Source organism: Ruegeria sp. SATB045 (assembly GCF_059613525.1).
Map to the genome: position 1 here is coordinate 54,325 of NZ_JBXWSR010000018.1, position 92,526 is coordinate 146,850.

Here is a 92,526-nt window from a genome sequence, read left to right on the forward strand (position 1 = left end):
TGGGCAGGCTGTCGTCGCGGCATTCCCAACCGACCTGTTCCAGCTCGGGCGTGTCCGATTGCGTTTCTGGCAGGCCAACACAGAAATAACCGATCAGGCGCCAATCCTCGGGTACGTCCAAATCACGCGCCATCTGGTCTGGGTCCAGAATGGATACCCAACCCAACCCCAGACCTTCGGCCTGCAAGGCCAGCCAGAACAGGGTGATGGCCGAAACCACCGAATAGCGCCGCATCTCGGGCATCGTGTCTGCGCCCAGACCTTGCCCCTTGTCCGTGGCATCGTCGCAGAACACGGCCAGTTGCACCGGGGCCTCTTGCATCCCCGACAGTTTCAGGCGGCTGTAGAGTTGCGCCTTTTCGCCGGAATACCCTTCCAATGCCTGCGCATTGGCGGTTTGAAAATTTCGCAGCGCCGCGTCGCGCGCGGGCTGGTTTTCGACGCGGATCACGCGCCAGGGTTCGCTCAGCCCCACCGAAGGGGCCAGCCGAAACGCGTCGAGGCAGCGCGTCAGCACTGCCTCGTCAATCGCGTCGGTGCGGAACCGACGCACATCGCGCCGGAGCCGCAGCAACAGGTCAAACTGCGCGCGAAAATCGTCAGTGAAAGTCTGATCCCGCACGCGCCTGCCTGCTTATTCTTCTGCAGCCGCTTCTTCAGCCGGTGCAGCGGCAGCTTCTGCCGCCTCAGCAGCCTTGGCCGCTTTCTCTTCGGCGCGTTCCTGAGCTTTCTTGCCCGGGGTACCCTTGTTGGGGTTGTTGCGCTCGGCTTTGTCGCGTGCGCCAGCTGCTTCCAGCATACGTGCGATCCGGTCGGTGGGCTGGGCGCCCTGGTCCAGCCAGTACTGGATGCGCTCCAGGTTCATTTTCACGCGCTCTTCGCTGTCTTTAGGCAGCAGCGGGTTGTAGGTGCCCAGTTTCTCGATGAAACGGCCATCGCGAGGCATACGGCTGTCAGCCGCAACGATGCGATAGAAGGGACGTTTTTTCGAGCCGCCGCGGGCGAGACGAATTTTCATTGCCATGGTGGTATCTCCTTAAGATGGCGTGACCGGTCACGGACCGGGTATTCTATGGGTGGAAACGACGGGTCATTCCTGGTGTTTCCGGTGGTGTCGGATGACTTCCTGAATGATGAAATTCAGGAAAGCCTTGGCGAAGTCGGGGTCCAGATCGGCCTCTTTCGCCAGATCTTCAAGCCGAGCGATCTGCGCGGCTTCGCGCGTAGGATCGGACGGGGGAAGGTCGTGTTCGGCCTTGAGCTTGCCAACGGCCTGGGTGTGCTTGAAACGCTCGCCCAGCGTATAGACAAGGATCGCGTCCAGCCGGTCGATGCTTTCGCGATGCTCTTTCAGCAGCGCGGCAGCTTGTGCTACGGGGTCGGTCATGCGTAAGCCTCCATGCCGCCATTCACCAGATCGGCGGGGGCGGGGTGCCGCCAGATTTCGGATGCGCCGAATTTCGGATGTTCATAGTGATAGTCGAAGGTGGCCCCCAGACGGTTGGCCACGGCCTTGCTGGCGTGATTGTCCGGGGCGATGAGCGAAATCGCCGTGTCCCAGCCCAGCACGTCATAAGCGTGAGTGCGCGCGGCCGTTGCGGCCTCGGTCGCGTAGCCCTTGCCGGTGGCGTGGTTCATCAGGGTCCAGCCGATTTCCGGCTCGGGCCAGCCCTCGGGGAACCACAGGCCGACGCGGCCCACATAGATGCCGGTTTCTTTTTCCTCAACGCTCCAGAACCCATAACCTCGGATTGCCCAATGGCCGAGGATGCTGGCGACAAGCCGCCATGTCTCATCCCGCCGCAACGGGCCGCCAACGAACTGCGACGCCTCGCTGGCGAAGAACGCGGTATCCGCGTCCAGATCAGCCTCGGAGGGCGCGCGCAGGATCAGGCGCTCGGTCTCAAGCCGGGGGATATGAGGGGTGAGGGTGTTCACTTTTTCTTCCCGAACCCGCTAAGGCCCGGAGGCAGGGCCATGCCGCCGCCCATTCCGGGCATGCCACCGGGCATCTTGCCACCCATCGCCTTGGCTGCAGCCTCAAGCGCCTTGGGGTCCATGCCTGCGGCCATGTCCTCGGGCGACGGGCCGCCTTTGCCGAACATGCCTTTCATGGCCTGTTTCAGCATCTTACCTTTGCCCATCTTACCCATCTTTTTCATCATGTCCGACATCTGCCGGTGCATCTTTAGCAGCTTGTTGAGGTCGCTGACCTCCATCCCCGAACCCGCCGCAATCCGTTTCTTGCGGCTGGCCTGCAACAGTTGAGGGTTGGCGCGTTCGCGTTTGGTCATCGACTGGATCATGGCGATCTGCTGGCGCAGAATCTTGTCGTCCAGACCGGCCTGATCCATCTGCTTGGCCATTTTGCCCATGCCGGGCATCATGCCCATCATGCCCTGCATGCCGCCCATCTGGATCATCTGTTCCAGCTGCATTTTCAGGTCGTTCATGTTGAACTGACCTTTGACCATGCGCTTCATCATGCGCTCGGTCTGTTCGATCTCCATCGTTTCCTGGGCTTTTTCGACCAGGGCAACAATGTCGCCCATGCCCAGAATACGACCGGCGATCCGGTCCGGCTCGAAGGTCTCAAGCGCGTCCATCTTCTCGCCCAGCCCGACAAAGCGGATGGGCTTGCCGGTGACTGCGCGCATCGACAGCGCCGCACCACCGCGACCGTCACCATCCATCCGTGTCAGGACCACGCCGGAAATGCCGACCTTGGCGTCGAACTCTTCGGCCACTTCAACAGCGACCTGACCAGTCAGGCCGTCGACCACCAGCAGGGTTTCGCGTGGGTCGACGACATTGCGGACCTGCTCGACCTCGTCCATCAGAACTTCGTCGATATGCAGACGGCCTGCGGTGTCGAGCATATAGACGTCATAGCCGCCCAAAGTGGCCTGCTGCTTGGCGCGCTTGGCGATATCCACCGGCTTTTGACCAGGTACGATCGGCAGCGTATCAACGCCGACCTGCGTCCCCAGAGCGGCCAGCTGATCCATCGCCGCCGGGCGATAGACGTCGAGCGAGGCCATCAGAACCTTCTTGCCCTCTTTCTCTTTGAGGCGTTTCGCCAGCTTACCGGTCGTGGTCGTCTTGCCCGAGCCCTGCAGACCGACCATCAGGATCGGGGCAGGCGGGTTGTCGATCTTCAGCTTGCCGGGGTCTTCTTCGCCACGCAGGGTATCGACCAGCGCGTCATGGACGATCTTGACGACCTGCTGGCCGGGGGTGATCGACTTGGTGACGGCCTGACCGGTCGCCTGTTCCTGCACTTTCTTGACGAAGGCACGGGCCACCGGCAGCGAGACGTCGGCCTCAAGCAGGGCAACGCGAACTTCGCGCAGGGCGGTTTTGACGTCTTCCTCAGACAGAGCGCCCTGTTTGGTCAGCCGGTCAAAGACGCCAGAAAGGCGTTCGGATAGATTTTCAAACATGCCTTCGGCCTCCTTAGCCGGTTATCTGGTGGCGCCTCCTAGATAGGATGCGTCGGTTAAATGCACAAACGCCCCCACGGGCGAAACTCGCTGGTGGGGGGCGATCCCTGATCGACTCAAGGGACCGGAAGATCAGACGCTTCCGGATGTTTGAAGGGGGCTTTAGGCCGATTGGCTGTCAGAGTCAACCGCTCGCGCCGGAAGCCAGTCATTGACCGCATCCACCAGCCGCTGCGCCCCGTGCCCGCTTACATAGGCTTCGACAATCGGGTGTCGGCCTGCACTCATGCCCTTTTCCAGGATCAGAACGGGTCGGTGCATCTTGGACGTGGTTCTGTCGCGGGTCGATGTGGTGGTTTCCACCTCGGCATGGGACAGGTTCGACAGCTCATGTTCTACGGTGTCATAGCCAAAGACGGATTGGCGGCGGATCAAAACGCTGTTGCTGGGTCGATCCAAAATCACCTGTACGCGCCGCACAAAGACGCAGAAAGCGCCGATGCCCATCCCGCCGCCAAACACAGCAAAGAACAGACCGAACAGAATGCCCTCGCCGCCTTCGGTTGCCATGAACAGACCAGCGCCGACAAAGGCAAGGATGAAGAGGATCAGTGAGATGCCAATGAACCAGGGCGTATTAGAAAGGATCAATTGGTTCGGAGTATTGCGCGTGACTTTCATGGCGGCACGCTAGCACTGAATTCCGACGCTGTCTGGCTTGAATTTGTCCGCACGTTGCGCGATGAGCACGCCAAACAGGAGATACCCATGGACGCATCATCTGCTTTTCAGGACACATTACCGCTGAGTTCCGACGCGCTGCTGGCGCAACTGGACGATTGGGGCCTGACTTATACGCTGCACACCCATGTGCCGCTGCGCACGGTTGAGGATTCAAAGGCGGTCGAGGATCAGTTCATGGTGCCCGGCGAAAACGCGTTGCGGGTCAAGAACCTGTATCTGCGCGACAAGAAAAAGCGGAACTATCTTGTAACGCTGGAGCAGAACGCCGAGATCGAGCTTAAGGCGCTGGGGGCTGAACTGGGTGTCGGTAACCTGTCCTTTGGGTCGGCGGATCGTTTGCTGCAGAACCTTGGTATCCGTCCCGGCGCGGTGAGCCCTTTGGCGATGATCAACGGGGTGCAGAACGAGGTACGGTTCTTCATGGACGGCGCAGCCAAGCAGGCGGATGTCATCTATATGCACCCGCTGGTCAATGACCGCACCGTTGCAATGCCACGGGACGATCTGCTGGCGTTTTGTGATCGTATCGGGGTCGAGATTAACTGGTTGCCTTGATCAGTCCCCTAGCGCTTGGGCCAAGGCGGCCGAGACATGTGCGGCGGAAGGGTTGATGAAAAGATGCCCATCTGCCTCAAACACCGGATCGTCCAGATGGTTGGGGAAGGCTAACGGCAGTTCGGTGCAGGCCAGCAGGATCGCGGTGCCAGTGCGCGCATGTTTGTTGCAGAACGCAAGCAAACGGGCATGCGCTTCGTCGGACGCCCCACCGTAAAAGTCGCTGTCGATCATCGCTTGCATCTCGGCGATCTCGGCGTCGGGCAGCCGCTTGTTGGCGACAACGCCATGTTCGGCCAGCTTTTCGGCATAGTTGGTCGCTTCCATCGTGACGGTTGTTCCCAGAACCAGCGCTTCTGAGGCTTTGGTGCGCGCCGTCACCTCTGCAGTGGCGTCGAAAATACTGAAAATCGGCATCGCCACGCCTTGTCGTATCGAATGAAGTCGAGCGTGGGGGGTGTTGGACGCGATGATGCCGAAATCACATCCGGCCCGCTCCAACGTCAGCAGTGCCTCGCGAAAGACTGCGTCGAAGGCCGACCAACTCTCCTCGTCCCCGGCGATACCGCGCAAAGCGCGCGTTTTGGCCTGCGTGACGGATTCGATGGTCATCGGAGGGATGGGCAGCGGAGATGTATGACCCCGTTCAGCGAAATGGCGGCTCGCGCCCTCGGCAATGGCGCGGTAGTAGTCCACGGTCGAGGCCCAGCCCACACCGCCCAGAATTCCAATTTTTTTCATGCCCGGTGTCCAGTCTGCAATTGTCTGTTCAGGTGCAGACTGGACGTTTTAGGGCGTAACGGTCAATCAGGCCGCCAATTCCGAAACAGCCTTTTGCGCGTTACTAAGGGTCGTTTCAGCGTCCAATGCCATTTTATCGGCTGCGATGACGTCGACATTATGAATGCCGATGAAGCCCAGAACATGCTTGGCATAGTCGGTGGCAAAGTCGATCTCGGACCCGACTGCGGTGCCGCCAGAAGCGATGGCCAGAACTGCCCGTTTGCCATCCAACAGTCCCTTTGGGCCGTTTTCACTGTAGGAAAAGGTCAGTCCGGCGCGGGCGACAAGGTCGATCCACGCCTTGAACGCCGCAGGCACCGAGAAATTATAGATGGGCAGGCCGATCACGACCGTATCGGCCTCTTGCAGTTCCGACACCAGAGCGTCGGAAAGGGATAGAAGGTCACGCTGGACCGCTTCGCGCTGATCAGCGGGAGTGAAATTGGCATTGATCCACGCTTCGGTCAGTAGCGGTAGCGGAGTCGCCAGGTCGCGGCGGATGATACGGCTGGCACCGAGGTGCTTGACGATACGGTCAGAAAGGTCACGGGTCGTTGACCCTGTTCGGCGGGCCGAGGCGTCAATGTGCAGAACTGTCTTGGTCATGATGGTCTCCTTCAGGCGGTGAATTCTGTGTCTGGTCCCAATATGAATGTTGCGTTGGTGAACAAAACTCTGATATCCCAACAGTAAGTGTTAAAATTTGCACAATGGACAAGATGCAATGGACAATTGGGATGAAGTGAGAACCGCGTATCAGGTGGCGCGCATGGGGACGGTCAGCGGTGCCGCCGAAGTGTTGGGCGTTCACCACGCCACCGTTATCCGCCATATCGACGCGATCGAGGCGCGGCTGGGGGTCAAATTGTTCCAGCGCCACGCCCGTGGATACACGCCGACCGAGGCGGGCGACGACCTTCTGCGCGTAGCGCAAGCGACCGAAGATCAATTCAACCAGTTGGTTGGGCGCATGAAAGGCCGCGGAGATGACGTATCCGGAGAGCTGGTGGTGACTTCTCTGTCCTCGTTGGCGCCGTTGGTTGTGCCGGTGCTGAGCACATTCCAGCGCCTGCATCCTGATCTGATCGTCCGCTATCTGACTGGTGACCGTCTATTCCGGCTGGAATATGGTGAGGCACATGTGGCGATCCGCGCCGGGTCGGCGCCGGATCAGCCCGACAATGTTGTGCAGCCATTCATGAAACAAGAGGTCGGCTTATATGCGAGCACGGCATACATCGAACTTCACGGCAAACCAGCCGGGGTCGAGGATTTTGCCAGCCATTTCTTTGTCAGTACCGATGACGAAACCAGCCGCGCGCCGTTTTCGCGTTGGTTGCGCGAAACGGTCCCTGCTGATCGCATCACTTTTCGCTGCACCAACAATTTCTGCATCCGCGAGGCCGTTCTTTCTGGAGCAGGCATTGGTTTCATGGCGCGGTGGGAGGCTGCCCGTGACCCCAATCTGATCGAGGTGATCCCGCCGCTGTCCGAGTGGTTCGGCAACCTTTGGCTGGTGACGCATGTGGATTTGCACCGCACGACCAAGGTGCAGTCGTTCCTTTCCTATTTGAAAGAGCAATCCAAAGGCTGGCAGCCATGACCCCTCCGGCGCGTGGCCATTTGGCCATGCTGGTCTTTTCTGCCTTGGTCGCGGGCAGTTTCTCACTAGGCTCAATGATTGCCAACCAGATCTCGCCCGAGGCGGTCACTGCCGTGAGGTTTGCAATTGCGGCCATCGTGATCGGGGCAACAGCGTTGATGACCACAGGCTTGCCGCGCAGCGCTGCGCAAGCTCCTTGGCGTTACCTGGTGCTGGGCGGGCTTTTTGCGACCTATTTTGTTCTTATGTTTCACGGGTTGAAAACCGCCCCTCCGGTCAGCGCGGCTGCGGTTTTTACCCTGACTCCGGTTTTGTCAGCGATCGCCGGATGGTTTCTGTTGCGTCAGGTCACCACGCCAAGGATGGCACTGGCGCTAAGCATTGGTGCCGTTGGGGCGCTTTGGGTGATCTTCCGGGCGGATTGGCAAGCGTTCATGGCTTTTCAAATCAACAAGGGTGAGGTCATTTATTTCTGGGGGTGTATAGCTCATGCTGTTTATACGCCGATGGTGCGTAAACTGAACCGCGGCGAACCCGCCGTGGTGTTCAGTTTCGGAACCATGGTAGCAGGTTGCCTGCTTTTGACTATCTATGCGTGGTCCGACATTCGCGACACCGACTGGGCCAACCTGCCCATGATCGTGTGGGTCGGGTTGCTGTATCTGTCGATCTTCGCGACCGCCGCCAGTTTTGTTCTGGTTCAGTTTTCGGCCCTGCGTCTGCCGTCGGCCAAGGTTATGGCCTATACTTATCTTGTCCCCAGTTGGGTCATTCTATGGGAGATTGCGCTGGGCAACGGCGCCCCCGTGGCACTGGTTTTGGTCGGCGTCGCTCTGACATGCGTTGCTTTGTTGATGCTCCTCAGGCCCGAAGGACCCACAGGGGCGGAACGTGTTTTTAAGGCCGATCGAAACTGAACTGAAGGGTGCTCAACAGGCCGAGGCCGCAAAACGTCTCGACCTGTGCGGCATGAACCGTTTGCGTCATCCGCAGAAGAGATAGATTTGGTTTTGGCAGCATACCACGAAAAATGCGCCTGCCATTGTCAATCGGTCAGGTGTCGTCTGCCAAAGGCAATTGGCTTTCCAGAAACCGTTCGAACGCATCCAGATTGACCGGCTCGAATTGTCCGAACCCCTGCATCCAGACCGAGGCCGACCGCAGCGCGTCGGGTTCCAGCTTGCACCATTTCACCCGGCCGCGTTTTTCCTGGCTGATCAGCCCGGCCTTGGTCAGGATCATCAGATGTTTTGAGATCGCGGCCAGTGACATCTCGAACGGTTCGGCAACATCGGTGACGGCCATGTCATCCTCCAACAGCATTGCAAGGATGGCGCGGCGTGTGGGGTCGGCAAGGGCCGCGAAAACGGTATCGAGATCACTGGACATGCTTCCGCTCAATCACAGCGGTCTGCTTTGGTCAACCATTTGGTTGAATATGGAAGATCCGTTCCATTCATGCCCGCGCGGGGCCAACGGGTGCGCCTACGGTGAGATGGTGGAATATTTTAATACATAAAATCAAAGGTTTAAATATAATTCGGGTGCGACCTATACACCGTTGACTCTATGCCCGCATCGCCTTAGCACCCTACCCAAGACTGTGCGAGGGAAACGCCCGTGACCGATGATGACCAAAAGCAGCGTATGGCGCAGCTGGAGGCCAAGATCGACGCGGCGAAAAAGGCCAAACAGCCCCCCAAACGCGCAGACAGTGACATATCCGGTGGCGAGCTTGCCTGGAGGATGGTCATCGAAATGGTATCCGGTCTGGGGATCGGGTTTGGCATCGGATACGGGCTGGACAGCCTGCTCGGGACGATCCCGATCTTTCTGGTGCTGTTTACATTGCTGGGCCTTGTCGCGGGCGTGAAGGTTATGCTCCGCAGCGCGAAAGAGGTCCAAGAGAAACAAACGGCGGCGACGGCTGCCGAGAAGGACGAGAGGGACTGAACGTGGCAACCGAGACCACCGCAGCAGAAGGCAGCAGCCTGGTATTCCACCCGATGGACCAGTTCATCGTCAAACCGTTGTTCGGCGACGGTGCGGTGGGCATGTTCACCATCACCAACGTGACGCTGTGGTTGTTCTTTGCGATCGTTGCGATTGTTCTGCTGTTGATCGTTCCGACCTCGAAGCGTGCGATTGTTCCGACCCGGATGCAGTCGGTGGCCGAACTGGCCTACGGCTTCATCTACAAGATGCTGGAAGACATCTGCGGCAAGGAAGGCGTCAAGTTCTTCCCCTATGTCATGACCCTGTTCATGTTCATCGTGACCGCGAACTTCCTGGGCCTGATCCCGACCTCGTTCACCACCACATCGCATTTCGCCGTGACCATCCCGCTGGCGCTGGCTGTCTTCCTGACCGTCACCATTCTGGGCTTTGTCAAGAACGGCGCGGGCTTCCTGAGCCTGTTCTGGGTCTCCAGCGCGCCGATGGCGCTGCGCCCGATCCTGGCGATCATCGAGCTGATCTCGTACTTTGTGCGCCCGGTCAGCCACTCCATTCGTCTGGCCGGTAACGTCATGGCGGGCCACGCGGTGATCAAGGTGTTCGCAGGCTTTGCCGCGATTGCCGTGATCTCGCCCGTGTCGGTTCTGGCAATCACCGCAATGTACGGTCTTGAGGTCCTGGTGGCCTTTATCCAGGCCTACGTATTCACCATTCTGACCTGTGTTTACCTCAAGGACGCTCTGCATCCGCATCACTGATTGGGTCTTGCACCCAGCACAGGAACGATAACCCAACATCGAAACTTCCAATTCGTAAGGAGAAACATCATGGAAGGCGATCTCGCACACATCGGCGCAGGCCTGGCAGCAATCGGTTCCGGCGCAGCCGCAATCGGGGTGGGCAACGTTGCAGGCAACTTCCTGGCCGGCGCCCTGCGCAACCCTTCGGCGGCTGCTTCGCAGACCGCAACCCTGTTCATCGGTATCGCATTCGCAGAAGCCCTGGGGATCTTCGCATTCCTGGTCTCGCTGCTGCTGATGTTCGCCGTCTAATCTGCGGAACCTGATCCTTACGCGCAGGTGGGTCCAAGCCATAGCGACCCACCTGTTGTAAAGACAACGTTCCGACGGAGGACATCATGGCGACTGAACCCCTAGCCAAAGAAGTAGCAGGCACCTGTGTTGACTCGTATGGGTCGGCCATCGGGATGCCGCAGCTCTGCTTTGATTGGTTCCCCAACCAGATTTTCTGGCTGGTCATCACGCTGGTCGTCATCTTTCTGGTCCTGTCCCGCGTGGCTCTGCCCCGCATCGCGGCAATCCTGGCTGAGCGTCAGGGGACCATTACAAATGACCTGGCTGCGGCCGAAGATCTGAAGGCCAAGGCGGTCGAGGCCGAAGAGGCCTATAACAAGGCGCTGGCCGATGCCCGTGCCGAAGCGCAGCGTATCGCTGCTGAGGCGCGCGCCGAGATTCAGTCTGGTCTGGATGACGCGATTGCCAAGGCGGATGCTGAAATCGCTGCAAAAGCGGCTGAATCGGAAAAGGCAATTGCCGAAATCCGTGCCGGTGCGCTGGAAAGCATTCAAGTGGTTGCCAAGGATACGGCAGCTGAACTGGTCACCGCACTGGGCGGCGAGGCGGATGCCAAAGCCATCGACGGTGCTGTTGACGCGCAGATGAAAGGATAAGTGACATGCGGAATACTCTTGCCCTTATCCTGACTTTCGGCGCTGCCAGCCCTGCGCTGGCCGCAAGTGGCCCGTTCTTCTCGCTTGGCAACACCGACTTTGTGGTCCTGCTGGGCTTCATCGTGTTCATCGCGGTTCTGTTCTACTTCAAGGTGCCCGGCATGATCGGTGGCGCGCTGGACAAGCGGGCCGAAGGCATCAAGTCCGAACTGGACGAAGCCCGCGCGCTGCACGAAGAAGCGCGCAGCTTGCTGGCCTCGTATGAGCGCAAGCAGCGCGAAGTGCAGTCTCAGGCGGATGCCATCGTGGCAGCAGCCAAGGACGATGCTGTACTGGCAGCTGAACAAGCCAAGGTCGATCTGGAGAAGTCCATTGCTCGTCGTTTGGTGGCAGCACAAGACCAGATCGCATCGGCGGAGGCTTCTGCCGTGAAAGAGGTGCGCGATCAGGCCATCACCGTTGCTGTTTCCGCAGCCAACGCGGTTCTGGCAAAGCAGATGACGGCTACGCAGGCCAACAAGCTGATCGACGCGGCCATCGCGGATGTAGGCGAAAAGCTGCACTGACCGTTTAACATAATTCGAAACCTTGACCCGAAAGCCCGCTTTCGGGTCAAGGCGCTTTTAAAGACCCCTCGCCTGAATTGCTGGAATTTTGATGAACATTCTCGGCATTGTTCGAAATGGTGGAGATTCCCTGACCGCAACGCTCTTGCGCATCGAACAGCTGCGGGCGCACCTTGAGAGCAGTCGCGTGATCATCGCGACCAACGATAATAAAGACAATACCGACGACATCCTACAAGATTACGCGGCTCAGAACGCGGGAGTAGATGTGCTCATTCTGGACAGTATGTCGAACCTGTTCGATGAACGCGTCGAGCGTATTGCCGTCGCCAGAAATGCAGTTCTTGAACATCTTCTTGCCACCAATCCGGTCCATCCTTTGACACTGGTTCTTGATATGGACGGACCCAATACGCAAATGGAACCAAATCAGGTGTTGAACGCGGCAGCGCGTCGGGTGCCACAATGGGACGCCGTGTTTGCCAACTCATTGCCTGCATATTATGACCTTTACGCGTTGCGATGTGCGGGCTGGAGCGACCAAGACCCGTGGCGAGAGCTTACGGCGCTAACGCGACCACGGATGTTTCCCAGTGTCTGGTGGCGACGGATGCAGCGGAAAATCATCTATAATCGTCAATACTCAATACCAACCGACGCGCCTCTGATTGAGGTGGAGAGTGCTTTCGGTGGGTTGGGCTTGTATAAGACCGAAGCTTTGCGCGGTGCGACGTACCAGCCACGGGATGAGACCGGTCAAATCACCTGCGAGCATACGACTCTGCATCAATCGATGCGTAGCGCGGGAAAACGTCTTTTTATTGACCCCGGTCTTTTAACTTTGGCACAAACCGAGCATATGGGCCCCGGCAGCGGAAAGCGCATTCCAAAGAAGCTGTTGAAATGATCGGCTTGTCAGAAATGATGCAGTCGCACAGAAACCCTTTTGCTGCACCAATGCAGCTTGGTCTTGGGTGGTAGGATTACGCATGACGAATATGCCCAAGATAAGTCTGGTCGTTCCAAACCTGAACTGCGCCGAATTTCTCGAGCAGACCATTACGTCAATTGTCAGCCAGTCTTACCCCAATCTTGAGCTGATCTTGTCGGATGGGGGAAGCACAGACGGGTCGCTTGATATTGTCGAAAGATATCGCGGCGCATTCACACATATCATATCCGAGCCAGATACCGGGCAAGCCAACGCGGTCAACAAGGGGTTTGCTCTCGCCACTGGCGAGGTCATGGGGTGGATCAATTCCGATGATGTCCTAATGCAGGGAGGTCTCGGACTTGTTGGGTCTCTTTTTGCGCTAAAGTCAAAGTTGGACTGGGTGACGGGCAAGCTCACGACGATAGACGAGGCAGGGCGTATCTTGGCCTCTCGACGCCCAAGACCAATTTCGTATCAACGGTTTCTTGCGGGCGACTATCAGTGGGTGCAGCAGGAGTCGACATTTTGGCGACGCAGCCTTTGGGACAAAGCCGGAGGACAACTTGACGAGCGCCTGTCCTTGGCTGTGGATGGCGAACTTTGGCTGCGGTTCTCACGCTACGCTGAACTGATCCCCGTTCACGACAAGATCGGTGCGTTTCGGTTCCGCACAGGCCAACGTTCAGAAGCAATAGACGCCTATCATGCAGAAATGCTGGCTGTAATAGCCAACGAAAAGCAGAGTGCAGATAGCCCTGACGCCGTTACGAAATCCGTTCTGGCCGCGCCTACCAAGCTGCGGAGTTGGTCCGAAGCTGATAGCAGTTTCCCGGGACTGATCAATTGCGATCCAAAACCGATAAAGAGCTTGAGTCTTTGGAAGCACAGGTTTGCACGAGTTATTCGCAAGCTGTGACCATTGCTGAAACTCAGGCGGTGCCGCGTACCAGGTCAGCGTGTTTCGTGATCCAGCCGTTGCCTTGCGATTTCTTCGTTTCGTAGGGCTTTTTGGTGATCCTGTGTGCATTGCTGAACGAAATTCAAGTGTCTCTGGACGGCTTTGCGGGCACCTTCTGGGTCACGCGCCTGTAGCGCGGTATTGATCGCTCGATGCTGGTCCAAGATGGCTTCTCGGGTTGTGCGCTGATTGAACATCATTTGGCGGTTGTAAAAGACGCCCTGTCGCAACAGATCGAACATCGACCGCATCATATGCAGCATCACGACGTTGTGGCTGGCCTCGATGATGGCCATGTGGAATTGGGCGTCCAGATTAGCTTCATCTTCCGGCGCATTGCGGGCATGGGCGGCCTCCATCTTTTCAAAGATCGTCTGGACGACTTTCAAGTCGCTTTCAGAACCCATTCTCGCTGCGCGCTCAGCTGCCAAGCCCTCCATATCCCGTCGGAATGAGAGATAATCGAAAACAGCCTCTTCATGGCTGCCGAACAGTCGGATCAGAGCAGGGGAAAACGCCGAGCCCAAGACCTCGGCGACGTATATGCCCGAGCCTGCTTTGGCCGTCAGCAACCCTTGTTCTTGCAGTTCCGAAATCGCATCCCGCAGCGACGGCCGCGACACGCCCAGTCGCTCGGCCATTTCACGCTCGGCAGGAAGTCGTTCACCCGGACGCAGGATGCCCCGAAGGATTAGCAGTTCGATCTGTCGAACCACCGCGATCGATAGCTTTTCGGTCTGAATTTTTTGAAAGGGCATCGGGACACTTTTCCAGATTGGTCAAATCATATGACCACGGATTCAGGCCCGGTTCAAGAATGCCTAGAAAGGACATAACATTACTAGGTCAGCAATATTGACATTAATTCATTATCTATTACGCTGCCTCTAAACGGAGGAGCCTTATGTCAACGCCAGATTTGTTTGCGACCAGGGCCTCACGGATGAAAGCCTCAGAGATTCGTGAATTGCTGAAGCTGCTGGATCAGCCGGGGATTATCTCGTTTGCCGGGGGTATTCCCGACCCGGCTTTGTTTCCTGCAGATGCCTTTGCCAATGCGTTCCAATCGTGCCTTGGAGATGGGCCTCATGCGCTCCAATATTCGGTCAGCGAAGGATATCTTCCCCTTCGTGAATGGCTTGTCGGACATATGCAGCAGATCGGAATCGAATGTTCCGCGGAAAACATCCTGATCACCTCGGGTTCGCAGCAAGCGCTGGATTATTTAGGAAAACTTTACCTGTCCCCCGGAGATACAGCTTTGGTTGGCTGGCCGACCTATCTGGGCGCAATCAACGCATTCGACGCATATGAGCCCTGTTTTGATCGGTTGGACTTGAAGGCGAACCGCCGGGCGGCTGAATATGCAGCTGCGTCCGGTGATGGAAAGATCAAATTCGCTTATTTGTCCCCGGATTTCGCAAACCCGACGGGTGAAACTGTTGACCGCGCTACACGTGAGTCACTGCTTGATCTTGCTGAGGACCTGAATATCGCAGTGATCGAGGATGGCGCGTATCAGGCCTTGCGCTATGACGGCGAAGACATTCCGCCGATTCTTGCCTTGGAGCTTGCCCGAAAGGGAACGATCGAGGCGTGCCGGACAGTCTATTGCGGCAGTTTTTCGAAGACACTGTCGCCCGGTTTGCGCGTGGGTTGGGTTGTTGCTTCGCGAGAGGTCATTTCGCAGTTGGTTTTGGTCAAACAGGCGGCTGATCTGCATTCGCCAACGATCAATCAGATGTCGATCAACGAAGTAGCACGTGCTTGTTTCGACACGCACATCTTGCGTGTGCGGGCAACGTATCGCCGGCGGCGCGATGCGATGCTGGACACTTTGCGGCAGGAAATGCCCGAAGGGGTGCAATGGACCAAGCCCGAAGGCGGAATGTTCGTCTGGTTGACCTTGCCTCAAGCACATGACGGAGCCGATCTTTTGTCACGGTCGTTGGAAACGGTACAGCTGGCTTTTGTACCTGGGCGCGCATTTTTTCCTGATGGCTCGGGTCGGAATACAATCCGGTTGAGTTTTTCCAATTCGGACGAGGCCACGATACGAGAGGGTATTAAACGTCTGGGTCAGGTTCTGCGCCACTAGTGGAAAGGGTTTGTTAACCATTCCACCTCACCATAGAGAACATGATCCGATACTTCGCCCTGCTGGTCCTGGCTGCATGTTCGGCGGGCACGCCTCATTTCCGCGATGTGCCCGCGACGCGTGTGGCGGTGAATGGTAGTGTCTTTGATGTGCGCGTGCGCGATGATCTGGCCGAAGCAGTGCGGGTGAACATGCAATACGCCCCGCGGCTCGGGCCGATCCGTGGTCGCGCTGCTCAGGCGATGGCACAGGTTTCGGGGTGCCCAATTCTGGATGTGCTAGGCGATGCCGCTGTGACGGTTGGGGTGTTGGGTTGCGACCGAGAGGTGGGTGAGCGCTTGCTGCAGACTGCGGTGGCCATCCCGAACTACGAATGCGTGGACACAGGTATTTTCGATCACATCGGCGATGGCTACGGTTATCAGGTGTTCGAGTGTACTGCATACTGACATACGCGAATTCCTGCGTATTTTGCCAAGATATTGTGGATAACTTGGGTTGATATCCCATATCCTGCGCAAGTTCGTTGACTCGACCCCAATCCGTTGCGCAGACTTCCAGCGTATAGGAATCACGGGACTCATTGCCTTTGCGTTTTAGCAAACTCAAACTCACCGGCTTCAAAAGCTTTGTCGATCCGACCGATCTGATTATCGCGGACGGGCTGACCGGTGTGGTGGGGCCAAATGGTTGCGGCAAGTCCAACTTGTTAGAGGCGCTGCGTTGGGTGATGGGCGAAAACCGCCCCAAATCCATGCGCGGCGGCGCGATGGAAGATGTGATTTTCGCCGGGGCGGCCACGCGACCCGCGCGCAACTTTGCCGAAGTGGTCCTGACCATGGACAATTCGGAACGGCTGGCGCCTTCGGGGTTCAATGACACCGATCAGTTGGAGATCATCCGCCGGATCACCCGCGATGTGGGCAGCGCCTACAAGACCAACGGCAAGGATGTGCGGGCGCGCGATGTTCAGATGCTGTTCGCGGATGCCTCAACGGGGGCGCATTCGCCCGCGCTGGTAGGGCAGAACCGGATCGCCGAGCTGATCAACGCCAAACCCCGAGCGCGGCGGCGTATTCTGGAAGAGGCCGCCGGGATCTCGGGTCTCTATCAACGTCGGCATGAAGCCGAGCTGAAGCTGAAGGGCACGGAATCCAACCTGACTCGCGTTGATGACGTGTTGGAACAGTTGGGCACGCAGCTGGCGCAATTGGCGCGTCAGGCCCGTCAGGCTGCGCGCTATCGCGAGATTGGTGAACAGCTGCGGCAAGCCGAAGGGATGCTGCTGTACCGACGCTGGAAAGAGGCCGACATGGCCCGTCAACAGGCCGAGGAAAAGCTGCGCGACCGGATTACTGAGGCCTCGCGCGCCGAGGCCGAGGCGCGCGCCGCCGCTGCCAAACGCACCGAGATCGAAGAAACCCTGCCGCCCCTGCGCGAGGAAGAGGCCATCGCTGCGGCCGTGTTGCAACGTCAGCAGGTGCAGCGCGACCAGCTTTCAGATCAGGAAACCCGCGCGCGTCAGACGATTGAAACCCTGACCAACCGTATTCAACAACTTGGCAATGATATCGAGCGTGAAAGCGGTTTGAACCGTGACGCGGGCCAGATGATCGAACGTCTGGAATGGGAAGCCCGCGAGCTGGCCAAGGCGGCTGAAGGTCACGATGACAAGGTGGCCGAGGCGGCGGAAATCGCGCGCGAGGCGGCCTCGGTGCTGCAGGACCGCGAGGATCACCTCTCGCAACAGACCGAGGATATGGCCCGTCTTGTCGCCCGTCACCAATCGGCGCAACGTTTGGTCGAGGACAGCCGCAAAACGCTGGCCCGGTCCGAGGGCGAAGAAGAAAAGGCGCGCGGTGCCGTGAATGACGCGCGTGAGGCGTTGACTCGCGCGGCCGAGGCGTTCGAGGCCGCGCAAGAGGATGAAGAAGAAGCCCGCGAGGCCGCCGAGGCCGCCGAAGAAGCGCTGGCCGCAGCCGATGAGCTGCGTAGCGAGACGCAAGCGCGTGAGGCTGAAGCCCGCGCGCAACGGTCCGAGGCAGAGGGTGAGTTGGGGGCCATTCGGGCTGAGACCACCGCTTTGGCCAAGCTGGTTGAACGTGACACCGCTGAGGGGGGGCAGGTGATGGACCTGCTGCGCGTTGCTCCGGGCTATGAAAAGGCGCTGGGTGCCGCGCTGGCGGATGATCTGCGCGCGCCTTTGGTCGACGGTGACGGGCCGTCGGGCTGGGTGGAGGTCGCGGAGTACGACGCGGATCAGCCCTTGCCTGAAGGAGCTGAACCTTTGGCGCTGCATGTGTCGGGCCCAGATCGCCTCAGCCGTCGGATCGCGCAGATCGGATTGGTTGACGGGGACCAAGGCGCACGGCTGCAGGCGGCGTTGAAACCCGGTCAGCGGCTGGTGTCGCGCTCGGGCGATCTGTGGCGCTGGGACGGGTTCCGCGCCTGGGCCGAGGACGCGCCGAGTGCAGCCGCGCTGCGGTTGGAACAGCTGAACAAGCTGGAAGCGCTGAAACAGGAACTGGCCCGGACCGAGGCGCAGGCCGATGGCGCGCGGGCGGCGCATGAGGCGCTGTCACAGCAACTGGCCGACGTGACTGAAGCTGACCGCCGCGCGCGTGAGGCACGCCGTGCCGCCGACCAGCGCATGGCGGAAACCGCACGGCAACTCAGCCGGGCTGAGGCGGATCGCAATCTGGCGCAGGGCAAGCTGGAAACCCTGACGCTGGCCGTGGATCGCCACAAGGAAGACGCCATGTCCGCACGCGCCCAACTGCGCGAGGCCGAGGGCGCGCTGGCCGGATTGGGCGATCTGGACAGCGCCCGTGCGCAGGTCGAAGACATCAAACAAACGGTCGAGGCCGCGCGGATCACCATGCTGACCCACCGCTCGACCCATGACGAATTGCGCCGCGAGGGCGAAGCACGGACCCGTCGCAGCCAGGAGGTCAAGAAAGACCTCAGCGGTTGGAAGCACCGGTTGGAGACGGCGGAAAAACGCATCTCGGAACTGGCTGAGCGCAAGGAAAGCTCTGAGGAGGAGCTGACCGACGCGATGGCCGCCCCCGGCGAAATCGCTGAGGCGCGCGAGGAACTGAACGAATTGATCGAAGCTGCCGAAGCGCGCCGGGCAGAGGCTGCTGACAAGCTGGCTCAAGCCGAGGCTCAGCAGCGCGAATGGGTGATGGCCGAACGTGATGCGGAACGTCTGGCCTCGGAAGCGCGCGAAAGCCGGGCCGCCGCCGAGGCGCGCTGTGACGCCGCCAAGGAAAGCGTGACCGCCGCTGCGGAACGCATCGCCGAGGATCAGCAGCTGACGCCAAACCAGTTGTTGAATCAGCTGGACGTGAACCCCGACCAGATGCCCGCCGCCGACGCGCTGGAGGCCGAGGTTAACCGCCACAAACGCCAGCGCGACGCGATGGGGGCAGTGAACCTGCGGGCCGAAGAGGACAGCAAAGAAGTCCAGGAAGAATTCGACACGCTGAACAGCGAAAAGGCCGATCTGGAAGAGGCGATCAAAGCCCTGCGCAGCGGCATCGCCAGTCTCAACCGTGAAGGTCGCGAGCGTCTACTGACCGCGTTTGAACAGGTGAACTCGAACTTTGCCATGCTGTTCAAACACCTGTTCGGCGGCGGTGAGGCCAATCTGGTCATGGTTGAAAGCGACGATCCGCTGGATGCGGGGCTTGAGATTATGTGCCAGCCACCGGGCAAGAAACTCTCGACGCTCAGCCTGCTCTCGGGCGGTGAACAGACTCTTACTGCAACCGCGCTGATCTTTGGTGTGTTCCTTGCCAACCCCGCACCGATCTGTGTGCTGGACGAGGTCGATGCGCCTCTGGACGATGCTAACGTGACGCGTTTCTGCGACCTGCTGGATGAGATGTGCCGCCAGACCGACACGCGGTTCCTGATCATCACCCACCACGCGGTGACGATGGCACGGATGGACCGGCTTTTCGGTGTGACCATGCAGGAACAGGGCGTTAGCCAGCTGGTTTCGGTCGACCTGAAAAAGGCCGAACAGATGGTCGCCTGATCTGTCACTGCAACGTTATGCCTGTTGCAGGGCAGTTCGGTCTAGACTGACTTTATGACGCGCTTTTTGATCCTCGCCTTGCTGAGTGCTGGCCCCGCCCTTGCCGCCGAATGGCCCACCAAACCCGGAGACGTCCCCCTGTCGCCCGAAGAACTGGATGCCTTGGCTGGACGCACGCTGACCTTCTTTGATGACGGGCAGGCCAAATTTTCGGCTGGAGGCGCATATTCCTACACCTACGCCAGCGGAGACGCCGCCTTTGGCACCTATTCCATCGCCGAGGACGGCAGCGTCTGCATCGTTTACCGCAACGGGTTCGGTCGCTGCGATCTGTACGTGCGCAGCGGCGACCGGCTGATCCTGATTGACGAAAAAGGGGATCGATATCCGGTCCGGCCGGAATGAACCGGATCGGGTGTATCCCTGTTCACATGCCTTTCGGCCACGAAAAAAACGAACAAGACGCCCTTGGCGGATACTCGGTCTGAAGGAAATCCCATCATAGGTGTCGGTTGACCCGAAGCGCAGGGACTTTTTTCCAAGTCGTTAGTGCTTGTTGAACGAACCGCTGTCTGAGGCTCAGGTTTCCGTGCATTGCAGCTCCAAACCACGCTTTCAGCTGAGCGTTATGCTTTTCAGCATATTTGGGTGGGTTTCAGGTGTGGATATGATGCGCGCTGTGTGTTGAATTGGCATTTCCCGCGTTGTTCTACTCAACAGGCTTTGCGAGAACTAACCGTTTTTCTTAACTGGTTATATCTTCGCGGTAGTAAATGTCGCGTCCGATATCAATACAAACAAAGTCATCCGGAACCGGAATCATCGCGCGTAGAAACGAATGTGGGTAAGCGAAGAAATTGAAGTGTGGATTGAAAGTATACAGGTATTCTCGTTCGCGCGGAACGATGATAATCAGTCTCTTACGAGTGATGCGACGTAGTTCGGCAATCGCTGCGCGGTAATCCAGAATATGTTCGATGACATGAGTGCAAACCACGTTGTCGAATTCACCGTCCTCAAAAGGCAGTTCCTCGATGCGAGCTGAAATGCCTTCGATACCTTCCAATGCGGCGGCATCATCTACTACGAAATCTACTCCAACCTTACGGGTCAGGCCGGGGTGACGCTCAGCCAGTCTGGTCAGTAGCGCGCCGGTGCCACATCCGACATCGCAGATTGATCCTTCGACCAGTTCTTGCGCAATCTTGTTGATACACTTGTCAGAGCAGTCAGTCTCGTCATGAACCCTTGGATGTTCGCGGTAGAGTGCTTCGTACTCATCATTGGTCAGAAAAGGGGCGCGACTACGGAAATCGGCAAGCCGCGATATGTGCTTTCCCCAGGCTAATTCGGCCAGAATGCGGAACAAAGCGGAGTCTCGAACAAACGCGGGAAGGATGTCCTCGAGAACGAAGCGCAGTTTGTTGGTTGTTTCTCGTCGCATTGGGTTTCGGCTTGGGTTTGGTCAATTACCACATCCGTTATACGTCCGATCCGAAGTGGGTCCAGAGGCTGGCGATCTTCATTGACAGAAGAGGAGGCGATCGAATGCATTTGCTGCGATTAGGCAACATTCTTCCGCGACGGGAGCCTGCTAGCGGCAAACGTCTTGCTGAACAGTATTGCCAGGCCCAACCTGCAACCGCATTTGGACACGGGACTTGTTGTTTTGAAAACTGTAGAACCCGAAAGGACTCTGCCTGCCAGCTTGCGAGTGGCGGTGATATTGCCAAGTTACAATGAAAGTGTGGCGATCGGTCCGACAGTGACAGCATTTCAGGATGCTTTGCCAGATGCTACCATTTATGTCTTTGACAATAATTCTACTGACAACACAGCGCAGGTGGCCAGAGAAGCAGGCGCTGTTGTAGGGTTTGAGGCCAGCCCGGGGAAAGGTAGCGTTGTCCGCCGGATGTTGGCCGACATTGACGCGGACGTTTATGTCATGGCTGATGGCGATGCCACCTATGACGCGGCCAGCGCACCGGCCCTGATAGAGCGGCTCGTGTCCGGGAATTTTGACATGATCACCGGAAATCGGAGCAGTACAGAGCAAGCGGCCTACCGTCCAGGACATCGGTTCGGAAATCGAGTTTTAACAGGTTTGGTTGAATGGTTATTCAAATGTAAGGTCGGAGATTTGCTTTCAGGATACCGCGTGTTCAGTCGCCGCTTTGCAAAGACTTTTCCTGCTCATTCCCGTGGTTTCGACATCGAAACCGAATTAACGGTTTTTGCGTTGCAACTCAGGCTTCCGATTGATGAGATGGACACTCCCTATCGGGCTCGCATGGAGGGTTCGAACTCCAAACTATCCTCTGTTGCCGACGGTTTTAGGATCCTGCGAATGATAGGGCTGATGCTGAAGGAAGAAAAGCCTATGCAGTTCTTTTCAGTGATCGCAGCGTGTGCATTTCTGCCGTCTCTGGTGGTTTTTGCCTCGGTCTTCCGGGAGTTTCTGGAGACTGGCCTTGTCGAACGAATCCCGTCACTGTTTACGGCGCTTTCAGGTTTCGTGATCGCAGTTTTATCCTTTGTTTGCGCTGTGCTTCTTGACACTGTTGCGCGGGGGAGGAGGGAAGCGCGACGCATTGCTTACCTTAGCTATCCGCCACCTTGGAATTCTTCTGCCTCGACGTGGTCGGACGTTACCGAAACAAGATCAAACGCGGGGCAATGAAATTGAACGCCAATGCTGAAATGGCGGCAGGTGTCAGGGGGAATTCTGGAGATAATAGTTTAGTATCAATTTGTTGAGCCGTCATCCTGTAAGCGGAAAAACTGATGGCAAGACCAAATGACATTGACCTAGGTGATAGCGCGTCAAATACCGCCTATCCTTGTTCGATGATCCGAACAGGTGAGGATATGCACGAAAAACAAAAAGCAACTGACGCCTCAGGTGTAATCGCATTTGTAGTGTTTTTTTCACTCGTTGCGGTGCGGCAGATATTGCGTGCGCCCGAAGCTACAGAGTTGTTGCTGGATCTAGACAACGATGCCGCCATGCGTCTTGTCATAGTGCGCGATTTTTTGGCAGGGCAGGGATGGTTTGATTTGGTGCAATACCGTCTTGGGGTTGATGGCGGTACGCTTATGCATTGGTCGCGCTTGGTCGACTTGCCAATTGCCGGATTGATTTTACTTTTCGAAGTTTTTTTTGATCGCGCCTATGCTGAGTACCTCTCTTTGCTCATCTGGCCACTTGTCACACTTGCGGCGGCTATGTTGGTATCCGCAAAGATCATGTTTGCTTTGGCTGGTGGTTCCGCGCTTTTTTATACTGCCGTTTTGTTCAGTATCATCATCGGCTTCGATGGCAGGTTCCAGCCGGGAAGTATCGACCACCACAACGTCCAGATGGTTCTATTGCTGACTGCCCTTCTGGCGATGGTTTCGCCATTTGGAAGTATCAGGCGTTTGATTGCTGGCGGCATTGCGATTTCGGTCAGCCTAGCCATTGGTATCGAAAACCTTCCTCTGCTAGCCGTGATATGTTTTTGCATTGCCGGTGCTTGGGTCTACCACGGTAAATCCCGACAAAGGCAGGTCATGTACATATGTGCGGGAATTGGCTTGGGCATGTGCGTGATTTTCCTGCTGTCAGCTCCTGCCGCGGCTTATGCGGGCGGGTTTTGTGATGCGTTGTCGCGCGACCTTGCAGCCCCTGTCATTCTAAGCAGCGGTACTCTCTTCATTCTTGCCTTAAAAACACCCGAACGTGCATGGCAAAGGGTGTTGCGTCTTGCTGTTACCTTCGCAGCTGTTGGTTTAGTGTCAATCGCGTTTTTTCCGGCGTGCACACAAAACCCGTTGGATGGGCTTGACCCAGACCTAAAAATATTTTGGCTGGACCATGTCTCAGAAACAGGCGGCCTGCTCGATATTATCAACGGTGTCGCTGGGTATAACGATGTCTATATCGTGTATTACGTCGCAGGGTTCTTTGGTCTGCTCGCCAGTTTATTCCAAATCAGGGCGGATCGGGCTAGGCGCACAGAGTGGATATCATTTTCTATCCTGCTTGGCGTAGCCTTGGCGATTACTGTGTATCAGATTCGTGGTTCTCTTGGCCTGTTGGTACTTTCGGTGTTCCCGTTGGTGAAATGTGTTACCCAAGCGCGTTGTGTCTTACGACGCCGTTTTGGCGAGTTTTCTCTTGTATTGATATGGATTCCTTTGCTTGCGATCTTGCCGGGGGTTTGGGGGTACGGTTTTTCGGTTTATGTCCGACTTTTTCCGACCACTGACTATGCATCAGTACCTGAATACGGTGGGAACGTTGCTTTGGGCGAATGCTGGACGCAGGAATCGGTCGCTGCGCTAGCCGGATTGCCGAAAGGTACGGTCGCGGTCAGTTGGGACTTTGGAACCAACGTTCTGGTCAACACCCCCCATAGAGTTTTGGCGGCGCCATATCATCGAAACGGTTCGGGAATACTGGCACAAACCCGACTTTCGATTGCCAAGGATGCCGAAACGGCGAAAGAAATAATTGAAGAACATGGCGTGACCTACGTTGTGACATGTGGCCATGACTCGGTATTGTTAGGGTTGTCTCGAATTGGGTATTCGGGATTCAGCCTGGATTTAAAATCGGGAAGTGTCCCAGACTTTCTGGAACTGATCCGAACGCCGGAAACTTCTACGATGACTGTCTATGGCGTGCGCTAGCACTGCCCGGTGGCCATTTTCAAACTCCTAGAACCGCTTCGACCTTGTCCAAAGTTGCTGTGCTGACAGCTACGCCATTTGCCTGCGCCGTGGCGCGGTTGGCGGCTCGGCTGTCTCCTGGAAGGTGAGCGCCGTCCTGGGATCGGATCGCGTCAACCAATTCGCCAAGACCAGAGGCAAATGCGCCTTGCGACGTAGCCGCTGGATCAATGGCAATGAAAAACTGCCCGGTTTTGGGTGGTCCGCCAACAGTACCTGAAAACGGAGATGCGTTAAGGCCAAGAGTGGCACCCGTAAGCGCGGCAGCCAAAACCTCGGTCAATAGGGCGACGCCGACACCCTTATAACCTCCGGACGGTGCCATCGACCCTTTCAATCCAACTGCCGGGTCTGTTGTTGGATTGCCGTCTGCGTCCAGCGCCCAGCCTACCGGGATCGGTTTGTCTTCTCGGGCGTGTTTCATGACTTCGCTTTTCGCAATGGTGCTGGCGCTTTGGTCGATCACCAGCGAAGGTTGCCCGTTCGCGCCCGGAGCCGCGATCGAGAACGGATTAGTCCCGACCACAGGTTTTGATCCCCCGGACGGAGCGATCGAGGCCGGCGCGTTGGTGAAGCCCAACCCGACCAGACCAGCCTGTGCAATCCGGAAGGTGTGATATCCCAGAACACCGCAATTGTAGCTGTTGCGAAGGGCGAGCGCCGCTATTCCCTGTTCGCGGGCGGCAGGCAGCAGCGCCTCGAACCCCAAATCAATTGCGGGATGCGCAAATCCCGTGGCGGCGTCCACGTTCACAACACCCGAACGTGGGCGTGACAGCACCGGTTGGGCGGCACCGTCGACTTTCCCGCATTGAACATGCTCGCAGTAGATCGGGATGTAGGCAAGCCCGTGGCTAGAGACGCCGTCTGCTTCGGTTGCAGCAGTTGCAACCGCCAAGGGGCGCGCATTTGCTTCGGTCGTACCAGCGGCAACGAGGGCGCGAAAAGCCAGATCTTCGATCTGGGTCAATGTCAGGGTGCGGGTCTCGGTCATTTTGGGTCTCATCAATCGTTGTCAGACAGACCCGCTCCGGCCCCGCGCAGGCGGGAGTCCTCGGTTGCGGGGGCATAGGTGAAGTGGGCAAGGCGATTCAGCTCGGACCAGTCTGCAGGGTCGGGCGTGGCACGTGTGCACTGAGGATGGGTTTGGATCATTATCCCGCCCCGCTTTATTGTGATCTGGCTTGCCTGTTCGGGGACCGAAAAGGCCGTGGTGAGGGCAAACCCATCGGTCACAAACTGTGTCTTATCCATTGTCACGGAAACGGGGGTATCCAAAAACCGCGCCACGTTGGCTGCGAAAGGCAAAAGTAAAACCGGGAAGACAATGTCCTGCAACGTGATGTCTTCTTTGCGCAACTCAGCAGCTTGGTCCGAAAGGTGTGCTCCTGCGGCAATTGGGCACTCAGCTACGGGCAAACTTGGTTGCGCGCTTTGTAGTTTCGCCAGTTTTGCTAACGCCCCGATCCCGTCCATGCCCTGAGCACAAAGCCAGCGAGTAGCCTTGGCGGCCTCTTCCGCGGGACCCCAGCTATGTCCGACACCGCGCATTGCCCGTTTGGCAGTGGCTTCGACCTCGTTCAGTGACAGGTTCATTGTAGCGCCTCGGGGTAAACCCAAAGATCTGCGTTTTCTGTGTTCAGTTCGTCCGGGTAGGGCGCGCCCGAATACATGCAGATGCGAACCCACCGGTCCGAGCGCGGGTCGAACTGTGTTGCTCCAAAGAATGATAGTTTTGCCCTTAGCATGTCGATGGGCAACACGTTTGCACTGATTGTGTTGTCGCGGATTTCTCCATACGGGGCGACGCGACCGATCTGCGCGCGTCTTATGGTGTGGCGATGTTCCGGATGGTGCAGGAGAAACGCGGCAATCTTGTCTGTGTCCGCCCAATCCTCAAGGGCGCGATAGGCAGCGGCCGCGTCCCGTGCAGGGGCCAGAGGTTGTTCGTACTCCGCGATTGGTTCTTCGAAACGTTCGCCAAGGCGGGGTTCCAGCTTTTCTTCGGACACGTACCATGCGCGGGCGCAGTTGGCTTGTTCCTGCCAGTCAAGATCAAGCGCCCAGTCAAAACTCTGCCGGATCAGCGCGCGCACTTGTGCGACGCTCATACTGCCGTCGATCATCTGCGCGCCTGCGTTGCTGTCGGCCATGCAATCGACCAGACCGTCGACCAAATCGCCATAAGGTTCCAGAATTAGCGAGGCCAGCAATTCTTGCCCCTCTTCGCTCAGATGATCCTCGGACCAGCAGATAAGAGCGTCCCATGGGTGGTGTTCGGTCAGGTCGCGCTGGGTCAGCTCGGCGGTGAGCATGTCCAGATCAGTTCTGAGCGCGGCCAGTTTGTCGATTTGAACCGGATGATCCGAGCGCCACCACGACACCGATAGTCTGCTGCGTTCGAAAATCGCGCGGAACTGCGCCATGCGGTCCGGTGTGGCGTGTGGCACGGACCGCACCCGCGCGATGGCTTCTTCGCGAACCATGATCCAGTTGTTGAACAGAACGGGGTGATTAATGATGAACGGCGCCATTCCCAGACCGGTCGAATTGCCGATGCCCAGCCACTGCGCAATCGCCGGATCCAGACTGGCTGTTTCATCGCCCCCTTTGGCCTGCGCCATGTGCTGCACCAGATCGCGCACGAAGGTGCGAGTCAGATAGACCGAAAGCATCTCGGTCTGGAAAGGCGCGCTTAGTTCCGGGCGGTCGGCGGTTGTCTCACGATCAGCCGCCCCGAACTTGCCCGAGCCATATACGGCCGTGGTGCGCATCAGGTAGCCCACCTTATAGATCTGCTCGGGGTCCGGCTGTTTGCCTGCTGCCAGAGCGTCGACCACATGCGCCCAAAGCCGGACCGAACGGTTGGCGCGAGACAGAGACAACTCGTTTTCGCTGACCCGACCGGCCTCTTGCAGGGGGACGTTTTGGGAAAGACGTTCGATGTCTTCGGTCGTAGGGATGCCATCGAACAGGGTAAAAGTGGCGTCCCAAGCCTCGGCTATCACGCGGTCGGAGCGTTGCTCGGGCGGCAGGTCATGAGCGAAAGCAACCAGTGAATAAGCGCGCTCGGGGCCATGCGCGGTATAGACCGCATGACCCACCCCGTTCGTGTCGATGTCAAAAACGGGCCGGGTAAAACGCCAGTTCTCGCGGGCCATCCGCCGGGTCAATTGCCGCATGAAACTGAGGCGACATTGGTGCAGCGACCCCAATCGCGACAGCCGCATGACCTGCGCGGGGTCGCGTCTGGCGATTTGGGGGTGCGTATCAGTCATGCGCGTGGCCCGAAGTTTTCAGCAAAGAAACGATACCAGTTGCCGCCCATGATACCTGAAACCTCATCTTTGTTCATACCCACGGAACGTAGTCCGGATTCGATATTCCCAAAATCGCGGTTGTCCTGAAACCAGCTGGGCATGGGTGGAAATCCGGGGGCCGAGGCCGAGCCTTCGCCATAGTCGATTTCTTTCGTCCAGCGCCCGACGCGCATCCACTCGACCACGCTGTCGGGTTGGTCCTGACACAGGTCAGTGCCGATCCCCAGATGTTGGACGCCGTATTTGTCGGCGGTGCGGGCGATCATCTCGCAGAAGCTATCCAGCGTGCAGGCTGATTTGTCTTTCAGATGATGCGGATAGACCGAAAAGCCGAGCATCCCGCCATGGTCCGTCACCGCGCGGATCACCGCATCGCGCTTGTTGCGCAGCGCAGGCGACCAGTCGTGCGGATTGGCGTGAGTGATGGCGATGGGACGCTCGGACAGTTCAGCGGCCTCGATTGTGGATCGGTCAGCCGAGTGACTCATATCCACGACAAGGCCCACGCGGTTCATCTCTTTGATCACCTGCTTGCCCATGCGGGTGATGCCGGTATCTTCGGCCTCATAGCAGCCGGTGGCCAGCAGGGATTGGTTGTTATAGGTCAACTGCATGAACCGGGCACCCAGATCGTGCAGGATTTCGACCAGACCGATATCGTCTTCGATGGGCGAGGGGTTCTGAAAGCCGAAGAAAACAGCCGTCCGTCCGGTTTCGCGCGCTGTGTCGATGTCGCTGGCCCAACGGCTTTTCATGATCAGGTCGGGGAATTGCTCGAACCAGCGGTTCCACTTTTCAAAGTTCAGGACGGTTTCGCGGAAATTCTCATGATAAGAGATGGTGACGTGGATCGCATCCACGCCACCTTCGCGCAGTTGTCGGAAAATCTTTTCCGACCAGTTGGCATATTGCAGCCCGTCGATGCGCATCAGACCGGCGTCCCGGCGCTGATATAGGCGGTTTTGACGGTGGTGTAGAACTCAGCTGCCGCTTTTCCCTGTTCGCGGGGGCCGTAAGAGCTGTCGCCGCGTCCGCCGAAGGGGACGTGATAGTCGGTTCCGGCGGTCGGCAAGTTCACGGTGACCACGCCCGTGCGAGCGTTTCGGCGGAAATGCGTGGCGCGGGCGAGGCTTTGGGTCACGATTCCCGAAGTCAGGCCGAAATTGGTGTCGTTGACGATGCTCAGCGCCTCATCATAGCTGCCAACCTTGATTACGCTGGTCAGCGGCGCGAACATTTCTTCGCGGTTGATGCGCATGTCGTTGGTGGTGTTCAGGAACACCCCAGGCGACATGTAGAATCCGTCATGAGGCATCTCCAGCCGCGCGCCGCCACAGGCCAGTTCGGCGCCCTCAGACTTGCCCAGATCGACATAGGCGAGGTTTTCCTGCAACTGCTGCTCGCTGACGACCGGCCCCATCTGGGTGCCATCCTCCAGCGCGTGACCGACTTTCATCGCTTGCGCACCGGCGACCAGTTTCTCGACGAACGCATCATGGACGCCCGCATGAACAACCAGCCGCGACGAGGCAGTGCATTTCTGCCCGGTGCCTCCAAACGCGCCACCCAGCGCCAGCGTCACCGCCAGATCAAGATCGGCGTCGTCCATGACGGCCAGCGCGTTCTTGGACCCCATCTCCATCTGCACCTTGGTCAGGTTATGGATGGCCGCTGCCGCAATCCCTTTTCCCACCGGCACCGACCCGGTGAATGAAATCGCGTTCACCTTGGGGCTTTCCACCAGACGCTGACCGATGCTGCGCCCCGATCCCATCACCAAACTGAACAGGCCCTTGGGGATATCCTGCCGTTCAATGATCTCGGTTAAAGCTACAGCCGATGCAGGGGTGATGTTAGCAGGCTTCCATACCACCGCGTTGCCGTAGCACAGCGCTGGTGCGATTTTCCATGAGGCGGTCGCAGTGGGAAAGTTCCATGGGCTGATGATGGCGACGACACCCACGGGTCCGCGCCGCACGTCAATCTCAACGCCGGGGCGGACAGAGTCGGCATTCTCACCGATCTGACGCAGACACTCGGCTGCGTAGTAGGTAAAGAACTGTCCCGCGCGATAAACCTCGCCTTTACCTTCGGCCAGCGGTTTGCCTTCCTCGCGCGACAGCAGCGTGCCCAACTCCTCGGCGCGGGCCATCAGCTCGTTGCCGATGGCGTTCAGAACAGTTTGCTTGCGTTCAGGCAGATACGTCGCCCACTCAGCCTGCGCAATGCGCGCCTGCTCTAGCGTTGCGTCCAACTGGTCCACGCTGGCTTGGGCGAACATGCCGACAAGATCGCTCAGATCCGACGGGTTGCGGTTTTCGATTTCAGAGTCACCAGCCAGCCAGTTGCCGGCAATCAGGTTCAGTTTGGTCACACCACGCCTCAGAGAAAACAAGAGTTACACAGAGCATGGCTTTTTCGTTTGTCATCAGTCAAATTCAAACAGGTGAAGAAAACTTCAGGAAAATTGAAGTATGGCGATTAAGATCGAAACCTTGCGATGTTTTTGTACCGTGGTTCAATCCGGAAACTTGACCGAGGCTGCGGACCGATTGGGGCGAACTCAGTCAGCCGTTTCCATGACACTTAAGCAACTTGAAGGCCATTTGGGTCGCAAACTGTTCGAAGGCGAACGCAAGAATCGTCTTTCCCCTTTGGGAGAGCAAGTTTTTGAGCTTGCGTTGAGGCAGGTGCGTCAGTTCGATCAAGCCGTAGGTGACATTGAAGCCGTAGCTTCGGCCGAGCAGGGGTTACTGCGAATCGCATCGGTGCCATCAGTCGCCGCGCTGGTGTTTCCGCGTGTTCTGAGGCACCTGATACAACGCTTTCCTGGGGCGAAGGTTGATCTGCGGGACACTGACACGCAGCAGGTCCTGGATGCATTGGTCGAAGGGAAGGCGGATATCGGAATTGCCTCGGGGCATCACGCGCTGAACGGTTTTCATACCAAGCCCTTGTTACAAGACCGGTTCGGGCTGGTCTGTGCTGCCGATCACCCGCTGATCCGGCAGGTTGAACCCCCGTGTATTGCCGATCTGGGGACCGTGCCGTTCATTCGAAACAGCCTGTGCGACCTGATCACGTCGCCGCAGTTTCACCAAGCGATTGATCAGGCTGACATCACGATCCGCAACACACATTCTTTGATTACGATGGTCAGGACGGGCAATTGGGCGACGGTCTTGCCTCAAACGGTGGCAGAGTTCATTCCCGAAGCCACCGCCTTTCGCGAGATAAAAGACCTGCCGGATCAAAGGCAGGTCTTTTTGTACGTCAAAGAACGGTCACGTTTTCCCGAACTGACCGAGGCCGCAGAGCACCTCATTCTCGCATATGATGCTTAGGGCTTCTATTTTTTGACGTCGCCCGCAAACCGCGCGGCGTTTTCTTTGGCAAAGGCCGACGCATCGGCGCTTGAGTCCCAGAATTGGGGGTTTGCCTTGGGAATGGTCAACGCTTTCTGAACGGCGGGCCGGGCGTCGATGCGTTCGAACCAGGCGTTCAGATGAGGTAGATCGTCCACCTTGACCCGTGCCCAGACATAGGCCCGCGCCCACGGGTAAAGCATCATATCGGCAATGGTGTATTCATCTGCGGCGATCCAGTCGCGCCCTTCAAGCCGTGTGTCCATAACCTCTAGCAGGCGGCGGCTTTCATCAACATAACGGCGGATGGAGAACGGTTCGTCGTGCCCATTGGGGGCGGCGATATGTTGGAAATACATCGCCTGTCCCATCATGGGCCCGATATGACCGACCTGAAAGAAAACCCATTGCATGACTTCGGATCGTTTGATCGGGTCTTCCGGCAGGAACTTTCCGTATTTTTCGGCCAGGTGCCACAGGATCGCGCCGCTTTCGAATATGGCGCGCCCCTCGGACCGGTCATAAATCGTCGGTATTTTACCGTTGGGATTCAGCGCCAGATAATCTGGCGCTTTTTGTTCTTGTTTGGAAAAGTTGATATGGGTGAGGTCGTAAGGAATTCCGGCCTCTTCCAGAAAAATGACCGGTTTATAACCGTTCATCGTTCCTGCGGTGTACAGGTGAATATCAGGCTGCGACATCGTCTGCCTCGGCGAATGTAGAAATCAGATGCGTCTGGAATCGGGCAAAATCTGCCTCGATCGTCGGGTTCTTCATAACATCAAACGCGGCAAAAGTTGGCAGAGGCTTCATCGCCATGAATTTCGCCGTTAGGTGCAGCGGTTTCAGCAGGTCATCTACGGTATCGCCGGCAAAGAAGGGCTCGGTCGGGTTGTCGAACGCTTCGACCGGGGCGTTGAACGTGACTGACAGCATATAGCTTTTGTCGTGCAAAACGCCGCCCATACCGTAGTTGGACTTAGGGGCGTCACTGGTGCGCCCATCGCCATGCGCAAACCGTCCATCCATGGCCGAGGTATAGACCTCGTCCATGTATTTCTTGAAGACCCACGGCACGCCCATCCAGTTCACCGGGAATTGCATGATGACAGTGTCCGCCCACAAGTGGTTCGCGACTTCTGTATCGACATCATAGCCTTCGGCGACCGTAGTCACCCGGACATCATGGCCCAGCGTGCGCAACTGGGTGCTGGCTTGTTCGGTCAGGCTGGCGTTCAGAGCACCGGGGGCCGCTTCATAAGGCTGTGTGCCGTTGAGGATCAGGATATTGCTCATGTCTATGCCCTTTTTCCAATCTTGGGAATGTCGTGTCGAAGCAGTTGGGGGTGGCGGAGATAAAAAGCAACCAGTATACTTTTAGTAACCTTCTTTTTCATAAGGGATATGCCATGCGTGCAAAGGTCAGTCAGGATAATCGGGGGCGAAAACAAGTGGCAGAAGCCTGCCTCGAGCCTTGCTCGGTCGAGCGCGGGATGCGGATCATCGGCGGTAAGTGGACGGGTTCGATCCTATGGCACCTGAAAGACGGGCCCGTGCGATTCAATGACTTGTCCCGCATGATTGCAGGTGCCAGCAAAAAGATGATCACCGAGCGTTTGCGTCAGCTTGAGGCACAAGGTTTAGTGAAGCGACACGTGCTACAGACATCTCCCGTTTCAGTCGAATACTCTGTCACCGAGCTTGGCCGCAGCGCGCTGGGCATTCTGGACGATTTGAGCAAGTGGAGCGAGACTTTGCCTGCGGCCGTCGTTTCAGACATCGGTTAATAGTTCGGAAATTTTCGAAACTAATATACGATGATATCAAATACATGTATTTGTCCTCCGTAGGGCTTGATGGGTGTTGTGTCACCATGCTTCACTTTTCTGGCCAATCCGGCGCGTCGAGCCGCTGGCCAAAAAATCCGGGGAGTTAGAGCTTCCCGAGACTGTTTGTAAGGTGCGGGACCGGCATTTGCCGAAAGAACAGCATCGCGAACGCCCAACATGGAGATATCAGATGAAGAAACTCACCACACTTATGGGAAGTGCAGCAGCTCTTGCCGCAGGTCCCGCGCTTGCCGCAGATATCGTGATCGGTGTGCCAAACTGGGCATCGGTGAACGCCACGGCGCATATCCTTGAAGTTGTGATCGAAGAAAACCTGGGCTTGGACGTAGAGCTTCAGAACGGCACCAACCCGATCGTGTTCGAGGCGATGGATTCTGGCGCGATGCATGTCCACCCCGAGGTTTGGATGCCGAACCAGCAGAACCTGCACGACACCTATGTCAAAGATAACGGCACCGTGGTTATGAACGAAAACCCGGTTCAGGCCGAGCAGGGCATGTGTGTGCCCACGGCGACAGCTGAAAAATATGACATCAAGTCCATCGACGATCTGAGTGATCCGGACAAGATGGCAATCTTTGACACTGACGGCAACGGAACGCCCGAGGTTTGGATCGGTGCGCCGGGCTGGGCTTCGACCGTGGTCGAAAAAATCCGGGCCAAGTCCTATGGCTATGATCAGATTTTCGATCTGACCGAGTACGAAGAAACCATCGCCTATGCGAATCTGGCCAACGCCGCCAAGGCCGGCGATCCGTGGATCGGCTTCTGCTACAGCCCGCACTACATCTTTGTGACACAGGACCTGACCGTTCTGGAAGAGCCCGCCCATGATCCGGCGACCTGGACCATCGTGCAGCCCACAGATGATCCCGACTGGCTGGATAAATCCGAGGCATCCTCGGCCTGGAACGGCGCCACGCTGCACCTTCACTACGCCAAGGAGCTGGAAGACGCCTACCCCGAGGTGGCCGCTCTGTTCCGCAACTACCAAATGCAGGGTGACGACCTGAGCGCGATGGGCAAGGCCCTGGCTGTGGACAATGTGGAAGCAGCAGACTTTGCCCGCGAATGGGTGGCCAACAACGAGGATACCGTTCTGAACTGGCTGACCAACTAAGACGCATTCCCAGGGGGCCGTCGCGACCAGTTCGCGGCGGCCCTTTGCATATAGATCGGGGAAAACCCCGCATATGAGGGGCAAATGGACGAACCTGTCGTAAAACTTGAAAATGTCTGGAAAATCTTTGGCGCGCGCGCTGAAGAGGCCATGGCGGCTGTGCGCAGCGAGGGTATTGGAAAACCCGAGGTGCTTGAACGCTTTAACTGTGTCGTAGGTGTGCAGGGCGCAACCTTCGAGGTGCCGCGTGGCGAAATTTTCTGCATCATGGGCCTGTCAGGGTCCGGCAAATCCACTCTGGTTCGACATGTGAACCGGCTGATCGAACCGACTGCGGGTAAGATCGAGATCATGGGGCAGGATGTCTCAAAAATCTCGGAATCCGAATTGCGTCGCATTCGCGCCCAGCAGATCGGGATGGTGTTTCAGCATATGGCGCTGATGCCGCACCGCTCGGTCCGCGATAACGTGGCTTACCCGCTAGAGATTCGGAAGGTGTCGAAATCCAAGCGTTGGGCTGTGTCCGACCACGCGCTGGGTCTGGTAGACCTGACAGGCTATGAGGATCGCTTGCCCAAAGAGCTGTCGGGCGGGATGCAGCAACGTGTTGGCATCGCCCGTGCGCTGGCTTCAGACCCCGAGATTCTGTTGATGGATGAGCCGTTCTCGGCCCTCGACCCATTGATCCGCTTGCAGTTGCAGGATCAGTTCAAGGCGCTGGTGGCGCAACTGAAAAAGACCACGCTGTTTATCACGCATGACTTGGACGAGGCCATCCGCATCGGCCATCGCATCGCCATCATGAAGGACGGTGTGATCGTGCAGATTGGCACGCCCGAAGATATCGTTATGAACCCCGCCGACGATTACGTGCGCGAATTTGTGCAGGGGATTTCCAAACTGAAACTGGTCAAAGCCCATTCGATCATGGAGCCGCTGGCCAGCTATTCCGGCCCAACCGAAGGCGCGCCGCGTGCCGATGAAGGTGCTGATCTGGACCAGTTGATTGATCTGGCCGTTAACACTGAACTGCCGGTGATCATTACGGATGGTGGCAGCGACGTGGGTGTCGTGACCAAGCCGCGTCTGCTGCGCGGTATTCAGGGGGGCAAAAATGACTGACGCAACCACCGAACTGAAAGTCACTGCCGCCTCAGATATCGAGGTGGATCGCGACGCACTTGACCGCTCGATCCACGAATTTGCGGGTCCGAACGGGGATTACTACGTCAACGCTTTTCACAAGATCCACGATGCGACAAGCGCGGTGCCAAACACGTTTAACAAATGGGCGGCGGCGCTGGGTCCGTTCTGGTCCGCCTCGCGCGCGATTTGGGGGATGTTCTGGACCTTCCTGATTCTTGAAATCATCGCGTGGGTGCAAATCGGACGCGGGGCCTGGGGCAATCCCGGCGCCGACATGGCCGAACGTGCCGAACGCCAGCAAGCCCGTGCGAACGAGCTGCTGGAACGCGCCGCCGCAGCGACAGAGCAGGGCGATATCGACCGGTTCACCAAATTGGCCGAGAATATCCAGAAGGCGGCAGACAGCAGTTTTGAAAAAGCCGCGGCCGCCCAGTCGGAATCGCTGGGGATCATGCTGATTGGCTTGGCGATGTTGCTGGTGTTCAAGCTTGTGCAGGGGCTTTATGCGGACCGCATCTACGAAAAGCAGTATTCGCGCTGGCGGATTGATCCCGACAGCACTGAAAGCGGGCGCTCTACGCGCAACACGGTTCTGGGCGCCGTTCTGATTGCCGCAATCGGGCCTCTGATCGTCTATAAATTCACCGTCAACGCTTCGCTCGCGATGCTGGATGCGTTCCCGGAGAAAGAGGTCTCGGCCTTGTTTCTGGGCGAAGATGGCGGCACGCTGTTCTCAAGCCTCGCCAGCTGGATGGAGGCCAAGATCGACGCCGCAGCCCTTGCGGGCGGGGACGTGTTCGACGGGATCGTCGCTGGGGTGCGCTCGGTCCTGGATGCGTTGACGATTGCACTGATTGGATCGCCATGGCCGGTCGTGATGCTGGTGATCTGCGTCACCGCGTGGCGTGCGGCGGGGCCGCGTGTGGCGATTTTCACCGCCGCCTCTTTGGCTTACATCGCACTTCTGGGTTACTGGGATGTCGCAATGGAGACGGTCGCTTTGGTAGGTGCAGCCGTGTTGTTATGCGTGGTAATCGGCATTCCTCTGGGCATCTGGTTCGGCAAATCTGCACGGGCTTACCGTGCGGCTGAACCGGTGCTGGACCTGATGCAGACGCTACCGGCCTTTGTCTACCTGATCCCGATCATCGCCTTCTTTGGCACCGGAAACCCGCCGGGCATTCTGGCGACGATCATCTTCGGGATGCCGCCGGTGATCCGCCTGACGGCGCTGGGGATGCGGGGCGTGCCCGACAGCATCAAAGAGGCTGCGGTCGCCTTTGGTGCATCGAAATGGCAGTTGCTGAAGGATGTGGAGATCCCGCTGGCGCTGCCTTCGATCATGACTGGGGTGAACCAGACGATCCTAATGTGTCTGTCGATGGTGGTGATCATCTCGCTGATCGGCGGCGGCGGTCTGGGCAAGGAAATCCTTGAAGCGCTGCAATATGCGGCCAAGGGTCCGGGTCTGTTGGGCGGCTTTGCCATCCTGTTCTGTGCCATGGTCATCGACCGGATCGTGCAGGGGGCCTTCCGGCGAGAAGACGAGAAAATCTAAACACAAAACGCCCCCGCCAGCCGGGGGCGTTTTTTATTTAAGGGGATGCAGATGACCGACCGCTATGAACAGTCGATGATGGATAACCTGTATTGGTGGGGCGTGCCGACCCTGTTTCGCTGTCCCAATACCGGCCCCGATGGGCAGGACATTGCGCTTGTCGGCGTCCCGCATTCCACCGGAAACGGCACGACCGAGCGGGATCAGCACTTGGGTCCGCGCGCGCTGCGCCATGTCTCGGCGGTGCAGCGGCGGGTGCACTCGGTGTTCGAAATCGACCCGTGGAGCAGCGCCAAGATCGCCGATGTGGGCGACGTGCCCTTTCCGCGCGCGAATGACAACGAGGACTGCATCGAGCGTGTTACGACCTTTTACAAAGACATCGACGCAGCAGGCGCGCGGCCTGTGTCGGTGGGTGGAGATCACTCGATTACGGGCGGCATCGTGCAGGCGCTGGGGCGTGGTCAACTGGCCGGGGGAGAGCCCGTCAGCTTCTTGCATCTGGATGCGCATACGGATGTGTTCACCAAGGTCGATCACTTCCTGGGTGCCAAGAAATCCGCCGCCCATTGGGGGGCCTATCTGGTCGATCAGGGGCAGGTCGACCCGACGCGATCCATGCAGATCGGTCTACGGGGTCATCCGCGCAGTCTGGACTGGCTGCAGCCGTCTTATGACTATGGCTACAACATCGTCACCATGCGCGAGTTCCGTCAGCGCGGGCTGGAGGACGTGGTGGCGCAGACGCGTGAAGTGCTGGGCGACAGGCCGGTCTATATCACCTTTGATCTGGATTGCCTCGACCCCACTGTCGCGCCTGCGGTGTCCAATCTGGAGCCCGGCGAGAAGGGTTTTGACATTGACGAGGCCGTGGGGATTTTGCGCGCCGCGCGCGGGTTGAATATCGTGGGCGGAGACGTAGTCTGCATGATGCCCACCAAGGACAGCCCCAACAATATCACCGCCCTGACCGCAGCGGCGGTGATGTTCGAGATGATCTCGATGATCGCCGAAAACGTCCGTTAGCGGCGGGCCTCGACGGCCTGCGCCAATACGCAGAGCAGTTCGAACATGAGCGAAGTCCCCAGCCACGCGGTGCCGCCCGAGGCGTCGAAGGGCGGTGAAACCTCGACCAGATCGGCGCCCACCAAGTTCACCCCGGCCATCTGGCGGATCACCTGCTGGGCCTGAAAGCTGTTCGGGCCACCGATCTCGGGCGTGCCGGTGCCGGGGGCAAATGTCGGGTCCACAAAGTCGATATCATAGGTGCAATAGGTCGGCGCGTCGCCAACAATGCTACGAACCTCGGCCATCACATCGCCGATGCCCCGGTCGAACAACTCTTCGATTCGGATGATGCGGATGCCCTGCGCTTCGCCCCATTCGATATCCTCGGTGTTATAGGCGGTGCCGCGAATGCCAACCTGAACAAAGCGTTTGGGATCGACCAAGCCTTCTTCGACCGCGCGCCGGAAGGGGGTGCCGTGCGTGAATTTGTGCCCGCCGAAATAGCTGTCGAACAGGTCGGTATGGCTGTCGAACTGGATCAGTCCCAGCGGGCCGGATTTGGCCAGCGCGCGCAGGACGGGCAGGGTGGTCAGATGATCACCTCCGGCGGTCAGGGGGGTGATGCCGCGCGAGGTCAGGCCGGTGTAGAACGAGGTCACGCGGTTAAGCGTGTCTTCGATATCCACCGGGTTCGGAGCCACGTCGCCCAGATCGGCGCAGTTCATCATCGCAAAGGGTGCAACCCCGGTCACCGGGTTCATCGCGCGGATCATGGTCGAGTAATCCCGCAACTGGCGCGGCCCGTGGCGCGCGCCGGGGCGGTTCGTGGTGCCCCCGTCCCAGGGGATGCCGACCAGCCCGATATCAACCTCAGTGATCCGCGCGTGATCCAGCGTCATGCCCGGCAAGCGCATAAAGGTCGGCACGCCGGCAAATCGTGCCAGTTCCATGGCCGAGACGGGCTGAAAGAAGGGATCGGTCATCGGGGCCTCATTCCTGTGTATTTAAGCCGACCCTAGCCGCCGGAGGAGGCTTGGGGAAGGTCAATGAAGGATACGAAACCGGGCGCGGATTTCTGCATCCTGTTCGGGGGTCAGGTATTGGGGGTGGTGCGTACCCAGGATTTCTTTGGCACGTGAGCGGGCAGTGGTCCATGCGTCGCTAGCGCCCTCATCCGCCCAAGTGCGGGGCTCGGACCGGTCGGCAATTTCGGGGTAATAATAATCTCGCTCCATCGCGTCATAAGTATGGGCGCTGCCCAGAAAATGCCCGTCGCCCAGAACCGATTGGCAGATCGCCTCGAACCCAAGGTTTTCTTCGGTCACTTCGATCCCACGCAGGGCGCGATAGGTGTGGGCGTGCATCTCATTGTCCAGCACGAAACCCTCGAAACTGGCCCCGAGCAACGATGCGGTCATGCCTGAGCTTTCATAGATCAGGTTCCCGCCCGCCAGCGCTGCCGCCAGTGAGGTGATGCCTTTTTCCGCCCCGTATTGCGCGTCAATCGCCTTGGCATCCGTCATCGAGGCCGCCACACCCGAGGGCAGCCCCAACCAGTTGGAAATCTGCGCCGAGGCCGCGTTCAGGATCGCGGTTTCACCACTGCCGCCCGCAAAAGACCCGGTGCGCAGGTCCACGATGAAGGGCCAGTTGGAGAATACCATCGGAAAACCCGGTTTGATGGTGTTGACCATCACAAGGCTGGCCAAAGTCTCGGCCAGCGATTGCGCCAGAAACCCGGCCAGCGTGGCCGGGGCGGTCGCGCCCGCTTGCGCTGCGGTGATGCAGGACATGGGGATGTTATGGGCGATGCATTCATAGACCACGTCCACCGCATCCTCGCCATAGCGCAGGGGCGAGATGACCGGGCTGATATGGGCTTTCAGGAAGGGGCGCGCGGCGAATGCGCCGGGACCACCGGCCACGATGTCCAGCATGTCGATGATGGGCGCGACGTGTTCCGCCAGCGTGAAGGAGGTGGCAATGGGCTTTGTCGTGTTGCGGACCAGCGCATAGGCTGTGTTCACGTCCAGATCGAAATTGTCGGGCACATCGGTGGCCACGCAGCAGCGGGTGAACCAGCTGACATTGGGCAGCGTGTCCTGTAGCCGGGTGAAATCATGCAGATCGGTCAGGGTTGAGGGGCGATATAGCCCCGTGTCGATATCCAGCGTCTGAACCGCCGCGCCGCCGGTACCGAAATACACCCGGTCTCCGCCCACCTCGATCGAACGCGCGGGATCGCGGCCGTGAAAGGTGAATTGTTTGGGGGCGAATTGAATGGCCTGTTCGACCATGGTGCGCGGGAACAGCAATCGGTCGTCAGGGCCGGGTTGCGCTCCGGCAGCCCGCAGGTCGCCGGCCAGCCGATCCGGCACCTCGCCCATCCCCAGGGTTTCTAACAGGCGCAGGGCGGTGTAGTAAATTTGCGCGATCTCGACGTCTATCAGCGGCTTGAAGGCCCCGCCGATCTGGCCGGGCGGGCAGGGATCAATCACGGGGGCGGCCGCGCGCTGCGCGTGCCGGGCGCGTCTGCCGCTTCGTTTGCTGCCCGTGCTCATCCGGTTCCTTTCCCGTTGCTTTTCCCGAAACCTAAGCGCCACATTGCGCCCCACGCAAAGGCGAAGTGCAATTTGCAGAATCCGCAATCGCGGTTTCGATTTTTCAATACAAGCGCCGGGCGACTTGTCGTGCGCGCGCATTGTTCCGCAAGACTTGGGCGGAACAGAACAGGAGCCGCGCCCATGAAATCACGCACCAAGGTCGTTGTCATCGGAGGCGGGATCGCGGGCTGTTCGACCCTCTATCACCTGACGCAGGAGGGGTGGAGCGACGTGGTTCTGGTGGAGCGGAACGAGCTGACCTCGGGCACCACGTGGCATTCGGCTGCGCAGGTGACGAATTTCGGGATGAACCAGACGATGGTCGGGCTGAAATCGCACTCGATCCGGCTGTACAAGGAACTGGCCGACGACCCGGACTATCCCATCAACTACCACCATGGCGACGGCGGTATCCGTCTTGCAAATACCGAAGCGCAGATGCAGGGGTACCGTCAATTCGCCTCTATGGCGCGCGGAATGGACGTGCAGTTCGAGGTGATAGACGCCGAGGAATGCGCGCGTCGTCACCCTCTGATCTCGACCGAGAACCTGATCGGCGGGCTTTGGGATCCGATGGATGGGGATATCGACCCCGCGCAGTTGTGTCAGGCGCTGGCGCGGCGGGCGCGCAAGGCCGGGGCCGAGGTATATCGCAACACGCCGGTCATCGGGCTGAAACAACACGCTGACGACACATGGACGGTGCTGACCGAAAAGGGCGATATCGACTGCGATATTGTCGTGAACGCGGGCGGCTATCGCGTGAATGAGGTGGGCGCAATGATGGGGGTGCATCATCCCGTCGCCTCGATGGAGCATCAGTATTTCCTGACCGAAGAGATTCCGGCCATTCGCGATGCGGGACACAGGATGCCGCTGCTGCGGTGCCCGATCAGCGATTATTACTGCCGGCAGGAAAAGAACGGGCTGCTGCTGGGGTTCTATGAGCAGGACTGCAAGACCTGGGGCATGGACGGGATTGACCCGAATTTCGTCAACGCGCTCTGCCCTGACGATCTGGACCGGGTGACGGATGTGCTGGAAGGCGCTTTTGCCCGGATGCCCGCGCTGATGGAGGTGGGCGTGCATACGGTGGTCAATGGCCCGATCACCTATACGATTGACGGTGCGCCTCTGGTCGGGCCGATCCCGGGCAAGCGCAATGCGTTCTGTATCATCGGTCTGCGGGCGGGGCTTGGCGAAGGTGGCGGCCACGGCTGGCTGCTGGCGCAACAGATCGTGCATGGTGAGGCGTGCTATGACACGTGGTGCCTTGATCCGCGTCGGTTCACGGGGCACGCGAATGTCGAACTGACCGCGCTGAAGGCTATTGAGGATTATCAGAACGAGTTCCGCTTTCACTTCCCACATGAACACCGCCCCGCAGGGCGACCCGCCAAGACGACCCCTCTGACCCCGGTTCTGGCGGCGGAGGGGGCCGAGTTTACCGTCGTGAACGGGTGGGAAAGGGTGGATTACATCAAGCCATCGCCCGATTTCGCGCCCATTCACAGTTTCGATTTTGACGAAACCTTCGATCTGGTGGCCGCCGAGGTTGCCAATGTCCAAACCAACGTGGGGCTGGCCGAAGTGAACGGTTTCAACCGGATCGAGATCGCCGGCGCGGACCGTCATGCGTTTCTTGATCGGATGTTCTGTGGGTCTGTGACAAAGCGCGACGGACGCGTGGGGCTGGGCTATCTGCTGAACCACCATGGTATGGTCAAGGCTGAGGCGACCGTGGCCAATCTTCCCGCCAGCGACCGGGGGCCAGCGCGTGTCTGGTACGGCTCGGCAGCAGCCAGCGAGTTCCACGACATGGACTGGCTGACCCGCCATTTGCGGAGCGACGAGGACGTCCAGCTGCGCAGCCTGACCAACGACCAGACGATCCTGATTTTGGCGGGCCCAAAAGCACGCGACGTTCTAGGCGCTTGCGCGCGTGGGGACTGGTCGGCTGAGGCGTTCCCATGGCTTGGTGTGCGAGAGTGTTTCATCGGCATCGCCCCGGCGACTGTGATGGGTGTCAGTTTCTCAGGCGAGCTGGCCTATGAAATCCACGTTCCCAATGCCTCGCTTTATGTGGCCTATCTGGCATTGCAGCAGGCGGGCGAAGCACATGGACTCAAACTGTTCGGCGCGCGCGCGGTCGAGTCAATGCGCATGGAAAAGAGCTTTCTGCATTGGAAGGCCGATCTGATCACTGAGTTTGACCCGTTCGAAACCGGGCTGGATCGGTTCGTCAGGCTGGACAAGGGCGATTTCATTGGACGCCATGCCTTGCTCCAGCGACAGGCCGAGGGCCCGCGCCGGAAATTGGTGGCGCTGCAGGTTCAGACGGATCAAGGCCCGGCGCATCCCGGCGCTTCGCTGATGCGGGGAAATGAGGTCATCGGAACGATCACTTCGGGTGAATGGGGGCATCGGATTGGACTGAACCTTGCCCATGCTTTTGTTGATCCCGGGCTGGCAGACGTCGGGTCGGAAATGGAGTTGGACCGATGCGGTGAGCGTGTGTCGGCGGTTGTGATTGCACCGTCGCCTTACGATCCGGATTTCGGTCGGATCAAATCCTGAACGCGATACAAGCGCAACTTCCGGATTGCTCTGGGGATCATTCTCTGGTTCGATAGTTTCGAAGTAATCGAAACTGTAGGTGGTCCTCGTGTCCAAAACCCTGAGCTTGCGCTGGCTGGAAGTCTTTCAGTTGATCGCCAAATCCGGGTCTATTCAGCAAGTTGCGTCGGAAACCGGTTTGTCGATCAGTACTGTGTCAAATCACTTGCGCAGTCTTGAAAAGGCATTGGGTATCGAATTGGTTGATCACAGTCGACGTCCGATGGGTCTAACCCCGGCTGGCGAGGTCTTTTCGCGTTATGTGCGCGACGGGCTTACCACGTTGAAACGAGGTGAAGCTGAAATCCGCACAGGAAACTGGCGGCACGCTACAGATTTACGGTTGGCACTGATCGACGATTTTGACAATCAGATCGCACCAGATCTGTTCCGGTTTCTGGCCCAGGCCCTACCGCGCTGTAACTTCCGCCATTTCACCCGGCCCAGCCATGAGATCATCGCGAAGCTGCAGGAACACAAGCTGGATGCAGGGGTCGCCACGCGCCCGTCCGAGCGGACGGATGGTTTGATAGAATACCCTCTGATGCGGGATCCGTTCATCGTTATCCTGCCCGTTGGTTTTGAGGGAACGGCGAGCGATTTGTTCACGCCGGATGCGCAATTGCCCCTTTTACGCTATTCTCGGGACTACATGATCGGCAAGCAGATCGAAATCCAACTGGCGCGAAGCAAGTACAACTTGCCCAACCGTTTCGAGTTGGAGTGCAACCAGTCCATCATCGGTCTGGTCGCGGAAGGGGCAGGGTGGGCCATTACGACCGCCGCGTGTTTCCACCGCGCCCAAAGGTTCCACGATAGCGTGAAGGCAATGCCGTTCCCCGGGCGTAACTTTGTTCGCACGGTGTCGCTATTCACAACCGAAGTTTACCCTGAAACCACATCGGCACTGATCCAAAAGGCCATGGGAAAACTCATTCGTCAGCACTTCACCGATCCGATGTGTGCCACCCACAGTTGGCTCAAGGATGATTTCCGTACAATGGAGGCCGAGGCCGCTTAACCTTGGGGTGGCGGTCCAAGTGATCCGCCCGATACTATATTGGTCGCCAGTTGCTCGCCTTGTCCGGGGCTTTGCGTTTCAACCATCTCAACCAGTTGTAGCGCCGCTTTGCGCCCCATTTCACGATGTGGCACATGCACTGTCGTCAATGCCGGAGAGACGATCCGGGCCAGTTCGATATCGTCGAATCCGGTGATGGATACATCCTGAGGGACACGCAGGCCCATGTCTTGTGCACGCCGCACAGCCCCCACAGCCAGAACGTCATTGCCGCACAGGATTGCGGTCGGTGGGACAGGTTGTGCCATAAGTTCAGCAAACGCGGCACCACCGTTTTCGATTTCGTAAGGCGTTTCGACTATTGTGAAACCGTCTGGGTTTAGACCGCGCGCGTTGGCGGCGTCTTGAACGCCCTCAATTCTTAGCCGGGCGCGATCATTGCCTTCGCTGATCCCCGAAATCATCCCGATTCTGGTGTGACCCGCCGCAATCACGCGCTCTGCAAGGTTGCGCATTGCCTTGCGGTTATCGAAACCAATAGACGGTGCCAATGCATTGGGCCGGTAAGACCACGCGATCAGCGTCGGAATTCTGCGGCTTTCCAAATACTTGTAAATCTCTGGGTCACGGTCATGGCCGATCAACAATAGGCCATCCGCACCCCGCGCAGCCAGTTTTCGGATTTGTTCTTCTTCAATATCAGGTTTGTAGGCGGAACTGGACACAAGCAGCGTGTAACCGCGCAGATGCAACTCCTCCTGGAATGCCTGCAGGCCCCTTGCAAAAATAGCATTCTCCATGGTCGGAATGATCGCCCCGATGGTGAAACTGCGCTTGGCCGCCATAACCCGGGCGGCGAAGTTGGGGGTATAGCCCAAAGCGTCAACGGCGGCCTGAACCCGTTCGCGGGTTGTGGCGACAACGCGATCGGGGTTGTTCAGGCATCGTGACACCGTCGCGGTCGAAACTCCGGCCATTTTGGCGACATCATCCAGCGTCGGGGCTGAGCGCGGTTTCGACATTTCCAAATCCGTAATTCACCTTTGCCAATGAGTGTACATCTATGGAGGTGATATGGAAAGCAGATATGTAAGCGCTTGCATTTTGCATGTAAGCGCTTACAAGTGAGGTTGAGCCGAATCCACCATGGGACCCGGAATATGTTTCTGTTTGCCTCTATCATCGTGTTCGTCATCTATTTCGCGAATGTTGCGATGGGCGCGTTTGCGAGCGGCGCATTCCTAGGAGACGTGGGCGAGATGTTGGTTCTATTCGCGGCGTCGATCCTGTTCGTTGTCGCAATTCTGAAAAAGGAGGCTGACCGCAACGCAGAACGCGACAGCTGACTTTTTTGCTTGGGAGGGCAATCAATGAACAAGGACAAACTGGAACTGGCGTCGGCCGAGCGCCGCAACTTCCTGAAACTCAGTGCCACGGGCGCATTCACTGCCGCGCTGGTCGCTGGGGTCGGTGGGGTGTTGTGGTCGACCGAAGCCGCGGCTCAGACTGCCAAGGAGGAAAGCGAGCGCGAAAAGGCAGCCGACCACGTGATGACCATCGCCACCGCCTATGTGCTGGGCGCATCGCGCAGCTATCCAATCATGCAACTGGACCTGAAGGAAAACATCCAGAACGCTACAAACGGCAAGGTCTATGTCAAACTAGCCCCCGGCGGGCAGTTGGGCGCGGGCGGTTCGCTGGTTCAGAAGGTTCAGGGTGGTACAATTCAGGCCGCACAGCACTCGCTGTCGAACTTTGCACCGTTTGCCTCGACCGTTGACCTAATCAACATGCCGTATCTGTGCGGCTCGAACCAGAAGTTCACCAACCTTGTGACATCCGACACCTGGAAGAACGAAGTTCATCCTAAGGTCGAGGCGGCCGGCTTCAAGGCGCTGTTCTACGTTGTGATCGACCCGCGCGTGGTTGCGGTGCGTCAGGGTGGCAATGCGATAATTACGCCGGGCGACATGAGCGGTGTGAAGTTCCGCGTTCCGGGCTCGAAGATGCTGCAGCAATATTACCGTATGGCGGGCGCGAACCCGACGCCGGTTGCTTGGGGTGAGACCCCCTCGGCCATCAAGCAGGGCGTAGCAGATGCGCTGGACCCGTCAGTGGGCGCGCTTTTCGTGTTCGGCTTCAAGGATATCCTCAGCCATGTAACCTTCACGCAGGCGGTTCCGGACAGTCAGGTCTATTCCTGCAATCTGGAATGGTTCAACTCGATGCCGCCTGACGTACAGGAAGGCATCATGTGGGGTGCGGAAATGACCGCGCATCAGAACCTGGCCAAAGTGCCCTCGGCCCGCGCCTATGCCATGGCCGAGCTGAACAAGGCGGGAGTCGAGTTCCACTCGCTCAGTTCCGATCAATTGGCCGAATGGGAAAGCGTCGGCGGCTATCAGAACGCCGAATGGGACCCTTTCAAGACCGAGCTTGCCGGGTCGATGGACGCGTTCGAAAAGCTGGTCGAGGCCGCAGGCACGCAGGGCAAATACTACGTCCACGACGCTTAACAGACAGGCAGCGGGCGCAGCGAGTGAGCCCGCGATCTTTCAAAGCAGCCGGACCTGAAGCAGGCCCGCCAAAGAAGGCTATGGCCCGGTTGCTCTTTTGCCGAGGGAACAGATGACCCTACTTCAAAACATAGACCGCAACGCCGAGCGCTGGCTGCTGCTGGTGTTCTACGTGATGCTGGTCATCACCATGGCCATCGAGGTTCTTCGGCGTGAGATTTTCGCTTTCTCGTCGATCTGGGGCGAAGAGATCGTCCGCTATTCTTTCATCTACCTTGCGTGGATCGGTGCGGCAGCAGCCGTAAAGGAACGCGCCCATATCCGCATCGACGTGATCATGCATTACCTTGGGCCGCGGCCCAAGGCGCTGCTGTATATCTTTGGCGATCTGGTGATGTTCGGCGTGGCGATCATCGCGCTCTACTGGTCGTATGAGGCGGTGCATGTTTCGGCCAAGTTCGGTTCGGTGACGGACGGGCTGCGGGTATCGAAGGTGTGGTTCCTGATGGCCGTGCCCACCGGTTTTGCGCTGATGATCTGGCGTCTGATCCAGTCACTGATGCGCGATTTGAAATGCCTGAGGGACGGTACGCCCGTCTTCGAAGGCGACAAGCTGTTTGACTGAGGGGACACGCGATGCTTTGGGGTTCTCTCAATCAAACTGTTGAACTTGGGTGGGATTTCTACCTGCCTGTGATCCTGTTCGTTGGCCTGATTGCCTTGGCTGTGCCCGTCTGGGCGGCCATCGGCACTGCCGCCATCGTGATGCTGGTCATGTCCGGCGACCTGCCGTTAAGCCTTGTGGGCGAAAGCCTGTTCACCGGCATCGACGCCTTTGCCCTGACCGCCGTGCCGCTGTTCATCCTGACCGGCGACGTGCTGGTCCGCACCGGGCTGTCGCGAAAGTTCCTGGACGTGGCCGAGGCGTTGACGTGTTTCGCCAAGGGTGGCTTTGGGTCGGCCACCGTTCTGGTCTGCGGCATGTTCGCGGCAATCTCGGGCTCGGACGCGGCGGGTGCTGCTGCCGTGGGCCGAATGACGATCAACCGGCTGGTCGAAAGCGGCTATCCTCGCCCCTATGCCTGTGCGCTGGTGGCTGCCGGGGCCTGTACCGGTATCCTGATCCCGCCTTCGATTGCCTATATCATCATCGGTCTGGTGCTGGGCATATCCGCGTCCACCCTGTTTCTGGCGGCGCTTATCCCCGGTCTGGCCATCTTGATCTCGATCCTTGTGACCAACATCATCATGAACCGCATTTATGCCTATGAAGGCGGCGGCATGATGACAATGGGCGAGTGGTTGGCCAATCTGGGCAAGGCGCTGAAATCCGGCTGGTACGCGTTCATCGTTCCGGGGATCATCTTCTACGGCATCTTCTCAGGCCGCCTGACCCCGACCGAAGCCGGCGCGACCGCCGTGGTTGTCACCATCATCATGGGCTTCATCCTGCGGACGCTGACGTTGGCTGATTTCCCGTCGATGCTGGTCAGTTCCGCCAAGGTGAACGGGGTGATCCTGCCGATCATCGCCTTCTCGGCCCCGCTGGCCGAGGCACTGGCGATCATGGGCGTACCGCAGGGGTTCGTGACGGCCGTGACCTCGCTGACCGATGATCCGTATCTGCTGATCCTGCTGATGATCGGTATCCTCATCGCGGCAGGCTGTGTGATGGAGACGACGCCAAATATCGTGATCCTCGCCCCGATCCTGAAACCGCTGGCGGACAATATCGGCATGAACGAGATTCAGTTCTGCATCATGATGATCACCGCATTGGGTGTGGGCTTTATCACCCCGCCGTTGGGTCTGAACCTGTTCGTTGTTTCCGGGATAACCGGAGAATCAATTCTAAAAATTGCGGCGCGCGCCGTGCCCTTTGTTCTGACCATGCTGATCGTGGTAATCCTGATCGCCTATGTACCGGCGGTTTCGACCACCTTGCTTCCTGAAATCTACCAATAGGACCTGCTGACCATGCCCCGTGACTATTTGAAAAAGGCGACATTGACGGCGCAATCTCATGCGTCCGAAGTGCACGACACGGTCAAGACAATCCTGGCCGATATCGAGGCGGGTGGTGATGCCAAGGCGCTGGAATACGCCGCCAAGTTTGACAAGTTCGACGGCAATGTGCTGATGACACAGGCCGAGATTGATGCGGCCATCGCGTTGGTGCCCGAAAAGCTGAAGGCTGATATCCGCTTTGCTCATGACAATGTGCGCCGCTTTGCAGAGGCTCAGAAAGCGACCGTATCAGATGTCGAGGTCGAGATCGTGCCGGGCGTCATCGCCGGGCAAAAAGCGATCCCGGTGGACGCGGCGGGGTGTTATGTGCCGGGCGGGCGGTATAGCCATATCGCCAGCGCGATCATGACCGTGACCACGGCCAAAGTGGCGGGTTGTCGTCATATCACAGCCTGTTCGCCGCCGCGCCCCGGTGAAGGAGTGGCGCCAGCCATTGTCTATGCCGCGCATATCTGTGGGGCAGACAGCATTCTGGCCATGGGCGGTGTGCAAGGCGTGGCGGCGATGACCTATGGCCTGTTCGGCCTGCCGCGCGCGAATATCCTTGTGGGCCCGGGCAATCAGTTCGTAGCCGAGGCCAAGCGCATCCTCTATGGCAAGGTCGGCATCGACATGATCGCCGGTCCCACAGACAGTCTGATCCTTGCCGACAGCAGCGCTGACGCGCATGTGGTCGCGACCGATTTGGTCAGTCAGGCCGAGCACGGATACAATTCACCCGTCTGGCTGGTGACGGATGATCGACCATTGGCCGAGAAAGTGATGCAACTGGTTCCTTCACTGATCGAAGACCTTCCGGAACTGAACCGCGAAAACGCCTCGGCCGCGTGGCGCGACTATGCCGAGGTGATCCTGTGCGCCGATCGCGAAGAAATGGCCGCCTGTTCTGACTCCTATGCGCCTGAACACCTGACTGTGCAGGCCGAGGATTTGGATTGGTGGCTGGACCGGCTGACCTGCTATGGGTCTCTGTTTCTGGGCGAAGAGACGACAGTGTCTTATGGCGACAAGGCTACTGGCACCAATCACGTCCTGCCGACGTCCGGCGCGGCCAGTTATACTGGGGGGTTGAGTGTCCACAAATACATGAAGATCGTCACGTGGCAACGCGCAACGCGCGAGGGATCGAAGCCCATCGCCATTGCGACCGCTCGCATTTCCCGTCTGGAAGGGATGGAGGGCCACGCCCGCGCGGCTGATGTGCGGTTGGCGAAGTATTTCCCCGATGAGCAATTCGACCTGTCCGCAGATGGATGACCCGCGCGCGTTGTTTGACCTGACCGGGCGGGTGGCTTGCGTCACCGGGGCAAGCTCGGGCCTGGGCCGACGGGCGGCGCAGGCTCTGGCCGCCGCTGGGGCACGGGTAGTGGGCGTCGCGCGCCGGGCAGAGGCGTTGGCAGGACTGAAAGCCGAACTTGGCGACAAGGGCGCGACAGTGACAGCTGATGTGGCCGACCGTGCGGGGCTTGGAAGGCTGGTTGAACAGATCAGCTTGGCATTCGGCGCGCCTGACATCGTCATCCATGCTGCCGGGATCAACACCCGCGAGGTGGCGGATGAAGTCACGCCTGATGGTTGGGACGCGACGCTGGCGCTGAACCTGAGCGCGCCTTTTTTCCTAAGCCAGGCATTGGTGCCCGCAATGAAGGCGAAAGGTTGGGGGCGCATTGTCAACTTTGCTTCACTGCAGACCACGCGGGCCTTTCCAGGTGGGATTGCGTATGGGGCGTCAAAGGCCGGGATCGGGCAGCTGACCCGTGCCATGGCAGAGGCATGGTCGCCACATGGCATCACCGCCAATGCCATCGGACCGGGGTTCTTTCCGACCGAGCTGACTCAGGCCGTGTTCGACGACCCTGACCGCGCCGCGCGCAACGCCGCGCAGACCTGTATCGGGCGTAATGGGCGGGTGGAGGATATCGACGGGCCGATCTTGTTCTTGTGCTCAGAAGCGTCCAGCTACGTCACCGGGCAGGTGCTGATGGTCGATGGGGGGTTTACTGCGAAATGAAAGCTCTGGTTTATGAGGGGGTTGAACACCTTGAATTCCGGGATGTTCCGGACACAGTTCCCGGACCAGAGGAACAGCTGATCCGTGTCGAAGCCGTGGGTATTTGCGGATCGGACATGCATGCCTATCTGGGACATGATGCCAGACGTCCCGCGCCATTGATCCTGGGGCATGAGGCGGCAGGCGTGATCGTTAGTGGACCACGCGACGGGGCGCGGGTGACGGTCAACCCTCTGGTCACGTGCGGCACGTGCGCGGTGTGCGAAGCGGGGCGGGAAAACCTGTGTCAAAACCGCCAGATCATTTCAATGCCGCCACGAGAGGGCGCATTTGCCCAATTTATCTCAATGCCCGAACGCAATTTGGTCGATGTGCCAGATGATATTCCTTTGTCGCGCGCGGCTTTGGCCGAGCCGTTGGCGGTCAGTTGGCATGCCGTGCGGCTGGGGTTGGAAGCCTTGCACCCAGCGATGGAGCGTCGCGCTCTTGTTGTGGGCGGGGGGGCGATCGGACTGGCCGCAGCTTTGGCCCTGCAGGCGATGGGCGTGCAGGATGTCGTCATAGTTGAACCGAACGCGCTGCGACGGGCATATTTGCTGAATTTGCGGGCATTCGACGTAGTCTCTGAAACGTCAGAAACCTTCCCTCTGGTGATCGATGCAGTGGGGTTTGCGGCGACGCGCGCTACTGCGTCGGCGTTGACGCAATCTGGTGGGGTCATGGTTCATGTCGGACTTGGCGAGGGTGCCGGAGGTTTGGATATTCGCCGCATGACCTTGCAGGAGATCACATTTATCGGCACCTATACCTATACGGCTGAGGATTTTCGCCAAACGGCTGCGGCTATTTTCGATGGACGGCTGGGTGCTTTGGACTGGGTTGAGGAGCGGCCGATGTCAGAGGGGGGCCGGGCGTTTCGGGATCTGCGTCGGGGAATGGTCGCCGCGCCGAAAATCATCCTCGCACCGGAGCACTGACCGCGCCAGAAAGAGAGGTAATATGTATCGCAAAATTCTTGTACCCATGGCTTTGGACCACGGCATATCGCCACATACGCTGGAAGTCGCGCGGGCCTTGTCAGCGGAAGGCGCCGAGATAGTCGCGCTACACGTCTATGAAATGCCGCAGGGATCGGTCAGCGCATATCTCGACAAAGATATGGTCGCCGAAGGGTTTCGCTCCGCCCGTAATTTGTTGCGTGACAAGGTTTCGGGGCTGGACGGGGTCAAGCCCGAGATCATCAAAGGGCATACGGCCCGAACCATCATCGATTTCGTCCAGGATAACGACGTTGATTGCATCGTCATCGGGTCGCACAAGCCGGGCCTAAGTGACTATTTTTTGGGATCGACCGCGTCTCGGGTCGTTCGTCATGCTGCCTGCGCGGTCCACGTGCACCGCAGGCCATAACACTTCGAACTGCGCTTTGTGCGCCAAAACAGGACTGACTGACAGGATATGAACATAGACAAGAAGATCACGGACGATCTGGTGGCCAACGATATCTCGTTCGTCACTACCGTTCCTTGCAAACAGCTGGCCGGCGTTATTGCCGAGATCGACGAACGCGAGGGTATTTATCACATCCCTTCGAACAAAGAGGACGAAGGAATGGGCCTGTGCGCGGGTGCCTGGATGGGTGGCAAACGCCCCGCGATTATCATGCAGAACACGGCGATCGGAGTGACGATCAATACGCTGGCCACGCTGATCCAGTATTACAGAATGCCATTGCCCATGCTGATTTCGTACCGGGGTGAGCTGCGCGAACCGATCGCCTGTCAAGTCGAAATGGCCGTTCACACAAAGGCACTGCTGGCGCAGCTGAATATCCCGACCTATCACTTTCATCACAAGTCGGACGTAGAAGAGCTGGACGCGATCCTGAAATACACGTTCATGTGCAACAAGCCGGTCGCCATCCTGACCGACGCCAATTTTTGGGGAGGCTATGGCGACCAATGATCCGTTCTGAAATCCTGAAAGAAATCGCCCCGATTCTGCGCGATCAGCTCGTTGTCTGTAACATCGGTATCCCCAGTCAGGAACTGCATGCCATCGATGACCAGCCCTCTAATTTCTACATGTTGGGGACGATGGGGTTGGCGTCGTCCATAGGTCTTGGCCTTGCGCTGTCACAACCCAAACCGGTCATCGTGATTGACGGGGATGGGTCGGTTCTGACCAATCTGGGTACGCTGCCAACAATCGCAAACAACGTGGCCGACAACTATATTCTGCTGATCGTTGATAACGGATCATATGGTTCTACCGGCGACCAGCCTACTTACGCAGGACAGAAAACCTCTCTTGCGAAAATGGCAGAAGCGGCCGGTTGCGACAGGGTGATCGAGTGTCAGGCCGAAGACACCGGTCGGGTTGTGCAAGAGGCGTTGGAGGCGCGAAAGATGACCATCATCGTTGCCAAATGCCAAAGCGGAAACGCTAAAATGCCGCCGATTACCATGGATCCAGTCGTCATCCGGGACCGTTTCATGAGGGCAGTGCAAGCCTGACTTTGCGGTTTTGATATGTGACCTTGCACGCGCGCCGCCCCGGCCAATGGGGTGGCGCTTTTGCGTCGGTTGTGGCTAAAATTTCGCGACGTTTTGTGATCACGGTCAGTTGACATTAAGTATCAATACTGTAAACATGATGCAAAACATGGGGTATGTCCTCCTGGCAGGAACGGGTTGGACAAGCGACATCCGGCGAAGGGGAAACAGTGCCGGATGTGGTTTGCAAAACCTCAGAAAGGTGACAAATGGTAACGGCTTACACAATCTCTGGCGTCAATCCTCGCGATGTCATGACGGCCTTTGCCCAATACGGTTTCCGCAAAACTTCGATGGAAGATATCGCCCGGGCGGTCGGGTTGTCGCGGCAGTCGATTTACAAGAAGTTCGGTTCGAAAGACGCGTGCTATTCGTGGTCATTAGTCACGTATATGCAGGCATTGTACCAAAACGTCTTTGGAATTCTGGATGAGGCAAATGGCGACCCTATCGACGTTCTGGCCACGGTTTTAACCTCGGTGGTCGGAGACTCGGTCGAGCTGGCGAAAACACGACATGGGGCAGAGCTTTTGGAAGATGCCCTGAAACTGTCGGCAGACCAGCCGGAAAACTGGCCCAAGGTCTACGTCGAAAACCTTGCCCGGTTCATGTCAGAAAATGGTTTGGCGACGACGCCGGACAGGGCGCTCGATTTGGCGCATTTGCTGGTCACATCGACCCGAGGAGCCTTGGTTGTTTCGACTTCTCGTGACGAGTTTTCAGACGACATCCACCGCATTCTGCGGACTGTGTTCTTGGACACGTAAGCAGCGCGCCGAGGCTCAGCTGCTGTTCGGAAATCGCCAATTGTGCAGCGCGTACGCTATGGCTGCATAACCAACAGCAAGCGCAAGCTGCAGCTTCACGATTGGTATGATCATTGAAAGCGACGCGCCCATTTGGTCGACGCGGATGATGGCGGACATAGCCGAAGTTGAGGGCACTGCCATCGCCAGCCAGCGAATTGGATCTGGCACACTTTCGATCGGCCATGAGACGCCGGTTATGAAGAACAGCGGCAATCCCTGCACGACAAGAAAGAAGATCATTCCTTCCCGGGTAGGGATCACCTGAACAAGCGCAAAACCCATTGCGGTCACGGCCATTAGAAACGGCACCGCAATGGCAAACAGCGTTATCGGGTGGCCGACCTGCGGCAGCCCATAAATCACTGGCAGCAGCAACTGTGTTACCGCGACCCAGAATGTATACACAAGAATGTAGGCGGTGGGTGTTGCCACCCTCGCTATGCCCGGTCTAGCCGGTTTGCCTGCGTGCATTATTCCTATTCCGATCAGCAGCGTTTGCTGGATTATCAGGATAAACGCGGCTGGAACTGCGAAACTGGCATATCCTCCGTTCGGGTTGAACTGAGGAACCGAAGAAATCACCACCGGCGAAACAAGAGCTGCAGCCGTGCCTGCGTCAACGCCCAGAGCGGTCAGACGGCTTACACGGATTTCGGCCCCAAAACTGTTCGCAGCAGATGACACAGCCGAGGAAATCGCTCCATAAAGAAGGAAATAACTGCCGTCTCCGAAGGCTGCGATTGGGGATTGGCGCCCGTGCAAAAGATCTTGTTCGAAATCAGGCGGTATGATCAGGACACCATAGACCTTTCGCGCGTTGAACATCTCTTGCGCGGCTGGCAGTCCGTCGGTGTGCGCGACCACTGCGACCTGATCCGAATTGTCGACACGTCGGCGCAGTTCTCGACTGGCGGTTGATCCGTCCTGGTCAAGTACGACGATAGGGACATCCCGAACCACTTCGCCTGTATAGGGTTGGGGGTAGAGAAACGTATAGATCAGGATCGAAACGACCATCGTCATGCGCGCACCCTTGTCGGCAAACAGCCTGAAGATCGAGTCCAAAACAGCGTCGAGAAAGCGTCTCATTATGCAGTGCTCGCCTGTTTAGCTGGCACTTGCGCCGAGCGGGCCACCAAAAACACCAGAACTGAACCGTAAAGCAGTATCTGCCCCAGCAACCAGCCAAAGGCAGGCAGAGATACTTCAATCGGCGCGCCGCGCAGTACCTGATCCGTGCGAAGTTGCAGATAGGCGGTCAGCGGCAGCAATCCACCCCAAATCCATGCAAAAGTGTTCATTGTAATGCGCGGAAAACTGATGCCGGCAAAGCCGAAGGCTGGGCCGGTCAGCACGCCGGTCAAGCCTAGCGCGCCCACGGTTTCTCCGGCGATCATCGCGAGCATCCCGCCCAGACACAGGCAAGCTAAAACAAAGCTGGCCGAGTAAGCTCCATGCAGCCAAATGTTTCCGTTGAACGGAGCATCAAATGCCCCAAAAATGATCACGTCCGCAAAAATAAGGGTCAGCAAATAGGCTAACCCGTAAGGGGCCAGTTTTCCCGCGATACCCGTGATCGACGAGCCGCCAATCCGGGTCAGCCTTGCCATGCCATTGGGGTGCTGTACGTCGCTGCCGATGGTCAGTGCAGCGCTGGCTGTTATGAAGATTTGCAATACAGTGGGCATAAGGGCGGCAAGCAGGAACTGGACATAGTCCAGAGCCGGATTGAACAGAGGACTGCGCTGAACCGGGATCGGTACGACCGCTTCAACCGCGGCCTCGGGGATAGCCCCGTTTGCGACCAGAGCCTGGGTTGCAACACCTGCCGAAAAGGTCCCCATTGCCTGCCTGCTAGCCCTTGAAACGATGCCTCCGACGGTCAGGAATTGGTTGTTATAGAAGGTAACAAGCTCGGGCCGGTTGCCTTGCAGCAAGTCGCGCCCCATTGACTGGGGTATGAAAATAACGGCGTACACCGCGCCCGAGACGAGAGCGTCCTGCGCCTCGGCCAGAGACGTCGCGCGGACAGTGACCGCAAGGTCCGCAGTGGCGTCGATCATGCGAACAGCCTGGCGCGACAGGGTTGTCCCATCCTGATCGACAACGGCTACGGGCAGGTTCGAAGGAAGCCCGGGCGCGAAGACCGCAGAAAGCAACAGCATCAGGATCAAAGGAAATGGCCCCAGCATAAATGCTAGGCGAGGTTGATGGGCAATCCGGCGCAGCTCTCGACGAAAGGTGCGCCGAAAACCGGCTGGTAGCGGACGCGACATGGCCTAGCGTGCCGCCCAATCCACCAAAGCGCTCATACCCGGCCGCAGGGCCGCATCGCGCGTGACCGGCTCGGCCCTGATCGAGAATGTGCGCAGGTCGAAATCACCCGTGGCTTTCGTGGCGCGCCAATTGGCATAGCTGCCTTCGGCATTGATGGCAGTAACGCGAGCAGGGATCACCAGATCACCCAGGGCCGGTACGCGCACATTCAATTCCTGCCCAATTTCCAGCCCGTTCAGCAGGTCTTCGCGCAGGTTGAACGTGAACCAGGCGTTATCAATATCCACTATGGATAACAAAATAGCCCCGGCCGAGAAAAGCTCGCCAGGTTCTGCAAGCCGGGCGGTGACCTGACCGCTGATAGGTGCTGCAATTTGCAGCTCTTCAAGATCAGTTTGCGTGCGTAGCAAAGCGGCGTTGGCTTCTTGGACCTGAGCCTGAGCGACGGCTTTTTGTTCTATGCTGTTGCCGTTTTCGGCGAGTTCGAGATTGGCCTGCGCCGCGTCGACCCCACGTTGGGCGGCCGCCAAAGTGTTTGAGGCCTCGTCAAGCCTTTGTAGCGAAGCAAACGAGGTTTCGCTGAGTTTTTCGATCCGGTCATAAGTCTTTTGCGCCAAGTCCTGATCGGCTTTGGCGCGCGCAAGCTCGGCCCGGCGCGCGTCGATGACTTCGGGTCGGGTTGCGAAAACCAGATCACGATTGGCAATCGCCACGTCGACAGCGGCTTGTGCCGTCTTCAGACCCGCTTGCAATTGCGGGCTGCCCAAGGACACGACCACATCGCCTATCTGTACGGTATCCCCGAAATCGACATTCACAGCGGCGACACGGCCGCCGATTTTTGCGGCCAGGTCAATGCGGGTCGCCTCGACTTCGCCTTGAACCACCAGCGGTTTTGGCACTGTTGCAATCCAGGCCAGGGCGCCACCCGCGACCATTGCACTTGCAATGATCGCAGCGAACAACTTGGGTTTCGACATGGATCGCTCCGTTTCAGTTGATAGCCAGAGTTGCGCTTCGGCTCGTGCACTTAGGTGTCTTTGGTTCCTGGAGGACGGATGCCGTGGAAAAGGGCGTAGTAGACCGGAACCATCAGCATAGTTACGACTGTTCCCACGGTCAGACCGGCAGCGATTGTGGTCGCCATGGCCACCCAAAAGATGTCCTGCAGCAGTGGCAACACACCAAGGATTGTCGTGGCTGCCCCAAGGAATACGGGATTCAGACGCGAGACGGTTGCTTCGACCAGCGCATCATAAGGCTTCATACCTTCTTCCAGATTGACGCTGACCTGATCCAGCAACACGACCGCGTTCTTGATCATCAGGCCGACAAGGCTCATCGCGCCTAACAGGGCCATGAACGAGAAGGGTTGATTGAATAGCAGCAGGCCACCAGTGATCCCAATCATCGCAAAGGGAACGACCGTAAAGACAACCAGCGCCGGACGGAAAGCGTTGAACAGCGCAACCACCAGGAAGACCATGATCACCAGCGCTGGGCCGGACCCGGGTTTCAGCGAATCCTGGGCATCTGCTGTGCTGAAAGTCTCACCTCTCCATTCGATCCGATATCCGGGAGGCAGCTCGATTGCCTCGATGTCAGCGCGGACCTCATCAACCAAAGAGGGTAGGGTAACGCCTTTCGAGCTGGCCTGAACCGTAACCGCGCGCTGGCGTTGCCAACGGACGATAGTCGGATCCTCCAATTCGATCTCGACCCCTTGCGTTACAGAAGACAATGGCAGCGACTTGGTCGAGAAGGCCGGCTGGATCTGGATTTGCTCAAAGTCACGCCCGACGGTCTGCCGTTCGTCTTCGGTCCGACGTAAGATGATGGGCAGCAGATCCTCATTCTCACGATAGAGACCAACCGGCAGCCCGTCATAGGCAAAGCGCGCGGCGCTGGCTATGTCGTTGCGGGACGTACCCGTCCAGATGCCGGTTGTCTGATCATACTCCGGAACCAGTTTGGCGACGCGGTTTCGCATATCGCTTCGAATGTCCTTGGCATGGGGGGAAGCGCGTAAGACATCCATCGTTTGTTCAGCCAGGTTGCGCAGTACTTGCGGGTCTGCATTGGCCGGGCCGCTAAAGCGAACCTCGAACGGCCATGTATTACCAGGCCCAGCCGTGTACTTGCGCACCCGCGTCATCGCCTCGGGGATTGCGCCTTCGATCCATGCGTCCAGTTCTGCGACAAGGTCGTTCACGACCTCAAGGCTTTCAGTATTGACCACAAGTTGTGCGTAGCTGGCATAAGGAAGCTCGGGGTCGACCGGCAGATAGAACCGGGGGCCGCCTGCGCCCATGAAGGTCGATACGCCTTTCACACGCGGATCGCCATTCAGTTTATCCTCGACTCTACGTGCCAATTCCGAGGTCTGGTCGATCGTACTGCCTTCCTCGGCCCAGACATCGACCATGAATTGCTGCCGTGTGGCGTCGGTAAAGAACAGGCGGTCGACATAGCTGAAGCCGTAGATCGCGCCGCCCAGCAAGGCCAGAAACACCATCGCGGTGATGCCACGATGACGCAGGCAACGCCCCAACACGGCAAGGAACCCCGAGGTAAAGGCGCTTTCGGTATGCGTCGTCTCGACCTTGGGGGTGGGCAACATGTCAATGCACATCAGCGGCGTAATCGTCATGGCAATGATCCAGCTGATCAACAGCGAAACGGCCACAACAACAAACAAAGATCCCGCGTATTCCCCGGCGGCTGCCGACGAGGCGTAGATAGGAAAAAAGGCCATCACTGCCACTATCGTGGCCCCCAGCAAAGCCATGCTGGGCTGGCCCGCGGCTTCGATCGCGGCTTCGATCTTGCCCATGCCCTTTTTCATGCGTGCGGCCATTCCATCGGCTACGACAATGGCGTTGTCCACCATCATCCCCAGCGCGATCACTAACGCACCCAAAGAGACCCGCTGCAGGTCGATCTTGAGAACGACCATTACCATGAACGTGGCCAAAATGGTCAGAAGCAGTGCACTGCCTATGATCAGGCCCATGCGCCATCCCATGAATACAGCAACGACTATCAAGACGACCAATACGGCCTCGAGAAGGTTGACCATGAACGAGTTGATCGACTCGGTCACCAGATCGCTTTGCCAGGCAACTCGGTGCATTTCGATGCCGACGGGGAGGCGGGACGAGATTTCTTCGAGCGCCGCATCGAGGTTGCGCCCGGTATCCACGATATTTCCTCCGGATACGTTTGCAATCGACAAGCCGATTGCAGGCTGTCCGTCATAGCGCATCTGGGTCAGGGCAGGTTCCAGATATCCTTGCCGGATGTCCACGATATCTTGAAGTCGGATCACATCGGAGTCGCGTGACACAGGTAGTTGGACAGGTATGTCGGCCCCCTCTGCCACATCCAAAACCCGGTCTGTCAGGCCGGGGCGTAGTTGCAGGTTGCCGATATCCTCAGGTGATTGAAATTCCCCTGTCGGCGCGATCCGCAGCCTGCGATCTCCGATTGTGAGCGCGCCGGAGTCGACCACCTGGTTCTGCAAGTTCAGGGTTAACAGAAAGTCCTGCGCAGACACGCCAAGATCCAGCAGTCGCTGCTCGGAGGCATCCAGATAGATCACCTTGGGCTGCAGGCCCCAGGTCTCGACACGGGATACGCCTTGGACCAGACTCAGTTCCTTTCGGATGGCTTTTACGTGTTCCTCAAGCTCTGCATAGGTGAACCCATCTCCTGTCACGGCCAGAACGAACCCGTAGACAAAACTAAAGTCGTCGATAACGTTCGGTGCACCAGCGCCGGGCGGTAGGCTGCCGTGCAAATCGCCTACTTTGTTACGCACTTTGTCCCAGACCTGGGGTAGGCGGTCGGCCCAATATTCCTGCTGAATTTCGACTTTTACGATGGACAGACCTGCATGAGAATACGAGGTTAGGAAACGCAGTTCCGGCAGTTCTTGAATGGCAGTTTCAATCTTGTCAGTAACTTCCAGTTCGACCTCGGTCGGGCTGGCGCCGGGATATTGGGTTACGACCAGCGCCGTTTTAACCGTAAACTCAGGGTCTTCCAGCTGACCCAGCCGAAAATAGCTGAGCGTCCCGATCACGAGGATCAGCACCAGCGCAAAATAGGTGACCGTGCGGTTCTTGACCGCGACCGAAGCGAGCGACATCAACTTATTCTCCGCCTGTGGTCAGAGTGACTTTCTGACCGTCCTTCAGAGTGTTCGCGCCGGCAGTCGCGATCCGCATACCAGCCTCAAGGCCGCTGACCAAAAATCCCCGGTCGTTGAATGCGTTAACGGTTACGGGTGTGGCGGATACGGTCAGGTCTTCGGGGTCGATGACCCAGACAAATGTTTCGTCCGGCGATTTCTGGTTGGGTGAAAACACGGCGCTTGAAGGGACGTGAATGCCCTGATCGCTCCAGCTATCCGGCAGATGTACCTTGGCTGTGGCGCGACCAGCCATTCCGGGTTGAATAACGCCACCCTCTGGCTGTTCCATGATGATCGTCACCGGATAGGTCCGGGTCGCTGAAGACGCTTCGTTCCCGACATGTGCGACTTGAGCAGGTATCTTCAGGCCAGGCAGGCTTGAGAATTCAACTTCGATACCTTCGACAAAGGGCTCGAGGTTGATGAAGTGTTCAGGGACTGCAACCTCCATTTCGATGCGCGAGGTGTCGAGCACCCGAACAATGGGTTGGCCAGCGATGGTGTTTTGGAATTGTTCCACATAAGTTGCGGATATCGCGCCGTCAAAAGGGGCGACCAGTGTCGTATAGCCAAGATTCAGCCGTGCTTCATCCAATTGGCCTTGGGTGGCTTCGATATTGGCTTCGGTCGCCCTGACGAGAGCGATCTGATCGTCAACGCGTGCCTGGGCAATGTGATTGTTTTTCACCAGCTGCTCGCGCCGCTCCAACTCGATCTTCGCATTTGTCAGATTGGCTTTCAGCGCGTCGCGCTGTCCTTCCAATGCGCGCACACGCGCTGCTTAAGGGTCTGAGTCCAAAGTGGCCAAAACATCACCAGCCTCGACCTGCGATCCCACATCGACGGGACGTGCAAGAACCTTTCCGGGAACTTCGAAAGCGATGTTGACCTCGCGTACAGCTTTGGCCCGACCCGGATAGCTAGCTAACCGAACCGCATCCACATCCGCAACGACCGTTGACAGAACTGGTCTGACTTGGATCTTTGTTGTCTGTTCTTCTTTGCATCCTGCGACAACGATCATCGCTGTCAGGGTGAACATGGTAACTGGGAGCTTTGCTGTCAGCATCTTTGGTGGCCTTTTCGAACTGAAGCCCAATGGAAATCACACGAGGCGGTATTTACATATTTAGTATATTTTGTCAACCTTGAGTTTGTTGTGTTTGAAAATGTGACCCAACGGCACACATTTGGCGTTTACCTGCCAGTATTGATGATAGTTGAGTGAAATTTCATTAAACTCTTCTTGAAGCGGGGATGTCTTTGCCTCAGGTGAAGCCGCTAACCGCGGATCAGCTCTCCAAGCGTGACAAGTCACAAGGCTTACCATCGGCATTGAAAACTGAGGTGACGTAAGGTAAAGCGCGTATTACACTAGGGTTTTTTGCGAGCATGTCACACCGGGGAAATGAAATGCGATCCAAATACACAGACCAACTCGGTTGTTTCGACGGCGGTTTGGTCGGCGCATGCCATCGCATCTCGGGGGTTCGCACAATCCGTGCGAAACTGCGAATGAGCCTCCGGTCAGTAAATCTGTACTGTGTGAACAGAAGCGGTGACGATTGCAGAAGCTTCCGATTTACTTTGGCGGCTATTTAATAATGCAGCGACCCCAGATCATGACGGGACTTGCCGGGCTGTTGGTCCTGATCATAGGCGTCTGGGCAATCCTGGCCTCGCGGGATGTCCGGGACAAAACGGTGACGTTGACCTTTCAAGCGCAAATGGGTGGTGAGCCTTTGGTCTACGACCAGTTCATCTACGACAACCCCGGCGGGGAAGGGGTGTTTGAAATTCACGACTTCAAGTTCTTCATCAGTAACCTGAGCCTGTCGCAGGGCGGCGAAACGTATGTCGTGCCTGACAGTTACCATTTGTTGCGTTTCGACAACGACTCGTTGTCGCACTCGATCACTTTGACAGATGTGCCACTGCGCGACGTTGAGTATCTGCGTTTTCTGGTGGGATTGGATGCGCAAGCCAATACGTCGCCGGAAATGCGGGATAAGCTTGACCCCGAAGGCCAGATGGCTTGGAGTCGAGAAGACGGCTACAAGTTTGTAGTTTTCGAAGGTGCGCTTCGGATTGGCGAAACTGTGTCGCTATTGACATATCATGTAGGCTTTTCGGAAAATACGAGAGAGATTTCTGTGTCTTTGCCTGCACAGCACAACACAGGCGGCAAAACTGAAATTGCACTGACCGTAGATCTGTCCAAAATGTTTGCCGGGTCCTACGAAGTAGACATGGGGGCATTGCCTTCGGTCGATTTCGATCGCGATGGCGCAAGGATGTTGGCGGACAACTACGCGTCAATGGTCTCGTTCGGGTTTTGACGGACGTCCCGGCCGAAACTCGGTTCGCATTCGCCCACAAAGTCAAATTTCCGCCCTTTTTTCGTCAGACCAACCGCAAATTCAACACCCAGAAAGGTTCTTGGCATTGGGCAGAGGGTCTTTGTGGTGAAGCGGATCTTTACACATTTCGAGCAGCAAAAGCGCAGGCTTTACTCTATTGCTTTTCTCGCCTTCTCTGCTGGTTACGTTCTATATTCGCATATTGACGTGATGCGGTATGGAATGCCGTTGCCGGTGTTGACCGGGTTGATCTATATGTGCGCTATTGTTTGCGCCACTGTGGTGACCACTTACTTTCTTCCGGGCTTAACCAAAGTGACCGACGCCGTTGCAGTGACGCGGCTTGGCTTTGCGCTTTGGATCGCCGCCACGCAAAGTCATGAACTGGCGGCATCGCCTGTACTTGGCGCGACCATCGTGGTCGGCGGTGCGATTGTGTTGTTGCAGGTTTCGACATGGGCAAAGGCAGTGTCACAAGTACTGTCAACCGATATGCCGGGCCCGCTTTGGACATCCCCAACGCCGCAACCTGTCGCTGTGCGCAGCGCCTGATTATCTAAACGGTTCGTATTTCAGAATCGGTAGGTTGCTCCAATCAGGGGGCCGGACTGATCGAATTTGAATTCATTCCCATCTATGTCGTGCTCAAACGAAATGTAGCGATAACCGCCGCGGATCATCCATCGGTCGTTTATCTCATAATCTGCGGTCAGCAGTACCTGCCATGTTTCACTGCCGCTTCTGAACCCACCGTAGTCAAAAAATGCTGTTCCCGACCATCGGTCAGCTAAGTCGAACCGAGCCCTGATCCCGATAACAGGATCCGTCCAGCTTTCGTTAACATTCGCAGAGCGACCGGGGGCCGCACCCGGTAGAACCGTCAGATCGGTTTCCGTCTTGAACCAACGAAACCCGGCAGCAAGATCCACGGTGGACTTTTCTGTGCTCAAAACCCGGTACCCCAAAAAGCCGCTTAGAAACTGCGTCGTCAACGACGTCTCCAGCCCTGAGCTGTTGGGAGTCGGGGCGCTGTTGCTGAACGACAAGTCCGTATAGTTGTAATCCCCCAATATGGACCATTGGCCGTTGGTCGCCGCGAATGTACCCATAAAGGCCAAATCAAGGTTCTCCAGCGCGTCCGAAAACGAGAGTGTCCCTTCTAAAGTACCAATTGCCGTTTCAGTCGATACGTTTGTTTCTGGCGTAAACAGGTAGATCGTCGCCTGATATGACCAATCCGACTGTTGCGCCAGCGCAGAGATCGGAGCGCAGGCGGCAAACATCAAGCCTGCGGTTGCGTCCCTTAAACTTTTAATCCGGTTCATTTGTCTCCTCCTGTCGTTCAAACACTAGTCGATGTGCTTTAAGCTGCGGTGCTGGTATCCTGCTTCTGTCCTAGGCTGACGCGGTTGATATCAGTGCTTGGAAAGAACTCGGCCCAGACATGCCAAAAGACACCTGCGCGCAGCGTCTCGACACGTCGTAGCCTGCCCTGATCCGACATGCCCCAGAAATCGCACCGGGTTACAGGTACGCCACTGTCGTTGTACCAAATCCCCAGGCTTTCATACTTGGGGTCCAAGCTCACGACCACATCGCGCCCGCCGACATTCGCATTCACGATCCAGTTGTTGTCGATCACAAAGTCATCGGTCCAGCAGGCGGCGTCCTTACCGATCGTAATTCCCCAGACATAGGTTTTATTTGGCAAACGCTCGTCCGTGCGGTCCATGTTGTCCATAACGGGCGCGTCCTCTTGGTGTTGGCGTCCGATTCCCCATCCGAAAGTGATCTCTGTGACCATGTCCAGCAGCCGAAGCATGGGATTGGGCGAGGGTTTGTTCAGAAAAACCTCTCCGGCCGGGAATGCCTTTTGAAAGCCGCGAAAGGTCATTCTGTAGGTTGGCCAGGGCGTCATCTGTGCCTCGGGGCGCACAGGGCAGGCTGGGCCTTCGGCGTATTTGTCGTGATCGGCTTCGCGAAACCCATAGATATGCTGGATTGGCTCACCAGATTCGTTATCCCGCAGGATCAGGTTGTTGCCGTGCTGGGCCAAGACCTCGAGGTTCAGCCGTTTGCCTTCGATCCTTGGGATGTAACCCTGCCCAAGGTTGGCCATCGCGCAATAGGTCATCACGATATCCTCGCCCCCTAGACCGTCTGTATTCCCAGCAAGATGCGGCCGCATGATCTGTGCGTCCGGGTGCGCGCGGGCAAAGCCGTTATTTTCGATCACGATGACAGGAGCGGTTGGACCGACATATTTGCGGGCTTCGTCAATCGGGAAATAGGCGGCGTCGTTTAGTTGGTTCCTTAGTCCCAAATGCACCCACACATAGGGAAAGCCATAAAGGAAAACCGTCAGCAATGCTGCAATCACCCACAGCCAGAACGGTCCGCTGCCCGTAATGAAATGCGCCAGAGTGGCGACCACGAAACCGCCAAGGCCAACTGCGATCAACTGATATTCATGTCGGATAAACCGTATCATGTTCTTGCGTTTTACGGTCAACACCATCTGGGATACGTCGCCCAGATCGCGAAAATAGACAAAGCCGATACCCAACGAAATGACTAAGCCAAGCGCAAATAGAATGCTTCCGACCATCTGCTTCTCCTGAATTGAAACCAGTTACCGAGTTATTGCTGAGGTGACGCGCGTTTGATCAAGAACGCGTCGACGGCTTTCTGAGTTTCGGGGCGAATGTTCTCGATCCCCTCATACGGCGCGCCATACGCGGGTGGGGTGTCGGGGAACTTTTCCTTGCGGGCCATGTGACGCCCCAAAATCCGCGCGAATTCCTGCCCGCCCCAGGCACCCACCTCGGTCGAAACCGAATATTCTTCACGTGTGTCGCGGTAGAGATCGAAGAACTTTGCCAGAATCGCGCTTTCACCCGGGCCAGGGAGTTTTAGTTTTAGCTGATCTTTTACTACCGCCTTAGGTTTGTTGACCGAATAGATAATGACGTGGTCGCGGCGCGCCTTGGTTTCATCAGCAAACAGCAAAGAAGCAGACTGATCGACCCCGTCCACCAGTCGATCCCGAGGGATGTACTGATCAGCCCCTGCGAAACGCGATAGTGTCGTATAGAGGTCTGAAACATGGATTATGCTGTTCAGCAGACCGTCAGCTTCGATCATGCCGGGCCAGCGGATAAAGGCATCGACGCGGACACCGCCTTCGGTCGTATCGCCTTTCCCTCCTGCGTAGATCAGCGGCGTGAACCCGGATTGCGGCGCGTATTTGGTGAAATGACCGTTGTCGCCCATGACAACTACGACTGTGTTTTCGGACACGCCCAAGTCATCCATACGCGTGAACAGCTCGCCCAGCCACTGGTCCAGCAACTGCATCTTGTCAACGTAGAGGCCACCGTTCACACTTTCGGGGCCTGATCGTCCGGCGCGGGTATTGTCCAGCGGTATCATCGGCCAATACTGCAGAAAAAACGGCTCGTCGCCTTCAGCGAGGCGCTCGAGTTCTTCCAGAGTCTTGTCCTGAAATGCCTGGTTCATTTCATCATATTTTTCTGCGTTCCACCTTTCGCCGGGCTGCATTCGGATCTCGCGGATCGGCCCGCCGGCTTCGCCCTCGATCACGGTCATCATCGCAGCGGCATCAGGGCGGAACCAACCGTCCAGAGTGTACTTGTCATCAAAGTCCCGGATCGCGACCGAGACCTGTTCTTTTATCGCGTCGTCATTGAAGATTGTAAGCTGGCCCTGTTGATGGATCGCGTGTTGGGCGTAGTCGAACCCCTGGTTCATAGCCCAGCTTTCAGCAATATCGCCCATGTGCCATTTCCCAACATGGCTAGTAGCGTATCCCGCTTGCTTCAGAACTTCGGCGAGCGTGACTTCACCATCAGGCAGCCCGAACCCGGCAATGTCGACGGTTGTGTCGCCCATACCCATTCGCACTGGCAAGCGTCCTGTCATTTGCGCCACGCGGGTTGGGGTGCATGATGGCTCGGTATACATCCGGACCATCCTTAGGGCCTGATCCGAAAAATCGTTGATATTCGGCGTTTCGTAACCACGAACTGCGTTCAACTCGGGGATTCCCATGTCACCAAACCCCATGTCGTCGATCAATACGCTGACGATATTCGGGGGTTTACCACCGTTCTGGTCCTGAAAGGCTGCCAATGCCGCATCGACCACAGAGTCGTCCTGCGCCCATTGATCGGCGTGTTGGGCGTGAAGAATATAGTATTCAGCATCGTGTTGAATCGCTTCGTTTTGCGCAGAGGCGAATGAAGCGCTCAAACTTGCTGTCAGAACAAGAAGGCAGGACAATCTCATTAGTTTCCCCTTGTTTTTAAATGAATCTCCGGGTGAGAAAGGCAATCGTATATCACATTGAAACATCAGAATGTGACGCAGGCAAGAGAAATGCCTTAGACGGAATGACCCTCAGACACTAGGGATCTGAGATCGGTAAGGTGGCTGTTCGTTCAGAAATTGTGAACAACGACCATAAGGCGTCGGAATTATCTTCGGCCAAGCGCCAAAAAAAGGGTGATTTTGGCATAAAACGCCCGGTTAATATTGGGTTAAAGTTGCACGGGTAATTTGTATTCGTGGTTAAAGTAACGAGTAGAATATGTTAAAATCTATGATGAGAGAGCCGTTCCCGGCACACTGGAAAACTGCCATCGCCACGCGTCTGGGGAACGGCTCTTCTAAGCAGAACAGAGAAATGCTTGAACTGGCTTTGCCAGCCGCCGCATGCGTATGCCTGCTGCTGTACTGGCTGAAAAGCGCCTCCGTCGAAAGCTATGTTTCGGTCCTGATGTAAAGCGGGTTGCTACAACCTCGGTATTGCTTCGAGCCCTCGGTATCAGACCGCAGCAGTGGTTATAAATTCTGATACATGTCGGCAGCGCTTTGAGTAAGCTGAAGAGCACCTCATACGAGCTTTAAACTGCACCCTTAGGGCCGGACCCTGACGCTTTCTGGTGCCTTTCAAAATTGAAGTCTTCCGCAAAATGACAGGCTACGAAATGGTCTGTATCCAGCTCTCGCCACGCCGGAACTTCGGTTTTGCAGCGATCTTTTGCAAAGGGGCATCGGGTGTGAAACCGGCACCCTGACGGCGCAGCCAGCGGGTTCGGGATTTCCCCCTTCAAACGGATCGGGTCATAATCTGCGTCGGGGTCCGCTGTGGGAATCGCGCTAAGCAGCGCGTGTGTGTAGGGATGTTTTGGCGCAAAAAACAGCTTTTCAGTCGGGGCATATTCCACGAATTTCCCGACATACAATACCGCCACGCGGTGCGACATCTGTGCGACGACACTCAGATCATGGGCGATAAACAGGAACGAGACACCCATCTCATCCTGTAGATCTTTTAGCAGATTCACGATTTCTGCCTGAATCGAGACATCCAGGGCCGAGACGCTTTCGTCGCAAACGACAAACTTTGGCTTGGACACCAAAGCCCGTGCGATACAGATTCGTTGCCGTTGCCCGCCGGAAAAAGCATGAGGAAAACGGCGCAAGTGTTCGAGGTTCAATTTGCATCGCGCGGCTATTTCACGAACGCGGGCGTCGATCTTGGCTCGGTCTTTGAACTTGCCTGACGCCACCAACGGTTCGGCAATTATATCGCGGACTGTCATTCGTGGGTTTAAAGACGAGTAGGGATCCTGAAACACGAGGCTCACTTCAGGCCGAAAGGCGCGCAGAAGGTCGCCAGCAAGGTTGTGGACGTTGATCCCTCCTTCTCGGAAGGCCATGTTCATTTTCGACCTTACCTTGCGCAGCTCAGTCTCGGATGCGTGGGCCAGATCGATGTCAGCCTTGTTTTTGCGGTGAAAAATCACCTCGCCATCCGTCGGATCAATCGCGCGCAGGATCGCGCGGCCAACGGTTGTTTTACCCGATCCGGACTCTCCGACCAGTCCGACAGTCTCGCCACGTTTGATATCGAAACTGACACCGTCAACCGCACGCAGCATCTGCACTTCGTTTCTGAACAGCTTGCGCGTTTTGATCGGGAAATGGACCGAAAGGTCTTTCACCTCGATCAGAGTATCGTGTTTCGGGGTCATGCGGCGTTCCGATCTTTGTCGCTGTGCAACCAGCAGCGTACTGCGCGGCCGGGAATGGTTGAGACCTCGGTCGGCGCTGTCACGTCGCAGGTCCCCGCGATCGCTTGGGCGCATCGGGTATGAAATGGACAGCCCGTTGGGCGCGCGGTCGGGCTGGGGATATCTCCCGGCACCGGTTTCAGGCGGTCGTGCAGGTGTTCGACGCTGGGGATCGCGTCCAACAAACCCTGGGTATAGGGATGCTGCGGATTTCTGATCACGTCCCGGGCGGGGCCGCGCTCGACGATAGTTCCCAGATACATCACGGCAACGTCGTCGGCGATCTGGGCGATCACGCCAAGGTCATGGGTGATGAAAATCATACCCATGCCAAGATCGCGTTGCAGATCGCGCATCAGGTCCAACACCTGAGCCTGAATAGTCACGTCCAGCGCCGTAGTCGGTTCATCTGCGATCAACAGGGCAGGGCCGGCAGACAGGGTCAGTGCGATCATGGCGCGCTGTCGCATCCCGCCAGACAATTCGTGCGGGTACTGGTCAACCCGTGCAGAGGCATTCGATATGCCGACTTTGTTCAGCATCTCGATTGCATATTCCCGCGCGGCACGCTTTTTCAGTCCGCGATGCAGCATGATGGCTTCCATCATCTGATTGCCGATCGTGTAAACAGGCGAGAAACTGGCCATTGGTTCCTGAAAAATCATCCCGATCTCGCCGCCCCGAATGCGGCGCAGTTCCTTGCTGCCGGTTTTCAAGCGGCCAAGCGCGATCTCTTTCCCGGCCTTGTCTGTGTAAGTCATCCGGGTTTCACCGCTCAACGAGGCGTTGCCGGGCAAAAGCTGCATCAGGGCCTTGGTTGAAATCGACTTGCCCGATCCGGACTCCCCCACCAAGCCCAGCGTTCTGCCCGCCTCGACCCCAAAGGTGACGTCGTGCACCGGGGTGATGACACCTTCGCTGGTGCGAAACGAAATCGACAGGTTTTCTACAGTCAGCATTTTCGGCATTTCAGTGCGCCTCCGAGTACGGATCGGCGGCATCGCGCAGCCCGTCGCCAATCACGGTAAAGGCCAGTACGGCAACAACGACAAAGATCGCGGGGATGAACAGCCAGGGTGTTTGTTCGATTGCCCGCACCGATTGCGCTTGTTGCAACAGCACCCCCCACGAGACCGAGGGTGGACGCAGACCCAGCCCAACAAAGGAGAGCGCCGTTTCCGACAGGATCATGTAAGGAAAGCTGATCACCAGATCGACAATGATGAAACTGGTAAAGCTGGGCAGCATGTGTTGCGCGATAATCCGACCGGGCCGCGCACCTGCCAGCCGCGCGGCGATCACATAATCCTCGTTCCGGATCGACAGCAGCTGCGACCGTATCCGCCGCGCCAGCGTGGGCCAGCCGAACAGGCCCAGGATCAGGGTCATGGCGAAATAGACCTGCGTGGTCGACCACTCCTTGGGCATGGCGGCGGCCAACCCCATGTAAAGCGGGATGATGGGGACCACGCGGATCACCTCGGTCACGCGCTGGATGATATTGTCGATCACGCCCGCGAAATACCCCGCAATGCCGCCGATGATCAGCGCCAGAACAAAAGAGATCATCACCCCGATCACCCCGATCGACAATGAAGTTCGGGTGGCATAGATCGTGCGGCTGAATACGTCGCGCCCCAGATCGTCAGTGCCCCAGAAATGGATTTTCTGTTCAACATCGGGGCTTAGCCCCACCAGATGCCGGTCCGTCGGAATAAAGCCCAACAGCTTGACTGGTTCACCTTTGACAAAGAAATGCAGATAGTTCCGCACTTTGGGATCAGGGACCGAGATGGCACGCAGGGTGACCGGATCACGCTCAGTCTTGGTGCCGTTTACAAAGGGAAAAACGGAACAGCCCCCCGCATCGCAGAAACGCGGCACCTGCGGTGCGCCTTCGATATAGTTGGTATCCCGCGTCACTGGTCCGTAGGGGGCAACAAACTCGGCGAAAATCCCGGCCAGAAACATCAACCCCAGTACCGAGGCTGCCATCATGGCGGCGCGGTGACGGCGGAACCGCCACCAGATCAGGGTCCATTGCGAGGCCGAGTAGTATTTGAGCCGCGCTTCCTCGGCGGTAGTATCTGTTTGATGTGTTGCATCGGTCATGGATCAGGCCCCCAGTTTGATGCGCGGGTCCAGCCATGCCAGCAACAGATCGGACACGAAATTCATGAACACGATGGTGAAGGTCAGCATCAGCAGGATGGCTCCCGCCACGTTCATGTCCAGGTCCAGGTAAGCACGCAGCAACAGCTCTCCCAGTTCGGTAAGGCCCAGCACCACGGCGACGATGGGCAGTTCGGAAAAGATGCGGTTTACGTCGAACCCGATGGTCGAGACCACGGGGTTGATCGCCAGCCGCGCCGGGTATTTGATCAGCAGCCGTAACTCGGGCACGCCGCGCGCGCGGGCGGCTGTGACGGACAGTTTGTTCAGTTCGTCCGAAATGGTGGCCCGCACGGTCTGTATCTGGATCGCCACCGCCGACCAGGCCAGTACGACCGCAGGTAGCCATAGATGCTTGATCAGATCCCAGACTTTGCCAACCGACCAGGACGCATCGCGGTACTGGTCGGAAAACAACCCTCCGATATCGGCGCCGAACCAGCGGTTCGCGAAATACAGCATCACCAGGGCCAGCAGGAAGTTTGGCAGCGCCAGACCCAGGTAGGAGAACACCGTCAAACCATAATCGACTGCTGACACACGTCGCACCGCAGCAAAGATGCCGATGGGGATCGACACGATGTAGGTCAGCAGCAGAGTCGAGAACAGGATACCGGCCGTCAGCCAGACCTTGTCCCCAATCACTTTGGTCACCGAAGTTTCAAACGCAAAAGCCTGCCCGAAATCGCCGCGCAGAACGATGCCTCCAATCCAGTCGAAGTATCGCAACAGCATGGGCTTATCCAAACCCAGATCGCGGCGGATCGCCTCGATATCTGCCTCGGTGACGTTGACGCCGGTGCCCGAATATTTGCGGAACGCATAACGGTCAGCATAGTCGCCAGGCGGCAGTTCCATGATCAGAAAGACCATCACCGATACCAGCAGCATCGTGATGACCATCCCGACGAGACGTTCCAGAGTGAATCTCAGCACTTAAAAATCCCCCATCCGGCCCCACAAGAGGGGCCAAAACCGGAGCGCAGTCATCCCGCGCTCCGGTCCGGTTTTCAGACTGTGTTCTGTGTTACTGCTCCAGCCACCACTGCGAGGGGCGGTAAGGATAGGTCCAGTAGAAGTCGTAGGTTTTCGACTTGATCGGCTTCACGTTCTTCAGGCCGTTGCGATACAGGAACGGGGCGACGATGTCGCCGACAGTGCCGATTTTCAACATGTTGTCGGTGTGGATCTTGACGATCTCTTCGCCCAATTGGTTGCTTTCGTCGGTGCCCATTTCGACCTGAATGAACTTTTCGCTCAGATCCCATAGTTTCTGGATATCCGCCGGCGGCTCGATACCTTCGCTGCCACCGCTGGTTTTCCAGGCGGCCCAGCCGAAACCCGTGCCAGGGTTGAAGAAGTCACCGAACGGCGGGACAAAAACCGTGACGTCCTGGCTGATGGTCGGGCCGGCATTGCCGTCATATTTCCAAACGGTCAGGTCCAGGTCGTTGTTGTTGCCCGAGGCGCGGTATTCGTCCGAGGTCACCTCTTTCAAGTCAACCCGCACGCCCACGGCCGACCAGTAGTCGCGCACCAGTTCCTGCATCTTTACCGGCGCACCCTGCGAGGAATACACCAGACGCACGACCAGCGGCTTGCCGTCAGGGCGTTCCACGGTGCCGTCGCCATCTGCATCGGTCAGGCCCATTTCGGCCAGCAGAGCTTTGGCAGCCTCGGGGTCGTATCCGATGTCGCGGTTCAGCACTTCGTCCGAGACGAAGGACACGGTTTTGGGCTCGGCAGGCACGCCCTGCATCGGAGTGCCCTGACCCAGATAGACGATCTCGTTGATCTCATCGCGGTTCATCGCCAGCGACATGGCGCGGTTGAAACGAACGTCCGAGAAGATGTCGCGCAGGACCGGATCCTGATGGGTGCGATTGAACGAGTAGAACACGTTCTCGCCAAAGGTCGGGGCAAAGTTGATGGTGTACCCACCATTGGCCTCGTTTTCCTTCAGCAGCGGGAAGTCTTCCAAGAAGACCGCCTGCTGTTTCCAGACCACATCCCCATTCATGATCTTGAGGTTCTGGACTTCTTTGTCGCCGACATAGGTCTCAACGATTTCGTTGATATAGGGCAACTGGTTGCCTGCGGTATCGACCTGGTGGAAATAGGGGTTGGCCACCAGTTTACGGCCCTCGGCGGTCTCTTCGACAACAATATAGCTTTCCAGCGTCGGCACCACGGCACGACCGATCTTGGCAGCCTTGTCAGCATCTTTCAGCAGAGGGCTGGGCACGTCTTTCCAGTCGGAACCGCCGTAATAGAAGTCAACGGCAGCAGCAGCATTTTCAAAACCGTATTCCTGCGCCAGTGCTTCGGCGTTTTCGTTATGCTTGGCCATGAACTGGCCCAGGAAATGCTTGGGTTGGAACGGCTGGCCGTAGTCCACGGCAAAGCGGTTCAGAATGCCAGGGGTCGGTACCGGGAAGGTGAATATAACGGTGGTGTCGCCAACGGCCTCGACCTGAGCCTGTTCACCTGCGAACAACCACCGATCCGGTGTCTTATCGTACACGTCGGGATTATAGATGATATCATTCATCCAGAACTCAACGTCCTTGGCAGTAAACGGCGCGCCGTCAGACCATTTGTGCCCGGCGCGCAACGTGATGGTCAGCTGGGTATAATCGTCATTCCACGACCACGCTTTTGCTATATTGGGAACCACGGTCTGCAAATCATCAGCATAGCGCACAAAATTCACATGGCGCACCGACAGCAGGTCCGAAGTGCCGGACTCGGTCGCTTTGGACAGGCCGGTGATGGCTCCGCCATACTGACCGATTGAGTCGTAGGGCATAACGACCAAAGGCTCGACTGGCAGACGATCTGCCACTGGCCCAAGATCCGCGTTCCCCAAAATCCGGGCGTTCAAATCGGCGATCGCCGGGTTTTGTGCAAAACCCAGCTCGCACGAGGCAGCGGCCCGCAGCTCGACCAGTTCCAGCTGCTGCGGGAATACGGGTTCCAGACCCATCGGGTCGGCTACGGTTGCAACGGGGCAGTTGGCCAGAACCGGGGTTCCCAATGTGGCCAATGCGGTGAATGAAAGGAGAGAGGTGCGAAGCTTCATAGCCATCCCTGCGTTTGTGTGACGCCAGAGCGCTAGAGATGAAAGTTAACAAATTTATGATGGTTTGGTGGGTATAGTGAAAAGCTATGTCGGATCAGTTGACATGAGATCGTTACAAATGACGCTTTCCTTCAGCAATCCGGAAAAAGTTTGATACCGCAGATGTATGGCGCATAGCTGGCAGGCAGGCCAGAAAGTGGCGCGCCGTCAGGTTCTTGTCTGCAACCGGAACGAAAGCGACCCCAGTTTCATTTTGGCATTCCTGCGCAAAAGCGACGCCAACGCCTACGCCTGTGGTTACGAGTGTTCGGATGGATCCCCATGATCCCAGGCCCAAAATCGTGGTCAGTTTAACCCGTGCAACCTGGGCGGCGGCATCAAAAATTTGCCGTGTCGAAGAACTGGGTTCACGTTGAATCAGCTTCAATGGGGCGACCTCGGCCCAAGAGACGGGTCCGTTGTCTGCCAAAGCATGATCTTTGGGAACAACCAGGCCGATTCTGGTTTCAGATATCTCTTTGCCCGACAGATCTGGTGGCAATTCCTTGGCAGTGATTAAACCCACGTCGAATTCGCCGGTGTAGAGTAGGGGAAGCAGGTCATGCGAGGCCAAAGCGCGGGCTGTCACGTCGACCGCTGGGAAGGCACGGACAAACTCGGATATAAAGGGCATCGCTATCTGGTACGTGGAGTAGCCTATCTGGAAGGTTCCAGAGTGCAAATTCCGAGCCTCCGTCAATCGATCGTCAATGTCATTTCGCAAGGCGATCAGCGCTTTGATGTCACCTCGTATGCTGTTCAACAAAGGTGTTGAACTGATAACCGACCCTGACCTGTCTAGCAGTCGGCACTGATAGTGTTGCTCCAACGAATTGACGAGGTTTGACACCGTGGGCTGGGACACCCCAAGCTCTTTTGCCGCCAGGGTAAAGCTGCCCAGCCGCACGACGGATTCCAGTGCTTGTAACTGTTTGAGGCTGATCTTTGACTTCATTCGACAGTGTCGTCCTATACATCTGACAGGCGACCCAAAGTTGGATCACCAATTCTGACCATTCGTGGGTCAGCAGAAACAGCTGAGATCCAATCGCCGACTCTGGCATGTGAGTAGCATAGTGGAATTGAGTATTCCAAAAGCAACTCGAACAAAAGCTGCTTACAACTCTCACTCGATTTGCAAGGCGCGAGTGCTACAGATTTTTGTAGACGTACAAAGAAATTCAATAAACACTATGTATTTATGAAACACTTGATACTGTAGTAATATGAATTCACTAACCAGAATAACGCGAGGTGTCCGCGTTGCCCTTAAAGATGGCAGGGTGAAGGGCCTTCTTGCCTTTACAGCCGGTATGATCCTATGGGCGTCGGTGTTTTACCGCTATGTCGAAAGTTGGAGCTGGTTAGATTCTATCTATTTTTCTGTGGTGACAATTTCGACTGTGGGGTACGGCGACTTTTCTCCTGAAACCGCGGCAGGGAAAATCTTTACTATGTTCTACATCATTGTGGGGCTCGGTATTTTCGTAACCGCAGCGACCACTGTCGCGGATACAATTCTTTCCCAGGATGACAAGAACGAGGACGACTAGGTTTTTGTCTCGTTGAGCCGATGTGATTTGATGCGCAGACCATAATTTGACCGGCTAGCCCTTCTGAATTCTGAATTTACGAGAGATTTCAAATTTCTGCAGAGCTACTCGGAACTTTTAAAATTTATATATTAAGTTTTTTGAGTATAGTGATCAAAAAACAAATGTTGGAGGGATGGTATGGAAAAGACTCAGGATGCGAGGATCGTCGATCTCGCAATTAGGTTACTATTTCTAGGGCTATTCCTTTATAGCGCTTTGGCGATGGTGGCCCCACTGGCAAGCGTGGTCATCTGGGCTACGATTCTGTGCGTAGCGCTGTACCCAGTTTTCGATTGGTTGCAGTCCAAGTTGGGCGGGCGGAAGAAACTTGCCACGACTATACTGGTATTGTTGGGCCTCGTTCTGACTTTGGGGCCGGTCGCTACTGCTGTATCCGGCGCGGCGGAACTTGGGTCTGAATTTGCGGAACAAGCAGACAAAGGCGAGCTTAAAGTCCCACCGGCACCCGATGGCCTACGAGAGCTTCCGCTGGTTGGAAACAAGATTGCTGAAGTCTGGGGCTTGTTTGAACGAAACCTCGATGGCGCACTTGCAAAATACGGCGCGCAGATTCTTGAGATCACCAAATCACTGTTCGGAAGGGTGTTAAGCATCGGGCTTGGGCTCTTGGCGCTGGCCCTGTCCGTTTTGATCATGGGGGCCTTGTTCAGCCCCGGTCCAAGCCTGGTGCAAGGCCTTCAGCGTTTTGCCAACCGTATCTTTGCGCCTCGCGGTGGCGAGTTCGTGACACTGGCCGGCGCGACAATCCGCAATGTGACAAAGGGTGTGATTGGCGTTGCTGCGATTCAGGCGGTCGTTGTTTGGGTATTGTTGGCGCTGTTCGGGATTGGCTCGGCCGCAACGCTGGCGTTCATTTGCCTGATCCTCTCGATTATCCAGATCGGCCCCGGCTTGGTTCTTCTTCCAGTGGTCATCTACGCCTGGAGCACCATGTCCGGTGGCACAGCGTTGATCTTCACCGTACTGGCCGTTCCCGTGGCGATAATGGACAGCTTCTTGAGACCTGTATTCATCTCAAAGGGCCTCGAAACTCCCATGCTGGTTATCCTTATTGGTGTTCTCGGTGGCATGATGGCGTACGGCTTGATCGGTATTTTTATGGGCCCTGTTCTGTTCGCCGTTTTCTATGAACTGTTCAAGGTCTGGATCGATGCGCCCGAAAAAGCCGAAAGCGCGGCTGAAGGAGCGGCGGAATGAGAAAGACGATTTGGACCACCTTGGCCGTCATTCTTGTTTTCCTGGTCTGGTACCTTGTCGCTGACCGAAAAACGCCGTTTACCGGTAATGCCAGAGTAAAGGCCATTGCGACCCAGATCGTTCCACAGGTCACCGGTACAGTGACCGAAGTTCTTGTTGAGAATGGACAGGTCGTCTCGGCAGGTGATGTTCTGGTTCGGATTGACCCCAGGCCCTATGAAATCCAACGCGACAAGGCGGAAGCTGATCTCGAAGCTGCTACGCAGGAGGTGGGCGCCTCCTCGGCAGAGGTGAGGGCCGCGCAAGCTAAATTGGCGCGGGCCCAGAGCGATCTTGATACGATGCGTCTTCAAACAGAGCGTGTGTTTGCGTTGGAAAAAAAAGGCTTGATCGCCGTTTCAAAAGCCGATGATGCCCGAGGTCAACTGACAGAGTCAGAGGCCAATTATGAGAATGCCAGAGCGGATTTGGAAAAAGCAAAGCAGAGGTTGGGCGAAGACGGAATAGAAAACCCAAAAATTCAGCGCGCATTGGCAGCCTTGGCAGATGCAGAGCTAAACATCGAATGGACTGAACTGCGTGCCCCGGCGACGGGTGTCATATCCAATCTATTGATCGCCCCTGGTACATATGCACGGTCCGGTCAGGATCTTTTGACGTTCCTAGATGCAACCGACGTTTGGATCGAGGCGTATTTTACTGAAAACAACTTAGGTCGGGCAGAGTTGGGTTCACCTGTTGATGTCGTTTTGGATATGCACCCCGGTCAAATCATTCCAGGTGTCATTGAGAGCTTTAGCGCGGCTGTATCTTTGAGCGGTGGCGATGAGCCTGGCCAATTGGCAAGCCCGCCTAGTACCAAAGGGTTTCTGCGTGAACCAGAAAGATTCCCCGTTCGGATCGTGTTGCCGGGTTATGAGGCCGGAAGCGCCGAAGACGATCTGCGCTTTCAGCTCAACGGGCAGGCCGACGTGATTATGTATCTCAGCGACAATGGGTTCCTGAACCTCGTGGGTCGAACCTACATCCGCGTGGTTTCCATTCTGTCCTATGCGTACTGACGACCGCCAAGCCGTTCTTCGCCTTGCGCTGGGCGTAACCGGTGTTTTTTCGATGGGTTTACTTCTGGGGTGGCCGCTTGCTGTGGTGGGGGCGGTGTTCACAGCTCTGTTTTTGCAAGCCCCTGCTGCGTTGCCTTTGGCAGCCTTTGGCAAGCTGTTCGTGTTCTCGATTGGGCTGATGTTCCTATCCTTTCTGCTGGCGTCAGTTTTTGCCCCATATCCTGTTGTGTTTCTGATCCTCGTGGCCATTGGAATCATTCTGTCGTTCACTTGGTCCGTTTCCGGTGCTGGGGTTTTGCCCGGTGTTATTGCCCTAATGGGAGCATTGATGATCCCAAACCTTGTGCTTCAGTCACAGGATCTGGCATTGGTCTTGGTGTTTTGGATTCCTCTGAACCTGCTGTTCGCCGGGTTTGCAGCAACGATGATGTTTGTGCTCATACCTGCTGAACCACCGACAGCTGCCCAGCAAAAAGCAGCAGTGGCTCAGGATTTCGATCCCCATCGGCGCATTGTCCGCATGTCACTTGTCACCGTTCCATTCGCCTTGGTTTTCTTTGTGTGGGGTGCTTCAGCGCTGCTTGTCCTGTTCTTTGTCGCACTTCTCAGCCAACAACTTGCTGCAATGCCTGCAGCAGGCAAAGCCGTAGCCAAGGCGATGTTGACGGCCAACCTGCTGGGCGCGGCGGTGTCGATCGTTTGTTATGAAGCGAATGTCATCGCACCGGTCATTTTGACACCCATATTGCTGTGCTTTTTCTTTTGCCTGACCCTTGGGGCGCTTGGCAAAACCCAAACGCCTTTGGCCGCAGCTGCCGGATCTGCTATTACAACGACCCTGATTGTCTATGGCGGATCAATCGCACCTTTTTCGGACGAGGCAGATGTCAAAAGCATTGTCCGTGTTTTGCAAGTTGCCAGCGCGGCATTCTTTGTGATCGCCGCATATATCGTGGTGGATGAATTCTGGCCCGAAAAGAAACGTCAAAATGCCCCGCAAATTCCAGGTGTCAAAAGCCACTGATGCGTTCCACAAGCCAATAGATTGACACCGCGCCGATCACGTAGCCGGTGGTTGGCGTCGCTATCATGTGGAGGCGCGAACTTGCCGCCGGAGCTAACAGTCGCCAGATAAACACCGCTAAGGATAGTGCCGCAATAAACGCCAGCTGGCCTCCTTCGACACCAAGATTAAACGCAAGCAGCGCCGCCGGAATATCCTGAGCGGGCAACCCAATTTCGGACAGAGCGCCAGCAAAGCCCAGCCCGTGTAACAGGCCAAAGCAGAAGCTTACGATCCATGGGTATTGTTCCGCCAATCTGATCTTCCCTTCTTTGCGTTTGAGTATTTCAAGGGCCAAAAAAACGATGGATAGCGCGATTATCGCTTCGACAGGCCCAGAAGGGACCCGCAGAACCCCCAGGGTTGCCATCGCAAGCGTCAGGGAATGAGCTACGGTGAAAGCCGTTATTGCCCCCACCAATCGCCACGGATCGCGCACGAGTATGAACAAGGCAAAGACAAACAAAAGGTGGTCGACGCCTTCCAGGATGTGTTGGAAACCTAACCAGAAATAGGTGCTCATGGTCGACCAGGTGGAGGGGCTTTCCGGGATTGTCAGTGCCGTTGTGTCGGGTGTGAACCGCATGGTTTTGGGTGCACCGTTCAAAGGTTGTATGCGTAACAGAACATCATTTCGCTGTCGGCCTAACCCCTCGATTGAAACGACCTGACCCGCCAACGGGACATCGCATTCGGCAACCCAAGTGGATACCCAAGCGACATTGTCTGCGGTCAGACCGGTACTGCGCGCCGGAGAGCATTGTCCGGGTAAGACAGCATCAATTTCCATGGGCTCACCATTCACATCCGGAACGCGCCAGAGGATTTGCCATGTTTCCGGACCCAATTGGCGAAGGTCCAGAAACCCCGGGTCAAGCGCGTGTGGGTTTCCGCGCTGCGGTACACAGCAAAGCCAGAGGGCGAACAAGATGTGCAGGCACAGCTTCACTGACCAGCCTCGTGGTCAGGTGGCATTTCCACTTGGTATCCAGCCGCAAAGCTCTCGTATTGGGCTTGTGTCAGTTTTTCACCTGTTTCGCGGCGCCACTCCCGCAACACAGTATCGCGTATTGCTTCCAGGGGCGGTACCTGGCCGGCCTCAGACGCGGTAACCCGGACAAAATGCAGCCCATACCCCGATTGTACCGGACCGGACCAAACCATTGGCTCCAAATCTTGGATAGCGGCAGAAAACCCGCGGCCAAAGGTGGAGTCTACCACGTTCATTGCTGACAACGGCATCGTACTGAGCAAAAGAGAAGAGATGCCAAGGCTTGACCAATCCTCTTTGGCATTCAACGCAGACAGGGTCTGGGCGATCTGGCTCTGTTCAGGGGATTCACCCAAAAAAACCTGATCGAACGCGACCATAGAAGGGGTTTCGAAGCGGGTCGAATTATCCGCGAGATAGGATCGCAGTACGGCGTCTTCTGGCGTCACAGACGATGCTATGGCCCCGGTCAGGAAGTCCATCTTTTGCACAAGCCGCGCCCGGATCACCTGATCGCCACGATCCAATCCAAGCTTTCTTGCTTCGCGTACAAGCACCTCTTCCCGGACCAAAGCGCCTATCAACACCTGTAGTTCGGCGTCGTCGGGTGCCCGTTTTCGCCTTTGTTCAAATCGTGTGGCCAGTAGGGCGACGTCTTCCGCGCCAATCGTGATCGTTTCGACGTTCTCGGCTGTTTCCTCTTCCGGAGACACCCAATAAAACCAGCCAAAGATAGCTATTCCAATCAGAATGAAATGGAATAGAGGCTCTCTCATTACCCGCATAGGCAACCTTACTTAAACTGTTGTCCGGCACCGGTTAGGCGACCCTTACAAATGGGCTTGGCAACCGCGCCGCTGCCCATTCCAAGCGTCAAAAATGCTTGTGGTGCAGAAATTTCTGCCCTTGATACAAGAAACTCAGCCAGACTTGGTCATTCGCTAGGTGTGTACCAGATTGGTGAAGAATACGCCCGCTCCTGATGGGTCAACTGGGCGTTTTCTGGCAGATCAGTTCCAAAGCGAGCTTTATCATACAACACCCAGCGTGGCGTCGGAATTTCGATGGCGCGAACATAGTAGAATGACCGAACATCCGGGTCGAAGTCCGGATCAGTCCAGACAGTTACCAGTTCAGCTGATCCGATCGTGTTAGTCCAGCTTGCCGTGTCGATATCCACCGTGTTTCCAACGGCAGGTATCTTGCCGCTGTCATCTGCGGTCCGGTCATCCGACCATATGACATCATAGACTTTCTCGTGCAGCTCTCCTTCGGAATCCAGCCAACCCTTGATTACCTGGGCCCGGTCCAGATTGGCGCCGATTGGATCGCGCAGTGCCGCAATCAGGAAAGAGGGCGCCGTGTCGCCTTCGCGCGGTCTAAGGTCCGACCCCATCGGAACACCCTTGGTATAGCCGACATCAGCAAGGAAGCGGGTTTCGATATCGGAATCGTCGAACGCCCATCCGCCAAAGAACCGCAGGCCGATCCGAGGGCCGGTGGTGGCATAGGTCTCGCGCCGCTTGAATGCATCGAAGATCGCTGCGCGCGTGTTTTCAGTGGCCCAGACGGCTGTATATCCCGAGGCCACAAGAAGATCACCGGGAATTTCGCCCAAATCATTGGCTATAAAGGGATGCTTGATCCGTTCCGCTGACGGTTCGACACTGACGGATTTGCCGAAAAAATTGTCCTCTTCGGCGGTCGCTAGTGAAGTATGGCTGTCGGTCGCTCCACCCATTCCGAACTTATAGGGGTTCACGCCGAACTTCTCTTCCAGCAACAAGCCGCGCTTCAGCGCCTCTCTGGCGTATTCACCGGCCAGCATATCGTCTGTTTTTAGTTCGGTGATATCCAGATTTCCGACGTCCCAGTTCTCATAATCGGCGAACTCATCATCCGGGCTTAGGAACGGGTGCGCTTCACCGTCGCCCTTGATCTGGGTGACTTCATAGTGGGGCTCCCATTTTGCTCGAGCCTTCACGTATTCCTCATCAACCTTGCCGCCGTGATAGGTGTCTTCGGTCGGGAACATCCAGCCATTGGACAAATTTCCGTTGTGGGCAAAGGCGACAGCGCGGCCGCCAGTTTTCGCCTGATACTCCTCTAACCACGAATAGAGCGCTTTTGGGTCGGTATTCCCATAAGGCGGCTGCGTCACTGGTGGCACCATTTGAAGCGCCCGAATTGGCCCGTCGCGCAGCATGACATTCCGATGTAGATTGAACCCCTTGGGTACCGAGGTCCATTCAAACCCAATAAAGGCTGTAAAGGTGCCAGGATCATTATGTCTTTCTGCCGCCAGAACGATGTTCTCCCAGGTAAATGCAAATGCGTCAGCGCCGGGGCTGTACGACTCTAGGAGGATTTCGGGCAGGGTCATCTGCGAGAAATTGGTGATGATGTCGAAGGCGGTTTTTCCGGCTTCTTCTCCTCCGGCTTTGTATCCTTCGTACCATTCTAGTCCTTTCGGATCGGAAATCACGCCGGGCTTTCCGGCCTGCAGGTCGGGCGCAAATCCCATCAGATCGGTATGATCGGTCAGAACCATCCAATCTAGTGGCCGTGCCAACCTTACCGGCTGACCTGTCGAGGAAATGACTTGTTCACCCTTTGCAAACCGCCAGGCTTCATCAGGCAGCAGTGTATTTCCAAAGGCACCTGCATCTAGCGACAGGCCGGTATGCAAATGTGTATCCCCCCAAAGTGGCCGTTCAGGGAACGAGCGGTTGGCATATGGGGAAAACGGTCGTTCCGCAAAGGTGCCTTCGGCGGCCTCTTTCGTGGGTATGGCGTCGGCCCATGCACTCAGCGGAACACCTAACAAAGTCAGCAAACAAGCATAGCGCCCAAGCATATGAACCTCCCAATTCAAGATTATTGAACACGCAAGAAGTGTTGTATTAATAAATATTCACGTTTTATTATATCATTTTGCAGGTACCCTCTGTCAAAAATTTTCTCAATTGCGTCCTGTTGCAGCGATGAAAAAATGCGAATTGCCACTTAGGACAAAAAAACCAATTTCAGTTCGTCGGGACGCTTTTTAGCCTGACAGTATCGCTTGATCCTACGGCGAAACTATGGATGCGCCCGAAGGGTAACAAATTTCCGATCACTAACAGGTCTGTTGGCTTGGTGTTGTCTTGCTTTTGTTGGCAAGGATTGAGCCCGAGGATTCATCTAGCTTTCCGAGATGCGGAAGCCTACTGGCAATGGCTGGCTGACTATGTCGTCAACCGTAGACCACCCTGTATACCAACCCTCGGCGCATCTTAACGAGTTGCCGCGGGAGTTCTGCTTCTCTTTTCTTTTTCCAAAGTGGGCATTGTTTGAGGGTTGGTTAAATGACGGTACTGCGGACAAAGCCGTCACTCAGTCATTGGGTGGTTCATAGGGATCCGGCGTTCCCGGGGGGATCGGAGGAAACTTCTCGAATGTAGCAATGTGCTCCTGCAACTGCGGCAGCGCCTTTTCGGCTGCCCATGTGTGCGGGAAGAGTACGCTTTCACGCTCGTGTGGATCATTCAAAAGGTTGTAGACCCTTGGTGTGTCGAAAGACTCCGTTGCACCAAAAGCAGTCGTATTCTCTTTGAAAAGAACTTTCCAATCCTTCCATTTTACGCCGAATATCTGCTCACCCATGTAGACGATAACACCTTCTCGGTTTGAGTTTGGTTGGTCACCAAGAAAGAACTTTGACTGGTCGACACCATCAAAGGCCCTGTCATCAGGCACCTTGCCCCCTGCGAAAGCCGCAAGAGTCGGATAGAGATCCATTGAGTGGACAACATCGTTGCTTTCAGAACCGGCAGGGATCTTTCCCGGCCACTTGATTGCAAAGGGTACACGCATACTTCCTTCGAGGCTGGTGAACAGAGTACCGCGCCAAGGCCCGGCCGTACCATGTACCGCAGGAACTGGCGAGACGTTGGCGTTCCCAACCGGAAGAGCTTCGGGGCCGTTGTCAGCAGTAAATATCACCACGGTGTCGTCGGAAACGCCTGCCGCCTCAATCGCATCAACAATACGTCCGATATAGCTATCTGTTTGAAGCAGAATGTCGGCCCAGACGCCGTTTCCAGTGGCGCCTTCGAACTCCTCGGACGCGATGTTCGGATAGTGGGTCTGAGTATAAGCAAGATAGATGAAAAACGGCGCGTCTTCGGCACTCTTTGCTTCGATAAACTCGATGGCCTTTTTCGTCAGGTCGCCATCTATTTCGCCGCGATAGTCCAGATCGTAGTCTTGAGCGATGGTTGCTGGCTCGCCAGCAACACCTTGCATCACAACCGGCTCTTCCATGTTGGCATCGGCAAAACCCGGAAGCGTGCGCCAGACTGTAACGTCAGTGGTCTCAACGCCGTAAAACTCATCGAATCCTTGATTCGTTGGATAGCGCCCTTCGGTCCATCCAAGGTGCCATTTCCCGTACATGGCCGTGCTGTATCCTACATCCTTCAGCATCTCAGCGATCGTGATTTCCCATTGGGTCAGACCGTAAACGCCACCTCCCAGTGGGACCGTATGGTTGCCGCTCCGGATGCCGTACCGTCCAGTCATGGTCGCTGCGCGGGACGGCGTGCACTGGCTTTCCACGTTGAAGTTCGTGAGTCGTAGTCCTTCCGCAGCGAGGGCGTCCATCTCGGGAGTCGCAGTACCACGGATTATGCCACCTCCGTTGAACCCGGGTTCGCCCCACCCAAAAATATCTAGAAATATGAATACGATGTTAGGTTTTTCTTGAGCCGAAGCGGCCTCGGCAAATAGAAGAGATAAGGACAGTAGGAATGTGCGGGACATCCACTTCATAACAACATCTCCAATTAAGCTCATGGACTCAAGACTGTCGAACGAAGCTGCCAGTCGTCAAGAACGGCCACTCGTTGCGGTATTTTCTCACAGCGGTAGAGCGTCAGATTTGCGGGCGAAGCTGCGGTCCGGTTTTGGTCGAATCTCCCTCAGGCTCTCTTTTGCTCAACAATGAAAAACCGTTGTTTTCCTTGACGAACAACCGACTCAGATGTTGCCATAAGCTGGCATTCATCTCGGCTGGGAGGTTCATATGAAGTTTTTTCTAACGACATCGACAGCAATAGTTTCCGCAGCATTCATAACAAGCTCTTCACATGCTCAAGAGGCGGCACAAGGTGGGCAAGTTGGAGAAATGACCATATCGGTTGATGATATGCGTGAACCCGCACCCGCCGATTTCTCACCCTATGCAGGTCGAGACTTTCCTACACGCCCGCTGTGGGGTGACACTCACCTGCACACATCAAATTCACTCGATGCCCGCGGATTTGGCGTTATTCTTAGCCCCGACGATGCCTATAGGTTTGCACGTGGTGAGGAAGTCACCACATCACATGGCCTCCGTGTGAAGTTATCGCGCCCGCTCGACTGGCTTGTTGTATCCGATCATTCTGACGCCATGGGTGCAATGAATGAAATCATCGCGGGAAACTCCACACTGATGCGCGATGCAACGCTCAGAGACTGGAGCGAACGGCTTAATGCGGGCGGAGACGTTGCACTTGGCGCCACTATGGAAGTTATTGAAACCTTTGCTGGCATCACGGGCGAGGCACTTCCCGAGGCTGTTGCAGATCGAAGGTTTGTGCAATCCGTGTGGGACAAGTTCACGCAAACTGCGGATCATCACAATGACCCTGGCACGTTCACTGCGTTCATCGGGTACGAGTGGACATCTACCGAAGCTGGCAACAACCTCCACCGCAATGTGATCTACCGGGATGATGCCATCCGCGCTCGGCAAATGTTGCCCTTCACAACCGCAGAAACATTTAATCCGGAACGGCTATGGGATTGGATGGAAACTTTTGAACTAGAGACTGGTGGTCGTGTACTGGCCCTTGCTCACAACGGCAACGTCTCCAACGGTTTGATGTTTCCGGTCGAGACAAACCCCGAAACGGGTGAGCCTTTGACAGAAGACTACGCAGAGCGGCGTGCCAAGTGGGAGCCGATGTATGAGATTACCCAGATCAAAGGTGATGGAGAAACTCACCCGTTTCTCAGCCCGAACGATGAGTTCGCTGACTATGAAACCTGGGACAAATCCAATCTGGGTCCGACACTCAAAGAAGACTGGATGCTTCAGTACGAATACGCCCGCGAGGCCTTGAAGAACGGTCTCAAGCTAGAAGCTCAGCTCGGCACCAATCCATACAAGTTCGGAGTAGTGGGCTCGACCGACAGCCATACTGCTTTGGCAACGGCGGAAGAAGACAATTTCTTTGGCAAACACTCTGGCGTCGAGCCGGAACCTGGCCGTTGGCAGCATGTCGTTGGCGAGTTCGATGCCTTGAGGATTCTCGGGTGGGAAATGGCAGCCTCAGGCTATGCAGCGGTTTGGGCTCAGGACAACACACGCGAAGCCATATTCGACGCCATGGAACGGAAAGAAGTATACGGGACAACCGGTAGTCGCATCGCGGTTCGTTTCTTTGGTGGTTGGGATTTTACGGAAGCTGACGCAAGATCTCGATTGCCCGCAGAAATAGGATATGAAAAAGGCGTTCCGATGGGTGGGGACCTCGCGGACGCGACACAAGGCGCGGACGCCCCAACCTTCCTGGTTGCTGCGCTGAAAGATCCGTTCTCCGGCAATCTCGACCGTGTTCAGATTGTGAAAGGTTGGCTAAATTCCAGCGGCGAAACTGAGGAGCGTGTCTATGATGTGGCTTGGTCGGGAGACCGAGAACCCGATGCGGACGGCAACCTGCCAACGGTAGGGAACACCGTGGATGTTGCAACGGGCACGTTTACGAATTCAATAGGTTCCCCGGAACTGATCACCGTTTGGAAAGACCCCGATTTCGATCCTTCTATGAGCGCTTTCTACTATGCCCGTGTCTTGGAAATTCCCACACCGAGATGGACAATTTACGATGCCGTTCGGTTCGGCGACGAACTGCCTGCCGAGGTGCCTACGTCAACTCAGGAACGTGCTTACACTTCGCCAATTTGGTATACTCCGGGGGGTTGAGACATTTTGAAAAACTCACGTTGGTCACAACTGGTGCCCTGAACGCCTCGGGCCATTTCGGTTGCAATGCTCTACCCACAAGAACGTGCATTTAGAGTTCTCAAAGGTCCTTCACCGCACTAAGCTGGAACGGCTACTCCACCCCAACTCGCCAGCACCTGCAAGCTCCCGGAACGACTCGTTAGCGGTGGTCAGCGCCAGTGAAGGTCCTCTAGCGGTCAGAACACCTGAAACAACTGGGGCATTTCTCGGAGGGTTTAGCCCAAGAGCCTGTCGTCATTCCATGCATGAATGAACTGGCTGGGGTGGTAGGAATCCTTGACGTCCGATGATCGTTATAGGCTTTTCCAACCGGTGGCCGAAACTGGGGCGATTTCGGGGGCATTTCGAGGGTGAACGCGGGCATTCTCGACCGCTAGAGGGGCCGCTGACTGGACCGCTAGATCAACCGTCCACTGGTGCTGGACCGCTGACGAGTCGTTCCGGGTGCTGAAGACTGGTCGCTGGTGTTGGCGGGTGGCGGGGGTCAATTAGAAATGGGATATCTCTTGAACGTCCGGCGTCGCGTGGTAAATGTGGCTCCTCAGTTTATTTTGCCCCAGTAGACCTAAAGCGTAGTCTGCTGCTGCAAACGCGGCATCCCAAGTCTCGGCGTGTTGAGGGCCACCCATTTCGCTGTCATTGAGAAAGCTGACAAAGAGCAACTTGGCATCAACCCCGTGCTCCCGAAGCCACCAAAGGAAACCTAAGCGGTTGGCGTACTGATAATAAAGTTCCGACCAGTTAACATGGTCTCCAATTCCGAGATCGGCACGGACTATCGCGAAAGCTCGATTAATCTGCTCGCGAGAACGTGAACCAGCCTGCGACGGGGGTGAGAAAAACTCGCGAAAATGAGCCTTTGCTTCGACTAGAACTGGACCGTGCGAAGTTAAACCTAAAGCATCCCATTGAGGCCCTCGTTGAGGCCAGAAGTCCTTCAATGATGCAGCAAGGTGCCCGATTCCGAGGCGATTCAAGAAAGCCGCATCGCGATATTCGGCATAGTCGTCTTCCGCTAGAGGCGAGACCCATTCAATCGTTGGAAGACTCGATGGCTGCAACAAGTTCGGATAGCGTTGGATAGCCTCTTGAATCCACTTTAAGCTTCCTTTGGCGGACTATGTCGTTAACCGCAGACCACCCTCATAGACAGAACCCTCGGCGGCCCTTAGCGGGTTGTCGGGGGTGCTCACTTTGTTTTCTTTTTGTTGAAGTGGACGTTGGTTGAAGGCTGGCTGAATGACCGCTTTGCGGACAAAGCGGTGGTTCAGACTCAGCCGCGAGAAAACCTCCGCACACATATGGCAAACTGGCTCGATGCCGTGATCAGAACCTGACCCTAAACGCCAGCCCAACCAACGGCGCAGTGTCATAGCTTTGCCGACTGATTTCTGCTCCATTCGCATCATCTAAAGTCAGGCGGCCATCAAATTCTGCGCCCGCAAATACGCTCAATGAAACTCCAGGATTCGGATTGTACCCAAGAGAAAGAACCACAGGGATACTCTTATCTTCACCCACCCCATCAGGGGCGACGCCATCCCCATCCAACCTGAAACGAATTCTCTCTGATCGTGCGGTTAACGAAAGGTCGATAGCCTCGTTTAGAGCGTAGCTTAGTGACAACCCGGGGCCTTGCGTTGCTCCGACACCAGAGCCAGTGTTCAAATTCCAACGTTCATTTATGTCCCAGTCGATAAGCAGAGCCGGAAAAAAATCAGTACCGCTTTCGTCTAATTCGGAAAACGCACCAAAGGCTGGGCCTATCGTTAGGCGCTCGTTCAGTTGCCATGCAATACCTGCAAAAACACCGTAGGTTCTACCGTCAGATGAGGAGGCCCCGCTTTGGTAGTCCCACCTGATCTGTGGCGAAACAAAAACCGTTGTTGTATCCCCCACACGAAACCGGACAGGAACAGCTACGCGAAGGTCCCGGATGTTTTCCCAAGGCTGGTTGTTAGATTGGCTGAAATTGTAATCCAGCTTGCCAAAGCTGGTGGAAAGCCCAACGCTGCTTCCGCCTTCTAGTTTGTAAAGTGCGGTAGTACGTAGAAACGCTCGACTTGCAGAGAACTTGCCGCCGCCACTCAAATCCGCATCCCCTTGAAACGCGGCAAGCCCATCAACCTGATACGCCCAGCCTAACTGAGGCTGGGCGGCCGACGGAAGCGAAGTGAACCCAAGAAAAACAAATCCAAAGCAGCACGTTAGAAGAAGGTTTTTCATCTGACATTTTCCACGTGAGACTGGTTTCCTTTTGGGATGCCATTGCTGGACGAGCGGTTCAAGTCCTATACCCGCACAATCATCTGGGTGCTTGCGCTTTATGATGAATGGGCAGTGTGATCCGGCTGGAGCGGTTTTTCATGGCAGGAGTTCCTCGATCTCGTTCGTAACGGACGCCGAAAGCGGATCAATGATCGAGCCTTATGTTTCGACAACTGTACCACCGGGGCCAATCAAGACCTTGTTGAAATTCCACCTTGGCGCGAATCCTTCCTCCTCTTTCAAGGACCGGAAGAAAGGGTGAGCGTCAGGGCCAGTCACGTGTGTTATCACGCTCATTGGAAAATCGGTACCGTATTGCAGTTCGCATAAATCGCGCACTTCGTCGTTGGTTACCAGTTCTTGCTTGAAGTTATCCGAACGGTCCGCGGCGACAACCAGTCCCCGGTTGCGATACCGATCATAAAGGTCTCGAAGCCCACGGTAGTGACGGGTGAACGCGCATTGGGATTCCGTACTGACGACTAGAACCGGTTGACCATTCCAATCTGACAAAGACAAGGTTCCCCCGTCGATCGAGTCAAACTTCGCGTCAAGTTCAAGGGCGCGAACGTGTTCGCCTGGCAAGAGAAAGCCGCAAAGCACAGTTATCCGAAACATTCCACGCCTCCATTTTCATAGTTGGATACGGAAGAACAATGCGGACGGATTTCATTTTGTGGACATAGCGCGCGGGTCGCGTGCGACTGCCGGCGGTCGCAACTCAGAGATAGAAAATTGGGGACGTTCGAAAGCTCGATTCAGGCCCATGATCAAAAATTATCTTGTTCCTCAGTGGCAACGTCAAAATGGCTTTATCCAAATGTATTTAAAATCGGTCGTCGCTAGGAGGCAAATAATCAAATCAGAACTTGGAATGCATTCGGCACTTTGAGAAGCGCAATACTGTAATTTGCACCTCTTCACCTTGAACTTCCGCGCTAAGGCGGGCTTTAGACGCAATAAAGAAAAAGACGTTTTCTGCAGGCTAAACAACGCCTGCATTGCTGACTTGGTCGCTTTCGATACCTGTCAGATAGCTACCCGTGGATCAACGCCGAAGGGTCAATCAATTTGTCTGCAATGGTCGTGAATCTGGCAAACTCAATTTGACTTTTCTGTTGTTAAGCAAACTTCTACTTGCAGATCATTTTGTTGAAACTGATCCTTGGTCCACAACAGTTGAAGGGAACAACAATGTCGCATACGCCTCGATCCTTTTCTCACATAGGTCTTTCAGTGCCGGACGTGGATGAAGCAGTAAAATTTTATTCCGAGGTATTTGGCTTCTACGTCATCATGCCGCCAACGGACGTTCTGGAGGATGATAGCGATATTGGTGTAATGTGCACGGATGTCTTTGGACCAGAATGGAAAAAACTGCGCATAGCTCACATGGCGACTGCGGACCGTGTTGGGATTGAAATTTTCGAGTTCGACGGGAATTATGCGCCCGAAAACAACATAGACTACCGGCGCAATGGGACATTTCACTTTTGCATCCAAGATCCCGACGTGGAAGGCCTGGTGAAAAAAATCGTAGCGGCGGGGGGAAAGCAGCGGATGCCCATTCGTTACTACTATCCGGGCGATAAACCTTACCGGATGGTCTATGTAGAAGATCCATTCGGTATTGTGTTCGAACTGTACAGCCATTCCTATGAATTGACGTATTCGTCCGGTGCTTACAATTGAGAAACAGTTCAATTTGAAGGCTGCTTTGGTTCCAAATAACCGTTCTCTGCGTTGCAACGTCTCTTGAGTTTTTGAGCGACTGTTTTGAGGTCTGAGTGGTCGTTTGTTTCAATTCGCTTCAAGGACCGCTTTGCGGACAGAGCGCCAATTCGCTGCGTTTGCTCGAATGTCGGCAGCATGGATTGGAACCACATCTTCAGCGAGGCCTCGGAATTCTACCGGTCATTCGCAAGCCATCACGAATGTTCAACCCCATCATCGTGAGGTTGGCCGCCCCGGCGATCAGCTCAATCACCTGAACCGTGTAAAAGGTGCTGTCAAATTCACCGGCGGCGGCTTTTCCAGCCAGAAACCAAGCGGCGGGTACGAGGATCAACAAGCCGTTCAGCGCAATGGCAGGCATTCGTGTTTTCTTGGCCTTCGTAAGCGCATCCTTGCGTTTCCGGCCCATTGCCATGCCCGATCCGCCAGCAATTGCCATTGCCGGGATGAGGATGAACATGCCTTTCAGAATCAATGCCTTGACGGTCGCGACTGTTTCATGGCTTGCAAAGAGTTCGCTGGTGGCCGTTGACGTCCAGAAGAGGAGGATCATCACAAAGCCGATGCCGCCCGCGATGGCGTGAATCTTTGTTTTCATAGCGGTTCCCTCAAATTGGCTTTTGGAAATGATTTTGTCAGGCCGTGCAGCAATTCGGCACCGCAACCTTCTCAAACAGATGGGGGGCGGTCACAGCACTTGAGGGATAATGGCTGAGCTGCTGCTGAAACTCGGGGTTTGAAAACGCCACGCGGAAGTCCGCAACAGAGTCCCAGATCGCATAGTTCAGGTACATGCTGCCGTCGCCAACGGCTTTGTGCAGTTGGGTGCTGATGTAACCCGGCTGCTTTTTCATCCATTGGGCATCGCTCTTCCAGGCTTCAACCAGGGCGGCTTGGTCAACCGGATCGACTGTGAAGAGATTGACGAGAACGACGGGGCCAGCGTCGATGCCCAATTGCCGATCAATGGGAAACTCAGGGTCGAGGGGTTTAAAACTTACCATTTCGGTACTCCTTGAAAGTAGCTTCGCTTTGGTGTCATGTTGTCATATTTAGGGCTTACCAACCATAACGACAACACGTTGTCAATTTAAATGAGGAATCGACATGCCGGATGCGCGAAGAACCGAAGAAGGAGAAGCCGTTACAGCGTTGATACTGGATGTGTTTCGGCTAAACGGTCGATTGCAGCTTGCCGGTGATCGCCTCGTGTCAGAACTAGGTCTTACAAGTGCTCGATGGCAGATTCTTGGTGCCATCGCCTATTCTGATCGACCGGAATCCGTTGCCTGGCATGCTCGGACGATGGGCGTTCACCGGCAGGGCGTACAAAGGATCATCAATGAATTGAGCAAAGAAGGCATAGTGGAGTTTCAGCCGAACCCACACCACAAGCGGGCGCACTTAGTCGTACTGACCCAAAAGGGGCAGGAATTGTACAAAGCCGCGATTGCGAAGCAAATCCCATGGGTGAATGAACTCTCGGAAGGTCTGTCGCCAGATGATATTGCGACAGCGCAAAACGTTGTTGACCTTCTTAAATCGCGTCTCGAAGAAGCATCAATGCGACAAGATCAGAGCCCGTCTCAAAGCGGACGTTCATAGAGAGCGCAGCATCGGTCATTTTGGGCTCAGAGCAGTCGTTCGGCAGAATTCAGTGAATGTCTGGTACGCGGGACAGTAAGGATTTTGAATGTTGCAAAAG

The 92,526-nt window shown here is 56.7% G+C and carries 90 protein-coding genes (1 of these 90 only partly in view); 45 read left to right on the plus strand and 45 right to left on the minus strand.

What is annotated here, in order from left to right; translation table 11 throughout:
- The 6 genes from bluB to AC2FNR_RS05045 form a co-directional block, all read right to left on the minus strand.
- Positions 1–622 carry the 5' portion of a 5,6-dimethylbenzimidazole synthase gene (gene bluB / locus AC2FNR_RS05020; protein WP_496848283.1) on the minus strand. 14 nt of this gene lie to the left of the window's left edge, so 622 of the gene's 636 nt are visible here — the first part of the coding sequence; it begins with the start codon at positions 620–622; its stop codon lies off the left edge, out of view.
- A gap of 12 nt (positions 623–634) precedes the next feature.
- Positions 635–1,024 carry a 30S ribosomal protein S16 gene (gene rpsP / locus AC2FNR_RS05025; protein WP_170356106.1) on the minus strand — a complete coding sequence of 130 codons (390 nt, stop codon included), beginning with the start codon at positions 1,022–1,024 and terminating at the stop codon, positions 635–637.
- 66 nt (positions 1,025–1,090) lie between these two features.
- Complete coding sequence (locus AC2FNR_RS05030) at positions 1,091–1,387, minus strand: chorismate mutase (protein ID WP_170356107.1); 297 nt, start codon at positions 1,385–1,387, stop codon at positions 1,091–1,093.
- The gene (locus tag AC2FNR_RS05035; RefSeq protein WP_480868079.1) at positions 1,384–1,938 is read right to left on the minus strand and encodes a GNAT family N-acetyltransferase; all 555 of its coding nucleotides are present in this window, start codon (positions 1,936–1,938) and stop codon (positions 1,384–1,386) included. The genes AC2FNR_RS05030 and AC2FNR_RS05035 overlap by 4 nt, the downstream gene beginning before the upstream one ends.
- A complete protein-coding gene (gene ffh / locus AC2FNR_RS05040; RefSeq protein ID WP_496848284.1) occupies positions 1,935–3,443 on the minus strand; it encodes a signal recognition particle protein in 1,509 nt (502 codons plus the stop codon). Before ffh ends, AC2FNR_RS05035 begins: the two co-directional genes overlap by 4 nt.
- A gap of 162 nt (positions 3,444–3,605) precedes the next feature.
- A complete protein-coding gene (locus AC2FNR_RS05045) occupies positions 3,606–4,124 on the minus strand; it encodes a hypothetical protein (protein ID WP_496848285.1) in 519 nt (172 codons plus the stop codon).
- 87 nt (positions 4,125–4,211) lie between these two features.
- Here AC2FNR_RS05045 and AC2FNR_RS05050 point away from each other — a divergent pair, with 87 nt between their 5' ends.
- Positions 4,212–4,742 (plus strand): prolyl-tRNA synthetase associated domain-containing protein, encoded by a 531-nt coding sequence (locus AC2FNR_RS05050; RefSeq protein ID WP_496848286.1) that lies wholly within the window; start codon positions 4,212–4,214, stop codon positions 4,740–4,742.
- On the opposite strand, the gene AC2FNR_RS05055 is transcribed toward AC2FNR_RS05050, so the two are convergent.
- Together AC2FNR_RS05055 and AC2FNR_RS05060 are read right to left on the minus strand one after the other, a co-directional pair.
- On the minus strand, positions 4,743–5,483 hold the full coding sequence (locus tag AC2FNR_RS05055; protein ID WP_480868074.1) for an aspartate/glutamate racemase family protein: 741 nt from the start codon (positions 5,481–5,483) through the stop codon (positions 4,743–4,745). It abuts the gene before it with no gap.
- Positions 5,484–5,549: 66 nt separating this feature from the next.
- A complete protein-coding gene (locus tag AC2FNR_RS05060; RefSeq protein ID WP_496848287.1) occupies positions 5,550–6,131 on the minus strand; it encodes an FMN-dependent NADH-azoreductase in 582 nt (193 codons plus the stop codon).
- Positions 6,132–6,249: 118 nt separating this feature from the next.
- Here AC2FNR_RS05060 and AC2FNR_RS05065 point away from each other — a divergent pair, with 118 nt between their 5' ends.
- Positions 6,250–7,128 carry a LysR family transcriptional regulator gene (locus AC2FNR_RS05065; protein ID WP_170755009.1) on the plus strand — a complete coding sequence of 293 codons (879 nt, stop codon included), beginning with the start codon at positions 6,250–6,252 and terminating at the stop codon, positions 7,126–7,128.
- Positions 7,125–8,045, plus strand: a complete 921-nt coding sequence (locus AC2FNR_RS05070) for a DMT family transporter (protein ID WP_480868070.1) — start codon at positions 7,125–7,127, stop codon at positions 8,043–8,045. Before AC2FNR_RS05065 ends, AC2FNR_RS05070 begins: the two co-directional genes overlap by 4 nt.
- Positions 8,046–8,181: 136 nt before the next feature.
- Here the strand turns inward: AC2FNR_RS05070 and AC2FNR_RS05075 are convergent, their stop codons facing one another.
- A complete protein-coding gene (locus tag AC2FNR_RS05075; RefSeq protein ID WP_170755014.1) occupies positions 8,182–8,517 on the minus strand; it encodes an ArsR/SmtB family transcription factor in 336 nt (111 codons plus the stop codon).
- Between the two features lie 231 nt (positions 8,518–8,748).
- On the opposite strand from AC2FNR_RS05075, the gene AC2FNR_RS05080 reads away from it, so the two are divergent.
- From AC2FNR_RS05080 to AC2FNR_RS05110, 7 genes are all read left to right on the plus strand, one after another.
- The gene (locus tag AC2FNR_RS05080; RefSeq protein WP_170356117.1) at positions 8,749–9,081 is read left to right on the plus strand and encodes an AtpZ/AtpI family protein; all 333 of its coding nucleotides are present in this window, start codon (positions 8,749–8,751) and stop codon (positions 9,079–9,081) included.
- Positions 9,082–9,083: 2 nt separating this feature from the next.
- Positions 9,084–9,842 carry a F0F1 ATP synthase subunit A gene (locus AC2FNR_RS05085; protein WP_170356118.1) on the plus strand — a complete coding sequence of 253 codons (759 nt, stop codon included), beginning with the start codon at positions 9,084–9,086 and terminating at the stop codon, positions 9,840–9,842.
- A gap of 69 nt (positions 9,843–9,911) precedes the next feature.
- Positions 9,912–10,136 (plus strand): F0F1 ATP synthase subunit C, encoded by a 225-nt coding sequence (locus AC2FNR_RS05090; protein WP_005981269.1) that lies wholly within the window; start codon positions 9,912–9,914, stop codon positions 10,134–10,136.
- Between the two features lie 86 nt (positions 10,137–10,222).
- Positions 10,223–10,774 carry a F0F1 ATP synthase subunit B' gene (locus AC2FNR_RS05095; RefSeq protein WP_170775262.1) on the plus strand — a complete coding sequence of 184 codons (552 nt, stop codon included), beginning with the start codon at positions 10,223–10,225 and terminating at the stop codon, positions 10,772–10,774.
- Between the two features lie 5 nt (positions 10,775–10,779).
- Positions 10,780–11,340: a F0F1 ATP synthase subunit B gene (locus tag AC2FNR_RS05100; RefSeq protein ID WP_480868064.1), complete on the plus strand. Its 561-nt coding sequence runs from the start codon at positions 10,780–10,782 to the stop codon at positions 11,338–11,340.
- Between the two features lie 91 nt (positions 11,341–11,431).
- Positions 11,432–12,247: a hypothetical protein gene (locus AC2FNR_RS05105; protein WP_496848288.1), complete on the plus strand. Its 816-nt coding sequence runs from the start codon at positions 11,432–11,434 to the stop codon at positions 12,245–12,247.
- A gap of 82 nt (positions 12,248–12,329) precedes the next feature.
- On the plus strand, positions 12,330–13,190 hold the full coding sequence (locus AC2FNR_RS05110) for a glycosyltransferase family 2 protein (protein ID WP_480868061.1): 861 nt from the start codon (positions 12,330–12,332) through the stop codon (positions 13,188–13,190).
- 35 nt (positions 13,191–13,225) lie between these two features.
- Here the strand turns inward: AC2FNR_RS05110 and AC2FNR_RS05115 are convergent, their stop codons facing one another.
- Complete coding sequence (locus tag AC2FNR_RS05115; RefSeq protein WP_170755023.1) at positions 13,226–13,990, minus strand: FCD domain-containing protein; 765 nt, start codon at positions 13,988–13,990, stop codon at positions 13,226–13,228.
- 146 nt (positions 13,991–14,136) lie between these two features.
- Between AC2FNR_RS05115 and AC2FNR_RS05120 the strand changes: the two genes are divergently transcribed.
- From AC2FNR_RS05120 to AC2FNR_RS05135, 4 genes are all read left to right on the plus strand, one after another.
- The gene (locus tag AC2FNR_RS05120; RefSeq protein ID WP_170755025.1) at positions 14,137–15,330 is read left to right on the plus strand and encodes an aminotransferase-like domain-containing protein; all 1,194 of its coding nucleotides are present in this window, start codon (positions 14,137–14,139) and stop codon (positions 15,328–15,330) included.
- Positions 15,331–15,371: 41 nt separating this feature from the next.
- The gene (locus tag AC2FNR_RS05125) at positions 15,372–15,779 is read left to right on the plus strand and encodes a hypothetical protein (protein WP_496848289.1); all 408 of its coding nucleotides are present in this window, start codon (positions 15,372–15,374) and stop codon (positions 15,777–15,779) included.
- Positions 15,780–15,919: 140 nt separating this feature from the next.
- Positions 15,920–19,375 (plus strand): chromosome segregation SMC family protein, encoded by a 3,456-nt coding sequence (locus tag AC2FNR_RS05130; RefSeq protein ID WP_496848290.1) that lies wholly within the window; start codon positions 15,920–15,922, stop codon positions 19,373–19,375.
- 54 nt (positions 19,376–19,429) lie between these two features.
- A complete protein-coding gene (locus AC2FNR_RS05135; protein WP_496848291.1) occupies positions 19,430–19,780 on the plus strand; it encodes a hypothetical protein in 351 nt (116 codons plus the stop codon).
- 340 nt (positions 19,781–20,120) lie between these two features.
- Here the strand turns inward: AC2FNR_RS05135 and AC2FNR_RS05140 are convergent, their stop codons facing one another.
- Positions 20,121–20,819, minus strand: coding sequence for a class I SAM-dependent methyltransferase (locus AC2FNR_RS05140; protein ID WP_496848292.1), 699 nt, complete (start codon positions 20,817–20,819; stop codon positions 20,121–20,123).
- A 165-nt stretch (positions 20,820–20,984) separates the two neighbouring features.
- Here AC2FNR_RS05140 and AC2FNR_RS05145 point away from each other — a divergent pair, with 165 nt between their 5' ends.
- Both AC2FNR_RS05145 and AC2FNR_RS05150 read left to right on the plus strand, forming a co-directional pair.
- On the plus strand, positions 20,985–22,055 hold the full coding sequence (locus AC2FNR_RS05145; protein ID WP_496848293.1) for a glycosyltransferase: 1,071 nt from the start codon (positions 20,985–20,987) through the stop codon (positions 22,053–22,055).
- 104 nt (positions 22,056–22,159) lie between these two features.
- The gene (locus tag AC2FNR_RS05150; RefSeq protein ID WP_496848294.1) at positions 22,160–24,049 is read left to right on the plus strand and encodes a hypothetical protein; all 1,890 of its coding nucleotides are present in this window, start codon (positions 22,160–22,162) and stop codon (positions 24,047–24,049) included.
- 19 nt (positions 24,050–24,068) lie between these two features.
- Here AC2FNR_RS05150 and AC2FNR_RS05155 read toward each other — a convergent pair whose 3' ends face one another.
- From AC2FNR_RS05155 to AC2FNR_RS05175, 5 genes are read right to left on the minus strand one after another with little or no spacing between them, the layout of a single operon-like run.
- Positions 24,069–25,082 carry an Ldh family oxidoreductase gene (locus tag AC2FNR_RS05155; protein ID WP_496848295.1) on the minus strand — a complete coding sequence of 338 codons (1,014 nt, stop codon included), beginning with the start codon at positions 25,080–25,082 and terminating at the stop codon, positions 24,069–24,071.
- Positions 25,083–25,093: 11 nt separating this feature from the next.
- The gene (locus tag AC2FNR_RS05160; RefSeq protein WP_480868048.1) at positions 25,094–25,684 is read right to left on the minus strand and encodes a DUF3726 domain-containing protein; all 591 of its coding nucleotides are present in this window, start codon (positions 25,682–25,684) and stop codon (positions 25,094–25,096) included.
- Entirely contained in the window at positions 25,681–27,366 is a 1,686-nt protein-coding gene (locus AC2FNR_RS05165) for a hypothetical protein (protein ID WP_496848296.1), read from the minus strand. The genes AC2FNR_RS05160 and AC2FNR_RS05165 overlap by 4 nt, the downstream gene beginning before the upstream one ends.
- A complete protein-coding gene (locus AC2FNR_RS05170) occupies positions 27,363–28,337 on the minus strand; it encodes a membrane dipeptidase (protein ID WP_496848297.1) in 975 nt (324 codons plus the stop codon). The genes AC2FNR_RS05165 and AC2FNR_RS05170 overlap by 4 nt, the downstream gene beginning before the upstream one ends.
- On the minus strand, positions 28,337–29,782 hold the full coding sequence (locus AC2FNR_RS05175) for an aldehyde dehydrogenase family protein (protein WP_496848298.1): 1,446 nt from the start codon (positions 29,780–29,782) through the stop codon (positions 28,337–28,339). Before AC2FNR_RS05175 ends, AC2FNR_RS05170 begins: the two co-directional genes overlap by 1 nt.
- A gap of 100 nt (positions 29,783–29,882) precedes the next feature.
- On the opposite strand from AC2FNR_RS05175, the gene AC2FNR_RS05180 reads away from it, so the two are divergent.
- Positions 29,883–30,752, plus strand: coding sequence for a LysR family transcriptional regulator (locus AC2FNR_RS05180; RefSeq protein WP_496848299.1), 870 nt, complete (start codon positions 29,883–29,885; stop codon positions 30,750–30,752).
- 5 nt (positions 30,753–30,757) lie between these two features.
- Here the strand turns inward: AC2FNR_RS05180 and AC2FNR_RS05185 are convergent, their stop codons facing one another.
- Positions 30,758–31,474: a glutathione S-transferase family protein gene (locus AC2FNR_RS05185; protein WP_170755046.1), complete on the minus strand. Its 717-nt coding sequence runs from the start codon at positions 31,472–31,474 to the stop codon at positions 30,758–30,760.
- On the minus strand, positions 31,461–32,069 hold the full coding sequence (locus AC2FNR_RS05190; protein WP_170755048.1) for an NAD(P)H-dependent oxidoreductase: 609 nt from the start codon (positions 32,067–32,069) through the stop codon (positions 31,461–31,463). Before AC2FNR_RS05190 ends, AC2FNR_RS05185 begins: the two co-directional genes overlap by 14 nt.
- Before the next feature lie 113 nt (positions 32,070–32,182).
- Between AC2FNR_RS05190 and AC2FNR_RS05195 the strand changes: the two genes are divergently transcribed.
- The 5 genes from AC2FNR_RS05195 (at position 32,183) to AC2FNR_RS05215 (ending at position 37,473) form a co-directional block, all read left to right on the plus strand.
- A complete protein-coding gene (locus tag AC2FNR_RS05195) occupies positions 32,183–32,560 on the plus strand; it encodes a winged helix-turn-helix transcriptional regulator (RefSeq protein ID WP_170356138.1) in 378 nt (125 codons plus the stop codon).
- A 232-nt stretch (positions 32,561–32,792) separates the two neighbouring features.
- Positions 32,793–33,743 carry an ABC transporter substrate-binding protein gene (locus tag AC2FNR_RS05200; RefSeq protein ID WP_170356139.1) on the plus strand — a complete coding sequence of 317 codons (951 nt, stop codon included), beginning with the start codon at positions 32,793–32,795 and terminating at the stop codon, positions 33,741–33,743.
- 84 nt (positions 33,744–33,827) lie between these two features.
- Complete coding sequence (locus AC2FNR_RS05205; RefSeq protein ID WP_170356140.1) at positions 33,828–34,865, plus strand: quaternary amine ABC transporter ATP-binding protein; 1,038 nt, start codon at positions 33,828–33,830, stop codon at positions 34,863–34,865.
- A complete protein-coding gene (locus AC2FNR_RS05210; protein WP_480868038.1) occupies positions 34,858–36,447 on the plus strand; it encodes an ABC transporter permease in 1,590 nt (529 codons plus the stop codon). Before AC2FNR_RS05205 ends, AC2FNR_RS05210 begins: the two co-directional genes overlap by 8 nt.
- 51 nt (positions 36,448–36,498) lie before the next feature.
- Positions 36,499–37,473: an arginase family protein gene (locus AC2FNR_RS05215; RefSeq protein ID WP_496848300.1), complete on the plus strand. Its 975-nt coding sequence runs from the start codon at positions 36,499–36,501 to the stop codon at positions 37,471–37,473.
- On the opposite strand, the gene AC2FNR_RS05220 is transcribed toward AC2FNR_RS05215, so the two are convergent.
- Both AC2FNR_RS05220 and AC2FNR_RS05225 read right to left on the minus strand, forming a co-directional pair.
- Positions 37,470–38,438 carry an agmatinase gene (locus AC2FNR_RS05220; RefSeq protein WP_496848301.1) on the minus strand — a complete coding sequence of 323 codons (969 nt, stop codon included), beginning with the start codon at positions 38,436–38,438 and terminating at the stop codon, positions 37,470–37,472. The genes AC2FNR_RS05215 and AC2FNR_RS05220 overlap by 4 nt on opposite strands.
- A gap of 60 nt (positions 38,439–38,498) precedes the next feature.
- Positions 38,499–40,016 carry a trimethylamine methyltransferase family protein gene (locus AC2FNR_RS05225; RefSeq protein ID WP_496848302.1) on the minus strand — a complete coding sequence of 506 codons (1,518 nt, stop codon included), beginning with the start codon at positions 40,014–40,016 and terminating at the stop codon, positions 38,499–38,501.
- Between the two features lie 183 nt (positions 40,017–40,199).
- Here AC2FNR_RS05225 and AC2FNR_RS05230 point away from each other — a divergent pair, with 183 nt between their 5' ends.
- Both AC2FNR_RS05230 and AC2FNR_RS05235 read left to right on the plus strand, forming a co-directional pair.
- A complete protein-coding gene (locus AC2FNR_RS05230) occupies positions 40,200–42,635 on the plus strand; it encodes a GcvT family protein (RefSeq protein WP_496848303.1) in 2,436 nt (811 codons plus the stop codon).
- Positions 42,636–42,723: 88 nt separating this feature from the next.
- Entirely contained in the window at positions 42,724–43,695 is a 972-nt protein-coding gene (locus AC2FNR_RS05235; RefSeq protein WP_496848304.1) for a LysR family transcriptional regulator, read from the plus strand.
- On the opposite strand, the gene AC2FNR_RS05240 is transcribed toward AC2FNR_RS05235, so the two are convergent.
- Entirely contained in the window at positions 43,692–44,717 is a 1,026-nt protein-coding gene (locus AC2FNR_RS05240) for a LacI family DNA-binding transcriptional regulator (protein WP_170356147.1), read from the minus strand. The genes AC2FNR_RS05235 and AC2FNR_RS05240 overlap by 4 nt on opposite strands.
- Before the next feature lie 138 nt (positions 44,718–44,855).
- Between AC2FNR_RS05240 and AC2FNR_RS05245 the strand changes: the two genes are divergently transcribed.
- The 11 genes from AC2FNR_RS05245 to AC2FNR_RS05295 all read left to right on the plus strand — a co-directional run bounded on the left by AC2FNR_RS05245 (position 44,856) and on the right by AC2FNR_RS05295 (position 53,572).
- Positions 44,856–45,041, plus strand: coding sequence for a hypothetical protein (locus AC2FNR_RS05245; RefSeq protein WP_170356148.1), 186 nt, complete (start codon positions 44,856–44,858; stop codon positions 45,039–45,041).
- A gap of 24 nt (positions 45,042–45,065) precedes the next feature.
- Positions 45,066–46,211, plus strand: a complete 1,146-nt coding sequence (locus AC2FNR_RS05250; RefSeq protein ID WP_496848305.1) for a TRAP transporter substrate-binding protein — start codon at positions 45,066–45,068, stop codon at positions 46,209–46,211.
- A 112-nt stretch (positions 46,212–46,323) separates the two neighbouring features.
- Positions 46,324–46,836, plus strand: a complete 513-nt coding sequence (locus AC2FNR_RS05255) for a TRAP transporter small permease (protein ID WP_170356150.1) — start codon at positions 46,324–46,326, stop codon at positions 46,834–46,836.
- 11 nt (positions 46,837–46,847) lie between these two features.
- Entirely contained in the window at positions 46,848–48,176 is a 1,329-nt protein-coding gene (locus AC2FNR_RS05260; protein WP_496848306.1) for a TRAP transporter large permease, read from the plus strand.
- 12 nt (positions 48,177–48,188) lie between these two features.
- Positions 48,189–49,496 (plus strand): histidinol dehydrogenase, encoded by a 1,308-nt coding sequence (hisD, locus tag AC2FNR_RS05265; RefSeq protein WP_480868028.1) that lies wholly within the window; start codon positions 48,189–48,191, stop codon positions 49,494–49,496.
- The gene (locus tag AC2FNR_RS05270; protein WP_496848334.1) at positions 49,489–50,250 is read left to right on the plus strand and encodes an SDR family NAD(P)-dependent oxidoreductase; all 762 of its coding nucleotides are present in this window, start codon (positions 49,489–49,491) and stop codon (positions 50,248–50,250) included. The genes hisD and AC2FNR_RS05270 overlap by 8 nt, the downstream gene beginning before the upstream one ends.
- Positions 50,247–51,227, plus strand: coding sequence for an alcohol dehydrogenase catalytic domain-containing protein (locus AC2FNR_RS05275; RefSeq protein WP_496848307.1), 981 nt, complete (start codon positions 50,247–50,249; stop codon positions 51,225–51,227). The genes AC2FNR_RS05270 and AC2FNR_RS05275 overlap by 4 nt, the downstream gene beginning before the upstream one ends.
- A 22-nt stretch (positions 51,228–51,249) precedes the next feature.
- A complete protein-coding gene (locus AC2FNR_RS05280) occupies positions 51,250–51,660 on the plus strand; it encodes a universal stress protein (protein WP_496848308.1) in 411 nt (136 codons plus the stop codon).
- Between the two features lie 48 nt (positions 51,661–51,708).
- Positions 51,709–52,215 carry a sulfopyruvate decarboxylase subunit alpha gene (gene comD / locus AC2FNR_RS05285; RefSeq protein WP_170356155.1) on the plus strand — a complete coding sequence of 169 codons (507 nt, stop codon included), beginning with the start codon at positions 51,709–51,711 and terminating at the stop codon, positions 52,213–52,215.
- Positions 52,212–52,766 carry a sulfopyruvate decarboxylase subunit beta gene (comE, locus tag AC2FNR_RS05290; protein ID WP_496848309.1) on the plus strand — a complete coding sequence of 185 codons (555 nt, stop codon included), beginning with the start codon at positions 52,212–52,214 and terminating at the stop codon, positions 52,764–52,766. Before comD ends, comE begins: the two co-directional genes overlap by 4 nt.
- 248 nt (positions 52,767–53,014) lie before the next feature.
- Positions 53,015–53,572, plus strand: coding sequence for a TetR/AcrR family transcriptional regulator (locus AC2FNR_RS05295; protein WP_170755075.1), 558 nt, complete (start codon positions 53,015–53,017; stop codon positions 53,570–53,572).
- A 15-nt stretch (positions 53,573–53,587) separates the two neighbouring features.
- Here AC2FNR_RS05295 and AC2FNR_RS05300 read toward each other — a convergent pair whose 3' ends face one another.
- The 6 genes from AC2FNR_RS05300 to AC2FNR_RS05325 are packed head-to-tail and all read right to left on the minus strand — an operon-like array spanning position 53,588 to position 61,155.
- Positions 53,588–54,703 (minus strand): ABC transporter permease, encoded by a 1,116-nt coding sequence (locus AC2FNR_RS05300; protein ID WP_496848310.1) that lies wholly within the window; start codon positions 54,701–54,703, stop codon positions 53,588–53,590.
- Complete coding sequence (locus AC2FNR_RS05305; protein ID WP_496848311.1) at positions 54,703–55,890, minus strand: ABC transporter permease; 1,188 nt, start codon at positions 55,888–55,890, stop codon at positions 54,703–54,705. The genes AC2FNR_RS05300 and AC2FNR_RS05305 overlap by 1 nt, the downstream gene beginning before the upstream one ends.
- A 3-nt stretch (positions 55,891–55,893) precedes the next feature.
- Positions 55,894–56,871 carry an HlyD family secretion protein gene (locus tag AC2FNR_RS05310; RefSeq protein WP_496848312.1) on the minus strand — a complete coding sequence of 326 codons (978 nt, stop codon included), beginning with the start codon at positions 56,869–56,871 and terminating at the stop codon, positions 55,894–55,896.
- A 50-nt stretch (positions 56,872–56,921) separates the two neighbouring features.
- Positions 56,922–60,041: an efflux RND transporter permease subunit gene (locus tag AC2FNR_RS05315; protein WP_496848313.1), complete on the minus strand. Its 3,120-nt coding sequence runs from the start codon at positions 60,039–60,041 to the stop codon at positions 56,922–56,924.
- 4 nt (positions 60,042–60,045) lie between these two features.
- Positions 60,046–60,858: an efflux RND transporter periplasmic adaptor subunit gene (locus AC2FNR_RS05320; protein WP_496848314.1), complete on the minus strand. Its 813-nt coding sequence runs from the start codon at positions 60,856–60,858 to the stop codon at positions 60,046–60,048.
- 9 nt (positions 60,859–60,867) lie between these two features.
- Positions 60,868–61,155 (minus strand): hypothetical protein, encoded by a 288-nt coding sequence (locus AC2FNR_RS05325; protein ID WP_496848315.1) that lies wholly within the window; start codon positions 61,153–61,155, stop codon positions 60,868–60,870.
- Positions 61,156–61,690: 535 nt separating this feature from the next.
- Here AC2FNR_RS05325 and AC2FNR_RS05330 point away from each other — a divergent pair.
- Both AC2FNR_RS05330 and AC2FNR_RS05335 read left to right on the plus strand, forming a co-directional pair.
- Complete coding sequence (locus AC2FNR_RS05330; RefSeq protein ID WP_496848316.1) at positions 61,691–62,425, plus strand: MbnP family protein; 735 nt, start codon at positions 61,691–61,693, stop codon at positions 62,423–62,425.
- A gap of 126 nt (positions 62,426–62,551) precedes the next feature.
- Complete coding sequence (locus AC2FNR_RS05335; protein ID WP_480846777.1) at positions 62,552–62,998, plus strand: hypothetical protein; 447 nt, start codon at positions 62,552–62,554, stop codon at positions 62,996–62,998.
- A gap of 20 nt (positions 62,999–63,018) precedes the next feature.
- Here the strand turns inward: AC2FNR_RS05335 and AC2FNR_RS05340 are convergent, their stop codons facing one another.
- Genes AC2FNR_RS05340 through AC2FNR_RS05350 form a run of 3 tightly spaced genes read right to left on the minus strand, consistent with a single transcriptional unit; the run spans position 63,019 to position 66,754 of the window.
- Positions 63,019–63,771, minus strand: a complete 753-nt coding sequence (locus tag AC2FNR_RS05340; protein ID WP_496848317.1) for an outer membrane protein — start codon at positions 63,769–63,771, stop codon at positions 63,019–63,021.
- A gap of 38 nt (positions 63,772–63,809) precedes the next feature.
- A complete protein-coding gene (locus AC2FNR_RS05345; protein WP_170755092.1) occupies positions 63,810–65,054 on the minus strand; it encodes a DUF3179 domain-containing (seleno)protein in 1,245 nt (414 codons plus the stop codon).
- Between the two features lie 32 nt (positions 65,055–65,086).
- The gene (locus AC2FNR_RS05350) at positions 65,087–66,754 is read right to left on the minus strand and encodes a sulfatase-like hydrolase/transferase (protein WP_496848318.1); all 1,668 of its coding nucleotides are present in this window, start codon (positions 66,752–66,754) and stop codon (positions 65,087–65,089) included.
- A gap of 301 nt (positions 66,755–67,055) precedes the next feature.
- On the opposite strand from AC2FNR_RS05350, the gene AC2FNR_RS05355 reads away from it, so the two are divergent.
- Positions 67,056–67,250 (plus strand): hypothetical protein, encoded by a 195-nt coding sequence (locus tag AC2FNR_RS05355; RefSeq protein WP_496848319.1) that lies wholly within the window; start codon positions 67,056–67,058, stop codon positions 67,248–67,250.
- A 121-nt stretch (positions 67,251–67,371) separates the two neighbouring features.
- On the opposite strand, the gene AC2FNR_RS05360 is transcribed toward AC2FNR_RS05355, so the two are convergent.
- The 6 genes from AC2FNR_RS05360 to AC2FNR_RS05385 all read right to left on the minus strand — a co-directional run bounded on the left by AC2FNR_RS05360 (position 67,372) and on the right by AC2FNR_RS05385 (position 74,792).
- Positions 67,372–68,505, minus strand: coding sequence for an ABC transporter ATP-binding protein (locus AC2FNR_RS05360; RefSeq protein ID WP_496848320.1), 1,134 nt, complete (start codon positions 68,503–68,505; stop codon positions 67,372–67,374).
- Positions 68,502–69,512, minus strand: coding sequence for an ABC transporter ATP-binding protein (locus AC2FNR_RS05365; protein ID WP_234900795.1), 1,011 nt, complete (start codon positions 69,510–69,512; stop codon positions 68,502–68,504). The genes AC2FNR_RS05360 and AC2FNR_RS05365 overlap by 4 nt, the downstream gene beginning before the upstream one ends.
- Before the next feature lies 1 nt (position 69,513).
- A complete protein-coding gene (locus AC2FNR_RS05370) occupies positions 69,514–70,656 on the minus strand; it encodes an ABC transporter permease (protein WP_496848321.1) in 1,143 nt (380 codons plus the stop codon).
- 3 nt (positions 70,657–70,659) lie between these two features.
- The gene (locus AC2FNR_RS05375; RefSeq protein ID WP_496848322.1) at positions 70,660–71,652 is read right to left on the minus strand and encodes an ABC transporter permease; all 993 of its coding nucleotides are present in this window, start codon (positions 71,650–71,652) and stop codon (positions 70,660–70,662) included.
- Positions 71,653–71,743: 91 nt separating this feature from the next.
- On the minus strand, positions 71,744–73,798 hold the full coding sequence (locus tag AC2FNR_RS05380; RefSeq protein ID WP_496848323.1) for an ABC transporter substrate-binding protein: 2,055 nt from the start codon (positions 73,796–73,798) through the stop codon (positions 71,744–71,746).
- Between the two features lie 112 nt (positions 73,799–73,910).
- Positions 73,911–74,792: a LysR substrate-binding domain-containing protein gene (locus AC2FNR_RS05385; RefSeq protein ID WP_496848324.1), complete on the minus strand. Its 882-nt coding sequence runs from the start codon at positions 74,790–74,792 to the stop codon at positions 73,911–73,913.
- Positions 74,793–75,120: 328 nt separating this feature from the next.
- Between AC2FNR_RS05385 and AC2FNR_RS05390 the strand changes: the two genes are divergently transcribed.
- The 4 genes from AC2FNR_RS05390 to AC2FNR_RS05405 all read left to right on the plus strand — a co-directional run bounded on the left by AC2FNR_RS05390 (position 75,121) and on the right by AC2FNR_RS05405 (position 78,735).
- A complete protein-coding gene (locus AC2FNR_RS05390; protein WP_331251873.1) occupies positions 75,121–75,390 on the plus strand; it encodes a potassium channel family protein in 270 nt (89 codons plus the stop codon).
- Positions 75,391–75,570: 180 nt separating this feature from the next.
- Entirely contained in the window at positions 75,571–76,650 is a 1,080-nt protein-coding gene (locus AC2FNR_RS05395; protein WP_170356174.1) for an AI-2E family transporter, read from the plus strand.
- Positions 76,647–77,711 (plus strand): HlyD family secretion protein, encoded by a 1,065-nt coding sequence (locus tag AC2FNR_RS05400; protein ID WP_170356175.1) that lies wholly within the window; start codon positions 76,647–76,649, stop codon positions 77,709–77,711. Before AC2FNR_RS05395 ends, AC2FNR_RS05400 begins: the two co-directional genes overlap by 4 nt.
- Complete coding sequence (locus tag AC2FNR_RS05405; RefSeq protein ID WP_480867997.1) at positions 77,701–78,735, plus strand: DUF2955 domain-containing protein; 1,035 nt, start codon at positions 77,701–77,703, stop codon at positions 78,733–78,735. The genes AC2FNR_RS05400 and AC2FNR_RS05405 overlap by 11 nt, the downstream gene beginning before the upstream one ends.
- Here AC2FNR_RS05405 and AC2FNR_RS05410 read toward each other — a convergent pair.
- The 4 genes from AC2FNR_RS05410 to AC2FNR_RS05425 form a co-directional block, all read right to left on the minus strand.
- Complete coding sequence (locus AC2FNR_RS05410) at positions 78,722–79,564, minus strand: HupE/UreJ family protein (protein WP_496848325.1); 843 nt, start codon at positions 79,562–79,564, stop codon at positions 78,722–78,724. The genes AC2FNR_RS05405 and AC2FNR_RS05410 overlap by 14 nt on opposite strands.
- Before the next feature lie 155 nt (positions 79,565–79,719).
- Positions 79,720–80,541: a peptidyl-prolyl cis-trans isomerase gene (locus AC2FNR_RS05415; protein ID WP_496848326.1), complete on the minus strand. Its 822-nt coding sequence runs from the start codon at positions 80,539–80,541 to the stop codon at positions 79,720–79,722.
- 158 nt (positions 80,542–80,699) lie between these two features.
- A complete protein-coding gene (locus AC2FNR_RS05420) occupies positions 80,700–82,622 on the minus strand; it encodes a DUF3604 domain-containing protein (protein WP_496848327.1) in 1,923 nt (640 codons plus the stop codon).
- 518 nt (positions 82,623–83,140) lie between these two features.
- Positions 83,141–84,577 carry an arylsulfatase gene (locus AC2FNR_RS05425; protein WP_496848328.1) on the minus strand — a complete coding sequence of 479 codons (1,437 nt, stop codon included), beginning with the start codon at positions 84,575–84,577 and terminating at the stop codon, positions 83,141–83,143.
- Between the two features lie 355 nt (positions 84,578–84,932).
- Between AC2FNR_RS05425 and AC2FNR_RS05430 the strand changes: the two genes are divergently transcribed.
- On the plus strand, positions 84,933–86,777 hold the full coding sequence (locus tag AC2FNR_RS05430; protein ID WP_496848329.1) for a DUF3604 domain-containing protein: 1,845 nt from the start codon (positions 84,933–84,935) through the stop codon (positions 86,775–86,777).
- A 530-nt stretch (positions 86,778–87,307) separates the two neighbouring features.
- On the opposite strand, the gene AC2FNR_RS05435 is transcribed toward AC2FNR_RS05430, so the two are convergent.
- The 3 genes from AC2FNR_RS05435 to AC2FNR_RS05445 form a co-directional block, all read right to left on the minus strand.
- Entirely contained in the window at positions 87,308–87,883 is a 576-nt protein-coding gene (locus tag AC2FNR_RS05435; RefSeq protein WP_496848330.1) for a hypothetical protein, read from the minus strand.
- Between the two features lie 262 nt (positions 87,884–88,145).
- Positions 88,146–89,045, minus strand: a complete 900-nt coding sequence (locus AC2FNR_RS05440; protein ID WP_480624238.1) for a hypothetical protein — start codon at positions 89,043–89,045, stop codon at positions 88,146–88,148.
- A 201-nt stretch (positions 89,046–89,246) separates the two neighbouring features.
- Positions 89,247–89,705, minus strand: a complete 459-nt coding sequence (locus AC2FNR_RS05445; protein WP_480624237.1) for a glutathione peroxidase — start codon at positions 89,703–89,705, stop codon at positions 89,247–89,249.
- A gap of 576 nt (positions 89,706–90,281) precedes the next feature.
- Between AC2FNR_RS05445 and AC2FNR_RS05450 the strand changes: the two genes are divergently transcribed.
- Entirely contained in the window at positions 90,282–90,779 is a 498-nt protein-coding gene (locus tag AC2FNR_RS05450; RefSeq protein ID WP_170356644.1) for a lactoylglutathione lyase family protein, read from the plus strand.
- Between the two features lie 196 nt (positions 90,780–90,975).
- On the opposite strand, the gene AC2FNR_RS05455 is transcribed toward AC2FNR_RS05450, so the two are convergent.
- Both AC2FNR_RS05455 and AC2FNR_RS05460 read right to left on the minus strand, forming a co-directional pair.
- Complete coding sequence (locus AC2FNR_RS05455; RefSeq protein ID WP_496848331.1) at positions 90,976–91,419, minus strand: hypothetical protein; 444 nt, start codon at positions 91,417–91,419, stop codon at positions 90,976–90,978.
- A 37-nt stretch (positions 91,420–91,456) separates the two neighbouring features.
- Positions 91,457–91,825, minus strand: coding sequence for an antibiotic biosynthesis monooxygenase family protein (locus AC2FNR_RS05460; RefSeq protein WP_496848332.1), 369 nt, complete (start codon positions 91,823–91,825; stop codon positions 91,457–91,459).
- Between the two features lie 103 nt (positions 91,826–91,928).
- Here AC2FNR_RS05460 and AC2FNR_RS05465 point away from each other — a divergent pair, with 103 nt between their 5' ends.
- A complete protein-coding gene (locus AC2FNR_RS05465) occupies positions 91,929–92,426 on the plus strand; it encodes a MarR family winged helix-turn-helix transcriptional regulator (RefSeq protein WP_496848333.1) in 498 nt (165 codons plus the stop codon).
- The last annotated feature ends 100 nt before the right edge of the window (positions 92,427–92,526 follow it).

Coding starts and splice junctions, on each gene's coding strand:
- AC2FNR_RS05155 (WP_496848295.1), bottom strand. CDS start 25,082: ATGACCGAGACCCGCACCCTGACATTGACCCAGATCGAAGATCTGGCT.
- AC2FNR_RS05095 (WP_170775262.1), top strand. CDS start 10,223: ATGGCGACTGAACCCCTAGCCAAAGAAGTAGCAGGCACCTGTGTTGAC.
- AC2FNR_RS05270 (WP_496848334.1), top strand. CDS start 49,489: ATGGATGACCCGCGCGCGTTGTTTGACCTGACCGGGCGGGTGGCTTGC.
- AC2FNR_RS05385 (WP_496848324.1), bottom strand. CDS start 74,792: ATGAAGTCAAAGATCAGCCTCAAACAGTTACAAGCACTGGAATCCGTC.
- AC2FNR_RS05230 (WP_496848303.1), top strand. CDS start 40,200: ATGAAATCACGCACCAAGGTCGTTGTCATCGGAGGCGGGATCGCGGGC.
- AC2FNR_RS05100 (WP_480868064.1), top strand. CDS start 10,780: ATGCGGAATACTCTTGCCCTTATCCTGACTTTCGGCGCTGCCAGCCCT.
- AC2FNR_RS05315 (WP_496848313.1), bottom strand. CDS start 60,041: ATGTCGCTCGCTTCGGTCGCGGTCAAGAACCGCACGGTCACCTATTTT.
- AC2FNR_RS05030 (WP_170356107.1), bottom strand. CDS start 1,387: ATGACCGACCCCGTAGCACAAGCTGCCGCGCTGCTGAAAGAGCATCGC.
- AC2FNR_RS05150 (WP_496848294.1), top strand. CDS start 22,160: ATGGCAAGACCAAATGACATTGACCTAGGTGATAGCGCGTCAAATACC.
- AC2FNR_RS05445 (WP_480624237.1), bottom strand. CDS start 89,705: ATGTTTCGGATAACTGTGCTTTGCGGCTTTCTCTTGCCAGGCGAACAC.
- comE (WP_496848309.1), top strand. CDS start 52,212: ATGATCCGTTCTGAAATCCTGAAAGAAATCGCCCCGATTCTGCGCGAT.
- AC2FNR_RS05160 (WP_480868048.1), bottom strand. CDS start 25,684: ATGAACCTGTCACTGAACGAGGTCGAAGCCACTGCCAAACGGGCAATG.
- AC2FNR_RS05405 (WP_480867997.1), top strand. CDS start 77,701: ATGCGTACTGACGACCGCCAAGCCGTTCTTCGCCTTGCGCTGGGCGTA.
- AC2FNR_RS05045 (WP_496848285.1), bottom strand. CDS start 4,124: ATGAAAGTCACGCGCAATACTCCGAACCAATTGATCCTTTCTAATACG.
- AC2FNR_RS05140 (WP_496848292.1), bottom strand. CDS start 20,819: ATGCGACGAGAAACAACCAACAAACTGCGCTTCGTTCTCGAGGACATC.
- AC2FNR_RS05300 (WP_496848310.1), bottom strand. CDS start 54,703: ATGAGACGCTTTCTCGACGCTGTTTTGGACTCGATCTTCAGGCTGTTT.
- AC2FNR_RS05190 (WP_170755048.1), bottom strand. CDS start 32,069: ATGAGCAATATCCTGATCCTCAACGGCACACAGCCTTATGAAGCGGCC.
- AC2FNR_RS05400 (WP_170356175.1), top strand. CDS start 76,647: ATGAGAAAGACGATTTGGACCACCTTGGCCGTCATTCTTGTTTTCCTG.
- AC2FNR_RS05365 (WP_234900795.1), bottom strand. CDS start 69,512: ATGCCGAAAATGCTGACTGTAGAAAACCTGTCGATTTCGTTTCGCACC.
- AC2FNR_RS05345 (WP_170755092.1), bottom strand. CDS start 65,054: ATGGTCGGAAGCATTCTATTTGCGCTTGGCTTAGTCATTTCGTTGGGT.
- comD (WP_170356155.1), top strand. CDS start 51,709: ATGAACATAGACAAGAAGATCACGGACGATCTGGTGGCCAACGATATC.
- AC2FNR_RS05415 (WP_496848326.1), bottom strand. CDS start 80,541: ATGAGAGAGCCTCTATTCCATTTCATTCTGATTGGAATAGCTATCTTT.
- AC2FNR_RS05325 (WP_496848315.1), bottom strand. CDS start 61,155: ATGCTGACAGCAAAGCTCCCAGTTACCATGTTCACCCTGACAGCGATG.
- AC2FNR_RS05420 (WP_496848327.1), bottom strand. CDS start 82,622: ATGCTTGGGCGCTATGCTTGTTTGCTGACTTTGTTAGGTGTTCCGCTG.
- AC2FNR_RS05090 (WP_005981269.1), top strand. CDS start 9,912: ATGGAAGGCGATCTCGCACACATCGGCGCAGGCCTGGCAGCAATCGGT.
- AC2FNR_RS05305 (WP_496848311.1), bottom strand. CDS start 55,890: ATGTCGCGTCCGCTACCAGCCGGTTTTCGGCGCACCTTTCGTCGAGAG.
- AC2FNR_RS05465 (WP_496848333.1), top strand. CDS start 91,929: ATGCCGGATGCGCGAAGAACCGAAGAAGGAGAAGCCGTTACAGCGTTG.
- AC2FNR_RS05205 (WP_170356140.1), top strand. CDS start 33,828: ATGGACGAACCTGTCGTAAAACTTGAAAATGTCTGGAAAATCTTTGGC.
- rpsP (WP_170356106.1), bottom strand. CDS start 1,024: ATGGCAATGAAAATTCGTCTCGCCCGCGGCGGCTCGAAAAAACGTCCC.
- AC2FNR_RS05460 (WP_496848332.1), bottom strand. CDS start 91,825: ATGGTAAGTTTTAAACCCCTCGACCCTGAGTTTCCCATTGATCGGCAA.
- AC2FNR_RS05440 (WP_480624238.1), bottom strand. CDS start 89,045: ATGAAAAACCTTCTTCTAACGTGCTGCTTTGGATTTGTTTTTCTTGGG.
- AC2FNR_RS05245 (WP_170356148.1), top strand. CDS start 44,856: ATGTTTCTGTTTGCCTCTATCATCGTGTTCGTCATCTATTTCGCGAAT.
- AC2FNR_RS05275 (WP_496848307.1), top strand. CDS start 50,247: ATGAAAGCTCTGGTTTATGAGGGGGTTGAACACCTTGAATTCCGGGAT.
- AC2FNR_RS05380 (WP_496848323.1), bottom strand. CDS start 73,798: ATGAAGCTTCGCACCTCTCTCCTTTCATTCACCGCATTGGCCACATTG.
- AC2FNR_RS05295 (WP_170755075.1), top strand. CDS start 53,015: ATGGTAACGGCTTACACAATCTCTGGCGTCAATCCTCGCGATGTCATG.
- AC2FNR_RS05220 (WP_496848301.1), bottom strand. CDS start 38,438: ATGACCGATCCCTTCTTTCAGCCCGTCTCGGCCATGGAACTGGCACGA.
- AC2FNR_RS05070 (WP_480868070.1), top strand. CDS start 7,125: ATGACCCCTCCGGCGCGTGGCCATTTGGCCATGCTGGTCTTTTCTGCC.
- AC2FNR_RS05340 (WP_496848317.1), bottom strand. CDS start 63,771: ATGAACCGGATTAAAAGTTTAAGGGACGCAACCGCAGGCTTGATGTTT.
- AC2FNR_RS05355 (WP_496848319.1), top strand. CDS start 67,056: ATGTTAAAATCTATGATGAGAGAGCCGTTCCCGGCACACTGGAAAACT.
- AC2FNR_RS05425 (WP_496848328.1), bottom strand. CDS start 84,577: ATGAAGTGGATGTCCCGCACATTCCTACTGTCCTTATCTCTTCTATTT.
- hisD (WP_480868028.1), top strand. CDS start 48,189: ATGCCCCGTGACTATTTGAAAAAGGCGACATTGACGGCGCAATCTCAT.
- AC2FNR_RS05410 (WP_496848325.1), bottom strand. CDS start 79,564: ATGGAAATTGATGCTGTCTTACCCGGACAATGCTCTCCGGCGCGCAGT.
- AC2FNR_RS05350 (WP_496848318.1), bottom strand. CDS start 66,754: ATGAGATTGTCCTGCCTTCTTGTTCTGACAGCAAGTTTGAGCGCTTCA.
- AC2FNR_RS05215 (WP_496848300.1), top strand. CDS start 36,499: ATGACCGACCGCTATGAACAGTCGATGATGGATAACCTGTATTGGTGG.
- AC2FNR_RS05135 (WP_496848291.1), top strand. CDS start 19,430: ATGACGCGCTTTTTGATCCTCGCCTTGCTGAGTGCTGGCCCCGCCCTT.
- AC2FNR_RS05055 (WP_480868074.1), bottom strand. CDS start 5,483: ATGAAAAAAATTGGAATTCTGGGCGGTGTGGGCTGGGCCTCGACCGTG.
- AC2FNR_RS05360 (WP_496848320.1), bottom strand. CDS start 68,505: ATGACCCCGAAACACGATACTCTGATCGAGGTGAAAGACCTTTCGGTC.
- AC2FNR_RS05450 (WP_170356644.1), top strand. CDS start 90,282: ATGTCGCATACGCCTCGATCCTTTTCTCACATAGGTCTTTCAGTGCCG.
- AC2FNR_RS05260 (WP_496848306.1), top strand. CDS start 46,848: ATGCTTTGGGGTTCTCTCAATCAAACTGTTGAACTTGGGTGGGATTTC.
- AC2FNR_RS05240 (WP_170356147.1), bottom strand. CDS start 44,717: ATGTCGAAACCGCGCTCAGCCCCGACGCTGGATGATGTCGCCAAAATG.
- AC2FNR_RS05060 (WP_496848287.1), bottom strand. CDS start 6,131: ATGACCAAGACAGTTCTGCACATTGACGCCTCGGCCCGCCGAACAGGG.
- AC2FNR_RS05105 (WP_496848288.1), top strand. CDS start 11,432: ATGAACATTCTCGGCATTGTTCGAAATGGTGGAGATTCCCTGACCGCA.
- AC2FNR_RS05170 (WP_496848297.1), bottom strand. CDS start 28,337: ATGCGCATCGACGGGCTGCAATATGCCAACTGGTCGGAAAAGATTTTC.
- AC2FNR_RS05110 (WP_480868061.1), top strand. CDS start 12,330: ATGACGAATATGCCCAAGATAAGTCTGGTCGTTCCAAACCTGAACTGC.
- ffh (WP_496848284.1), bottom strand. CDS start 3,443: ATGTTTGAAAATCTATCCGAACGCCTTTCTGGCGTCTTTGACCGGCTG.
- AC2FNR_RS05255 (WP_170356150.1), top strand. CDS start 46,324: ATGACCCTACTTCAAAACATAGACCGCAACGCCGAGCGCTGGCTGCTG.
- AC2FNR_RS05115 (WP_170755023.1), bottom strand. CDS start 13,990: ATGCCCTTTCAAAAAATTCAGACCGAAAAGCTATCGATCGCGGTGGTT.
- AC2FNR_RS05185 (WP_170755046.1), bottom strand. CDS start 31,474: ATGTCGCAGCCTGATATTCACCTGTACACCGCAGGAACGATGAACGGT.
- AC2FNR_RS05310 (WP_496848312.1), bottom strand. CDS start 56,871: ATGTCGAAACCCAAGTTGTTCGCTGCGATCATTGCAAGTGCAATGGTC.
- AC2FNR_RS05120 (WP_170755025.1), top strand. CDS start 14,137: ATGTCAACGCCAGATTTGTTTGCGACCAGGGCCTCACGGATGAAAGCC.
- AC2FNR_RS05455 (WP_496848331.1), bottom strand. CDS start 91,419: ATGAAAACAAAGATTCACGCCATCGCGGGCGGCATCGGCTTTGTGATG.
- AC2FNR_RS05125 (WP_496848289.1), top strand. CDS start 15,372: ATGATCCGATACTTCGCCCTGCTGGTCCTGGCTGCATGTTCGGCGGGC.
- AC2FNR_RS05395 (WP_170356174.1), top strand. CDS start 75,571: ATGGAAAAGACTCAGGATGCGAGGATCGTCGATCTCGCAATTAGGTTA.
- AC2FNR_RS05075 (WP_170755014.1), bottom strand. CDS start 8,517: ATGTCCAGTGATCTCGATACCGTTTTCGCGGCCCTTGCCGACCCCACA.
- AC2FNR_RS05050 (WP_496848286.1), top strand. CDS start 4,212: ATGGACGCATCATCTGCTTTTCAGGACACATTACCGCTGAGTTCCGAC.
- AC2FNR_RS05370 (WP_496848321.1), bottom strand. CDS start 70,656: ATGACCGATGCAACACATCAAACAGATACTACCGCCGAGGAAGCGCGG.
- AC2FNR_RS05195 (WP_170356138.1), top strand. CDS start 32,183: ATGCGTGCAAAGGTCAGTCAGGATAATCGGGGGCGAAAACAAGTGGCA.
- AC2FNR_RS05280 (WP_496848308.1), top strand. CDS start 51,250: ATGTATCGCAAAATTCTTGTACCCATGGCTTTGGACCACGGCATATCG.
- AC2FNR_RS05200 (WP_170356139.1), top strand. CDS start 32,793: ATGAAGAAACTCACCACACTTATGGGAAGTGCAGCAGCTCTTGCCGCA.
- AC2FNR_RS05180 (WP_496848299.1), top strand. CDS start 29,883: ATGGCGATTAAGATCGAAACCTTGCGATGTTTTTGTACCGTGGTTCAA.
- AC2FNR_RS05250 (WP_496848305.1), top strand. CDS start 45,066: ATGAACAAGGACAAACTGGAACTGGCGTCGGCCGAGCGCCGCAACTTC.
- AC2FNR_RS05430 (WP_496848329.1), top strand. CDS start 84,933: ATGACCATATCGGTTGATGATATGCGTGAACCCGCACCCGCCGATTTC.
- AC2FNR_RS05330 (WP_496848316.1), top strand. CDS start 61,691: ATGCAGCGACCCCAGATCATGACGGGACTTGCCGGGCTGTTGGTCCTG.
- AC2FNR_RS05210 (WP_480868038.1), top strand. CDS start 34,858: ATGACTGACGCAACCACCGAACTGAAAGTCACTGCCGCCTCAGATATC.
- AC2FNR_RS05165 (WP_496848296.1), bottom strand. CDS start 27,366: ATGACTGATACGCACCCCCAAATCGCCAGACGCGACCCCGCGCAGGTC.
- AC2FNR_RS05225 (WP_496848302.1), bottom strand. CDS start 40,016: ATGAGCACGGGCAGCAAACGAAGCGGCAGACGCGCCCGGCACGCGCAG.
- AC2FNR_RS05065 (WP_170755009.1), top strand. CDS start 6,250: ATGGACAATTGGGATGAAGTGAGAACCGCGTATCAGGTGGCGCGCATG.